This is a genomic window from Gilliamella sp. Nev6-6 (assembly GCF_001690605.1).
Lineage (GTDB): Bacteria > Pseudomonadota > Gammaproteobacteria > Enterobacterales > Orbaceae > Gilliamella > Gilliamella apicola_C.
The window spans coordinates 1-111,378 of record NZ_LZHP01000091.1; the positions used below are offsets into that span (position 1 = coordinate 1).

At 35.7% G+C, this 111,378-nt stretch carries 100 protein-coding genes, 1 tRNA gene, 1 other RNA gene, 2 pseudogenes and 1 riboswitch; of the genes and pseudogenes, 60 read left to right on the plus strand and 44 right to left on the minus strand.

All coding sequences use genetic code 11. The features are described 5' to 3' along the window. Positions 1–81: 81 nt before the first annotated feature. Both A9G42_RS11325 and A9G42_RS13725 read right to left on the minus strand, forming a co-directional pair. Complete coding sequence (locus tag A9G42_RS11325) at positions 82–384, minus strand: transposase (protein ID WP_179854576.1); 303 nt, start codon at positions 382–384, stop codon at positions 82–84. 26 nt (positions 385–410) lie between these two features. Next, the gene (locus A9G42_RS13725) at positions 411–587 is read right to left on the minus strand and encodes a transposase (RefSeq protein ID WP_143426158.1); all 177 of its coding nucleotides are present in this window, start codon (positions 585–587) and stop codon (positions 411–413) included. A 220-nt stretch (positions 588–807) separates the two neighbouring features. Between A9G42_RS13725 and A9G42_RS11330 the strand changes: the two genes are divergently transcribed. From A9G42_RS11330 to A9G42_RS11340, 3 genes are all read left to right on the plus strand, one after another. Further along, positions 808–1,233, plus strand: coding sequence for a hypothetical protein (locus A9G42_RS11330; RefSeq protein WP_065581912.1), 426 nt, complete (start codon positions 808–810; stop codon positions 1,231–1,233). Positions 1,234–1,264: 31 nt separating this feature from the next. Further along, positions 1,265–1,513 (plus strand): hypothetical protein, encoded by a 249-nt coding sequence (locus A9G42_RS11335; RefSeq protein WP_141675182.1) that lies wholly within the window; start codon positions 1,265–1,267, stop codon positions 1,511–1,513. 127 nt (positions 1,514–1,640) lie between these two features. Continuing rightward, the gene (locus tag A9G42_RS11340) at positions 1,641–1,916 is read left to right on the plus strand and encodes a DUF7710 domain-containing protein (RefSeq protein WP_065581914.1); all 276 of its coding nucleotides are present in this window, start codon (positions 1,641–1,643) and stop codon (positions 1,914–1,916) included. Between the two features lie 340 nt (positions 1,917–2,256). On the opposite strand, the gene pbpC is transcribed toward A9G42_RS11340, so the two are convergent. From pbpC to queD, 4 genes are all read right to left on the minus strand, one after another. After that, on the minus strand, positions 2,257–4,617 hold the full coding sequence (gene pbpC, locus A9G42_RS11345; RefSeq protein ID WP_065653474.1) for a penicillin-binding protein 1C: 2,361 nt from the start codon (positions 4,615–4,617) through the stop codon (positions 2,257–2,259). A 76-nt stretch (positions 4,618–4,693) separates the two neighbouring features. After that, a complete protein-coding gene (gene argS / locus A9G42_RS11350; protein WP_065653475.1) occupies positions 4,694–6,427 on the minus strand; it encodes an arginine--tRNA ligase in 1,734 nt (577 codons plus the stop codon). A 502-nt stretch (positions 6,428–6,929) separates the two neighbouring features. Beyond that, positions 6,930–7,544, minus strand: coding sequence for a 7-carboxy-7-deazaguanine synthase QueE (locus A9G42_RS11355; protein ID WP_065653476.1), 615 nt, complete (start codon positions 7,542–7,544; stop codon positions 6,930–6,932). Further along, entirely contained in the window at positions 7,541–7,969 is a 429-nt protein-coding gene (gene queD / locus A9G42_RS11360; protein ID WP_065653477.1) for a 6-carboxytetrahydropterin synthase QueD, read from the minus strand. The genes A9G42_RS11355 and queD overlap by 4 nt, the downstream gene beginning before the upstream one ends. 3 nt (positions 7,970–7,972) lie before the next feature. Continuing rightward, positions 7,973–8,018, minus strand: a riboswitch (PreQ1 riboswitch). Positions 8,019–8,291: 273 nt separating this feature from the next. Here queD and clpB point away from each other — a divergent pair. Further along, on the plus strand, positions 8,292–10,862 hold the full coding sequence (clpB, locus tag A9G42_RS11365) for an ATP-dependent chaperone ClpB (RefSeq protein ID WP_065653478.1): 2,571 nt from the start codon (positions 8,292–8,294) through the stop codon (positions 10,860–10,862). Between the two features lie 505 nt (positions 10,863–11,367). Here the strand turns inward: clpB and A9G42_RS11370 are convergent. The 13 genes from A9G42_RS11370 to A9G42_RS11435 all read right to left on the minus strand — a co-directional run bounded on the left by A9G42_RS11370 (position 11,368) and on the right by A9G42_RS11435 (position 25,183). Continuing rightward, entirely contained in the window at positions 11,368–11,913 is a 546-nt protein-coding gene (locus tag A9G42_RS11370; protein WP_065653479.1) for a 5-formyltetrahydrofolate cyclo-ligase, read from the minus strand. A 29-nt stretch (positions 11,914–11,942) separates the two neighbouring features. After that, a non-coding RNA gene (gene ssrS, locus A9G42_RS11375) (6S RNA) lies at positions 11,943–12,124 on the minus strand. 65 nt (positions 12,125–12,189) lie between these two features. After that, the gene (gene zapA / locus A9G42_RS11380) at positions 12,190–12,474 is read right to left on the minus strand and encodes a cell division protein ZapA (RefSeq protein WP_065566746.1); all 285 of its coding nucleotides are present in this window, start codon (positions 12,472–12,474) and stop codon (positions 12,190–12,192) included. Between the two features lie 7 nt (positions 12,475–12,481). After that, a complete protein-coding gene (gene dxs, locus A9G42_RS11385) occupies positions 12,482–14,338 on the minus strand; it encodes a 1-deoxy-D-xylulose-5-phosphate synthase (RefSeq protein ID WP_065581921.1) in 1,857 nt (618 codons plus the stop codon). A 22-nt stretch (positions 14,339–14,360) separates the two neighbouring features. Beyond that, a complete protein-coding gene (ispA, locus tag A9G42_RS11390; RefSeq protein ID WP_065581922.1) occupies positions 14,361–15,239 on the minus strand; it encodes a (2E,6E)-farnesyl diphosphate synthase in 879 nt (292 codons plus the stop codon). Next, a complete protein-coding gene (gene xseB, locus A9G42_RS11395; protein ID WP_065581923.1) occupies positions 15,223–15,468 on the minus strand; it encodes an exodeoxyribonuclease VII small subunit in 246 nt (81 codons plus the stop codon). The genes ispA and xseB overlap by 17 nt, the downstream gene beginning before the upstream one ends. A gap of 100 nt (positions 15,469–15,568) precedes the next feature. Continuing rightward, positions 15,569–16,924 (minus strand): DNA recombination protein RmuC, encoded by a 1,356-nt coding sequence (gene rmuC, locus A9G42_RS11400; protein ID WP_065653480.1) that lies wholly within the window; start codon positions 16,922–16,924, stop codon positions 15,569–15,571. A gap of 2 nt (positions 16,925–16,926) precedes the next feature. Beyond that, entirely contained in the window at positions 16,927–17,901 is a 975-nt protein-coding gene (gene epmA / locus A9G42_RS11405; protein ID WP_218057931.1) for an elongation factor P--(R)-beta-lysine ligase, read from the minus strand. A gap of 64 nt (positions 17,902–17,965) precedes the next feature. Further along, a complete protein-coding gene (gene mdoH, locus A9G42_RS11410; RefSeq protein ID WP_065653481.1) occupies positions 17,966–20,326 on the minus strand; it encodes a glucans biosynthesis glucosyltransferase MdoH in 2,361 nt (786 codons plus the stop codon). Between the two features lie 21 nt (positions 20,327–20,347). Next, complete coding sequence (locus A9G42_RS11415) at positions 20,348–21,850, minus strand: glucan biosynthesis protein G (RefSeq protein WP_065653482.1); 1,503 nt, start codon at positions 21,848–21,850, stop codon at positions 20,348–20,350. Between the two features lie 71 nt (positions 21,851–21,921). Further along, entirely contained in the window at positions 21,922–22,587 is a 666-nt protein-coding gene (locus A9G42_RS11420) for a hypothetical protein (protein ID WP_065653483.1), read from the minus strand. Between the two features lie 209 nt (positions 22,588–22,796). Continuing rightward, positions 22,797–23,036, minus strand: coding sequence for a YecH family metal-binding protein (locus A9G42_RS11425; protein ID WP_065653484.1), 240 nt, complete (start codon positions 23,034–23,036; stop codon positions 22,797–22,799). Positions 23,037–23,239: 203 nt separating this feature from the next. Continuing rightward, a complete protein-coding gene (locus A9G42_RS11435; RefSeq protein WP_065653486.1) occupies positions 23,240–25,183 on the minus strand; it encodes an exoribonuclease II in 1,944 nt (647 codons plus the stop codon). A 136-nt stretch (positions 25,184–25,319) separates the two neighbouring features. Here A9G42_RS11435 and A9G42_RS11440 point away from each other — a divergent pair, with 136 nt between their 5' ends. Further along, a complete protein-coding gene (locus A9G42_RS11440; RefSeq protein ID WP_065653487.1) occupies positions 25,320–26,069 on the plus strand; it encodes an alpha/beta fold hydrolase in 750 nt (249 codons plus the stop codon). Positions 26,070–26,090: 21 nt separating this feature from the next. Here A9G42_RS11440 and A9G42_RS11445 read toward each other — a convergent pair whose 3' ends face one another. Genes A9G42_RS11445 through A9G42_RS11460 form a run of 4 tightly spaced genes read right to left on the minus strand, consistent with a single transcriptional unit; the run spans position 26,091 to position 27,864 of the window. Next, entirely contained in the window at positions 26,091–26,420 is a 330-nt protein-coding gene (locus tag A9G42_RS11445; RefSeq protein WP_065653488.1) for a prepilin-type N-terminal cleavage/methylation domain-containing protein, read from the minus strand. Next, positions 26,413–26,847 carry a DUF2509 family protein gene (locus tag A9G42_RS11450; protein WP_065588045.1) on the minus strand — a complete coding sequence of 145 codons (435 nt, stop codon included), beginning with the start codon at positions 26,845–26,847 and terminating at the stop codon, positions 26,413–26,415. Before A9G42_RS11450 ends, A9G42_RS11445 begins: the two co-directional genes overlap by 8 nt. Beyond that, positions 26,831–27,394 carry a prepilin peptidase-dependent protein gene (locus A9G42_RS11455; protein WP_065581934.1) on the minus strand — a complete coding sequence of 188 codons (564 nt, stop codon included), beginning with the start codon at positions 27,392–27,394 and terminating at the stop codon, positions 26,831–26,833. The genes A9G42_RS11450 and A9G42_RS11455 overlap by 17 nt, the downstream gene beginning before the upstream one ends. Then, a complete protein-coding gene (locus tag A9G42_RS11460) occupies positions 27,388–27,864 on the minus strand; it encodes a prepilin-type N-terminal cleavage/methylation domain-containing protein (protein ID WP_065581935.1) in 477 nt (158 codons plus the stop codon). The genes A9G42_RS11455 and A9G42_RS11460 overlap by 7 nt, the downstream gene beginning before the upstream one ends. Positions 27,865–28,199: 335 nt before the next feature. Between A9G42_RS11460 and dapD the strand changes: the two genes are divergently transcribed. The 6 genes and pseudogenes from dapD (at position 28,200) to yqfB (ending at position 33,414) form a co-directional block, all read left to right on the plus strand. After that, positions 28,200–29,024, plus strand: coding sequence for a 2,3,4,5-tetrahydropyridine-2,6-dicarboxylate N-succinyltransferase (gene dapD, locus A9G42_RS11465; protein ID WP_065581936.1), 825 nt, complete (start codon positions 28,200–28,202; stop codon positions 29,022–29,024). A 103-nt stretch (positions 29,025–29,127) separates the two neighbouring features. Beyond that, the gene (locus tag A9G42_RS11470; RefSeq protein WP_065653489.1) at positions 29,128–29,619 is read left to right on the plus strand and encodes a YajQ family cyclic di-GMP-binding protein; all 492 of its coding nucleotides are present in this window, start codon (positions 29,128–29,130) and stop codon (positions 29,617–29,619) included. A gap of 236 nt (positions 29,620–29,855) precedes the next feature. Further along, positions 29,856–32,129: a beta-glucosidase BglX gene (gene bglX / locus A9G42_RS11475; RefSeq protein WP_082212171.1), complete on the plus strand. Its 2,274-nt coding sequence runs from the start codon at positions 29,856–29,858 to the stop codon at positions 32,127–32,129. 62 nt (positions 32,130–32,191) lie between these two features. After that, a pseudogene (locus tag A9G42_RS14870) lies at positions 32,192–32,374 on the plus strand (hypothetical protein); the annotation flags it as partial. Between the two features lie 269 nt (positions 32,375–32,643). Further along, positions 32,644–32,835 carry a hypothetical protein gene (locus A9G42_RS11480; RefSeq protein WP_065653490.1) on the plus strand — a complete coding sequence of 64 codons (192 nt, stop codon included), beginning with the start codon at positions 32,644–32,646 and terminating at the stop codon, positions 32,833–32,835. A 270-nt stretch (positions 32,836–33,105) separates the two neighbouring features. Then, complete coding sequence (gene yqfB, locus A9G42_RS11485; RefSeq protein WP_065653491.1) at positions 33,106–33,414, plus strand: N(4)-acetylcytidine aminohydrolase; 309 nt, start codon at positions 33,106–33,108, stop codon at positions 33,412–33,414. 57 nt (positions 33,415–33,471) lie between these two features. On the opposite strand, the gene A9G42_RS11490 is transcribed toward yqfB, so the two are convergent. Together A9G42_RS11490 and A9G42_RS11495 are read right to left on the minus strand one after the other, a co-directional pair. After that, a complete protein-coding gene (locus A9G42_RS11490) occupies positions 33,472–33,939 on the minus strand; it encodes an NfeD family protein (protein WP_218837812.1) in 468 nt (155 codons plus the stop codon). Between the two features lie 105 nt (positions 33,940–34,044). Then, on the minus strand, positions 34,045–34,953 hold the full coding sequence (locus A9G42_RS11495) for an SPFH domain-containing protein (protein ID WP_065588097.1): 909 nt from the start codon (positions 34,951–34,953) through the stop codon (positions 34,045–34,047). A gap of 610 nt (positions 34,954–35,563) precedes the next feature. Here A9G42_RS11495 and A9G42_RS11500 point away from each other — a divergent pair. The 11 genes from A9G42_RS11500 (at position 35,564) to truB (ending at position 48,668) form a co-directional block, all read left to right on the plus strand. Further along, complete coding sequence (locus tag A9G42_RS11500; RefSeq protein WP_065653492.1) at positions 35,564–37,126, plus strand: anthranilate synthase component 1; 1,563 nt, start codon at positions 35,564–35,566, stop codon at positions 37,124–37,126. Further along, positions 37,126–38,757 carry a bifunctional anthranilate synthase glutamate amidotransferase component TrpG/anthranilate phosphoribosyltransferase TrpD gene (trpD, locus tag A9G42_RS11505; RefSeq protein WP_065653493.1) on the plus strand — a complete coding sequence of 544 codons (1,632 nt, stop codon included), beginning with the start codon at positions 37,126–37,128 and terminating at the stop codon, positions 38,755–38,757. The genes A9G42_RS11500 and trpD overlap by 1 nt, the downstream gene beginning before the upstream one ends. A 15-nt stretch (positions 38,758–38,772) precedes the next feature. Beyond that, positions 38,773–40,155, plus strand: coding sequence for a bifunctional indole-3-glycerol-phosphate synthase TrpC/phosphoribosylanthranilate isomerase TrpF (gene trpCF / locus A9G42_RS11510; RefSeq protein WP_065653494.1), 1,383 nt, complete (start codon positions 38,773–38,775; stop codon positions 40,153–40,155). 24 nt (positions 40,156–40,179) lie between these two features. Continuing rightward, positions 40,180–41,373, plus strand: coding sequence for a tryptophan synthase subunit beta (gene trpB, locus A9G42_RS11515; RefSeq protein WP_065580621.1), 1,194 nt, complete (start codon positions 40,180–40,182; stop codon positions 41,371–41,373). After that, complete coding sequence (trpA, locus tag A9G42_RS11520; protein WP_065653495.1) at positions 41,370–42,182, plus strand: tryptophan synthase subunit alpha; 813 nt, start codon at positions 41,370–41,372, stop codon at positions 42,180–42,182. The genes trpB and trpA overlap by 4 nt, the downstream gene beginning before the upstream one ends. Before the next feature lie 201 nt (positions 42,183–42,383). After that, positions 42,384–42,460, plus strand: a tRNA-Met gene (locus A9G42_RS11525). Positions 42,461–42,652: 192 nt separating this feature from the next. After that, positions 42,653–43,114: a ribosome maturation factor RimP gene (gene rimP, locus A9G42_RS11530; RefSeq protein WP_065587885.1), complete on the plus strand. Its 462-nt coding sequence runs from the start codon at positions 42,653–42,655 to the stop codon at positions 43,112–43,114. 16 nt (positions 43,115–43,130) lie between these two features. Continuing rightward, positions 43,131–44,606 (plus strand): transcription termination factor NusA, encoded by a 1,476-nt coding sequence (gene nusA, locus A9G42_RS11535; RefSeq protein WP_065566720.1) that lies wholly within the window; start codon positions 43,131–43,133, stop codon positions 44,604–44,606. A 17-nt stretch (positions 44,607–44,623) separates the two neighbouring features. Continuing rightward, positions 44,624–47,260 carry a translation initiation factor IF-2 gene (gene infB, locus A9G42_RS11540; RefSeq protein ID WP_065580618.1) on the plus strand — a complete coding sequence of 879 codons (2,637 nt, stop codon included), beginning with the start codon at positions 44,624–44,626 and terminating at the stop codon, positions 47,258–47,260. 66 nt (positions 47,261–47,326) lie between these two features. After that, entirely contained in the window at positions 47,327–47,704 is a 378-nt protein-coding gene (gene rbfA / locus A9G42_RS11545; protein ID WP_065566718.1) for a 30S ribosome-binding factor RbfA, read from the plus strand. Positions 47,705–47,765: 61 nt separating this feature from the next. Next, positions 47,766–48,668 (plus strand): tRNA pseudouridine(55) synthase TruB, encoded by a 903-nt coding sequence (truB, locus tag A9G42_RS11550; protein ID WP_065642890.1) that lies wholly within the window; start codon positions 47,766–47,768, stop codon positions 48,666–48,668. A gap of 76 nt (positions 48,669–48,744) precedes the next feature. Here the strand turns inward: truB and A9G42_RS11555 are convergent, their stop codons facing one another. Beyond that, positions 48,745–49,791: a LacI family DNA-binding transcriptional regulator gene (locus tag A9G42_RS11555; protein WP_065653496.1), complete on the minus strand. Its 1,047-nt coding sequence runs from the start codon at positions 49,789–49,791 to the stop codon at positions 48,745–48,747. Between the two features lie 396 nt (positions 49,792–50,187). On the opposite strand from A9G42_RS11555, the gene A9G42_RS11560 reads away from it, so the two are divergent. The 4 genes from A9G42_RS11560 to dnaB all read left to right on the plus strand — a co-directional run bounded on the left by A9G42_RS11560 (position 50,188) and on the right by dnaB (position 54,741). Continuing rightward, positions 50,188–51,198 carry a hypothetical protein gene (locus tag A9G42_RS11560; protein WP_065653497.1) on the plus strand — a complete coding sequence of 337 codons (1,011 nt, stop codon included), beginning with the start codon at positions 50,188–50,190 and terminating at the stop codon, positions 51,196–51,198. 266 nt (positions 51,199–51,464) lie between these two features. Then, on the plus strand, positions 51,465–52,484 hold the full coding sequence (locus A9G42_RS11565) for an aspartate-semialdehyde dehydrogenase (protein WP_065566715.1): 1,020 nt from the start codon (positions 51,465–51,467) through the stop codon (positions 52,482–52,484). Then, positions 52,471–53,262, plus strand: coding sequence for a tRNA pseudouridine(38-40) synthase TruA (gene truA, locus A9G42_RS11570; protein ID WP_065580612.1), 792 nt, complete (start codon positions 52,471–52,473; stop codon positions 53,260–53,262). Before A9G42_RS11565 ends, truA begins: the two co-directional genes overlap by 14 nt. 54 nt (positions 53,263–53,316) lie before the next feature. Continuing rightward, positions 53,317–54,741 (plus strand): replicative DNA helicase, encoded by a 1,425-nt coding sequence (gene dnaB, locus A9G42_RS11575; RefSeq protein WP_065653520.1) that lies wholly within the window; start codon positions 53,317–53,319, stop codon positions 54,739–54,741. Between the two features lie 97 nt (positions 54,742–54,838). Here dnaB and A9G42_RS11580 read toward each other — a convergent pair whose 3' ends face one another. Genes A9G42_RS11580 through A9G42_RS11595 form a run of 4 tightly spaced genes read right to left on the minus strand, consistent with a single transcriptional unit; the run spans position 54,839 to position 58,355 of the window. After that, positions 54,839–55,675, minus strand: coding sequence for a metal ABC transporter permease (locus tag A9G42_RS11580; protein WP_065653498.1), 837 nt, complete (start codon positions 55,673–55,675; stop codon positions 54,839–54,841). Then, complete coding sequence (locus tag A9G42_RS11585) at positions 55,672–56,538, minus strand: metal ABC transporter permease (RefSeq protein ID WP_065566711.1); 867 nt, start codon at positions 56,536–56,538, stop codon at positions 55,672–55,674. Before A9G42_RS11585 ends, A9G42_RS11580 begins: the two co-directional genes overlap by 4 nt. Positions 56,539–56,544: 6 nt before the next feature. Beyond that, on the minus strand, positions 56,545–57,435 hold the full coding sequence (locus tag A9G42_RS11590; RefSeq protein ID WP_065653499.1) for a manganese/iron ABC transporter ATP-binding protein: 891 nt from the start codon (positions 57,433–57,435) through the stop codon (positions 56,545–56,547). Further along, positions 57,435–58,355, minus strand: a complete 921-nt coding sequence (locus A9G42_RS11595; RefSeq protein WP_065653500.1) for a metal ABC transporter substrate-binding protein — start codon at positions 58,353–58,355, stop codon at positions 57,435–57,437. The genes A9G42_RS11590 and A9G42_RS11595 overlap by 1 nt, the downstream gene beginning before the upstream one ends. A 391-nt stretch (positions 58,356–58,746) precedes the next feature. Here A9G42_RS11595 and A9G42_RS11600 point away from each other — a divergent pair, with 391 nt between their 5' ends. After that, the gene (locus tag A9G42_RS11600; protein ID WP_065581958.1) at positions 58,747–59,673 is read left to right on the plus strand and encodes an L-lactate dehydrogenase; all 927 of its coding nucleotides are present in this window, start codon (positions 58,747–58,749) and stop codon (positions 59,671–59,673) included. Between the two features lie 130 nt (positions 59,674–59,803). Here the strand turns inward: A9G42_RS11600 and A9G42_RS11605 are convergent, their stop codons facing one another. Further along, positions 59,804–60,676, minus strand: a complete 873-nt coding sequence (locus tag A9G42_RS11605; RefSeq protein ID WP_065653501.1) for a hypothetical protein — start codon at positions 60,674–60,676, stop codon at positions 59,804–59,806. A 736-nt stretch (positions 60,677–61,412) separates the two neighbouring features. Between A9G42_RS11605 and A9G42_RS11610 the strand changes: the two genes are divergently transcribed. Then, a complete protein-coding gene (locus A9G42_RS11610) occupies positions 61,413–62,312 on the plus strand; it encodes an endonuclease/exonuclease/phosphatase family protein (protein ID WP_081302137.1) in 900 nt (299 codons plus the stop codon). Positions 62,313–62,477: 165 nt separating this feature from the next. Here A9G42_RS11610 and ilvA read toward each other — a convergent pair whose 3' ends face one another. From ilvA to ilvG, 5 genes are all read right to left on the minus strand, one after another. Beyond that, positions 62,478–64,019 carry a threonine ammonia-lyase, biosynthetic gene (gene ilvA / locus A9G42_RS11615; RefSeq protein WP_065653502.1) on the minus strand — a complete coding sequence of 514 codons (1,542 nt, stop codon included), beginning with the start codon at positions 64,017–64,019 and terminating at the stop codon, positions 62,478–62,480. A gap of 1 nt (position 64,020) precedes the next feature. Continuing rightward, a complete protein-coding gene (ilvD, locus tag A9G42_RS11620) occupies positions 64,021–65,871 on the minus strand; it encodes a dihydroxy-acid dehydratase (protein ID WP_065653503.1) in 1,851 nt (616 codons plus the stop codon). Positions 65,872–65,987: 116 nt separating this feature from the next. Continuing rightward, positions 65,988–66,917, minus strand: coding sequence for a branched-chain amino acid transaminase (locus A9G42_RS11625; protein ID WP_065581962.1), 930 nt, complete (start codon positions 66,915–66,917; stop codon positions 65,988–65,990). Between the two features lie 167 nt (positions 66,918–67,084). Next, positions 67,085–67,315, minus strand: a complete 231-nt coding sequence (gene ilvM / locus A9G42_RS11630; RefSeq protein ID WP_065581963.1) for an acetolactate synthase 2 small subunit — start codon at positions 67,313–67,315, stop codon at positions 67,085–67,087. A gap of 3 nt (positions 67,316–67,318) precedes the next feature. Continuing rightward, positions 67,319–68,995: an acetolactate synthase 2 catalytic subunit gene (ilvG, locus tag A9G42_RS11635; RefSeq protein WP_065653504.1), complete on the minus strand. Its 1,677-nt coding sequence runs from the start codon at positions 68,993–68,995 to the stop codon at positions 67,319–67,321. 866 nt (positions 68,996–69,861) lie between these two features. Between ilvG and A9G42_RS11640 the strand changes: the two genes are divergently transcribed. After that, positions 69,862–70,749 (plus strand): SDR family oxidoreductase, encoded by an 888-nt coding sequence (locus tag A9G42_RS11640; protein WP_065587883.1) that lies wholly within the window; start codon positions 69,862–69,864, stop codon positions 70,747–70,749. Between the two features lie 142 nt (positions 70,750–70,891). After that, a complete protein-coding gene (locus tag A9G42_RS11645; RefSeq protein WP_065653505.1) occupies positions 70,892–71,617 on the plus strand; it encodes a hypothetical protein in 726 nt (241 codons plus the stop codon). Between the two features lie 426 nt (positions 71,618–72,043). Here the strand turns inward: A9G42_RS11645 and A9G42_RS11650 are convergent, their stop codons facing one another. Beyond that, positions 72,044–72,430, minus strand: coding sequence for a hypothetical protein (locus A9G42_RS11650; protein WP_065566700.1), 387 nt, complete (start codon positions 72,428–72,430; stop codon positions 72,044–72,046). An 83-nt stretch (positions 72,431–72,513) separates the two neighbouring features. Then, positions 72,514–73,140: a transcriptional repressor LexA gene (lexA, locus tag A9G42_RS11655; RefSeq protein ID WP_065580603.1), complete on the minus strand. Its 627-nt coding sequence runs from the start codon at positions 73,138–73,140 to the stop codon at positions 72,514–72,516. A gap of 244 nt (positions 73,141–73,384) precedes the next feature. Here lexA and coaE point away from each other — a divergent pair, with 244 nt between their 5' ends. The 4 genes from coaE to tsaD are packed head-to-tail and all read left to right on the plus strand — an operon-like array spanning position 73,385 to position 76,024. After that, positions 73,385–73,990 (plus strand): dephospho-CoA kinase, encoded by a 606-nt coding sequence (gene coaE / locus A9G42_RS11660; RefSeq protein ID WP_065581968.1) that lies wholly within the window; start codon positions 73,385–73,387, stop codon positions 73,988–73,990. Between the two features lie 4 nt (positions 73,991–73,994). After that, positions 73,995–74,732, plus strand: coding sequence for a cell division protein ZapD (locus A9G42_RS11665; RefSeq protein ID WP_065588048.1), 738 nt, complete (start codon positions 73,995–73,997; stop codon positions 74,730–74,732). A 39-nt stretch (positions 74,733–74,771) separates the two neighbouring features. After that, positions 74,772–74,990: a DNA gyrase inhibitor YacG gene (yacG, locus tag A9G42_RS11670; RefSeq protein ID WP_065588049.1), complete on the plus strand. Its 219-nt coding sequence runs from the start codon at positions 74,772–74,774 to the stop codon at positions 74,988–74,990. Next, positions 74,990–76,024: a tRNA (adenosine(37)-N6)-threonylcarbamoyltransferase complex transferase subunit TsaD gene (gene tsaD / locus A9G42_RS11675; RefSeq protein ID WP_065588050.1), complete on the plus strand. Its 1,035-nt coding sequence runs from the start codon at positions 74,990–74,992 to the stop codon at positions 76,022–76,024. The genes yacG and tsaD overlap by 1 nt, the downstream gene beginning before the upstream one ends. A gap of 110 nt (positions 76,025–76,134) precedes the next feature. On the opposite strand, the gene A9G42_RS11680 is transcribed toward tsaD, so the two are convergent. Next, on the minus strand, positions 76,135–76,479 hold the full coding sequence (locus A9G42_RS11680) for a DUF4282 domain-containing protein (protein WP_081295610.1): 345 nt from the start codon (positions 76,477–76,479) through the stop codon (positions 76,135–76,137). A gap of 127 nt (positions 76,480–76,606) precedes the next feature. Between A9G42_RS11680 and ycaO the strand changes: the two genes are divergently transcribed. Continuing rightward, positions 76,607–78,373, plus strand: a complete 1,767-nt coding sequence (ycaO, locus tag A9G42_RS11685) for a 30S ribosomal protein S12 methylthiotransferase accessory factor YcaO (protein ID WP_065653506.1) — start codon at positions 76,607–76,609, stop codon at positions 78,371–78,373. A gap of 928 nt (positions 78,374–79,301) precedes the next feature. On the opposite strand, the gene A9G42_RS11690 is transcribed toward ycaO, so the two are convergent. After that, positions 79,302–80,132, minus strand: a complete 831-nt coding sequence (locus tag A9G42_RS11690) for a shikimate 5-dehydrogenase (RefSeq protein WP_065566694.1) — start codon at positions 80,130–80,132, stop codon at positions 79,302–79,304. Between the two features lie 73 nt (positions 80,133–80,205). Between A9G42_RS11690 and A9G42_RS11695 the strand changes: the two genes are divergently transcribed. Beyond that, positions 80,206–80,535: a nitrous oxide-stimulated promoter family protein gene (locus A9G42_RS11695; protein ID WP_065653507.1), complete on the plus strand. Its 330-nt coding sequence runs from the start codon at positions 80,206–80,208 to the stop codon at positions 80,533–80,535. Between the two features lie 98 nt (positions 80,536–80,633). Here the strand turns inward: A9G42_RS11695 and A9G42_RS11700 are convergent, their stop codons facing one another. Further along, a complete protein-coding gene (locus tag A9G42_RS11700; protein ID WP_065653508.1) occupies positions 80,634–82,781 on the minus strand; it encodes a TonB-dependent receptor in 2,148 nt (715 codons plus the stop codon). Positions 82,782–82,979: 198 nt separating this feature from the next. Here A9G42_RS11700 and alr point away from each other — a divergent pair, with 198 nt between their 5' ends. Further along, positions 82,980–84,065, plus strand: a complete 1,086-nt coding sequence (gene alr, locus A9G42_RS11705) for an alanine racemase (RefSeq protein ID WP_065653509.1) — start codon at positions 82,980–82,982, stop codon at positions 84,063–84,065. 7 nt (positions 84,066–84,072) lie between these two features. Further along, entirely contained in the window at positions 84,073–85,095 is a 1,023-nt protein-coding gene (mltG, locus tag A9G42_RS11710; RefSeq protein ID WP_065653510.1) for an endolytic transglycosylase MltG, read from the plus strand. A 71-nt stretch (positions 85,096–85,166) separates the two neighbouring features. Here mltG and A9G42_RS14875 read toward each other — a convergent pair whose 3' ends face one another. Both A9G42_RS14875 and ampD read right to left on the minus strand, forming a co-directional pair. Continuing rightward, positions 85,167–85,520, minus strand: coding sequence for a YqcC family protein (locus A9G42_RS14875; RefSeq protein WP_442903203.1), 354 nt, complete (start codon positions 85,518–85,520; stop codon positions 85,167–85,169). Continuing rightward, positions 85,518–86,054, minus strand: a pseudogene (ampD, locus tag A9G42_RS14880) (1,6-anhydro-N-acetylmuramyl-L-alanine amidase AmpD); the annotation flags it as partial. The gene A9G42_RS14875 and the pseudogene ampD, both read right to left, overlap by 3 nt. 194 nt (positions 86,055–86,248) lie before the next feature. Between ampD and ppdD the strand changes: the two are divergent. The 5 genes from ppdD to A9G42_RS11740 all read left to right on the plus strand — a co-directional run bounded on the left by ppdD (position 86,249) and on the right by A9G42_RS11740 (position 91,746). Beyond that, positions 86,249–86,680 carry a prepilin peptidase-dependent pilin gene (ppdD, locus tag A9G42_RS11720; RefSeq protein WP_065581979.1) on the plus strand — a complete coding sequence of 144 codons (432 nt, stop codon included), beginning with the start codon at positions 86,249–86,251 and terminating at the stop codon, positions 86,678–86,680. A gap of 40 nt (positions 86,681–86,720) precedes the next feature. Beyond that, positions 86,721–87,830, plus strand: coding sequence for an ATPase, T2SS/T4P/T4SS family (locus tag A9G42_RS11725; protein WP_065653512.1), 1,110 nt, complete (start codon positions 86,721–86,723; stop codon positions 87,828–87,830). Next, positions 87,827–89,002 (plus strand): protein transport protein HofC, encoded by a 1,176-nt coding sequence (gene hofC / locus A9G42_RS11730; RefSeq protein ID WP_082212168.1) that lies wholly within the window; start codon positions 87,827–87,829, stop codon positions 89,000–89,002. The genes A9G42_RS11725 and hofC overlap by 4 nt, the downstream gene beginning before the upstream one ends. Further along, on the plus strand, positions 89,002–89,751 hold the full coding sequence (locus A9G42_RS11735; protein ID WP_065653513.1) for a prepilin peptidase: 750 nt from the start codon (positions 89,002–89,004) through the stop codon (positions 89,749–89,751). The genes hofC and A9G42_RS11735 overlap by 1 nt, the downstream gene beginning before the upstream one ends. Positions 89,752–90,588: 837 nt before the next feature. Beyond that, a complete protein-coding gene (locus A9G42_RS11740) occupies positions 90,589–91,746 on the plus strand; it encodes a M20 aminoacylase family protein (RefSeq protein ID WP_065653514.1) in 1,158 nt (385 codons plus the stop codon). Between the two features lie 68 nt (positions 91,747–91,814). Here A9G42_RS11740 and ygfZ read toward each other — a convergent pair whose 3' ends face one another. Further along, positions 91,815–92,690 (minus strand): tRNA-modifying protein YgfZ, encoded by an 876-nt coding sequence (gene ygfZ / locus A9G42_RS11745; protein WP_065653515.1) that lies wholly within the window; start codon positions 92,688–92,690, stop codon positions 91,815–91,817. Between the two features lie 284 nt (positions 92,691–92,974). On the opposite strand from ygfZ, the gene ilvI reads away from it, so the two are divergent. The 17 genes from ilvI to A9G42_RS11830 all read left to right on the plus strand — a co-directional run. After that, complete coding sequence (ilvI, locus tag A9G42_RS11750) at positions 92,975–94,693, plus strand: acetolactate synthase 3 large subunit (RefSeq protein ID WP_065653516.1); 1,719 nt, start codon at positions 92,975–92,977, stop codon at positions 94,691–94,693. Further along, positions 94,693–95,187, plus strand: a complete 495-nt coding sequence (gene ilvN, locus A9G42_RS11755) for an acetolactate synthase small subunit (RefSeq protein ID WP_065566682.1) — start codon at positions 94,693–94,695, stop codon at positions 95,185–95,187. Before ilvI ends, ilvN begins: the two co-directional genes overlap by 1 nt. A 709-nt stretch (positions 95,188–95,896) precedes the next feature. Next, positions 95,897–98,014, plus strand: coding sequence for a TonB-dependent receptor (locus tag A9G42_RS11760; RefSeq protein WP_065653517.1), 2,118 nt, complete (start codon positions 95,897–95,899; stop codon positions 98,012–98,014). Between the two features lie 606 nt (positions 98,015–98,620). Further along, entirely contained in the window at positions 98,621–100,258 is a 1,638-nt protein-coding gene (gene pyrG, locus A9G42_RS11765) for a glutamine hydrolyzing CTP synthase (RefSeq protein ID WP_065581988.1), read from the plus strand. A gap of 46 nt (positions 100,259–100,304) precedes the next feature. Then, positions 100,305–101,606: a phosphopyruvate hydratase gene (eno, locus tag A9G42_RS11770; protein WP_065581989.1), complete on the plus strand. Its 1,302-nt coding sequence runs from the start codon at positions 100,305–100,307 to the stop codon at positions 101,604–101,606. A 225-nt stretch (positions 101,607–101,831) separates the two neighbouring features. Beyond that, positions 101,832–102,776 carry a VirK/YbjX family protein gene (locus tag A9G42_RS11775; RefSeq protein WP_065581990.1) on the plus strand — a complete coding sequence of 315 codons (945 nt, stop codon included), beginning with the start codon at positions 101,832–101,834 and terminating at the stop codon, positions 102,774–102,776. A gap of 142 nt (positions 102,777–102,918) precedes the next feature. After that, positions 102,919–103,827, plus strand: coding sequence for a lysine exporter LysO family protein (locus A9G42_RS11780; protein ID WP_065581991.1), 909 nt, complete (start codon positions 102,919–102,921; stop codon positions 103,825–103,827). Between the two features lie 192 nt (positions 103,828–104,019). Further along, positions 104,020–104,580: a hypothetical protein gene (locus A9G42_RS11785; protein WP_065581992.1), complete on the plus strand. Its 561-nt coding sequence runs from the start codon at positions 104,020–104,022 to the stop codon at positions 104,578–104,580. 114 nt (positions 104,581–104,694) lie between these two features. Further along, positions 104,695–105,117 carry a hypothetical protein gene (locus A9G42_RS11790; RefSeq protein WP_081302138.1) on the plus strand — a complete coding sequence of 141 codons (423 nt, stop codon included), beginning with the start codon at positions 104,695–104,697 and terminating at the stop codon, positions 105,115–105,117. Between the two features lie 35 nt (positions 105,118–105,152). Next, the gene (locus A9G42_RS11795; RefSeq protein ID WP_065581994.1) at positions 105,153–105,347 is read left to right on the plus strand and encodes a hypothetical protein; all 195 of its coding nucleotides are present in this window, start codon (positions 105,153–105,155) and stop codon (positions 105,345–105,347) included. 435 nt (positions 105,348–105,782) lie between these two features. Further along, complete coding sequence (locus A9G42_RS11800) at positions 105,783–106,268, plus strand: hypothetical protein (protein WP_065581995.1); 486 nt, start codon at positions 105,783–105,785, stop codon at positions 106,266–106,268. Between the two features lie 103 nt (positions 106,269–106,371). Further along, positions 106,372–106,881, plus strand: coding sequence for a hypothetical protein (locus A9G42_RS11805; protein WP_065581996.1), 510 nt, complete (start codon positions 106,372–106,374; stop codon positions 106,879–106,881). 112 nt (positions 106,882–106,993) lie between these two features. Next, positions 106,994–107,389 (plus strand): hypothetical protein, encoded by a 396-nt coding sequence (locus tag A9G42_RS11810; protein WP_065581997.1) that lies wholly within the window; start codon positions 106,994–106,996, stop codon positions 107,387–107,389. A gap of 87 nt (positions 107,390–107,476) precedes the next feature. Beyond that, entirely contained in the window at positions 107,477–107,833 is a 357-nt protein-coding gene (locus A9G42_RS11815; protein WP_065581998.1) for a hypothetical protein, read from the plus strand. Positions 107,834–108,184: 351 nt separating this feature from the next. Then, entirely contained in the window at positions 108,185–108,904 is a 720-nt protein-coding gene (locus tag A9G42_RS11820; RefSeq protein ID WP_065581999.1) for a DUF4123 domain-containing protein, read from the plus strand. 9 nt (positions 108,905–108,913) lie between these two features. After that, positions 108,914–109,912, plus strand: coding sequence for a hypothetical protein (locus A9G42_RS11825; protein ID WP_065653073.1), 999 nt, complete (start codon positions 108,914–108,916; stop codon positions 109,910–109,912). 17 nt (positions 109,913–109,929) lie between these two features. Then, a partial coding sequence (locus A9G42_RS11830; RefSeq protein WP_143426160.1) for a DUF6531 domain-containing protein occupies positions 109,930–111,378 on the plus strand: 1,449 nt, incomplete at its 3' end.

Below are 111,378 nucleotides of genomic sequence, written 5' to 3' on the forward strand. Positions count from 1 at the left end.
GTTGATAATAAAATCGATTTCTTGACACTTGTAAACATCGACATAACGCACGTAAGCTATATCGATGTTGATTCTCGGTGATTAATTTGATTTTCGTTCTATTATCAACGCCGCTTGCTTTAGGATGTCATTCTCCATTAACAATCGCTTATTCTCTTTACGTAGGGTTATGAGCTCATTTTCTTGAGTACTACGATTAGCTTGAGCTGTAAACTCACCAATAGTTTGATATTGCTTTATCCACTTATCTAATGCGGATTTAGTCAGGTCGTATTCGGTGACAATATCCGCTCGTTTTTTGCCATTTTGGTATAACATTACCCTCTGTTTTTTAAATTCATTACTAAAACTGCGTTTTTCTCTTCTTGAAATGAGATTTGTCATTGTTGGTTCCTTTTGTTTTTTGGTTATCATAACAATGACCTTATTAAACTGGTACTAATTAGTGTAGCCTGTCCAAATGTTGATGAGGTCAAATCAAATTCTGCAACGATTTTACTACGTGATTTACCGTGTTGATAAAGATTGACCATTTGGTGTTTAAAATCATCATTGAATGTTCGCCTTTTTCGTTTAATATTATTCAAGTTACCTCCTTTTTTAATTGTGATAAGTTTGCCTTACCCCCTTAAAAAAGTTGGATGATTTAGTGTAGCCTAACCTATCCAAGACGAATTGTACTTCATGGTGTAATCTAGGATTTAAGGCTATATATAGAAGAAAAACAGCTCAGAAGTGCGCATAATAAGCTCTGAAGTTATATTAAACATGGCGCTTTTGGAGGCAAATAGTTTAGGAGATAAATATATGACTGAATGGACAGGTGTTATGTATGGGTTTTATACTAATAAGACGATAGATGATGTGTTTTCTTCATTGATCAAAAAAATAGCATCTATTAATTATAAATATAAACGAGATAGTTTTCGAGATGAAGAGTTTCTATTTTTCTATAAAAATGATGAAATGCAAGATTCTCATCTTGAGAATGGCTATAATTTGGATATTAATGGTGAAGGTTGCTTTGGAATCGAGGCAAAAAATACAACGTTGAATGGGATCGCTACACTATTTGAATTCGATAATGATTCGGATTTTGAGCCTTATGATATAAATTTGCATTTTGATAATGTATTTTATTATGTACTTGTATTACCTGAACTAATTGAAAATTCAGTTTTTTGCCAGAATATACATAATTTATTTATTAATATTCTTCATGAGAAAAAATAGAATAAATACCTATCTAGCTACAGGTTTTACCTTGTTAATCTCGATTGGGCTGTTAGATGGATTTAATCTGTATCAGTATGCGTCTAATGGATTGACTTTAGTCGATCCGTGGAGGTTACATGCTAGCTCAACTTTTCCTTCTACTATAATAGTTAAAGATAGTGATATTATCATTGAGTACTATTATCATGGTAGGGGGCACCCTCTAGCACATGCTCACGTAAAAGGTGAAGGTGGAATGATAAGGGTTAGAGCTAATCAGAAACCAGTAAAAAGCTAACCTGAGTTAAATAAACAACGGCGCAGTGTTGTTGATCGAAATATATCAAAATTGGAAAGGGTTTAAATACAATTAAACGTTGGCTTAAATATAAAAATCATCGTAGTAGGGTATGAGGGAAAAAATAATGCAATCGTTTATATGGATTTTTCATGGAAATGAAGCTCAGTTTTGCTCAGGTGTTTATGAGGAGTTAAAACAGGCAGAAGACTTTATAAAAAGATATTGTTTAAGTGGGATTTTAACAAAGATGCCTCTAAATAAAAGTGTATATGAATGGACTATTGAAAAAGGTTTTTTTGAACCTAAAAAGCATTATCAACATAGTGGCAAGTTTATTCAAAATTTTACTAGTGCTTATTTGGTTCATTACCATTATCAAAATGGCGAGAGGATGGAATAAAAATGCTAATGACTTTGGGCTTTGTGTATTCAATATCTTCTCGATTAAGTAAAAACTCATACAGCTTATTGAACTCACGCCAAAGAAAACGACATAAGTTTAAAAGCCCTGCCTCCTTTTATTCTAAGGCGTTAAGACCAATTGCACTTCATGGTGTAATCTAGGTGGGCTTAGTTGTAGGCAGTTGATCCGCATAATGCGGTATTTTATTTTATTGAATTTGTCAACTAAACTAAAAATCATATTAATGAATTAGTAATTAATACAGTTAAATAATTAATATAATTTAAATTCCCATTATGATCCTACGCCATTTAAAGTTAGCTATCATCATAATCGATTAATCAAAAAGTTCGATTTTAATTTTTCTAGAATTGCTTCGTCCCAAATCATCCATCACTAATATTTTGAATGTGCCACTTTGTGTTGGGATCCAGTTAATTGCATTTCTTGGATCTGTTTGCCCAATAAAATTATTATTAACAAACCAGTAAAGTGTTTTTACATTGCCATCACTGGTAGCAGTAAAACTGATTTGTTCATTTTTTTGTTTTGTTGATCTAAATTGATAAACCACATTTTTAAGTGGTGAAGTTATTTTGGGTGGTTCACCTAAATAGTTTTGCGATGAACGGCAATGCTTGGTTGATGGTGGTGTTTTTTTAGGAATGCCTGCGCTTGCAAAAATAGCAGCTAAATCTGAAGGCCAGTATTCAAAAACGGCTAAGTGAGACGTTGTTAAGTCATAAGGCGGGCAAACTGCTTTACCTGTTTGGTTATCGATCATAACGGGTCTAAAAATAGTATCGGGGTTAATTGGTGACACACCCGGAATAAACCACGTTTTACCTTTTGCCTTGCACCATTGAGTAAAAAGATTACCACTGGTTAGGCAAATATCAATACGCTTTAAATTAGGCGGTAATGGGCGATTCGGTTTATGCAAGTTAGGATAATAAGCATTTATACTATCAACAATATTAAAAAAAAGTGGCGTAGCAGCATCTACACCTACAAAAGCATTATTGCCACTACCATCAAAATTACCAAGCCAAACGACCATAGCGTAATGGCCAAAAGTTCCTGCTGTCCAAGCATCACGAAATCCCCATGATGTACCCGTCTTCCATGCAACAGGAATTATTTTATTTTGCATTTTACTAAGAACATCTTGTGGGCGAGTATTTTGTTTCAGCATATCAATTGTCATAAATGCCGCTTGAGGGCTTAACAATTGTTGCGGTTCGGGTAACGTATGTTGTGGCTTGGGTAATATCGTTGGTTCCGTAAATTTTAATGGTTGCCAACGCCCTTCATTAGCTAACATGGCATACAGTCCAACTAATTCTTGCGCACTAATTTCACCGCCGCCGAGAACTAGAGATAAACCATAATGTGATTCATCAGCAAGTTTTTGAATGTGGGCATTAACTAAGAATTGATAAAAAGAGGGATTATGTAATTTAGAAGCAACCGTTACTGCAGGTATATTACGGCTATGAATTAATGCATCGGTTGCTGAGATAGGACCACGAAAGTTACGATCAAAATTTTCAGGAGTATATGCCCCAAAATCGGTGGCAACATCCTTTAGAATAGTACGAGGATGCAAAACGCCTTGATCAATGCCTAGCGCATAAATAAACGGTTTAAGTGTAGAGCCAGGTGAGCGTTTGGCAAGCGTGCCGTTAACTTGACCTTGAATAGAATTACCAAAGTAATTTGCCGATCCTAACAGCGCCTTAACCTGCATGGTTTGTGTATCAACCAAAATCACCGATGCATTATTAATGTTTTTTAAACGGCTTCGTTCAATAAACAAATTAACTTGCCGACTAATGATTTTTTGCAAATTACTATCTAACGTCGTTTTAACTTCTTGAGCATCGCTATGGTGTTGTTGAATTATCTGATTAACAAAATGAGGCGCACCAAAAGGCATTTGTTCAGGTTGACGTAAAACTAATTTTTGCAAAAAAAGAGCGGCAATATTGCTATCTACATCATATTTTTCTTGCCAGCGTTCAAATAATTGATTTCTGGCTTTTACTAATGCTTTACCTGCAAATCCTGTTTTACGATCAATACGGTATGTTGGTGATTGAGGTAGAACCACTAGCGTTAATGCTTCAGGTAAATTCATTTGCGATGGTGGCTTATTAAAATAGATTAACGATGCTGCACCAATACTTTCAATATTGCGCCCGAAAGGCGCATAATTTAAATAAGCCTCTAAAATATCATGCTTAGAATACATCAACTCTAATTGTATCGCTCGAGCAATTTGATGCAATTTACCGCCAATATTTTTAGTATTTAACTGCCAACGCATTCGTGCTAACTGCATGGTAATGGTTGATGCACCTTGACGATTACCCCCACCTAAATAGGTTGCGCCAAAAGCTCTAGCTAAACTAAATGGATTAATACCGATATGATAATAAAACCACTGATCTTCGTGTAATAGTAGTCCATTAATAATATCGGGTGAAACATCCTCTAAAGGTGTCCATAAACGATACCGATCATCCTTGGCTAATGTCATTCGAATGAGTTGGTTATTGTCATCATAATAGCGTTTTGAAAAAGTTAGTGGTTCACAAAGAGGTGGATGTGGATACAAACGAATCACAAGGATAGCAATAAATAATAGCAACAAAGCCATTAACTTATTTTGATGACGAACAATAAATCCAATCATATTTAGTTATAAAAATTAAAATGTAATATATTTAAGCAAAAATGCCACTTATGCATTAGCATAGGTGGCGACTTAACTACATTTTATCAACCGTCTTAATACCTAACATGTCAAGACCAGTTTTAAGTGTTTTCGCTGTTAAAGAGGCTAATTTTAAACGGCTTTGTTTTAAACTTTCGCTTTCGGCTGCTAAAATAGGGCAGTTTTCATAAAAGCTTGAAAACAGCGTTGCAATTTCATAAAGATAAGCACAAAGCACATGAGGTGTTCCTTCACTAGCTACAATTGAAATAGTTTCATCAAACTGAATTAAACGCATTGCTAAAGCTCGTTCTTTGTCTGTGTCTAAACTAATTTTGCCTGTTAAACTGTCTTCGTTAATATTTTCTTTTTTAAATATGGACAGTACTCGAGTGTAAGCATATTGCAAATAAGGTGCGGTATTACCTTCAAATGACAACATATTATCCCAATCAAACACATAATCGGTAGTACGATTTTTTGAAAGATCGGCATATTTAACAGCACCAATAGCGACAGCATCAACTATTTGGGCAAGCTCACTGTCAGATAATTCAGGATTTTTGCTACGAATTAACGTTGTTGCACGTTCACACGCTTCATCTAACAAATCATTTAATTTAACGGTATCACCAGAGCGAGTTTTAAATGGCTTGCCATCTTTACCCAACATCATACCAAACATATGGTGTTCTAGTTTTAATGATTCAGGCACATACTTCGCTTTATGAACAATTGTCCAAACTTGCTCTAAATGTTGATGTTGGCGGGAGTCAATATAATAAAGAATACGATCAGCATGTAATGTTTCGTAACGGTATTTAACGCAAGCAATATCAGTTGTCGCATAAAGGTAGCCACCATCACGTTTTTGGATGATAACGCCCATTGGTTCGCCTTCTTTGTTTTTATACTCATCAAGAAAAACAACAATCGCCCCTTCACTTTCAACCGCAAGCCCTTTCTGTTTTAAATCGGCAACGATATTAGGTAGCATGCTGTTATAGATGCTTTCACCCATGGTGTCTTCAAGCGATAAGGTAACATTTAAACGTTGATAAGTGGCAATATTTTGCGTCATGGTAATATCAACTAGCTTGCGCCACATATCACGACAATATTCATCGCCACCTTGTAATTTCACTACATAATTACGCGCTTTTTCGGCAAATACTTCGTCTTCGTCATAATGTTTTTTAGCTGCGCGATAGAAAGATTCTAAATCTGATAGCGCCATGTCATTAGCATGCTCATTTTGCATTTTTTCAAGATAAGCAATTAACATACCAAACTGAGTGCCCCAGTCTCCAACATGGTTAGCACGGATAACGTGATGACCTAAAAAAGATAAAACACGAACACTGGCATCGCCAATAATTGTTGAGCGCAAATGTCCAACATGCATCTCTTTTGCCACATTAGGCGCAGAATAATCAACCACAATGGTTTGAGGTTTTGCAGGTAAAGTAATGTTAAGTTTATCACTGCTTAAAGCAATTTCATTTTGCTCAGCAATCCAACTATTTTTTAAAAAGATATTAATAAACCCAGGACCTGCAATTTCAACTTTTTCAGCAATATCATCAACATCAAGATGTTGTAAAACTGTCTGAGCAAGTTCCCGAGGTGGTATGCCTAGCTTTTTGGCAATAGACATAATGCCATTAGCTTGATAATCGCCAAATTGCACTTTAGTTGATTGCTTAATCAGCGCATCGCAGTTCTTATCTGCACCCGCCATAATCATTGCTTGCGAAACACGTTGTGTTAATAATTGTTGAATATTCACACTAAACCTAACTAATTATAATAAAATGACCAATATAATACCGACAAAGTCGATAATTGTCACTGATTGCATAAGTGGCTCGATGGTTTTTGCTTAAAGAAAAAGTGAAAAATTTAAGTAAAATCGATATTCTACTTTATGATTTATTATAAATAACCCTATTTGATTATTTGTCAGTATATTTAGGGTGTTAAAAAACTTCAGTAAAATCAATGGCTTTTCTGAATGATTTTTAAACGAAAAAATAAATTTATTTTATGGATTATGTGTTTGGAGAGCATTGGTGATTATCAATAACCCTTTTTACTAGCAAAGCTTAAAGAATCGAAATAAAGCCACTTCATACCAACAAAAATCACTAAAGAATGGAGCAAAATGAAGTTATTTTATTAATTTAAGCAAATAGTGACTTATCTAATTAACTTTCATTATCTTTTTATTTAAAATTTTCTATTCAATCTCATTCTCCAATATTTAACGAGTTAGATTAAAAAAATAGACACTATTCAATATCTGCAAGTTTATGACTTTGTATATTCAATAACCATTTATTATCTAATCGATTTTCGTTAATTTTTCCCAGTAGTTTTATGGTATCAAATATATTGAATGCGCCATCTTTTTCACAAGGTGAAAGATAATAGCGTTTTGCCTGTATCTGAGTTTCGATATATTGGCAAAAAGCAATAAAATCACGGTGGTTTTCGGTAACAATTCGCACTTCATTGGCTGTTGGTTGGGCTATTTTTTGATAGTGCGACTGGTAGCAAAATTTAGGACTGAGGGCAATATAATCAATAAGTGCATCGACTTTGCCAAGGCCGTTACTTTCAATGGCAATAAAGTAACCAGCATTTTTTAATGACAACAGTAGCTGTGGTAACGCTTTAATCCTAGTGGGTTCACCGCCTGTAATAATAATGTTTTTACTTTTGTATTCGCTTACTTTTGCTATTAATGCCTCTAAGGTAAATCGAGTAAATTGGCGAAAGTTAGTATCACACCAAGCACAATTTAAATTACAGCCTGCAAAGCGGATAAAAATAGCAGGCATTCCCGTATTATAACCTTCGCCTTGTAAAGATTCGAAGATTTCAACTATGCGAAATTCGATCATTTTGGGCTCCGATAATATTCACAATATGAAGTTGGTGTTTCCCATAATTTGATCATCGAAACAGGCAAATATTTAGATAAGCAATCAAAAATAAACTTACTCATCCCTTCCGCCGTAGTACGACAAGGAAAAGCAAAAACTTTGCGCTGCGTCTGCAACAAAAGCTCGGCTATTTGGCATTCATTGGCATTATCTTGATGATAAAGAAAAGCATGATCAATCGGATCGACAATGTATTGTTTAACAATTGCCTTCAAATCCGCATAATCCATAACCATATCTTTGCTTGAACCACTATCAACAAGCTCTCCGCTTATTTCGACCAACAAACGGTAGGTGTGACCATGAAGGTTATGACATTTCCCATTATGCCCATCTAACATATGACAAGCATCAAATTGAAACTCTTTGGCTATTTTGAACATATTACATTCCTAGTTTTTTTACGTGGGATGGGTTACGAACCACGGTTAGCTCGCCTAACAAAATAAAGGTGTTAATATAATGGATAAAAGTTAATTTGTCATCTTTCAACACTGGTTGAACGTGTATTTATATATTGCAAACAACTTTATTTTCACGCTAATTAAGTTTTTTAAATACTCGCTAATTTTACTGTACAAATTTTATAAAAAATATTTTAAATTTGCTCTTGAAATTTAGGTTGCAACACTCATTTAGATATCATGCAAATGGGTTGAATGTATACACGTTTAACTCAAATCTATTGCTCAGGAGATAAATACGATGAGGTTAGATAAATTAACAAACAAGTTTCAACAAGCTTTAGCTGATGCGCAGTCAATGGCATTAGGTAAAGACAATCAATATATAGAGCCTGTGCATGTCCTATCAGCCATGCTTAATCAAGAAGGCAGCAGTGTAGCGCCATTGTTGGCTTCAGCTGGTGCAAATGTAGCTATTTTACAACAAGAATTAACTCAGGTGATTGATCGATTACCGCAAGTTCAGGGTGTGGGTGGCGAGGTTATTCCATCACAAGAGTTTGTCCGTACACTTAATCTGTGCGATAAATTATCGCAAAAAAATGGTGACAGTTATATATCATCAGAGCTCTTTATCTTAGCTGCTTTAGAAGATAAAGGGAGCCTAAGTGATATTCTTAAAAAATCAGGTGTCAATAAAGACAAGTTTAGCCAAGCCGTCAATCAAGTAAGAGGTAGTGATAACGTGAATGATCCTAATGCAGAAGATCAACGCGGTGCGTTGAAAAAATATACCATTGATTTAACACAACGGGCAGAACAAGGCAAACTTGATCCTGTTATTGGGCGTGATGAAGAAATTCGTCGAACTATTCAGGTATTACAACGTCGTACTAAAAATAATCCCGTATTAATTGGTGAGCCAGGTGTAGGTAAAACCGCTATTGTTGAAGGATTAGCACAACGTATCGTTAACCGTGAAGTACCTGAAGGATTGCGTAATAAACGCGTTTTATCATTAGATATGGGTGCCTTGATTGCAGGTGCAAAATATCGTGGCGAATTTGAAGAACGCTTAAAGGCCGTACTTAAAGATTTAGCGAAAGAAGAAGGCCGTATTATATTATTTATTGACGAAATCCATACCATGGTTGGTGCAGGGAAAAGCGATGGTGCAATGGATGCTGGTAATATGTTAAAACCAGCACTGGCTCGAGGGGAATTACATTGCGTTGGTGCAACAACGTTAGACGAATATCGCCAATATATTGAAAAAGATCCTGCGTTAGAGCGTCGTTTTCAAAAAGTGTATGTTGCCGAGCCAACTGTTGAAGATACGATTGCTATTTTGCGAGGATTAAAAGAACGTTACGAATTGCATCATCATGTGCAAATTACCGATCCAGCCATTGTCGCTGCGGCAACGTTATCGCATCGTTATATTTCTGATCGCATGTTACCTGACAAAGCGATTGATTTAATTGATGAAGCGGCATCAAGTATTCGTATGCAAATGGATTCAAAACCAGAATCTTTAGATCGACTTGAAAGACGTATTATTCAACTCAAACTTGAGCAACAAGCGCTTAAAAAAGAGTCTGACGATGCTAGTAAAAAACGTCTTGAGATGCTAAATGATGAACTTGCTGAAAAAGAAAAAGAATATGCATCACTTGAAGAAGAATGGAAGTCAGAAAAAGCGGCTGTTTCGGGTACGCAAAGCATTAAAGCTGAACTTGAAAAAGCGCGTACTGAAATAGAGCAAGCACGTCGCGCTGGTGATCTGAATAAAATGTCTGAATTACAATACGGTAAAATTCCAGAACTCGAAAAGAAACTTGCTTCAGCAACACAGTTAGAAGGCAAAACAATGAAGTTATTGCGCAACAAAGTGACTGATAACGAAATTGCTGAAGTGTTGTCTAAAGCGACTGGTATTCCGGTTTCTAGAATGCTTGAAAGCGAAAAAGACAAATTATTACATATGGAAGATGCCTTACATAAACGTGTCATTGGTCAAAATGAAGCGGTTGTTGCCGTAGCTAATGCGATTCGTCGTAGTCGTGCTGGGCTTTCTGATCCTAATAAACCAATTGGATCATTCCTATTTTTGGGACCAACAGGGGTCGGTAAAACCGAACTTTGCAAATCTCTGGCTAACTTCATGTTTGACAGCGAAGATGCCATGGTACGTATTGATATGTCAGAGTTTATGGAAAAACACTCAGTTGCTCGCTTGATTGGCGCACCTCCTGGCTATGTCGGTTATGAAGAAGGGGGTTATTTAACCGAAGCAGTAAGGCGTCGTCCATACTCAGTGATATTACTTGATGAAGTTGAAAAAGCGCACCCAGATGTCTTTAATATCTTACTGCAAGTATTAGATGATGGGCGTTTAACGGATGGTCAAGGTCGCACGGTTGATTTTCGTAATACCGTCATAATTATGACTTCAAACTTAGGATCTGACTTAATTCAAGGTCAAGTTGATCTAAGTTATGACGAAATGAAAGCCCTAGTGATGACAGTTGTAACTAAACATTTTAGACCAGAATTTATTAATCGTATTGACGAAACAGTGGTATTCCACCCATTAGGTCAAGAAAACATCAAAGCGATTGCAAAAATTCAATTAGCACACGTTGAAAAACGTTTAGATGAACGTGGTTACCAATTGGATATCTCGGATGCAGCTTTGGAACAACTTGCTAAAGTCGGCTTCGATCCAATTTATGGTGCAAGACCGTTAAAACGCGCAATTCAACAAGAGATTGAAAATCCATTAGCGCAACAAATGCTGTCAGGCAAATTAGTCCCAGGTAAAACCATTCATTTGGATTTAGTTGGTGATAATATCGAAGCTAAACAGTAAGCAAACATAAATTTACAAACCGACCTATTAGGGTCGGTTTTTTTATATTAGAATGGCGTTATCGTTTAGCAAAAAATCTTGAATTTTTTGTATAAAGAATAATAGCGTCACCCTATAATTTATGACGTTTTACATTATCAGACAAGTTAACGGTGCTTGTTGAATTACGTAGCGAGTGGCGTTTTTTATCTGTAACCGATTGATCAATTACCGCTAATCCCTTGTTATTCACTTGATTAATAAAACCTTGTTTCTTAAATTTAATTTATCAATAGCATGTATGCCTATAGCCGCCCCTAGTTTATTAACAATGCTTGAGTAAATGAAATATTCAATTAATTTTTTGTATATTAAATAACTAAAATATACATGTTTGATGATAGTGCATAGTAAAAAGGCAAAGTAAACTTTTTATACTTAAAAAATAGGTTTAGAGGTTTAAGAATAATATTATTGTTTAGTAGTAAGTTATTTTTATATCTAAAAATAAGATATATTAATAAATTTAAGCATAAATAATTTCTGGCAACCGAATATCCCACGGCTTGTTATCAATATGCTGTACTTTTTGGCAAGCAAAAGCAAGCCCAATAGGTAAAATTTGTTGAGCTTGATAATTTGCTAGTAATCGGTCGTAAAATCCGCCACCCATCCCCATACGATAACCTCGTTGATCAAAAGCCACGAGTGGTGTAAATACGATATCAAGTTGATGGTAAGGCAGTATCTTTGATTGATTTAATTCAGGCTCTAATATACCAAATTTATTTTTAGTAAGTGAAGTTTGTTTAGTATATTGCAAAAAAAGCAAATCTGTGGGTATTAAAGAATTGATAATGGGTAAGTAAACAGATTTATTTTGTTCCCATAAATATTCAATAATGGGCTTAGTTTCAACTTCGCCATCAAATGATAAAAATATAGCAATATTGTTTGCTGTTTTTATCGCTTGATGATGGGCGATTTTTTGGTATATAGCTTGTTGCGCAATGTCGCGTTCAGTAGGGGGTAATTGCCGTCTTTTTTGACGGATAATTTGCCTAATATTCATCGGTTTTTACAGTAGCTGAAAGGTCGAAGAAGCACTCCAAGATGCCGTTAGGGTCGTAACCCTTGAACCCAAGGTTCAAGGTGAACATCGTGTTTTAATTTTTAGGTTTCCTTACAAGTAAGGCATACACACCAACTAAAAGTCACTTCGTTCTAAAGATAAGAATATCGGCTCAGGGGACTAACCCATATCGCGAGCATCTCAGAGATAGATATCATAATACAAAATTTGACGGATCATACAAGACTATTTGTATTAAATTTACAATTAACTACATTAATTGTTGGTATTTAGGGCAGAATCAAGTAATTGTTGTAACATTTTTAGTCGATCGCTAAATTCATTACTTTTTTCTTTTTCTTTTGTAAGTTCATAAGAAATATTCAGTGCTGCCGTCATAATAAGTTGATCACTGGTAATCTGTGGCGATTTTTCTCGTAAATTTGTTAAGCGCGTATCGAGATCTTTTGCAGCACTATTAAGTGCGTTAACTTCATCAATCGGGCAATTAAATTTTAATGTTCGTCCAAAAATTTGAATAGTGACAGCTTGAGTTTCCATATTTAACCTATTGATTCATAAAATTATTAATTTTATCGATAATGTGCTTTGGATCTAACCCTATTTCTTGCCTTATTTCGTTTTGAGATCCTTGAGAAATAAATTTATCGGGCAACCCAATATTTAAAATATCACATTTTATTTTTTTCGATAATAAATATTCACCGATGCCGCTACCGGCTCCGCCTTTAATACTGTTTTCTTCAATGGTGACTAGTATATTATGTGTTTGGCTAATGTGCAAAAGGACTTTTTCATCTAATGGTTTTACAAAACGCATATCAACGACTGTAGCATCGATTTGCTCTGCTGCTTGTAATACTTCGGTTAGTAAAGTGCCAAAATTAAGTAAAGCAATATTTTTTCCTTCTCGACATAATTTCGATTGCCCTAACGGGATTACTTCTAATGGTTTTAATTGTGCTCCAGTACCTTCACCACGAGGATAACGCACTGCCACAGGTCCGTTATGAAAATAACCGGTATAAAGCATTTGTCGACACTCGTTTTCATCACTTGGCGTCATAATGACCATATTGGGCACGCAACGTAAATAACTTAAGTCGAATGCTCCTTGGTGAGTTTCGCCATCCGCACCAACAATCCCTGCACGATCTATGGCAAACAATACCGGTAAGTTTTGAATAGCGACATCGTGGATGACTTGATCGTAAGCACGTTGTAAAAAAGTTGAGTAGATGGCAACAATAGGTTTTAAGCCACTAATTGCAAACCCAGCAGCTAATGTAACCGCGTGTTGTTCTGCTATTGCAACATCAAAAAATTGATCTGGATAACGATTGGCAAACTTTGTCATGCCTGAACCTTCACCCATAGCAGGTGTTATCGCCATTAAACGGTTATCATTTTTCGCCATTTCACATAGCCAATCGCCAAAAATTTGCGAATACGTTGGAATTGCTCTTGTGGTGACAGGTAATATGCCATCATTAGGGTTGAATTTAGGTACTCCATGCCATAGTGTCGGATCTTTTTCAGCTGGCTCATAGCCTTTACCTTTTTGCGTAATCACATGAAGCAACTGTGGACCTTTTAATTGGCGAACTTTTTGTAAAGTCGTAACTAAACTATCTATATCGTGTCCATCAACAGGACCAATATAATTAAAACCAAGCTCTTCAAATAAGGTTGCAGGCGTGACTAAGCCTTTTAAGTGTTCTTCCGTTTTTTTAAAGAGCTCTTTTAGAGGGGGAATATTGGCTAATACACGTTTGCCACTTTCTCGAAAAGATGTATAGGCTTTGCTTGATAAAATTTGAGTAAGATGTTGGTTAAGTGCTCCAGTGTTTGCGGAAATCGACATATCATTATCATTAACAATCACTAGCATATCGGGTTTGATATGGCCTGCATGATTCATTGCTTCAAATGCCATACCTGCTGTTAGTGCACCATCACCAATGACCGCGACTACTTGTTTTCCCGATTGTTTTTTTTGTTCGCTAATGGCAATTCCTAGCGCTGCACTAATTGAAGTTGAAGAGTGCCCTGTAGTTAGCACATCATATTCACTCTCATTACGATGAGGAAATGGATGAAGCCCCCCTTTTTGGCGAATAGTGAGCATCTGATCTCTGCGACCAGTCAAAATTTTGTGAGGATAAGCCTGATGCCCTACGTCCCAAATAATTTTATCAAAAGGGGTGTAATAGACATAATGTAGTGCGGTAGTTAATTCAACCACACCTAATCCCGATGCTAAATGACCACTTGATTGACTAACACATGTTAGTAAATATTGCCTAAGCTCTAGGCAAATAGAGGATAACTGCGACTGAGGAAAACATCTTAAATCCTCGGGCGAGTTGATTTGTTTTAACAAAGGGTAATTATTTAAATTCATTATGTGATATTTTAATTAGTTACTAATTATTGCGATTAATAATAAAACCAGCAAGGTCATGTAAAGGTTGCGTATTATAAGGTATTTGCTTAAGACTATCGATAGCTTGTTGATAAAGTTGTTGAGTTAGCTTTATCGCATTATCCAGCCCAATCAATGCTGGATATGTGCTTTTTTCATGAATGAGATCTGAACCTTTTGGTTTACCCATTATTGATTGTTCGCCAATGACATCTAAAATGTCATCTTGAATTTGAAATGCTAGACCAATTGATTCGGCGTAGTTATCAAGCATTAGTTGATAAGGCTGCGCTATTTCGCCACTAGCAAATGCACCCAAACGGATCGCTGTTTTGATTAAAGCACCTGTTTTATAGCAATGAATATTTTGCAAATGTTCCACACTAATTGACTGATGTGTAGCCAGCAAATCCAGCGATTGACCTAGGCACATGCCAGTAGCGCCACTAGCATGTGCAAGTTCGGTTATCATATTAATCTTGGCATTTGAATTAATGCGTTCACTTTTTGCTAATAATAAAAAGGCAAAACTTTGTAAGGCATCACCGGCAAGGATTGCCTGAGCTTCACCGAATTGGATATGGCAAGTTGGTTTGCCTCGGCGTAAATCGTCATTATCCATTGCCGGTAGATCATCATGAATCAATGAATAAGTATGAATAGACTCAATAGCAGCAGCAGCCTCATCTAATTTAGAAAGAGGGCAATTGAATAATTGACCTGTTAAGTAGACTAAAATTGGTCGAATTCGTTTACCTCCAGCCAGCAAGCTATAACTCATTGCTTGTTGGAGTTTTGAGCTTTCAATTTGCGCAATGCATGTAGCTAAAAACGAATCAATTCGTTCTTGTAACGGTTTTAAACTATTCATTATCATCATTTGTAAATTCTGACAGTTCGGCATCACTATTTTCAGATAATAAAATGTCAATGCGCTGTTCCGCTTTCTGTAACTGCTTTTGACCTGCTTTTGCTAATTTTATTCCTTTTTCGAACTCATTTAGAGCCTCATCTAAAGGCAGATCGCCGTTTTCTAGTTGATTTACAATGGTTTCAAGTTGTTTAAGTGTTTCCTCGAAACTTAATTCTTTATCTTGTTTTTTTGCCATATTCAATTCCTCGTTACGTTCGATGAGTATACACTTATTTCAAATAATCGTGAATCTAGGTTTTGTTTATTTATCATGTCACAAGTATTGTTAAAGCTTATTAGGTTTCAATTTCATCTTTGTTATTCGATTCTTCTATTGCCAGTGAAGCAAGATCTGAGTTTATCGGTTTTTTTACTTCGATACCCATTTCGCGAAACCGTTCTATTTGTCCAATTACATTACCACGACCCTTGGATAATTTGTTCATAGAATTTTGATAGGTTTGTTGAGCTTTATCTAGACAGTTACCTAAGTTTTCCATATCTTCAACAAAACCACGCATTTTGTCGTACAATTTGCTTGCTCTATCGGCAATAAGTTCAGCATTACGGTTCTGATACTCAAATCGCCATAAATTATGAATAGTCCTTAATGCAACTAGCAAAGTGGTTGGGCTTACTATCATAATATTATTTTTCATAGCATCATTGATTAATGTAGGATCGTTGTCTATAGCACTAAGAAATGCAGGTTCTACAGGTATAAACATCAAAATATAATCTAGTGAATTAATACCAATAAGTTTATGATAATCTTTTTGGCTAAGTTGTTTTAAGTGATTACGAACAGAGGCTAAATGTTCGCTCATCGCTTTTGTTTTCACTGTTTCGTCATCACTATTGAAATGGCGCTCATAGGCAACTAAAGTCACTTTTGAATCGATGACTACATCTCCCCCTTGTGGTAAGTGAACAATGACATCGGGTTGTAATCGTTGATTGCTTTCGTTTGTTAAGTTGACTTGAGTTTCATATTCATAACCTGATCGTAATCCAGAATTATCTAGAATTTGGCTTAGGATAAATTCGCCCCAGTTTCCTTGGGTTTTATTATTGCCTTTTAGTGCATTAGTTAGGTTATTTGCCTCTTTGCTCATTTGCTCATTAAGCTGTTGTAAATTACGAATTTCATGCGTTAATGTGTGACGCTCTTTTGCTTCTTGACCAAAGCTATCTTGTACTTGTTTTTTGAAACCTTCTAGTTGCTCTTTGAGTGGCGAGAGTAAAAAATCAAGACTTTGTTTATTTTGTTGTTCAATTTTTTTACCACTGTGTTCAAAAATACGGTTAGCTAAATTTTCAAATTGAGTCGTAAGTCGTTGTTCACTATGTTCTAGTATACTTTGACGTTCTTGTGTTGCTCTTAGCGTTTCTTCTAAACGTGTTTTGAGTTCACTAATTTTAACGTTTTGCGCTAGATTTTGTTGTCGATAGTCATCTAACTCGTGTTCCAGTTGTTTTATTTGGGTTATTAATGATCGATTTTCTTCATTTTTCTGGTTTAGTTGTAACTCAAATAATTGGTGTAGATTATTAATTAATAACTTAGATTTTATTAAAATCACAAGTAGAATTAAGGCAACTATGCCAATAATTATGGCGAGCCATTCGGTTAGTCCCAAAGCGTTGAACATAATTAAGCCCTTTCAAAAGTAAATGACATGACTTCATTTAAGTTATTGCCATCTAGAGCGAGCATAATTAAACGGTCTAACCCTACAGCAACACCAGCACAGTCTGGTAGCCCTGCTTCCATTGCGGCAAGGAGTTCAATGTCAATATTTTGCGTAGGTAGATTTAGCTTGGTGCGATCTAAATTATTTTGTTCAAAACGCATTCGTTGTTCTTGTGGGTTTGTAAGTTCTTTAAAGCCGTTAGCAAGTTCAACACCTTTGTAATAGAACTCAAAACGACTCGCTACGCGATGATCTTCTGAGCTGATAGCAGCTAATGCTGCCTGTGATGCTGGGAAGTGATACACTGCAATAGGTTTATCTTGACCAATATATGGTTCAATACCAAAAGTGAACAAGCATTGTAGTAATCCATCCTTATCATAACTTTCGGTATTAATGCCAATATCCAACTGGTTTGCCGCATTGATTAATGTTGTATGATCAGCTTCTAATGGGTCAATATTCAAATAGCGTTGAAATACTTTTTGATAAGAAATACGCTCAGCAGATTCACAATCCAAAATAGTTTGCAGTAAATCATCGACTTCGTTGATCATTTGCATCATGTCAAATTGGATGCGATACCATTCAAGCATGGTAAATTCTGGGTTATGGTAACGACTGACTTCTTCATGATTACGAAAGCACTTACACATTTGGTAAATAGGGCCACTACCTGCAGCAAGTAAACGCTTCATGTGATATTCAGGGCTGGTAATTAATGACATCTTTTGCCCTTGTTGTTCATTAAATTCACCGGGTTTTAAAAAAGTAGAATGAAAAGAGCTTAAATGCACATCTGTAACTGCATATTGGCTTAAGGTTGGTGTTTCAACTTCTAAAATACAACGATCAGCAAAAAATTGACGTATTTGAGAAATAATTTTTGCACGTTTAAGTAAATTATTAATAGATGCGGAAGGTTGCCAAGTCATAAAAATATCCATGGATTTTGATTAGTTACTAAAAAGAAGAAAAATAGGGCATAGGCCCTATTTTTTATTGTTGGCGTTCATTTTGCCACAAAGCAAATAAATTGTCGTATTTTTCTTGCTGTTGCCAAATATGGTGATGTAATGCAGAAAGAATAATTGGATCTTCTAAAATTGCTAACTGTTGCTCTTTGTTGATTTTTTCTAAATCAGTTTGCAGATATTGTTCAATAAGCTCAATACGTTTTTGCTGATTTTTATTATTAGGTAAATGTCGAGAAGTGGATAATGCACAAGCAAGCGCGTTATAGATAGGATCGACTAATGCTATAATAAAGCCATGCTCAATAAATGCCGCTTCGGTTTTAACTAAATACTCTCCAGTGAGCGTGACGGCTCTTGCTGGATGTGTTTCTTCAGGTGTTAAAAATAACCCCATTTTTTTTGCTTTCATACCAATGCTTGAAAGCCCAGACACTCTAATCACTAAAGGAGAAATGGTTAAAGGTATCAATATGGCTATATACCAATAAGTAAATTGTGGGTTTAACCAGATAATCACAGCTAACCATACAATACCTAATAACGATAATGGCCAACAAAAATAAAATGATTCCCCCCACGTTAACGCATCGTCACTTCGGGATGGAGATTTCCATTGGATTTTACTGCCCATCCAAGCTTTAAGTACAAATTTACTATGGAAGATCATCCGGATTGGAGCTAAGATCATTGACCAAATCATTTCAACAAATATCGATAGAGTTAATTTAATAATACCACCAACATCTTTTGCTCTCGATCTCGCTATTATAATGCCATAGCTGAAGAATTTAGGTGCAAACAGTAAAACCATCGTGGTTGAAAGTAGTTGAATAGCCAATTGCTCATCCCACCTTGGCCAAGTTGGGTAAAATTGGTTAGGTTGGAAGAAATATTGAGGTTCGGAAATATTAAACACTAATAATAATAAGGTTGAGAATATTAAAAACACCAACCACAATAATGATGAAATATAGGCCATGCCACTGGTTGCAAACATTATGCGGTGTGTCAATTTAATCCCACTTTTGAAGATTAATCTTAAATTAATCAAGTTTCCCATACACCAGCGATTGTCTCGTTTTAGATCTTCTATCATATTACCTGGTAGTTCTTCGTAACTACCATTCATATTATAAGCGATCCAAACGCCATAGCCAGCACGGCGCATAAGGGAGGCTTCAACCAAATCATGCGATAAAATATGAATTGGTTCTTTCCGTTTTGGGAGCGGTGATAGTATGCAATGCTCAATAAATGGTTTTAAGCGAATCATTGCATTGTGCCCCCAATACTGAGCTTCGCTTAATTGCCAGAAGTGTGTACCAGAACAAAAAATATCGCTGTAAATTTGGTTGGCAAATTGTTGAATACGACCGTAAAGGGTGGTCATTCTTACCGATTTTGGTGGAGATTGTAAAATACCTGCTTTAGGTGTCATTTCCATCATGGCAATCATTTTCAAAATACAATCGCCAGTCATGATACTATCAGCATCAAGGATCATCATGTATTCGTACTGATGCCCCCAACGACGGCAAAAATCATCAATATTACCACTTTTACGTTTCACTCTACGTTTTCGGTGACGATAAAAGATATTACAGCCATTGTTTTGTTTCGTTGCATTAAATTCAGCCCAAGCTTTTAGCTCGTTAACATACAGATCTGGATCATTAGTATCGCTTAATATATAAAAATCACAACAAGCTGCGTGACCTGTTTCAGCTAAAGACTGATAAGTAGCTTGTAAACCAGCAAAAACCCGAGCAACATCTTCATTACAAATGGGCATGACTAATGCGGTTCGATGCTTGCTATCAATATGCGCTGCTGGATCTGTGGGAATTTGGATAGTATAACGATCTTTACCCATTACAGCTAAAATTAACCCCATAATACTGGTCCAAAATCCAATAGAGATCCAGCAAAATAAAATCGCGAATAAGGTAATAATCGCACCTTGAATAATATAAGGTATTATGCTGTAAACAGCTAATTCAGGATTGATATCCCAATTAGCCATGAAATTGATTTTTTGCCAGCTTTGATAAGGCAATAAAGATGATAGATAAGTGGTTCCGTAGTATGTTTGTACTACAATGAGTGTAAACATAATAAAACGGCGAATTAAAGCAAGGATATTAGTACCATGCTTTGCTTTGGTAGTAAAGCGTTGGTTCCAGATCTGGGGTTGAATTGAAACGCGATCCATTTCAGGGTAACTTGGTTGTTGTTGCCGTTCATCAATAAAAGAACAAGTATCGCCAACCTGATTTAAACGATATTTTAAAAACTCGACATCGTCAGGTGGAATCGCATTATCTTCAAATTTCTGACGCCAAACTTTAGCGCCAGAAAGATTTGCAAAGTAATCTTTTTTCATATTTTTAGCTTATTATAATAATTATTGTGCGGGGTATTGCCCACTCCACGTTTCAGAAATCACTTCATTGGTTGCTTGCGAAGCAAGTTGTATACGAATATCTGTTGCTTTTTTATTATCTTCAACGTTGAATCGAACAATGACTCGCCAACCTTTAATTACTGGATTGTATTGTACGTCACAACTTACGATAGCACCATTATTAATGCTTGAAATCACTTTAACTGGATCTTTTTCTGATAATTCAGGGCCTGCGAAATCAATTACGTATGCATTAGAGCCATCAAGTTTACGAATTAAATTAGCTTGTTTTATATCGCCTAGTGATAAGCGTGTACTAATTGCTTTTGCAACATTATTGGGATAACGTTGTTTTTCGTTTAAGGTATAATGTAATCGATATTTAGTATCAAGCACATCACCAGCTTGGTATTGTTTTTCTGGCACCCAAAATGCAACGATATTGTCGTTAGTCTCATCAGCTGTTGGGATTTCAACTAATTCAACACGGCCTTTTTGCCAGTTGTTTAGTATTTCTACCCAAACACTTGGTCGTTGTTCATAGTGATCATCAAGATCTTGATAATCATCAAAACCTTTATCACGTTGAATTAATCCAAATGCTTTCGGGTTTTCTAAACTATAAGATGAAAACGATAAACGTTTAGGGTTATTTAATGGACGCCATATCCACTCATTATTGCTAGCTAAGATAGAAAGGCCATTAGAATCATGCATTGCAGGGCGGTAATTTAGCAATGGTGATGGATAATTAGGGCCAAATAAGAACATGCTAGTTAATGGTGCAATACCTAATTTTTTTACTGAATTACGGAAAAATACTCTTGCTTGTACGGTGATTGTCGTATCAATACTTGGTACAAGCGTAATTTTATAAGCACCAGTTACACTAGGCGAATCGAGTAATGCATAGATAATCAAGTGTTTTTGATTAGGTTCAGGTCTTTCAATCCAATATTCTTTAAAACGCGGAAACTCTTCCCCAGACATTTCACCAGTGTCAATGGCAAGACCTCTAGCTGAAAGACCATAATGTTGATCTTTTCCTACGGCACGAAAATAGCTGCCACCAAGAGCCGAAAAAATTTCATCATCAGTTTTTGTTGGATTATTAATCGGATAATGGACTTTAAAACCAGCAAACCCAAGATCTTTACTGTTTAGTTTATCGAGATTGATTGGGCTTAAATCAAAATAATTTGGATCATATTCAATTGGGTTAACTTTATTATCGACAATTTCATTGATTTTTATTGGAACATCAAAGTACATCCCTTCATGATAAAACTCAAGTTTGAAACGATTTTTTCGATCGCCCCAATAGGCTTTTTGATGATTGAATAGGATTTTTTGATAATCAGCAAATTGTAAAGATGCTAATTCATTTGGAATATTTTTAGATGGCTGAACATAAGCCTTTTTGGATAGTTTTTCTGCTTTTTCAGCTATATCATCGAATGAAAAAGCCCACGAAGAAAAACTAATGCAAGAAACACAAGCCATGCAAAGCACCTTGCTAATTAGCTTTTTACTAAAAGGAGTATTGGGTAATAAGTTGTACATACAGACTCGCATTATTGTCTAAAAATATTGAAGTAATTGATAATATTTTTGTGGGGATCACTCAAGCATTTTTCAACATAATCTACTTTGATCTCTTGAAGAATGCTAGGATTTTCATCGATCAGGAAACGAGAATAGTTATCTTTGGCAATCTTTGTTTGTAAGGATAAGATATCTTGTTCAGACATTTTGAATTGTGGCTGAAAGTATTGCTTTATTTTAGTGGTATCTTTGGTATAAATTGCAGTAACAAAATCAGCTGAATACTGGCAATAATTTTTAATATTGTTTTCGGTTGCTTTTATTTTGCTTAATTCAATATTATGTTCAGCTTGATTTTCTTCAACTACTTTTTTAAGTTGCATATCATATTTTAACTTATAATTTTCGTTCAGATAAAAACTTAATACACAAGATGATGGGGTATTGTCACTTTTACAATTTAAAATACCACGTTTAATAACATAGTTGTCGAAATTTTTATCGCCAATAATTTGGAGCAATTGAGTTTTAGCATCAACGACATAAGGGTCATTAGCTTCTGTTTGCTGTTTTAATAAAGATAACTGCTCTGTCTTTGAAATTGCCTCGCTATTTTTTGTAGGCAAATTTTTTTTTGCACAACCTGCGGCAAGAATAGAAATAGTGGCGCATATAAGGATTTTACTTACTTTCATTTAACAAATTCCATGAGCATATTTTTTAGTTATTTCGGTTAGTTTCAAAGGGAGCAACAGTATTACTCATTTAGTTACATTTTTATAACAAAAATCACTTATAACAATTATTAATATAGCCAGAAATTATATACTCTTATTTTTTTAAATAATACCAGTAGATTAAATTAAATTTATAAAAAGCCTACATTAGATATAATTACTTCTTCCTAATGTTTGCATATTTTTTTATTATCGACGGTAAATTCAGATTTATGAGCAACAGAAGGCTTAAATTTACCCTTCGCTTTTAGAAAAGCAATAAGTTGCTCGGCATTCATGTTAGATTTAGAGCTGGTGTGAAATACGGCGTTTTCACCAAACTTATTTTTGATAGCACTAAATAAGGAAGATTCTGTGTAATTGTTTCCTTCCATCATATGCAATACTTCATGCCCGTGAATTGACATTAAAACCTCCTCTGCAAATTGTTGTTTATTTAATGTATAATATTCGCCATTTAGAATGGCGAAAGATAGCAAATATTATGAGTAAAAAAAAGTGGTTAGATATTAAAAATATTGTCAATTTTATTTATTGCTTCCCCCCGATTTATATCAGGGGCGTAACTAATACAAATGAGGCAAAATATTCAATCGAGAATAATCTTATTTTACTCTTTATTATTAGCTAATTTTACAATAATTGATTGATTTTCGCTTTTAACTTGGTGAATTACAACTGAGATAATATCAGCAAGTTTGTAGCCAACTTTATTTTCGATTTTGATTATTCCTTCATCGGGTAGGGCAGTGATTTCTTCCTTGACTGAATGAATCATTGAAAGCGGTACAAATGCAAAAGCGCCTATATCACATAAACGAACTCGAGCTCCACCACGATTGATATCAATAATTTCAGCTGTGTAACTTTCGCCAATTTTATCTGATAAGTATTGAGCATAAAGGTTTTCAGCCATATCACGCTCAGCAAAGCGTAACATCTTTCGCCTTTCATTCATGGTTTTTAGTTGTTCTTTATCTGGTGGAATTAGTTCTTGTAAGCGAATATATGCTTTGATTAGCCGATGGTTGATCATGTCGCCATATTTACGTATTGGGGATGTCCATGTTGCATAAGCATCGAATCCTAAACCAAAATGAGGCTTTGGCTCAATTGAAAAATCTGCAGGGCTTTGAAACTTGCGAAGCCTTGTGGCTAAAAATGGGATGTTGTCGATCATCCGACGCAACTTTACGTAGCCATCAAAAGATAATAGAGATTCTTTATCAAATTCAGTAATCCCATTATCGTTGAGAAAATTTAGCACTTGTTCGATATATTTATTATCAAAACCCGAATGAATATTAAAAACTCCAAAACCAATTTTATTTTGTAATTGTAATGTTAAAGCTTGATTTGCCAGAATCATGACTTCCTCAACGATATGATTGGCAATTCGACGAGTTTCTTTAATGATTGATTTAACTTGGCGGTTTTCATTTAGAGCAAAACGATAATCGCCATTATCTTTAAAAACGAGTGCATGAGTTTGCCGCCATACTGTGCGAATATTAGCTAAGTCAGCTAACCAGCTAAGTTGTTTTTTAATATTAGGGTTATTATTTGCTAATTCACTACTATTTTCTAGAAAATCGGAAACATTACGATAAGTTAGTTTAGCTTTTGACTCAACCCAAGCCGGCATAAAGGTGATGTCATCGGTAATAATATCGCCTGCTTGGTCAATATTTATTTTGCATATCATAGCAGGTCGTTTTTGATTCGCTTTTAATGAACATAGCTCATTAGCAAGCTCTTTGGGTAGCATGGGAATATTAAAATCTGGCAAATAAGTTGTAAAATTCCTGATTTTGGCAATATTATCCAATTCGCTATCTTGTAATATATAAGCGGTGGGGTCAGCAATAGCAACCATAAGTTGATAATGGTCATGTTCATTTTTAGAAACCGTAATTGCATCATCCATATCTTCGGTATCTTCGCTATCAATAGTGAAAAAATTAACATCAGTTAAATCTTGGCGATTATTAAGCTCTGCATCGTTAATTCCTAATACTTCGGTGTGTGGCGGGATCGTTTCTAAATCATAACGAGCTAATGTTTTTAGCCAAAGTTGGTAAGGAGAATTACTGTCAGCAACAAAACGAGTAATTTCAGCAAAAAAATGGTTACTTTTTTCTTGTAACGGGTGAGAAGTGAGCATTGCAACAACCCAATCATTTTCTTTTAGCTTTTCGCTAACTTGATTGTGTACTTTACAACGAATGGCAAAATTAGCGGGCATATTTTCAGGATAAATAACCATTGCACGATCTTGAAAGCCTATTTTGCCAATAAATTTTTGTAATGCACTCTCGATTAGAAATTCAGGTTCAAAAGTTTCTTTACCGTTATTACTGATTACAGCCCCAGAAACCTTATCGCCATTACAAACTTTTTTCATTTTAGCAACAGGGATGAAATAGCTTTTTTTATTATCTACATCTAAAAAACCAAATCCTTTTTCATGTGCTCGAACAATGCCTTCAACACGTGGGGTTTGTTCATGAAGCTCTTGCTTTAATTGTGCCAGTAGAGGGTTATTTTGAAACATATGCCTTAACACTATTTAAAAAATTTGGGTTAAATTCTATCATAGTTATGCAAGTTTTGGTTATTGAATTAATCGGTAATAGCGCTGAAAATAGACGTATAATAATGCCACTTGAAATAATCGATTAAATTAGTCTATGAAATTAAATTACAAATTACAGGGTGATGGGCAGCCGATAGTGTTTTTGCATGGCGTTTTTGGCAGTTTAGATAATTTGAATATGCTAGCAAAAGATTTTGTGCAACATTATCAAACAATTCAAGTTGATTTACGTAATCATGGAAATTCACCTTGGTCTGATCAGATAAGTTATCAAGCTATGGCTGAAGATGTTGCCGAGCTTTGTCATGATTTACGCTTAAATGATGTGATATTAATTGGTCACTCTATGGGCGGCAAAGTTGCTTTGCAACTGTCACAAGTGATATCAGATACTATCCAAAAAATTGTTGCAATTGATATTGCGCCGATAAAGTATCACCGCTCAGCTAATGCTGCTATTTTAAGAGTATTAGTTTATTGTCTCAAAAATCATATTACCGATAAAAAACAGATCATGAATTTAATGGAACAAGCAAGTATTAACATGCCAACCATACTTTTTTTATTAAAATCTTTTAAAAATGAAAAATGGTCATTTAATATTCAAGCAATTAATGATCAGTATGGTCATATTTGTGATTGGCAAACAATACCACCTTGGTTAAAACCCACGCTATTTATTCGTGGTGGCAATTCTTCTTACATTATTGATGAATTTTACCCAGCCATTTTTTCGCAATTTCCAGATTCAAAAATTGAGTTGATTGAAGGTGCAGGTCACAATGTTCATGCTGAAAAAACACAGCAAGTACTGAAAATTTTACATAGCTGGTTAGGGAATTAAATGGCATGAAGCCTATAAATATTAAGGTGAATTACAAAAAAGGCGTTGCTGTTGGATGGTTTGCTTATTGGATGTTTTAATCGTTATAAAAACCATTTTACATTGAGCATTATATATTTGAGTGTTGATGTTATATTGCCAACCAGAAGGGATTATTTGGCTGATAGTATAAGGATAGCTATCAAGTAGCTGAAAAGCAATTTTATTAGCACGTAAGTTGTTGGCAAAATAACGATGTTTGTTGAACAATGTTTGTTGATAATTGATAAAACCAAGCATGATCATTGAAAATAGTAATGTTGCTATCATTACTTCAATTAGACTAAAGCCAGTTATATTTTTATTATTCACAATAAATAGCCTTTTTTTCTGGGCAATAATCGAGCCAATGTCCTTTTTCCACAATCAATCGATTATTGTCAAAATGTGCAAGTGCATACAAAAAAAAGTCATCGGCCTCGCCTCTTATTAATACGTAATCATCTATTTTTAATAAAGATTGTTTTATGCATGCTTTTAAGTGATAAGTTGGTTCAGTCATACATTGCCAATTGGCTTTAGGTGGTTGCCAATTTTGGCTTATTGCCCAAGTTAAAGATGAACTGGAATGATTAAATTTTTGATAGTATTTAATTTCTATCAAGATTGTTTTTTGCCATGAGGTTATAAGTAAATTAAAACCAATTAATCCCCCCAATCCCACAGTCATTAACATCATCATCATTAAAATAGTGCTAAATCCAGATGATGGAGAATTTTTTCTAAAATAGGTTTTCATTTTTGATAATTTCAGTTACATAGTATTTAATCTGTTTGTTTTTTCTTAATTCAGCATTGATTGATAAACTAATAGCATTTGGTAATTGCCTTATTGCAAAGTGGGTTATTTTGATTTCATTTGAATCGAATAAGTTTTCCCATTTACTTCCAAAACAATCTAACGATCCTGTTCTATAGGCTATGTTGTTTTCTTTATAGCGATAAGTAAAGACATCTGACTTTGTTGGGTTGGCTCTGTTCCAAACCCAAGAATTTCGAATTTCGCTATCATATCGAAGGATAATACATTTTGCCCGTTCCTTAATTTCAATAGCTTTATCTGTCATTTTTTTTGGATCATTAGCAATAAAACCCGCTCTTTTTATATCTTTTTTCAAACCAGCTAACCCAAAATCGATGGCTTGTTGTAAGCGAATTTTTTGATAATATTGCATGATGTTTGTTTGCAATTTGATGTAAAAAGCAGTCATGCCAATAACTATTAAACTTGATAGTACCAAACCAATGAGCATTTCTAGCAAGGAATATCCAGATACTTTTAACATGGTGGTAAACTAGCTATATAACAGTTTTCCGCACAAAATCGAATGCGCCCAAGCAAAGAAACAAAAATTCTACTGGTACCTATTTTATTTTTTAATTGAAAAGACATGGTTTGTGCCATGTTGCGACGCCCTAGAATAAAAGCACTTTTATTGTTTGATAGCTCACTAATTTGAACAGAATTATTGGGCTTGACAAAATAAAGTATGCCTTCACTGCATGTAGGTGGTTTGTCAGCCTTGGTAATTGAGATACACCAAGGTGATGAAAATTGATGAATAATATAGTTTTCGTTTTTACTTGATGCTTTTATTTGTGCTTCGTATATAAAATAGGCCAATTGCTTAGTTGTAGATGCTAATTCATTTTGCAGTTGTTGTTCTTTCCAATGCTCAATACCGATAGAGGCTAAAATAGCACTGATACAAACAGTTATTAACAATTCTAATAATGAGAATCCCAAATCATGCATAGTATGTCTTTTGTAAATATTGTGAGAGTTCGAGCATATATTTGAATAAAATAACTAGTTATTTAAAGATCTGAATTTGTGATCCACTATCCAAATAAATTACGATTTTTAATAAAAAAGGTTGAATAAGGTTTTATCAAGAATACTAGCGATATTATTGGCTTTATTTATAGTGGAGTTTTAGTTTTTTACGCAAATGATAATTATAAAAAATGATAGAGAATGTGCTGAATTTAGTGATCTGCTTAAACCACTTAAAAAGCAAAGCGGATTATATTATACTGTTTATCCATTTATTATTTGCTAACGGACTTAAACGTTAAAGGAAACGAGAGATGCAACAATTACAAACTATTATTGAAGCAGCATTTGAACGTCGTGCTGAAGTAACACCATCTAATGTAGATGTAGTAACACGCGATGCAATTAACCAATGTATCCATTTATTAGATAGCGGTAAGATGCGTGTGGCCGAAAAGATTAATGGGGATTGGGTTACTCACCAATGGTTAAAAAAAGCAGTTTTGCTCTCTTTCCGAATCAATGAAAACCAACTGATTGATGGTGGTCCGACTAACTATTATGACAAAGTTCCATTAAAATTTGCTGAGTATGACGAAGCAAGATTCCAACAAGAAGGGTTCCGTGTTGTTCCGTCCGCAATTGCACGTAAAGGGGCATATGTTGCGCGTAATACTGTATTAATGCCTTCTTATGTTAATATCGGCGCATACGTTGATGAAGGTACAATGGTTGATACATGGGTAACTGTTGGCTCATGTGCGCAAATTGGTAAAAATGTTCATTTATCAGGTGGTGTCGGTATTGGTGGTGTTTTAGAGCCGTTACAAGCTAATCCAACGATCATTGAAGATAATTGTTTTATTGGTGCTCGTAGTGAAATCGTGGAAGGTGTGATTGTCGAAGAAGGCAGTGTCATTTCAATGGGTGTATTTATTGGTCAAAGCACTAAAATTTACGATAGAGCAACCGGTGAAGTACATTATGGGCGAGTGCCAGCAGGTTCTGTCGTTGTTTCTGGTAACTTACCAACCAAAGATGGCAAGTATAGCCTTTATTGTGCGGTTATTGTGAAAAAAGTAGATGCTAAAACTTTAGGTAAAGTGGGCATTAATGAGTTACTTCGTACTATTGATTAATTTACGTTTACATGTTGAAGCCGCCTAAATTATTAGGCGACAATGATTTTATTTACAATTAGTGGTTTAATTGAGAATCCTAACCATTAGAAGAGGAGAATTTATGCCTTCTTTTGATATTGTGTCAGAAATCCAAATGCCAGAAGTTAAAAATGGGGTTGAAAATGCGACCCGTGAGCTAACGACCCGTTGGGATTTTAAAAATGTTGAAGCATCGTTTGAATTAAATGAAAAAAATGAAACGATCAAAGTTACAAGCCAATCAGATTTCCAAGTACAACAATTACTTGATATTTTACGCGACAAATTAGCTAAGCGAGGTATTGATGGTGGATCGCTTGAAATCCCTGAAGAAATGGAGCATAGCGGCAAGCTCTATAGCGTTACAGTTAAACTAAAACAGGGTATTGATAAAGAGTTAGCTAAAAAGATTGTAAAAGCAATCAAAGATAGCAAAATTAAAGTACAAGCTCAAGTTCAAGGCGAACAGGTTCGCGTTACTGGTAAATCGCGTGATGATTTACAAGCTACTATGGCGTTAGTTAAAAATGGCGAATTTGGTCAACCGTTTCAGTTTACTAATTTTAGAGACTAACCTTTTATTGAATTCATATTGTCGGCAAATGTCGACAATATTGTCCTTTAAACATTACAATTTATTTTGGTAAAAAATTTCTAGGAAAAGCTATGTTTGAGCATGGAATTATTAGGTAATCACAAAAATGATTTCTTAAACACTAATGTAAGTAGCGTAAAGAGCAAGATTTTTTTTTATGAATACGTTATGCTATCTACTTGTCTACCCTCTTAATTATAACAATATTTATTATGATGAAAAAATTAGCTCTATTTTTACTTTCTCTTATCTTTTCTGGATATCTATCTGCACAAGAGCTCAATAGCGAAGCAAAGAAAGTTTTTATTGATAATTTATTATCGAAAATGACGATTCAAGAGAAAGCAGGCCAATTACGTTTGATTAGTGTTGGGGGCGATTTAACTTTAGATAAAGTGCTTGATAACATTGAAGTGGGTGAAGTTGGTGGTATTTTTAATACCATTGTCGAGCCTGATCTGTCGCAAATGCAAGAACGAGCTTTAAAATCTCCGAATAAAATCCCGCTATTTTTTGGGTTTGATGTCATTCATGGGCACCGAACCATATTCCCTATTAATTTAGGTATTGCATCAAGTTGGGATCGTAGTGTAATAGCTAAAGTGGCAGAAATATCTGCTGAAGAAGCCACGGCCGATGGATTGAACATCACTTGGGCTCCAATGGTTGATATTACTCGCGATCCAAGATGGGGGCGTGTGTCAGAAGGTTTTGGCGAAGATCCTTATTTAACATCCGAAGCGGGGCGTATTTTTGTTGAGAGAATGCAAAAACAGTCGCTTGCTGATAAAAAATCGCTTGCAACGGCTGTAAAACATTTTGCGCTTTATGGTGCAGTTGAAGGTGGGCGTGAATATAACAGCACAGATATGAGTGAACGAAAAATGTTCCAAGAATATCTTGTCCCTTATAAAGCAGCAATTGATGCTGGTAGCCGTGCAGTCATGGTTTCTCTGGTCAGTGTTAATGGTATTCCTGCAACAGCTAACCATTGGTTATTGACCGAAGTGTTGCGCAATCAATGGCATTTTGATGGTGTTGTGGTTAGTGATCATGGCGCTATTCGGGAGCTAATTAACCATGGTGTGGCTAGCGATGCGAAAGATGCGGTTCGCGTTGCGATTAAAGCTGGTATTGATATGAGTATGAATGATGAATATTTCTTACAATTTTTGCCTGAATTAGTGAAAGAAGGGGCTATTACCGAAGATCAATTAAATCAAGCTTGCCGCCGAGTTCTTGAGCTTAAATATGATATGGGGCTATTTAGTGATCCTAATCGCTATTTAGATCCAAAATTAGATATCGAGACAATGTTTTCAAATAACCGCCTACATCGTGAAGAAGCGCGAGATGTGGCTCGTCGTAGCATTGTGCTATTAAAAAATGAGAATAAGATCTTACCGCTAGCCAGAAATAAGAAAATTGCGGTAATAGGTCCATTAGCTAATTCAAAACGAGATATTTTAGGTAGTTGGTCGGGTGCTGGGCGTACTAATTTGGCGGTAACACCATTAGAAGGCATCAAAAACACAGTTAAGAACCCAAAATCAGTTAGCTACGCATTTGGTGCTAATCTTTCTGATGATGTAAATTTATATCGTTTTTTAAATTTATATGGAGAAAACACTAAATTTGATGATAGGCCAGCGGATAAAATCATTGCCGAAGCTGTTAATATAGCGAAGAAATCTGATGTTGTTATTGCCTTTGTTGGCGAAGCCGAAGGCATGGCTCATGAATCATCAAGTCGAACAGATCTATCTTTACAAGCAAGCCAAAAACGATTGCTCAAAGCATTAAAAGAAACTGGAAAACCATTGGTTATTGTATTAATGAATGGCCGCCCATTAACATTAACTGAAGAATATGCTCAAGCTGATGCAATGCTTGAAACTTGGTTTTTAGGAACTGAGGGGGGTAATGCTATTGCTGATGTATTATTTGGTCAGCATAACCCTTCTGGTAAGCTGCCGATGTCTTTTCCTAATAATGTAGGGCAGATACCTGTTTATTACAGCCATTTAAATACTGGCCGTCCACGTGGAACCGAAAATATGGGGAAATATACAACTTCGTATTTTGATAGTCCAAACGAGCCATTATTTCCATTTGGTTTTGGTTTAAGTTATACCGACTTTGCGATGGATTTTTCTTTATCTAGCTCTGAAATGGACAAAGAGGGTGAAATTGTTGTTACAGTCAATGTTGAAAATATTGGGGATAAGGAAGGTATGCAAACAGTTCAACTTTACTTGCAAGATGTTACAGCTTCAGTTAGTCGCCCTGTTAAAGAGTTGATGGGTTTTGAAAATATCACCTTAAAACCACATGAAAAAGGTAAAGTAAAATTTACTATTAAATATGACATGTTAAAATTCTGGAATGACAAAATGCAATACGTTGCAGAGCCAGGTAAATTTAATGTGTTTATTGGTAGTGACTCTACAACACAAAATAAGCAAACTTTCACTTTGCTTGATAAATAAATTTTTAATTTTTCGTCGACATCTGTCGACGTTTTTATTTCTGTGGTCAGTATTGTGTTTGAATTCGATCTTGTCCTACACTTCTTCAACAAATTGTGTTTTTGGTGATTGCTTATTAACTTAGTAAAACACCAATTATTCCCCCTATTATGCAAGTGGCTGTTCATTTGCCTCATAAATTAGTCTGTTACTGCATTTTTTCGTTGTTTGGTATTATGATGAGTAGCTATTTTGGCTTACATATTTAGGAGAAATTACCGCTGAGGTTTGTATACTGTCTACAATTTTGATTGGATTGATTAGCGGATTATTGCATTATTTCTGATGAAAAAGGGCAAGCTGATTTTATCAATAATCCTAACCTAATATCAGGGTAACTACCATTCCAGTTATCTGGTTGTTAATTTGTACCACTTGGGCACTAGTATTGAGACTATTCAATTCGGATCCTCAACTAGAAAGATTCTTTTATTTAGCGGAGGAATATAATTGCCGTATTGTAGAAGGTAGAAGTTTGACAGTACAACTAATCGATAATGTGCATCATATTATTAATCATTATACTCATGCTGGTTTAAGTATTTTATTCTTATTCGTTGTGTACGATATTATCTTCTTTGATGTTAAAACCGTGCTGAAAGTACGCAATAATAAGCAAAGGACTGATAAAAAAATCGCTTATGTACCAATTCCGAAAGTGCATTAAAATGTCAATGTCACACTAAGTATTGGTAGGATGCTATTCATGATAGCATCCTAGTTTAGCCGCCCTCAAAATAGGACTGCAAAAAATAGAAAATTCTTTATGATAAAACTAAAAATCCCATAAACCTTTTTAGAATATCTTTTTTGTAAAAGATATTCTCAAGTCGATACTGTTTTAAATTTGCAAATAATTTATTAAATAAAATTCAAATTACACCTAGCGTAAATAAGGAGAGTAACTGTAGAATGACTAACTACAAGGAGAATTACTATGCAAAATGATATTACTTTTTACCAACGCTTTAAGTCTGATATTTTGGCTGGTTTAAAAATTATTACTATTCGCGATAGGAGTGAATCACACTTTAAAGTTGGTGATGAGCTACGTGTTGGTACTTTTGAAACTAATGAATACTTTTGTACCATAAAAATAGTGAGTGTTACACCAATCACTCTTGAACAATTAACTGAAGAACATGCAAAACAAGAGAATATGACATTGAGTGATTTAAAAAAGGTGATTTTAGATATTTACCCAGATGAAAGACATTTTTTTGTAATTCGTTTTTCTCTTTTATGATCATAAAAAATACGCGTTTGAACGCGTATTTTTATTTTTGATAAAAACAATCTAATGTCATGATCTATTTAAGGGTTGCACATATAAAGTTAAACCATCAACAGAAATAACCTCAACATACTGGCCCGCGTTAAGATCTTGATTACACTTGGCTGGCCAAGTCCCATCTTTGATTTTTACTCTTCCCGAACCATTAATAATAGGGACAGTGACAATAGTTTTTATACCAATTAAATCTTGTTGAGGCTGATTGATTTCACTTTTGCTGGATTTACCTTGTCCATTCCTTCGAAGCCAAAACCACCAAAGATAAGCAGATATCACAGTTAGAATTGCGAATAAGATCCATAAAGTTGACCAAGAAAGTGGTAATGCCCAAGCAATTAAACCAACAATTATGGCTGCACACCCAGCCCAAAGCCCATACCCACTTGTACCAATTAATTCAGCAATCAGTAAAGTACCACCTAAAGCGATAAACACCCAATGAGGTGAATTATAAAAAACCATAAAAAAATCAGTCATTACGCTACCTTCAAAATCGATTAAGTTAAAAAACTCAAACATATAATCCATGACTTTTATCAAAAAGTTTTAGGAAATATTGTGTTTAAGTATAAAGTTCGATTTCTATTTCGTATTTTTAAGCAATTCAGCAATACCACCAATACTGCCCATTAAACTTGACGCATCAAGAGGCACCATAATAACTTTACTGTTATCAGCTGAACCAATTTGTTGTAGCGCTTCAGTATATTTTTGTGCGACAAAGTAGTTAATGGCATTTATATTACCTGCTGCAATGGCATCTGATACCATTTGAGTTGCTCTAGCTTCAGCTTCGGCAGCACGTTCACGCGCTTCGGCTTGTAAAAAGGCTGATTGTTTTTCACCTTCAGCTTTTAAAATTTCAGATTGTTTTTCACCTTCTGAGCGTAAAATTGCTGCTTGACGAATACCTTCCGCTTCAAGAATTTCCGCACGTTTATTACGTTCAGCCTTCATTTGTGCGTTCATCGCCGCAATGAGTTCTGCCGGTGGACGAACATCTCGAATTTCGATACGCGTGATTTTTATTCCCCAAGGACTTGTTGCATCATCAACAATATTTAGTAACTTAGAATTAATGTGATCACGTTGGGATAACATTTCATCTAATTCCATACTACCTAAAACGGTACGAATATTGGTCATCATTAAATTAATCACAGCACGTTCTAATTGATTAACTTGATATGCTGCCCTTGCTGCTTCTTGCACTTGAATAAAACACACAGCATCAATTTGTACATTGGCGTTATCTTTCGATATCACTTCTTGTGATGGAATATCAAGAACTTGTTCCATCATATTAATTTTACGACCAACACCATCCATAAAAGGGATAATGATGTTTAAACCTGGTTCAAGTGTATGTGTATATTTACCAAAACGCTCAATAGTATATTGATAACCTTGAGGAACAATAGTAATGCCTTTCAAAACGGTGATTAAAGCAAGTAAAACAATAATACAGATGGCGATATAAAATACTGGCATAGTTTAATTTCCTTATATTTATCATTAAATATGACTAGTTATTCTAAGCATTATTTTATTATTTGACTAGTTATAATTGATTTTTATAATGAAATTTATGATTGTTCGAATTTGTTAATACCTATAATTCATGCGTTGATAAGTTACAAAATGTTAAATCTCAAAATTTACCATGGAATAAGCAAAGTAATTTAGAACAAGAAATTAAAGAAGGCTATCCTTGAGTCAAGTGTGAGACGCTTATGTTAAAAGAGATATGGGATATTATCGTTTTGATCAAAAAATTGAAGAATAATTGAATCTTTATTTTTATCGCGTTTATTAATTATGAAGTGATAAGTTTTTATATGTTATTATTTACTTGACATTGAATCAATGAACTAGTTTAATAGTACAAAATTTACTTTAAACAGATAATATAATGAAACGTCAATATTTCTTTACTCACTTTTGTCAAGTCGCTAGCTTTGGTTGGTGGTGCATTACTTTTTGTGGGTAATGTAGTGAAGTATTGTCTTAATTTACAAAACCCGCACTAGGCGGGTTTTTTCGTTTTAAGCAAAGAAAAAATCGATATGAATTAAAATTAAACATAAATAGAGAGACAACAATGAACAAGCACGCACTAACTCAGATCACCAAAACGATTGATTATTATCAAAATCCAACCCAAGTGTTTTATCAATTATGTGATAGTAGACCTGCAACATTGTTGCTTGAATCTGCTGAAATAGATAATAAGCAAGGAATTAAAAGTGTCATGATTGTTGATAGTGCCTTACGTATTTCGGCAATTAACAATGAAGTAACTGTTAAGGCTTTGACTACAAATGGCGAAAAACTATTACCTTTATTACAAAAGAACTTTTTAGATAAGTTAGATAATATCCAACTGAATGAACAAACGCTTAAATTGGTATTTCCTACTATCAACAATATGCAAGATGAAGATTCAAGATTAAAGTCATTATCCGTCTTTGATGTATTAAGAACCTTATTAACTATTGTAGATAATACCGAACAATATGGGCAAGATGCAATTTTTGTTGGCGGCCTATTTTGTTATGATCTTGTCGCTAGTTTTGAACAGCTTCCCATTTTGCCGAGTGAGCAACGTTGCCAAGATTTCTGTTTTTATTTAGCTGAAACACTATTAGAAATAAATCATCAAGATCATGTGTCAATTTTAAAATCAACAGCCTTTACGTCTGATGCACTAGAAATTGAACGGTTGACATTAAGATTAGCTGACCTACAAGCAACGTTAAATCAACCAATGAAGCCCATTTATACAAAATCGTTTGCTAATATTAATGTGACTTGTAATAAAAGTGATGATGATTTCAACACGATGGTGAAAAAGATGCAAGATGCTATTCAGCAGGGGGAAATCTTTCAAGCTGTACCTTCACGGCGTTTTTCACTACCTTGTCCTGAGCCGTTATCTGCTTATCAGGTATTAAAAATCCATAACCCAAGCCCTTATATGTTTTATATGCAAGATCAAGATTTTGTCTTATTTGGTGCATCACCAGAAAGCGCACTTAAATATACTAAAGCAACAAATCAAGTTGAAATCTATCCGATTGCTGGCACACGCCCACGAGGATTAACCATAAACGGCGAAATTGATCACGATTTAGATAGCCGTTTAGAGCTTGAAATGCGCACTGATAAAAAAGAGCTTGCAGAACACTTAATGCTAGTGGATTTAGCACGTAATGATTTAGCTCGCATTTGCCAGCCAGGCACGCGTTATACCAAAGACTTATTAAAAGTAGATCGTTATTCATTTGTGATGCATTTAGTTTCACGGGTAGTTGGTCAGTTACGTAATGATTTAGATGCACTTTATGCTTACCAAGCGACTATGAATATGGGGACATTAACTGGTGCGCCAAAAGTGCGTGCTATGCAATTAATTGCTGAATCTGAAAAAGTTAAACGGGGTAGCTACGGTGGGGCGGTTGGTTATTTTACTGCTCATGGCGATCTTGATACCTGTATTGTGATTCGTAGTGCTTATGTCGAAGATGGTATTGCGACAGTTCAAGCAGGTAGTGGTGTGGTATTAGATTCCGAACCACAGTTAGAATCCGATGAATCGCGCAACAAAGCACGAGCTGTAATTCAAGCTATCATGGCAGCACATAATGTAGAGGGTGTATTGTAATGGCTAATATTTTATTTATTGATAATATTGATTCGTTTACTTATAACTTAGTTGATCAATTGCGAAATAGCCAACATTGTGTGACTATTTATCGTAATACCATTCCTGCTGATGTCATTATTGAAAAATTATCACACATGCAACATCCTATTTTAATGTTATCTCCTGGACCTGGTACGCCGAGCGAAGCAGGTTGTATGCCTGAATTGCTTAAACGTTTAAAAGGTAAATTGCCTATTATAGGTATTTGTCTTGGACACCAAGCTATTGTTGAATCTTATGGGGGAACAATTGTTCCAGCAGGTGATATTTTACATGGCAAAGCTTCACAAATTGAGCATGATGAGCAAGCCATGTTTACAGGATTACCAAATCCACTACCTGTTGCGCGTTATCACTCTTTAAAAGGCGAAAATATCCCAAAGACTCTGACTATTAATGCAATTTTCAATAATATTGTCATGGCGGTGCGTAATGATGAAGATCGGGTTTGTGGTTTTCAGTTTCACCCTGAATCGATTTTAACTATTCAAGGGGGAAAATTACTAGAACAAACTATTGAGTGGGCGCTTAATTCATCAGAGACAAAAGGAAAGTTGCAACAAAAAGCTATAGTTGATAAGCAAGAATACAATATTCAACCTGTGCTAAATAAATTATATTTAGGGCAATTGCTCACTCAAGAAGAAAGTAAAATATTATTCAATTTAATTATTCAAGGTAAGATTGAACCAACAGTATTAGCCACCGCAATTATTAGTATGAAAGTGCGTGGTGAAACACCTGATGAAATTGCCGGTGCAGCGCAGGCTTTGCTTGAAAATGCAGATGTTTTTGATGTGCCAGATTATGATTTTACCGACATTGTTGGTACTGGTGGTGATGGTACTAATAGTATTAATATCTCAACGGCAAGTGCTTTTGTGGCAGCTGCATTAGGTTATAAAGTGGCTAAGCATGGTAATCGTGGTGTATCAAGCAAATCAGGCTCTTCAGATGTGCTTTCCGCTTTGGGTATTAAATTAAATATGTCTGCACAAGCATCTCGGCAGGCATTAGACGATCTTGGCGTATGCTTCTTGTTTGCTCAGCAATATCATTCAGGTTTTCGTCATGCAGCGTCAGTTCGTCAGCAGTTAAAAACTCGGACTATTTTTAATGTGTTAGGGCCGTTGATTAATCCATCTCGTCCAAAACGGATTTTATTAGGCGTATACCATCCAGATTTGATTAAACCGATTGCTGAAACATTAAAAATGCTTAACTACCAACATGCATATGTGGTGCATGGTGCGGGTATGGACGAAGTTGCTATTCATGGTGAAACTCAAGTGGCCGAAGTTAAGGATGGTCAAATTGGCTATTTTACGCTGACTCCAGATGATTTTGGATTGCCGACATTTACCTTAAAAGATATTGAAGGTGGGACACCTGAGCAGAATCGTGATATGTTAATTGCTATTTTACAAGGTCATGGTAAACCCGCACATGAATCGGCAATTGCCGCTAATGTCGCGATGTTAATGAGTTTGTTTGGCGATTCAGATTTAAAACAAAATGCTCAGCGAGCAATCGAAATGATGCATAGCGGTAAAGCTTATTTGCTATTACAACAATTAGCCGCAAGATAACAAGTGGAGAATAACATGACAATTTCAGCTTTAGCAAAAGATGTTGAAATGGCAACAGTATTAAAAAAGATCATCAAAGATAAACAGATATGGCTCGTTAAACAACAAGCTATAAAACCACTTGATACATTTAAATCAATGGTAATGCCAAGTGATCGTGATTTTTATCAGGCACTAAGCCAACGCAAAAACGTGTTTATTTTAGAGTGTAAAAAAGCATCACCATCAAAGGGATTGATTCGAAATGATTTTGATCCAATCCATATCGCTAGAGTGTATAAAAATTACGCTTCGGCAATATCGGTACTGACTGACGAAAAATATTTCCAAGGTAGCTTTGAATTTTTGCCGTTAGTCCGTAATCAAGTCGCACAGCCAGTGCTTTGTAAGGACTTTATTATCGACGAATACCAAATCTATTTAGCGCGTTATTATCAAGCCGATGCGATATTATTAATGCTATCGGTATTGACTGATGATGAATATCAGCATTTAAGCCATATTGCTCATCAATTTAACATGGGGATATTAACTGAAGCTAGTACTGAAGATGAAGTCGAGCGTGCAATTCAACTTGGTGCTAAAGTAATCGGCATTAATAATCGTAATTTAAGGGATCTGACGGTTGATCTAAATCGGGTAAAAGTGTTATCTAAATCCATTCCTGATAATCGCATAATTATTAGTGAATCGGGCATTTATACTCACAATCAGGTTAAAGATCTCAGTACTTACGCTAATGGCTTTTTAATCGGCAGTGCATTGATGTCTGAACCTAATTTAGAACTAGCAATTCGTAAAGTGACGCTAGGTGAAAATAAAGTCTGTGGCTTAACCCGTGCCGAAGATGCTGTAAGTGCTTATCAAGCGGGCGCGGTCTATGGCGGTTTGATTTTTGTTCCAAATTCTGCTCGTTATATACAACCAGTTAAAGCTCGAACAGTGATTGCAGGAGCACCACTTAATTGGGTAGGGGTCTTTCAAAATGAAGAGATCGAAATTGTGTGCCAAATAGCAAAACAACTATCTCTATATGCAGTTCAACTGCATGGCGATGAAAATGACAATTATATACAAAAATTACGTCACCAGTTACCAAAAGATTGCCAAATATGGAAAGCATTGAGTATTGGTGATGTTATGCCCAAATATAGTAATTCATTAGTTTCTCGTTACATATTTGATAATGGAGCTGGTGGTACGGGCAAACATTTTGATTGGTCTATACTTACTGATCATAATTTAAGTAATGTCATCCTAGCTGGTGGCATTAACCCACAAAATATAAAATCAGCTATAGCAACGGGTGTCATTGGTGTTGATCTTAACTCAGGCGTTGAAGCTTTGCCCGGAATAAAAGATAAACAGAAAATACAAGCTGCATTTGAACAAATTTAATTTTTTATTTAAAAGGAAATGGTCATGTCTAAATTAAATCCTTATTTTGGTGAATTTGGTGGGCAATATGTTCCCCAAATATTAGTGCCAGTACTTGAACAACTTGAAGATGCTTTTGTTTCTGCAATCAATGATCCTAGCTTCCAAAAAGAATTTAACGATTTATTAGTTAACTATGCCGGTAGGCCAACGGCATTAACGCTATGTAAAAATTTAACGGCTGGCACGAAAACCAAACTTTATTTAAAACGAGAAGATTTAGTGCATGGCGGTGCCCACAAAACTAATCAAGTTTTAGGACAAGCGTTACTAGCTAAAAGAATGGGGAAAACTGAAATTATTGCCGAAACAGGTGCTGGGCAACATGGTGTTGCTTCGGCTTTAGCCTGCGCACTACTTGGTTTAAAATGCCGAATTTATATGGGTGCAAAAGATGTTAAACGCCAAGCACCTAACGTATTTAGAATGCGATTGATGGGCGCAACAGTAATTCCCGTTGAAACAGGATCTGCAACCTTAAAAGATGCCTGTAACGAAGCATTGCGTGATTGGTCTGGAAGTTATGAAAAAGCCCATTATATGCTTGGTACGGCAGCGGGTCCGCATCCTTTCCCAACAATTGTACGTGAATTTCAACAGATGATCAGCCGTGAAGCTAAACAACAAATCCTTGAAAAAGAAGGGCGCCTACCTGATGCAGTAATTGCTTGCGTTGGTGGTGGTTCAAATGCAATTGGTATGTTTGCTAATTTTATTGAAGAAAAAACGGTCAGATTAATTGGTGTTGAACCTGGCGGACATGGTATTGAAAGTGGTGAACATGGTGCTTCGTTAAAACATGGTAAGCTTGGCATCTACTTTGGTATGAAATCACCTATGATGCAGACTGATGAAGGACAGATTGAAGAATCCTACTCAATATCAGCTGGATTAGATTTTCCATCAGTTGGTCCTCAGCATGCTTACTTAGATAGCATTGGTCGAGCAGATTACGTTTCAATTACTGATGATGAAGCATTAGACGCTTTTAAGGCTTTATCACGTAGTGAAGGTATTATCCCAGCATTAGAGTCATCTCATGCTTTGGCCTATGCTATTAAAATGATCAAAGAAAACCCAAACAAAGAACAATTATTGATTGTGAACTTATCAGGCCGTGGCGATAAAGATATCTTTACCGTTTATGACATTTTAAAAGCAAAAGGAGAAGTTGAATGAGCCGTTATCAAAAACTGTTTGCAACATTGACAGCCGAAAAAAGAGGTGCTTTTGTTCCTTTTGTATCTGTTGGTGATCCAACGCCAGAACTGTCTTTTAAAATCATCCAAACCTTGATTGAATCAGGCGCTGATGCTTTAGAATTAGGCATCCCATTTTCAGATCCAATGGCTGATGGGCCAACGATTCAAAATGCCAATATACGTGCATTTAAAAGAGGAATAACCGTTGAAAAGTGTTTTGAGATTTTAGGTAATGTTAGAGCACATTACGCTAATATTCCAATAGGGTTACTTATTTATGCTAATTTAGTTTTCAAAAATGGTATCGACAATTTTTATGCCAAGTGCACCAAAGCGGGAATTGATTCGGTATTGATTGCCGATTTACCTGTTGAATATGCAAAAGAATTTACAGTGGCGGCCGAAAAATACAATATAGCGCCAATTTTTATTTGTCCACCTAATGCTAATGATGAAGTCATTAAAAATATTGCTAAGCATGGTAAAGGTTATACCTATTTAGTCTCACGTGCTGGAGTTACAGGTACGGAAAATCGTGCTAATAAACCCCTTACTCATTTATTAAAAAAATTGACGGAGTTTGGTGCTCCTCCTGCTATCCAAGGGTTTGGTATTTCCGAACCAGATCAAGTTAGCGAAGCGATTAAATCAGGTGCGGCAGGAGCCATTAGTGGTTCGGCAACGGTTAAAATTATTGAGAAAAATCTTGATAATCCTGAACAAATGCTTAGCCAGTTAGCGCATTTTGTTCAAACAATGAAAAAGGCAACTAGTCAGTCATTATAGTAATAAGTAATGGTCGCAATAATAGACTTGAAAAAACGGTTATTGCGCCAATATTCATTTTATTGTTATGCTTGAATTTATTGATACCCACATCTAAAGTAACCAGTAATTCTGTTTGATAACTTCAAGCATATTTAATAAAATTAATAGGATTTTAAGTTGCATTTTATTCAAAATACGGTATAATTGTCATTCATCTATCGCGGGGTGGAGCAGCTTGGTAGCTCGTCGGGCTCATAACCCGAAGGTCGTTGGTTCAAATCCAGCCCCCGCAACCACTTGAATTTTCATTCATAAACCATCTATTCTGTTATTGTTTGGAAGTTAAAATAAAGTGGCTTCATTAATAGTTAGTTTTTAAATGTAAGCCTCGCATGTCGAGGTTTTTTTGCGTGTTGAGATTTGAGCGTAAGTTTAAAAAGAATGTTGGGCTTTATGCCCTTTTTTTATTTTCTGCAGTGGAGGTTTGTTTGGCTAATATAGAACAGCAATTGACCGATATCATTCAAGAACCTGTGAATGCACTAGGCTTTGAATTAGTTGGTGTTGAATACATTCGTGGCCGTTATCCTGTGTTACGTGTTTATATTGATAGTGAAAATGGTATAACTGTTGATAATTGCGCTGATGTTAGCCGACAAATTAGTTCAGTGCTTGATGTCGAAGACCCTATAAAAGATGCTTATAATCTTGAAGTTTCATCGCCTGGCATGGATAGACCTTTGTTTACGATAGAACATTATCAACGTTTTGTTGGTCAAGAAGTCGCAATTAGTTTACGTATTGCTGTTGCTAACCGGCGTAAGTGGAAAGGGCGAATTAAGTCTATTGATAATGAGATGATTACATTAACTGTGGATGATAATGATGAAGTGTTTGCTTTTAGTAACATTCAAAAAGCGAATATAGTACCTAATTTTAACCTTAAATAGAGTACGGGTGTAAAGGATGAATAAAGAAATTTTAGCTGTTGTTGAAGCGGTATCAAATGAGAAAGCGCTTACGCGTGACAAAATTTTTGAAGCATTAGAAACCGCATTAGCAACGGCCACTAAAAAAAAGCACGCTGTTGATATTGATGTTATAGTAAAAATTGATCATAAAACAGGTGATTACGATACTTTCCGCCGTTGGCTTGTGGTTAATGAAGTTACGCAACCAACTAAAGAAATGACATTGGATGCAGCACAATATGAAGATGCATCTGTCAAATTGGGTGATTATGTTGAAGAGCAAATTGAATCGGTAGCTTTTGACCGTATTACCACACAAACAGCGAAACAAGTTATTGTGCAAAAAGTACGTGAAGCTGAACGTGCCATGGTAATTGACATGTTTAGAAATCGTATTGGTGATATTGTGACTGGTATTGTCAAAAAAACCAATCGCGACAGTGTGATCCTAGACTTAGGCAATAATGCAGATGCTATGATGTCGCGTCATGATATGTTACCGCGCGAAAACTTCCGAATCGGTGACCGTGTACGTGGTATTTTATATTTAATTGAGCAAAACAATAAACCCGCACAACTTTGCGTTAGTCGTTCAAATCCAGAGATGATGGAAGAGCTATTCCGTATTGAAGTACCAGAAATTGGTGAAGAAATGATTGACATTAAAGGCGTGGCTCGTGATCCTGGTTCTCGCGCTAAAATTGCGGTGAGTAGTAATGACCGCCGCATTGACCCTGTTGGTGCTTGTGTGGGAATGCGCGGTGCACGAGTTCAAGCTGTTTCGAATGAATTTGGTGGTGAGCGTATTGATATTGTTTTATGGGATGATAATCCAGCACAATACGTAATTAACGCCATGGCACCTGCCGATGTTGTTTCGATTGTTGTTGATGAAGATAAGCACACCATGGATGTAGCAGTCAATGCCGAAACTTTACCGCAGGCTATTGGCCGAAATGGTCAAAATATTCGTTTAGCTTCTCAGCTTACTGGTTGGACACTAAATGTGATGACTACTGAAGATTTGCAAGAAAAACACCATGCAGAATCTTTTGCTGCAATCAATAATTTAATTAAACATCTTGATATTGATGAAGGGCTTGCACAGTTATTAGTTGAAGAGGGCTTTACTTCGCTCGAAGAGCTTGCCTATGTGCCAGTTGACGAGTTGCTTGAAATTGATGAATTGGATGAAGATTTAGTTCAAGCATTGAGAAGCCGAGCGAAAGACGCATTGACAACAATGGCTCTAGCAAATAGTGGTGATAAACAGCCTGCGCAAGATTTACTTGAATTGCCAGGTATGACACAAGAATTAGCCTATCAACTAGCGCAACATGACATCATTACTTTGGAAGATTTAGCAGAACAAGGTACTGATGATCTAAATGATATTGAAGGCTTAACAAGCGAACAAGCTGGCGATTTTATTATGGCTGCACGTAATATTTGTTGGTTTGCAGATGAATAATTGAGGGAAAGTAATACATGACCAAAGTATCAATCGAAACACTGGCTCAAGAGATAAACACTCCAGTGCAAACACTTTTGCAACAGTTTGCCGATGCAGGTATGAATAAATCAGCATCAGATACTGTGACACAAAAGGAAAAAGAAGCTTTGCTTGCTCATTTAAAACCTCAGCAAGGCCCAACAAAGTTAACATTGCAACGTAAAACGCACTCAACCTTGAATGTGTCGAGCGGTGGTGGCAAAAGCAAAGAAATCAAAGTAGAAGTTCGTAAAAAACGAACTTTTGTCAAACGCGATCCAGCTGAAATTGCTGCCGAGCAAGAAAAGGCTCGTCTTGAAGCTGAGCAAAAAGCGAAGGAAGAAGCCGAATTAAAGGCTCGTAAAGAAGCTGAAGAAAAAGAGAAGAAAGCTGCAGAAGAAGCGAAAAAACGTGCCCAAGAAGAAAAAGCTAAAGCTGCGCAAGAACATTCAGTTGATCCAAAAGTGAAAAAAGCCCAAGAAGAAAAAGCACGTTTAGAGGCAGAAGCTAACGAAATTAAACGTAAAGCTGAAGAAGAAAGTCGCCGAAAATTAGAGGAAGATGCTAAACGTATGGCAGAGGAAGCTCGTAAGCTAGCTGAACAATATAACGATGTTGAAGATAATGATAATACCGAAGATGAAGATTATCATGTGACAACCTCTAAATACGCTAGAGCAGCTGAAGACGATACTGATCGTGAAGTTGAAAGCGCTCGTGGGCGAGGTCGCAACACTAAACAGACCAAGCAGAAAAAAGGTAGCAAATTATCAGAAGGTAAAGCAGAGCGAGAAGAAGCTCGCGCAGCAACACGTAGTGGCCATAAAAAGAAAGGCAAAAGCACCTTACAACAGGGTTTTAATAAACCTGTTCAAGCGGTTAATCGCGATGTTGTTATTGGTGAAACCATCACTGTGGCTGAATTAGCTAATAAGATGGCAGTAAAAGGTTCAGAAGTAATCAAAACAATGATGAAAATGGGTGCAATGGCAACCATCAATCAGGTCATTGATCAAGAGACAGCGCAACTTGTTGCTGAAGAGATGGGGCATAAAGTTGTGCTTCGTCGTGAAAATGAACTAGAAGAATCACTGATGAGTGATCGTGATACTGGTGCAGAAAAAGTCGCACGCGCTCCTGTTGTCACCATTATGGGGCACGTTGACCACGGTAAAACTTCATTACTTGATTATATTCGTAAAGCAAAAGTTGCTTCAGGCGAAGCAGGTGGGATCACTCAGCACATTGGTGCTTACCATGTGAAAACCGCTAATGGCGAAATTACGTTCTTAGATACTCCAGGCCATGCGGCCTTTACGTCAATGCGTGCTCGTGGAGCTAAAGCAACTGATATAGTTGTACTTGTTGTTGCAGCTGATGATGGCGTTATGCCACAAACCATTGAAGCTATCCAACATGCTAAAGCGGCAAATGTGCCAATGGTTGTTGCGGTAAACAAAATTGATAAACCAGAAGCCGATCCCGAGCGTGTAAAAGGTGAACTAGCTCAATATGGTGTCATGTCAGAAGATTGGGGCGGAGATACGCAGTTTGTTCATGTTTCGGCAAAAGCGGGAACAGGTATTGATCAACTTCTTGAAGCTATTTTATTACAAGCTGAAGTACTTGAACTGACTGCATACGAATCAGGTATGGCAAGTGGCGTAGTTATTGAGTCGTTCCTTGATAAAGGTCGAGGCTCTGTTGCAACAGTGCTTGTTCAATCAGGAACTTTACGTAAAGGCGATATTGTTCTTTGTGGATTTGAATATGGACGCATTCGAGCTATGCGTAATGAACTTGGTAAAGAAGTAACAGAAGCGGGTCCATCAATACCGGTTGAAATCCTCGGCTTGTCTGGTGTGCCATCTGCTGGTGATGAAGCTACCGTTGTACGTGACGAAAAGAAAGCGCGTGAAGTTGCTCTTTATCGACAAGGTAAATTCCGTGATGTAAAACTTGCTCGTCAGCAAAAAGCGAAACTTGAAAACATGTTTACTAACATGACAGAAGGCGATGTTTCTGAACTTAATATCGTATTAAAAGCGGACGTTCAAGGTTCTGCTGAAGCGATTTCTGACTCATTACTTAAACTTTCAACAGATGAAGTTAAAGTTAAAATTATTGGCTCAGGGGTGGGGGGGATCACAGAAACCGATGCTTCTCTAGCTGCTGCATCAAATGCGATTATTTTGGGCTTTAATGTTCGTGCTGATGCATCCGCACGTAAAGTGATTGAATCAGAAAACTTAGATTTACGTTACTATTCAGTGATTTATGATCTCATTGATGAAGTTAAACAAGCAATGAGCGGTATGCTTGCGCCAGAGTATAAACAACAAATTATCGGTCTTGCTGAAGTGCGTGATGTATTTAAATCGCCTAAATTTGGTGCAATTGCCGGCTGTATGGTCACTGAAGGTGTGGTTAAACGTCATAATCCAATTCGTGTACTGCGTGATAATGTGGTTATTTACGAAGGTGAACTTGAGTCATTGCGTCGTTTTAAAGATGATGTCAACGAAGTTCGCAACGGAACGGAATGTGGTATTGGTGTGCGTAACTACAACGATGTTCGTGTCGGCGATGCGATCGAAGTCTTTGAAACTATCGAAATCAAGCGTACGATCTAATTATTACGCTATCATGTTATAAGCAAGGTTTACGCCTTGCTTATTCATATTTTAAGGAAAATAGATATGGCAAAAGCATTTAATCGTTCATCTCGGGTTGGACATGAATTACAAAAAGAGATTGCAATTATCCTACAACGTGAAATTAAAGATCCACGTTTAGGCATGGTAACCGTTTCAGGTGTTGATATTTCGCGTGATCTTTCGTACGCTAAAGTTTTTGTGACGTTCTTAAATGATGATGATCCACAAGTTATCGAACAAGGTTTAACAGTCCTTAATGAAGCTAAAGGTTATATTCGTACCTTAATTGGCAAAGCTATGAGCTTGCGAATCATTCCTGAAATCAAATTCTTTTATGATGAGTCATTAGTTAAAGGTATGCAGATGTCGAGTTTGGTTGCGGATGTGATTAAACAAGATAATGAGCGTCACAAAGATTAATATTAAAAACAACCCTGATATTTGTCAAAATTTTCAGGTAAACATGTGTTTCAATATAAAAATGATGAATATAAAAAAAGCCCGCCGTGATATTCACGGCGTTTTGTTGCTAGATAAGTCACAAGGTATGACATCAAACGACGCACTGCAAAAGGTGAAAAGACTATTTAATGCCAAAAAAGCAGGGCACACAGGGGCACTTGATCCATTAGCGACAGGCATGCTGCCTATCTGTTTTGGTGAAGCGACTAAGTTTTCTCAGTATTTATTAGATTCAGACAAACGTTATCGAGTAATAGCTAAACTCGGCGAGCGTACTGATACTTCTGATGCTGACGGTCAAATTATTTGTAGCAAACCGGTTAATATAAGCGAGTCGCAAATTAATGAAGCATTAACGCATTTTCGCGGTGACATTTTACAAGTGCCAACTATGTTTTCGGCATTGAAATATCAAGGTAAACCACTTTACGAATATGCTCGCCAAGGTATTGTTATTGAACGAGAGGCAAGACCTATTACCGTTTATGACAATCAATTTATCCAATTTGATACCGTAAAAAACGAATTAACGTTAGAGATACATTGCTCTAAAGGAACCTATATTCGAACCATTATTGATGATTTAGGTGAGCTACTGGGGTGTGGGGCACATGTTATTTATTTAAGACGATTACAAGTTGCTAATTACCCAATTGAAAAAATGGTCACTTTAGATGATTTACAAAATATGGTGTTGAAAGATGAGTTGCTAATGCCAATTGATAGCGCCTTACAAGATTGCCAAAAAGTAACATTAACTGATGAGCAAGGTAAAGACATTTTATTCGGGCGGAGTATTGAACTTGATAATAGCATACCAGTTGAAACACAAGTAAGAATCTATCAAGGCAAACAATTTATTGGCGTAGGAACGCAACGATTTAGGCAACTGTCACCAAAACGCTTAGTATCAATCTCTTAATATCCTTTTGTATTGTATATAGTTTTTAGTGTTATTGGCTAAAAAAGTTAGTGAAAAGAACATGTAAATGTATAGCTCAATAAAATATTGATTCAGCTTCAATAATATGACATTGTTTGATTGTTTTTTTGTTATTGTTTATGCGTTTGCAAAGAAAAGTTGCGGACGCTTTCCCCATTTCATACAAAGGCTTATTTATTCGGCTTAACCTATCTAATTCATTATATTGCCTATTTTGCGAATGACTAAGATAAGTAATGATTAATGGTTGCATAAGTTGAGCTTCACTTTCATTGGCCTGATGTACGGCTCCTAAAACGACACTATAAGGCGATAGGTAATGTTGTTCGTTGTGGTAATTCTCATCCAAATAATTTAAATTTGTATTATCACAGCAGACAATAGCTGTTGGGGGATTATTACTATTGATTAGCCTTTTAATTGCTGATCTGCCATGCTCATAAGTAATGCAATTTGGAATAAGATAATTTGTATTAATCGTTATATTTTTTCTTAACAAAGCTTGTTTATAGCCTTGCAAAAAAAGTATGGAGCTATGATTATTGTTATCATTAAATAAAACTGCGATTTTAGTATGTGAATTATTTAGCAAATATTGTGTTATTTGGTAGCCAATGACTAAATGATCAAAATAGACACATGCATAATTAAGCGAAAAATGATTAATGAGAACAAGTGGCGGTAAGATTTTTTTAAAATGCCTTAATTCTGATAAATAGGCTGCGTCATTAATGATTAAAATGCCTGCAAAATTGTTTTGGTTAATATATTTAATTAAATAATAAATATCTTTTTTAGTTTGATAAGGAAAGCGAAAATAAAAAATGATATAACCTGCCTGTTTCAAGGTTTGTTCCAAACCACAATTTATTAAAGTTCGAGTGATAAATTGATTATCAAGTACAAGTATTTTATTTGAGCCATTAGCATTCATCGATGATTTAAAATTGTCATGAATGTCAATATTTAGTTCTTCAATGGCCTTATACACTTTAGATTGCGTTATTGGCGAGGTTAAATGGGGTTTATTTAAAACCCTTGATACTGAGGCTATTGATAAATTAGCTTGTTTTGCAATGGTTGATAGTGTGCTTTTTGCCATAATGAATAATCTTAAGTGATAACTATGATTGATTACTTTAGCGGTAAGCTTCCAATTTGTAATCCGATAGCATTTATTTTTTGGATCTGTGTTCCAAAACATCCAGCATAATTTATTTAATAAAGCTCAAATTAATATGTTTGATTGAAAATTATGGAAGCAACCATATTTTCACCTTAATACATGACCAAATAGAGTGTAATGTCAGCTTGGTAATTAAAAATATGAGTAAATAATTAATCAACAGCTAGGGATGCATTTAATGTATAGTGAATATAGCGTTAGTTATCGATATTGCGCTTTGCACTATAAACAGATAAAGAGCAAGTTTTACTTAATTGACAAAAAATATATAATTGAATTACTTCGCTAATAATAAGGTAGTAACAATAATATATGAAACTAATACATTTCTTTAATGCAATGCTATTGATACTGAGTTTTTTTACTTATGGTCATACTCTTGATATTAATCCCAAATATCGTGGTGAGCCATTCTTTGCTAAGGTTGATTTATATCAATTAGAACAGGATTGTTTAAGGAACGAAGATGAATATCAAAAACTTGATAAAAAAGAAAAGGTAAAATATAACAGTCGTTGCCCATTGCATAATTTAAAATTTGATTTTAAAAAATTAGATGATTTAATCAATGATGATTCTCTTGTTTATAATGGTAACGATTTTCAACTGAAATTGGGCATTGCTCTAGCTAACCCTGATAGCAAAAATCAAGAATATTTACCTAATTTAGGAAGAAATATTACATTATCTTTGATCAACAAAAATCAGGTAAGTGATAAACTATTATTAGCAAATAACGCTTTTTCTGATAATCCAGATCTTTGGCATGGTTTTCAATATTACTATATAGCACCAAGTGGCGATATTTATACATTATCGTCTATAAAATCAGAACCAATAGAATCTCAGTCTGGAACGTTTCCTCGATTGTGGAAACATTACAATATTGATACAAGTAATATGAAATTTATGCTTAAAGAAGTATTAATTGGAGCGCCAGAAGCAACTTACCAAATCATTTACCCAAATCAATTTAATACCTATTTTCATGAAGGCGCTGTTGAGTACGGTATAACATTAGAACAGTCAATTGAACTTTTTAATCAATTGCCTAGTACTGGTTTTTCTGATTATAGCCTTGGTTTTAGAGTATATAATTATTATCAAGATCAGCTAAAAAAGAAAATAAAATTGCTTGATAACAAAAAACATCAGCAAGAATCGTTTTCACTGTTAAATGAAAATATGAATAAAGCTTGTTTAACAACGCTAGCGCCAATTTATGAACGGGATATTGATCCTTATTTAAACAAAGTGTTGACTTGCTTAATTGAACAGCAACGACAAGCAATAAAACACATAGAAAGTGAGTTAGCCAATTAGTATGGGAGGTAATAACCTATACTCATTGGTTATCATAAAATTTATTTGCAAAAGATAAATTAGTTCATGCAGATTTGAATAAGACTAAATCATTGAAAGGTTAAAACAATAAAGTAAATTTAACACAATGAATTATTTAGACATTTATATAAACTACTCGATAAGATCTAATCATCTATTGCTACTACCAAATATCTTTTTCCGCTATATTGAGCAATATAGTGGTATAATTATTGCTAAATTTTTTTATTAGTTGGGTTATAAATATGTCTGCATGGAATATTGCTATTGTTGGTGCGACAGGACAAGTGGGTTCTGCGCTAGTTGAATTATTACAACAACGTAGTTTACAAGAGAATAGTTTAAAAATTGACAATCTTTATTTAGTTGGTAGTGATAATAGTGCTGGCGAAGTTGTTCGTTATGCTGGCAAAAATTTAACTGTCACCGATAGTGCACAAATGGACTGGAGCCAGTGTCATTTTGCCTTTTTTGTGGCTAGCGCTAAAGTTAGTGAAACTTATGCGCAAATTGCGGCAGAATCGGGTTGTGTGGTTATTGATGCAAGTGGTTATTTTGCCGAGCAAGACCACATTCCATTAGTCGTGCCAAAAGTTAATAATAGTGTATTAACCGAATATCGTAATGAAAACATTATAGCGGTAGCAAGTGCGACTGTATGCCAATTGTTGCGATGTGTTGCGTCTTTAACTGACATTGAATTATTAACTAATTTACATGCTACCAGTTTTATTCCTGCATCTTTGTATGGTAAGCCTGGTGTTGATGAGCTTGCTGGACAAAGTGCTCGTTTACTAAATGGTATGCCAGTTGATAATGAACTATTTGACAAACAATTAGCATTTAACTTATTACCTATATCGCACGAACATCATGACTCAATGTTAGGTGAAAAGTCACAAGTTAACCAAATTCGTAAAGTACTTAGTAATTATGATTTACCGGTCTCGATTGAGTCAGTTATTGTGCCGGTGTTTTATGGCGTGTCACAAGCCATTAATGTATCAAGTAGCTTGCCAATTGAATTAGATATGAGCCGTTTTGGTGAGTTTGGTGTTGAGGTGCAAAACGATAACTTACCAACTCCGGTAACTGAAGTCAGCGCTGAATCAGAAAATCAGCTAACTATTAAATTATCGAATTTAAGACACAGTTATGGTCATTATGAACAAATTCAATTTTGGTCTGTTGCTGATAATATCCGTTATTTAGGGGCGCTAATGCTAATTGAGACACTTGAGATCCTCATTAATGACTACCTGTAAAATTGCTCTGGGTATTGAATATGATGGTAGTGATTACTTTGGTTGGCAACGGCAACGCGCTGTTGACTCCATCCAAGAGCGACTGGAATCTGCGCTATCGATTATTGCTAATTCACCAATAAACGTATTTTGCGCTGGTCGAACCGATGCCGGTGTACATGCAACAGGGCAAGTTATTCATTTTGAAACCCAAACAGTGCGATCACCTAGTGCTTGGACAATGGGCGTTAATTCGCATTTACCTAATAATATTGCAGTGCGTTGGTCGCAAACGGTTGATGATAACTTTCATGCGAGATTTAGCGCAACGGCTCGGCGTTACCGTTATGTGATCTATAATCACCGTTATAGACCGGCGATTTTAGCTAAAGGAGTATCACATTATTATTTGCCACTGGACGAAACCTTAATGCATCAAGCTGCACAATATTTATTAGGTGAAAATGATTTTACCTCGTTTAGAGCGGCGCAGTGTCAATCATTAACCCCATGGCGTAATATTCATCATATTGAAGTTTGGCGACAAGGTGAATATATTGTTGTTGATATTAAAGCCAATGCATTTGTTCACCACATGGTGCGCAATATTGTAGGCAGTTTACTTGAAGTAGGTGCCGGTAATAAACATCCAAAATGGATTGATGAGTTATTACAAGCTAAAGACAGAACGCAAGCTGCTGCAACGGCAAAACCTGACGGGTTATACTTGGTTCAGGTGGATTACCCATCTGAATATCAAATACCAACACAGGATTTAGGCCCCTTGTTTCTAAAATAACTGATTAAATAAATTAGATTATTTAAAAATGAATGAATTAAAAAGATGAATGTAATGAACACTAATGAAACAAGCATAAACAAAGATTATAAAAATCAAGAAGCGAAAAAATCAAATTTGCATAATATTAAGCTTCCACCACATTCAATTGAGGCTGAACAAGCGGTGCTTGGTAGTTTAATGCTTGACAACCAACGTTGGGATTCAGTATCTGAAATGATTACTGAGCGTGATTTTTACTCGCGACATCATCAGCTTATTTTTTCTGAAATGCATACTTTGGTTGGTAAAGGAACGCCGATCGATTTAATTACGCTCTCGGAAAGCTTAGAGAGTAAGGATCTATTAACGGATGTAGGTGGCTTTGCTTATTTGGCTGAGCTTTCTAAAAACACACCAAGTGCAATTAATGTTGTTGCTTATAGTGATATTATTCGCCAACAAGCCATTTTGCGTGAGCTTATCAGTGCTTCTAACGAAATTGCTGATAACTGTTACGCTACTCAGGGTCGAGATAGCACTGAAATTTTAGACTTTGCAGAAAGTAAAATCTTTCAGATTGCCGAAAGCCGAACGAAACAAGGCGAAGGTCCTAAAAGCATTACCGAAGTATTAGAAGCCACTATCGCTAAAATTGAAGAGCTGTTCCAACGCCCACATGATGGCGTGACAGGTGTTTCAACGGGTTATATTGATTTAGACAAAAAAACAGCAGGTTTACAGCGTTCAGACTTAATTATTATTGCTGCTCGTCCATCAATGGGGAAAACCACTTTTGCCATGAACCTGTGCGAAAATGCCGCCTTAGAGCAAGAAAAGCCCGTATTAATATTCAGCTTAGAAATGCCATCAGAACAAATTATGATGCGTATGCTAGCTTCGCTTTCACGTGTTGACCAAACACGCATTCGAACAGGGCAATTACAAGACGATGACTGGGCAAGAATTTCAAGTACGATGGGATTATTACTTGAAAAGAAAAACATCTATATTGATGACTCATCGGGTTTAACGCCAATGGAACTTCGTTCACGAGCAAGGCGAATTTATCGCGAACACAAAGGGTTAAGTATGATCATGGTTGATTACTTACAACTTATGCGCGTACCGAATATATCTGAAAACCGAACGCTTGAAATTGCCGAAATATCACGTTCGTTAAAGGCCTTAGCCAAAGAACTACAAATTCCCGTTGTAGCATTATCACAGCTTAACCGTAGCTTAGAGCAACGTGCCGATAAACGACCAGTTAACTCAGACTTACGTGAATCAGGATCAATTGAACAAGATGCCGATGTGATTATGTTTATCTATCGTGATGAGGTTTATAATGAAGCATCTGAACATAAAGGCATTGCAGAAATCATTTTAGGAAAACAACGAAACGGTCCAATTGGTAAAGTACGATTAAAATTCCAAGGTCAATTTTCGCGTTTTGATAATTATGCTGATTCCAGTAAATATTTTGATGATGAATAACGATTAAACTTAATAAACATTAGGAGCAGCGTAAAAAATATAAAAGATATATTTTACGCTGTTATTTTTTGTTAAAACAACCACTTTAGAAACACGGTTAACGGTGAGTTTTTTTGCTAGCAATAAACTGATAAATTTGAGCAATCAAAAAAATAGTTGCTTGTAAAATAACAATGCAGGCACTGGTTGACGCATTAGCATAATAGCTTATTAAAGTACCCATAACGGTTGAAAATGCCGAAACCAATACGGCAACCATTAACATTCGTTCAAAGCGTTTTGTTAGCGAAAAAGCAATTATGCCTGGAGCGATTAGCATCGCAATCACTAAAATCATTCCAGCCACTTTCAGCGATCCTACAATAGTTAAAGCCAACACACTCAATAAACCATAATGCAGTAGCTTAACGGGCAGCCCAACAACTTTGGCTTGCACAGGATCGAAGCAGTAAAGCATGAGATCACGACGTTTAATAATAATTAAAATTGATACTATAACGGCAATGAAAATAATTTGTTTAAGTTCGTCATAACTCGTACCAAGCACATTACCGAATAAGATATGATTTAAATGTTGTGAAGTATCTACTTTTGAAAAAAGTACTAATCCAAAGGCAAACATGCCTGAAAAGACAATGCCCATGACGGTATCTTCTTTTATTCGGCTATTTTCCTTAATGTAACCGGTTGCAACCGAGCAAAATAAGCCCGAGGCAAAAGCGCCTATAATGATGGGAATGCCGGCTAAATAGGCTAGCACAATGCCGGGTAAAACGGCATGTGAAACCGCATCACCCATTAGTGACCAGCCTTTTAAAACCAAAAAACAAGAAAGCAGCGCACAAACTAGGCCCGTTGCTAATGAAGCTAAAATTGCGCGTTGAATAAGAGGAAGAGTAAGTGGATAATAAATAAATTCCCAACACTCAGTCATACCTTTTCCCCTTTGTTTAATCGACTTTGACGAATTTTGAGGCGGTTTACAATTAACCCTTGCTTTGGCGCAAATAGAAAGGCAGCAATAAAGATTAGCGTTTGCAATGTCACAATAACGCCACCAGTTTCACCATCTAAAAAGTAACTAATCCAAGCACCAACAGCACTCGTTATAGCACCAATGAAAACAGAAATCATCAATAATCGCGAAAACCGATTCGTCAGTAAATAAGCGGTTGCTCCTGGGGTGACAACCATGGCAATCACTAAAATTGCCCCAACAGTTTGTAATGCCGCAACAGTGCATGCGCTTAAAATAGTAAAAAATAGGATTTTAAGTTTTAAAGGTTTTAATCCAATTGATCTAGCATGGGTTTCATCAAAAAAAACCACTAATAAATCTTTCCAAAAAAGCAGTAACAAGACAAATGAAATTAAGATAATAATTTGGACTTGCCACATATCATTATCATCAATTCCAAGGATATTTCCAAATATAATGGTTTGAGCATTAACCGAGGTTGGGTTGAGCGAAATAATTAATAATCCAATCGCAAAAAAAGTTGAAAAAATAAAGCCAATAATGGCGTCTTCTTTTAATCGCGTAAAGGCACGAACTAAAGTAATGGCGAGCGCAGCAAGTAAACCAGTAAAAAAGGCACCAATTGAATAAGGCAAGCCCAGTGCATATGCGCCAGCCACACCTGGCACGACAGAATGGGAAAGCGCATCCCCCATTAGTGACCAACCTTTTAGCATCAAAAAAGCTGACAAAAAAGCACAAGCTGCACCAACAATACTGCTGACCCAAATGGCTTTAAGCATAAAGCCGTAGGTGAATGGTTCAAGTAAAAGTTCCATTTTATGTTACCTTTTTGATCTGTTTTGGGTATGATCAACCAGCAAATTTCGATGAGGTGAGTCGTGTTTTCCTTCCCCATAAAAAATTGCGGCACGTTCATCATCAGTTAGTATTGATACTTTACGAGGATCTTCATCTTCATGCAATTTATCGCCTGACAAGCTAAGATAACGCAATGCACCACCAAAAGTGGTCATTAAATTTTGTGGTGTAAAAGTGGTTTTCGTTGGACCAAAAGCCAAAACAGTTTGGTTAATTAATACCACTTGATCACAAAATTCAGGCACACTACCTAAGTTATGGGTTGAAACTAAAATTAAATGACCTTCTTTACGCAGATCTTTCAAAAGATCAATAATGGCATTTTCAGTTTTAACATCAACGCCAGTAAAAGGCTCGTCTAGCAATAGTACTTTGCCTTGTTGCGCTAAGGCGCGCGCTAAAAAAACGCGTTTTTTTTGTCCGCCAGAAAGTTCGCCAATTTGCCGATGTTTAAAATCCAACATATTAACTTTTTCAAGTGCCATATTGACTTGCTTTTGGTCTTCTTTACTTGGAATACGTAAAAAAGACATATGGCCGTATCGTCCCATCATCACCACGTCAAAAACTAACACAGGAAAATCCCAATCGACTTCTTCGGTTTGTGGCACATAGGCAATAATATTTTGCTTTAAGGCTTGTTTTACGGGGATATCATTAAAAGTTACCTTACCTCGGGTTGGGCGAACCATTCCCATAATACTTTTAAATAAAGTCGACTTGCCACTACCATTAACGCCGACTAAAGCACAGATAGTACCGCCATTTAAGCAAAAACTGGCATCATAAATTGCGGTGTGACCATTATTATAAGTCACGGTGATATCATCAACATTTAAGCAAATTTGAGTCATTATTGTTCGAATCCTTTAGCGATAGTTTCAACAGTCACTTTTAACAAATCAATATAAGTTGGCACGGGACCATTTTGTGTGGAAAGTGAATCAACATATAAAACTCCGCCATATTTAGCGCCAGTCTCTTTACTCACTTGTTTGGCAGGTTTGTCGGAAATGGTGCTTTCACTAAATATAACAGGAATACTATTTTTTCGTACAAGATCGATCAGGTTTTTAACTTGCTTTGGTGTGCCTTGTTGTTCTGCATTAATTGGCCATAAGTAAGCCTCTTTCAAATGATAATCTCTGGCTAAATAACTAAACGCGCCTTCACTTGTCACCAACCAACGTTTGCTTTCAGGGATCTTCGCTAAACGTTTACGCAGTGGGGCATCAAGTGCTTTAATTTTGGCAATATAATCAGCAGCATTTTTATTATAAATTTCTGCATTTTTAGGATCATATTTAACAAACGCAGCACGAATATTTTCAATATAGGTTAATGCAAGCGTCGGTGACATCCAAGCATGAGGGTTTGGATTCCCTTTATAACTACCTTCTTGAATTGGCATGGGCTCAATGCCCTCAGTGACGATAACTGACGGAACATGTTTTACATCTTCAAAAAAACGCTTAAACCATAGTTCTAAATTTAGCCCATTCCATAAAACTAAATCGGCTGAAAGCACTTTGGTAATATCTTGAGGTGTGGGATCGTATTCATGGATTTCAGCCCCTACTTTGGTAATAGATTCAACTATAGCTGCATCCCCAGCGATATTTTGTGCGATATCTTGAATAATGGTAAAGGTGGTAACCGCTTTGAATTTTTTTTCTTCTGCGTGAGCCGATTTAGACAGAGTGAGCAAAGCGATAAATGAAGTTAAAACAACCTTTAATAATGTTGTCTGTTTTTTCGATAACTTGAACTTCATTAGCGACTCCTTGGGATTAACAAATAATAAAATTGTCTAATTTTGTAAAAGTGATTCGTAAATCAAGAGCATTTTTAGTATTTGAATTAGTTGTATTACAAAACAAACATTAATGATAATTATTATCATTAACAAATGGAAGTCAAATTTTTAAAAAATCCACAGTACTTATCGTCATTGATTACTTATAGAGCTATATTACTCGTTCATTCTATATAAAACTTAATTAAATAGTAGATACTTCCATCTATTTAAATAATAGCTAGAGCAAAAGATATAATTGATTAAATCACAACAATGTTGCTTTATTGAGCATATCGAAAGGTATATTATTAAAAGAACCTTTGTTGTTATACCTTACCTTATTTTTAAAATCAAGCGAGGGGTTAGTATGAAATTACGTAAAGTGATGATTATCGGTGTGGGGAATGTGGGCTCAACCACTGCTTATACCTTTGTTAACCGAGGCATTTGTGAAGAAATTGCGCTTGTTGATCTCAATAAAGAGTTAGCCTATGGGCATGCGCAGGATTTGTTAGATGCTGCGGCTTATCGACAAAATATGGTTAAAGTGAGTTTGCGTGAATCAACGGATTGTGCTGATATTGATATCGCAATTATTACTGTTACATCAGGCATTGCGCAAAAAAGTCGATCCGAAGAACTCGCTGGCACCTCCAAAATTGTTGCCAGTATCGTGCCTAATATGATGAAAAACGGCTTTAAAGGTATTTTTGTCATTGCGACTAACCCTTGTGATGCCATAACCTATCAAGTTTGGAAACTCTCTGGCTTACCACGCCACCGCGTGATTGGCACTGGGGTGTGGCTTGATACGGTGCGATTGCGTCGCTTATTGGGCGAACAAATGGATATTGGTCCGCAAAGCATCGACGCATTTATTGTTGGTGAACATGGTGATTCACAATTTCCGGTCTGGTCACATTCATCCGTTTATGGAATAAACCTTAATCATCTAGAAAAAAATAAAATTGATTTTGCAGCAATAGGAACGCAAGCAAGAAAAATGGGGTTTGAAATTGCTAACCGAAAGCACTGTACTGAATATGGTATTGCTAGCACCATCACCGAAATTTGCCAGCACATATTCACTAATAGCCACCGTGCATTAGCACTTAGCTGTGTTTTAAATGGAGAATATGGTTATAAAAATGTCGCTATTGGTGTGCCTGCTATTTTAGATCAGCATGGAATAAAAAAAGTCATTGAACTTGATTTTACTGACAACGAAAAACAACTCTTTGAAAAAAGTATCAATATTGTAAAAGGGTATATTGATCATATCAAATTACCGTAGCAGCACTTATTTTTATTATTGCTCAATTAGAGTACTTGCTTATCGTCATCCATTCGTAGCGAAATTCTCATTCACGCCACGAATAGGAGGGAATTGTGATCATAAAATAAATAGATTTAGATCATAATGACTAATCTTTTAAGATGATGTTAAGTTGGTTTTCAAGTTTGTAGTATTCAGCATCACTTAAAAAGTGATAATGAGTATTTCTAATATAGTGAGCAATCTTTTTATAGGTATCCAGGTTTTCGGATACTGGATAACAAGCAATATAATCATTAAACGCTGCAACATCAGCAATATCTGCAAGCTGTGTTTTTATAAGTTGGTTTAAATAGTTTTTAAGGTCAAGGGTTTGGCAGTTTGGCGCATGTTCTTCTCGCCAAAATTGATTGTTTTTAAACTGGTAAGTTAAATTTATATCTTTTTCACGATGATAATTATTATCCTTAACATCAATAAAATACGGCAATGAATAATGGCTTTTTATATAGACATGAAATAAATTATCGAGAGCTAAAGCCGAATACAAAAACATATGATCTTCATGCCCAGTTTTCCCAGTTAAAATAAGCTCATCTAAATATTTTCCATTTTCATCAAAAGCATTTAATATAGTCAAATCTTCCATAATTCCTTCACCTTCACTATCAAAGGTAAAGCGATAGATCACAAATCGAATATTATCAATTTCAAAGCGTCCAATAGCGGTAAGCTTTTCTAAAGTAAAATAACGTCGTTCCTTATCAGAAGAATTATCATAATAACGATAATCTTCGTCATTAAAATGAAAAAACTTGCTATCTACAAATTTACCTTTCGCCAAAGCATGAGTATCAAATGGTAAGGTTAAGATGGGTAAACTTTGGTAAAAATCATCAAAAGTATCAAAGTGCTCTCTATGTTTATATTGAGATGATGCTTTTTGGGTATCGGCTAAAGAATAATGAGCATTAAACCAGTTAAATAACAATAGTGCTAATAACAATATTAATTTTTGCATGGCAAACGGTTTTCCAAGTTAATTTTTTTACCCGCAGGATATTACACGGTTTTTCTTATTTTAATATTGATTATATCAATGACTTGCATAATATAGCGTTAATAAAAGCAATTGCAAGCAGTGTATAACGTATAACCATTGATTGACATTGGGCAAGTGGTGCTTTCAATGTAAGCAGCATATTATGGTAAGCCTAGCGGAAAGTAGTGTTGATTCTCGCTGGAATGATGGCAATGGGTATTCCATATGTACCTAACCCTAACGTTGAGTATTGATAAAATACCCTAAGTTTGCAAAAAGTAATATAAAGTGAGTTTAAGTCAAGCAAGTAAAGCATCCTGTAGTAAGGTGGCGATTGAATTATGCTCCTTTAGTTAAAGGCTTTTGTAATAGCAATAAAAACGATTTTTAATCAAGAAGTTAACTTTAGTACTATGGATAAAAATCACGTTAAAAACACCAAGAAAAAAATTCAATAAAATCAATGGGTTTTCTGAACTGTTTTTAAATACAAAAATATGCTTATTTCTAAAGCGTCTAACCTTTATAAATCTTAGCAAAAAAGTAGCGGTGCTATTAATTAACATTAAGCAAGTAAAAAGCTGCTAGCCGCTATATAGCAATTATTTCGATAAATTATATGACCCATATCACATAAATTATAAAAAAAGATTTGTTGGATACTAAATCAATATAATATCTATTGAATAGGTAAAGAAAAGGAAGGAATATTGTTATGAATAAAAGTAAATTAAAATTTGCCGCGATTATAAGTGGTATAATGCTCAGTACTTCAACGGCTTTTGCTGCACTTGATGATGTAAAACAATTAAAGATGATTAGCTATAATGCCTATAATGGCATGCAATTAGATCAATCAGAAGGAAAACAAAAGTTTATTCAATGGGCAAAAGCACAAGATGCCGATATTATTGCTTGGCAAGAAATGAATTTTTTTACTCGTGAAAAGCTTGAGAAATTTGCTGCCAGTTATGGACATAAATATGCTGTATTATTGAAAGAATCCCCCAAGGATGCTGCATTTTTCCCTGTTGCAATTACATCAAAATACCCAATTATTAATGTAAATAAAGTGATTGATAATATGTGGCATGGTGCTTTATATGCTGATATTGGCAAATATCATTTTGTTGTTACGCATATGAACCCATTTTGGACAGCAAAAAGAATAGATGAAATAAATCTTATTATTGATTCAATAAAATATAGCCATGATCCTCATGGCAAATGGATTATAGCGGGAGATTTAAATTCATTTTCACCTGCGGATAAAACCGAATATGACAAAAGTAATTTGCTTGAAGATATAAAAGAAAAACAAAAAAAGCGCCCAATTTTAGAAAACCTAGTTGATGGTCAGTTAAGTTATACCGTTCAGCAAAATCTTTTAGATGCTGGGTTTATTGATGCTTTGAAGTTAAAAAATAAAAATTTTGTTGCTACCGCGCCAACTAAAGTGTTTTATGATCAAGCATCAACACCATTACGCTATGATTATATTTATATTTCACCAATGCTTAAAAATGATGTCATGGATGTAAAAGTGTTAAAAGATGAGTTTACCGATAACTATTCTGATCACTACCCAGTACAAATGATTATAAAAAATAATTAGTTTTACATTGACCTTAACATAAAACTTTTTAATATAGTGCCGTTTTTTAGCTATCTTATTTTTGCTTATTGAACAATAACGAGCTTAGTTGTTTTGCCTTTATTTTAGCGAATAGCTTTGGCTAAATCACTATCCGACCTGATGGGGGGATAGTGATTATTGATTTTAATCTTGATTGATCAAAAATAGCTTAAGTGATGGATTATGCGTTTCGTTGTGAAAGCCATAACCCAGCTCGGCTAGGTGTTGATTGAATTGGTTAATGGTTGATTCGTCGATTTCGAATGCAGCAAGCACACGTCCGTAATCGGTGCCATGGCTACGATAATGGAACATTGAGATATTCCAATTGGTACCTAGCATTTGTAAAAATTTAAGTAATGCACCTTGTGATTCTGGAAATTCAAAACTGTAAACTTGCTCTTGAATAGGCTTGCAAGGTTTGCCACCAATCATGTAGCGCACATGTAGTTTTGCCATCTCATCTTCGGTTAAATCTACAACGGCATAATTTGCTGCAGTTAATTCTTGTATGATTTCGTCCTTTTCATTGCTTTGGGCAATTTTTACACCAACAAAAACACAAGCCGATTGGTCATCGTGATAGCGGTAATTAAATTCGGTTACCACCCGCCCACCTAGTAATTGGCAAAATTTTAAAAAACTGCCTTTCTTTTCGGGAATGGTGACTGCGAAAAGCGCTTCTCGTTTTTCACCTAGCTCACAACGCTCTGATACATAACGTAAATTGTGGAAGTTTAAATTAGCACCAGATAGTATATGCGCAAGGTTTTCACCACAGATGTTATGTTGATCTACATATTTTTTTAAACCAGCAAGAGCCACAGCGCCAGAGGGCTCGGCGATTGCCCGCACGTCATCAAATAAGTCTTTAACAGCAGCGCAAATTTCATCACTATCAACGGTGATGATGTCATCAATATATTGTTGACAAAGTCTAAATGTTTCATCGCCAATTCGTTTAACAGCGACACCTTCAGCAAATAGCCCAACACGTCTTAAATCAACGGGCTTACCTGCATCAAGTGCGGCCTTTAAGCAAGCGGCATCGGCTGGCTCAACGGCGATGACTTTTATTGTTGGCATGATTTGTTTAATTAATACCGCAATACCAGCAGCAAGCCCTCCACCGCCAACAGGTACAAAGATGCGATCAAGTTTAGCATTTTGTTGTAATAACTCCATGGCTATACTGCCTTGTCCTGCAATGACGAGTGGATGATCAAATGGTGGAATAAAAATGCGGTTTTGTTGGTTGGCAAGCTCCATTGCTTTGGTTTTGGCTTCGTCAAAATTGGCACCATAAAGGAGTACTTCACCACCAAAACTTTTAACGGCCTCGACTTTTATATCGGCGGTGGTTAATGGCATTACGATTAATGAATTTATACCAAGCTTACTTGCCGAAAATGCAACGCCTTGAGCATGATTACCTGCTGATGCAGCAATAACACCGCATTGGCGTTCTTCTTCGCTCAGGCTAGTTATCATGGCTTGGGCGCCACGAATTTTAAAGCTGTGGACTAATTGGCGATCTTCTCGTTTTACAAAAATTTGGTTTTTTAATCTGGTTGAGATTTTTTCCATTTTTTCAAGAGGCGTGACATCGGCCACATCGTATACGGCGCTACATAGTGTTGCTTTTAAGTAATCGGCACCAGTGAGCTTGTTGTTGTGTTGTTTCATATTAACCCCCTAGTTTGCTTTTATCACGAACAGCGCCTTTATCGGCACTCGTCGCTAAACTGGCGTAAGCTTTAAGCGCGTATGATACATAGCGATTGCGGTTATGCGGAGTAAAGGCTTTGTCGCCACGGGCAAGTTCGGCTACGCGACGGCGCTCAAGTTCATCAGCAGGCACATCTAATACTAATTTGCGATTTGGGATATCAATATCAATCATGTCGCCATCTCGTACCAGAGCGATTAATCCACCATTTGCCGCTTCTGGCGAGATATGACCAATGGATAAGCCCGATGAACCACCCGAAAATCTGCCATCGGTAATTAGCGCACAGGATTTGCCAAGCCCCATTGATTTTAAGTAGCTTGTTGGGTAGAGCATTTCTTGCATACCAGGTCCCCCTTTTGGACCTTCGTAAATAATGACAACCACATCGCCAGCTACGACTTTACCACCTAAAATCGCATCGACGGCGTCTTCTTGGCTTTCAAACACTTTTGCTGGTCCTTTAAAAACGAGATTTTCAGCGGCAACCCCTGCGGTTTTTACAATAGCGCCATCAAGCGCAACGTTACCATAGAGCGTGGCAAGCCCGCCATCTTGGCTATAGGCATGTGCTTTGTTACGAATGCAACCATTTTGGCGATCATCATCAAGCGCATCCCAGTAGCAATCTTGTGAAAATGCTTTGGTGGTTCGAATGCCAGCAGGTCCACTACGATACATTTTTTTTATGGATTCATCGGTGGTTTGTGTGATGTCATATTTAGCAAAAGTTTCCTCTAACGAAAGCCCAAGTACATTATGAACATTACGGTTGAGTAACCCGGCTTTGTTTAATTCTGACATAATAGCTACAACGCCACCCGCACGGTGCACATCTTCCATATGATATAATTGCGTGCTTGGTGCCACTTTACATAAGTGAGGGACTTTGCGTGATAGTCTGTCAATGTCAGACATGGTAAAGTCAATTTCGCCTTCTTGCGCAGTTGCCAATAAATGTAATACTGTATTGGTTGAACCGCCCATGGCTATGTCAAGTGACATGGCGTTTTCGTATGCGGCTTTGGTGGCAATGGAACGAGGAAGATAAGATTCATCATCTTGTTCATAATAACGTTTGGTGATTTCAACAATACGTTTAGCTGCGTTTAAAAAGAGTTGCTCACGTTGTTTGTGTGTCGCAACCAGCGAGCCATTACCAGGTAGTGAAAGCCCTAAAGCTTCGGTTAAGCAGTTCATGGAATTGGCGGTAAACATGCCGGAGCAAGAGCCACAGGTAGGGCAGGCTGACTCTTCAATGGCTTTGCTATCCTCATCGCTAACATTGGGATTGGCACTTTGGATCATGGCATCGACTAAGTCTAATTTGATGATTTGGTCAGATAATTTGGTTTTACCAGCCTCCATTGGTCCACCTGATACAAATACCGTTGGAATATTTAAGCGAAGTGAGGCCATTAACATACCCGGCGTGATTTTGTCGCAGTTTGAAATGCAGATCATGGCGTCAGCACAATGTGCGTTAACCATATATTCCACTGAATCAGCAATCAGTTCCCGTGATGGTAAGGAGTAAAGCATCCCACCATGCCCCATAGCGATGCCATCATCAACGGCAATAGTATTAAATTCTTTGGCAATGCCACCAGATGCTTCAATTTGCTTGGCGACCAGTTGTCCAATATCTTTTAAATGGACATGCCCAGGTACAAATTGTGTGAATGAGTTAACCACCGCAATGATGGGTTTACCAAAGTCTTCATTTTTAACGCCAGTTGCACGCCATAATGCGCGGGCGCCAGCCATATTTCGACCTTCGACCGAGGTTGCTGAACGATATTTAGGCATTTCTTGCTCCCAATTTTTATGCAAGTAACCGTGTGTAACGGTTTATAGTTCTTTAAAATCTATCATCAAGTTAACAGCTATCCGCCAAATGAATTGGCGGATTTTGTTTTTATAGTTTATTTAATTGGATCTAACCAACCGTATTTATCTTCAGTGCTACCATTAAATAACCCAAAAAATGCTTGTTGAATTTGTTTGGTAATTGGACCACAACGACCAATGCCAATTTGAATGCGGTCAACACTGCGCACAGGGGTGATTTCGGCAGCAGTACCTGTCATAAACACTTCGTCGGCTAGATAAAGTGATTCACGTGATAGTATTTGTTCGCGAACTTCAATACCAATATCACGTGCTAGCGTTAATACCGCGTCGCGCGTAATACCCGGTAGTGCTGAAGATGATAAAACAGGCGTATATAAAATACCGTCTTTAATAATAAATAGGTTTTCACCAGCCCCCTCAGATAAGTGACCATGCACATCTAATGCAATACCTTCTTGGAAGCCATTAGCGCGCGCTTCTGAGCCGATTAATAATGATGATAAATAGTTACCACCTGCTTTAGCGGCTGCTGGAATGGTATTTGATGCAACACGATTCCAAGAAGATACCATAGCATCAATACCTTGATCTAATGCTTCTTCACCTAAATAGGCGCCCCATGGAAATGCGGCAATCATAACATCAGTTTTATAGCCAGCAGGTGGGTTAACGCCCATGCCTACATCACCAATAAATACGAGTGGGCGAATGTAAGCGCTTTCTAAATTGTTTTTCTTGATGACTTGGCGAGTCGCTTCCATGATTTCTTCAAGTGAATAAGGAACAGGAAAACGATAAATTTTGGCTGAATTTAATAATCTTTGTGCGTGTTCTTTATGACGAAATATTGCAGGTCCTTTATGTGTATTATAACAACGAACACCTTCAAATACCGATGTACCATAATGTAAGGCATGCGACATCACATGTACTTTGGCGTCTGCCCATGGAACCATTTCACCATTTAACCAAATATAATCAGATTTTGTTGTCGAACTCATTGTGTTTTCCTCTTCAATTTTACTATTTGATAAGCATGTATTTTGCTTTAGATATTTTTGCTTTAACGGTCAAGCATTATACTATACTTTTTTGTTTATTTAACGGCTAAAATGTTTGCTGCTTTATTTTAACTTATTGTTTAGTAATAAGTTGTTGTTGAAAGCTTTTATTCAATCGTTATCACATCCTCTAATTTTTCGACTTGCTTTTGTAATGTCGAAAGCCATCTTTCAGTTGTTAAAGTGATGTTTAGAATCAATAGGTTATTTTCAATAGTTTGCATTTGCATTGATGTAATGTGCCCACCACGATGACGGAGCACCCGTAATATACGCTCAAGCGATCCCAATTTGTCATAAGCTTTTATGGTCAATTGATGTTGTATTTGTTCGTTCATCACTTACTCCTTACCACTTTTATCTAACATGTTTTCGTTAGCCGCTCCTGGTGGTACTAAAGGCCATACGTTTTCTAATTCGTCTATGCATACATGCAAAAGGTAAGCACCGGTTGAATTGAACAAGTTATCAAGTGCTGTATTGATTTGTGATTTTTTACTGATACTTTGCCCCGGTATGTCAAACGCTTTGGCTAACATTAAAAAGTCTGGATTGTCTGATAAATTGGTTTCACTATATCTTTCGTTAAAAAATAACTCTTGCCACTGGCGAACCATGCCTAAGCGTTGGTTATCAATTAATACAATTTTTATTGGTAATTTTTTACGTTTAATCGTGGTTAATTCTTGGACATTCATCATAAAAGATCCATCACCTGATACGCAAATCACACAATCAGTTGGTCTTGCCATTTGTGCGCCAACTGCCGCAGGTAAACCAAAGCCCATTGTGCCAAGCCCACTTGATGTAATAAAGTTTTGTGGATGATTAAAACGCATATGCTGGGCTGTCCACATTTGGTGTTGCCCAACATCTGTTGTGATAATGGTGTTGGCCAATTTACGTTCCGAAATCATTTTTAATAATGTTGGGGCGTAAATAGCTTCACCTGGGTGATCGTAACGAGTTGGGTGTTGAGCTTTTAGTTCTTCAATCTTTTGGTGCCAAGCCTGTATCGATACGCTTTGATTAAGCAATGGTAATACCTGCTTTATGTCACCTTGTAATCCTAAGTGGCTTTGGCGTAATTTATTGATTTCGGCTTGATCAATATCGATATGAAGCACTTTAGCATGCCGCGCAAATTCATTAAGATTACCAGTCACCCTGTCATCAAATCGAACGCCTAGGGCAATTAATAAATCGCACTCTTGCACTGCTAAGTTCGCCGCTTTAGCTCCGTGCATACCAATTAATCCTAAATAATAAGGATTATTAATATCCGCAACACCAAGCCCTTTTAATGTTGATACACTTGGGATTTGTGTAAACGTCATAAAGTCTCTTAGCTCAGATATTGCACCAGACAGCCCAACACCGCCACCAATGTAAAGTACTGGCTTTTTGGCTTGGACAATCATTTCTTTAGCGTGTTTTATATCACTAGGCCAGATTGGGTATAGTTGAGTTTTATCTTGAGTGGTTTTTAATGAGTATGGTGTTAAATATTGTTGATAGTCAAGGTTGGTAAGCTGTATATCTTTGGGAATATCAATCAATATTGGCCCAGGCCTGCCTGAGCAGGCTAAATTAAACGCCTGTTCTAAGGTATTTGGTAAGTCTTTGGCGTCGTCAATTAAGTAACTGTGCTTGGTGCAGGCTAGCGATAATCCTAAAACATCAACTTCTTGAAAGGCATCGGTGCCAATTAATTTGGTCGGTACTTGTCCTGTTATAGCAACAACAGGAACCGAATCAATTAAGGCATCAGCAAGACCTGTAATGATGTTAGTTGCACCAGGTCCCGATGTAGCGATGCAAACCCCGATTTTGCCAGTTGCACGCGCATAGCCAATGGCGGCCATAGCAGCTCCTTGCTCATGCCGACACAGTACATGTTCAATGCCGCCATCATAAAGTGCATCGTAAAGAGGCATAATTTGTCCACCAGGATACCCAAAAACGGTGGTTACGCCTTTTTCTTTTAAGGTTTTTACTATCCACTGTGTTCCTAACATTTATTCCTCACTTGTGCTTTTTTTGTTCAGTTGTTATTCATAAAAAAACCCCCGCTTTTGGGGAGCGGGGGTTTTTGAGTTATGTACGAACATATTTTTAATTCAAAAAACGCCCCCGCGTTGGAATAATGACCACGCTGACAATAATAATGTTGATGAGGACGAGTTTGAGTGAAAATTTCATAATGTTGTATAATTAACTTTTTTGGTCATTTTTAAAAACTATTTCTAACAAAATACTCGTTTTAAAAAAAAGTGCAACAGTTTTTTTAGCTTTTGTAATATGAAATGAAGAATTGATAAAAAAGTTTCAGTATTGAAAACAGCGATAGAGTAAAAGCGCTAAAAACATTTTCTTGATGGTGTTAACTATTGCTACGATATTAATTATAATAAAATCATTATAATTTAATTTAAATCAATTTGTTATCAATAAAAATAATTTGCTGTACTAAGCCTGTTATCACTAGCTTAATATATCGTAATTTGCTACACTTAATCAGGTGCAAGATTATGCAGCATTTATGGCTTTGGTATTAATGCTTTTATTGACCTCCACCAAGCCAATCATGGAAAGTCACCTTTTATCATTTAGTCGCCTAAAATTTTTATTCATTTAGTTTTTATGCATTTTGTTTTTATGCATTTAGTTTAAAAGTTTGGAGCAATGATATTGAGAAATACTATTAAGCTTTAAGAAATAAATATTCTAATTTTTTAGTATCGGTAAATATAATTTATTGAATTAGTTAGGTATTTTAAAGATATAAAATATGCTTAGCAATAGGATTTTGTGATCATTAATTAATTTTATTTAAGTTATATTGAATTTGTTTTCAAATACATGGTTAACTTAGGAGAAAATTATGAGCAAACACATCTATAATCCACTTACCAAATATCATCATACTAATTTCCCAAAACAAACACAGGCTGCCCCGGCTTTACAGTGCGAAATGACCCCAATTCCAGATTGTGGCGAAAAAAGTTATCAAGGTCACGGGCGCTTAGAGGGACGTAAGATACTTGTTACTGGTGGCGATTCAGGTATTGGTCGTGCAGCGGCAATTGCTTATGCTAAAGAAGGCGCTGATGTGGCAATAAACTACCTTCCAATTGAGCAAAAAGATGCAGAAGAAGTCGCCAAAGTTATTCAAGCATCTGGACGTAAAGCGGTGCTAATTCCTGGTGATTTAAGCGATGAAGCTTTTTGCAAAAAATTAGTTGATGAAGCGCACCATCAATTAGGTGGATTAGATAATTTAACCTTGGTTGCGGGTAAGCAAACTGCGGTTGAAGATATTATGGATCTCACAACTGAGCAAATTAAGAAAACCTTTGAAATTAATGTGTTTTCGCTTTTTTGGGTTACTAAAGCGGCGTTGGGTTATTTAAAACCAGGTTCAACAATTATTACTACTTCGTCCGTTCAAGCTTATCAGCCGAGTGGTAATTTATTAGATTATGCCGCCACCAAAACGGCCATTATTGCTTTTACTCGTGGTTTAGCTAAGCAATTAGCGCATAAGGGCATTCGTGTAAATAGCGTGGCACCAGGGCCTGTCTGGACTCCATTACAAATTTGTGGTGGTCAACCAAGTGATGTCATTCCAGAGTTTGGTCAACAAACCCCATTACAAAGAGCAGGTCAGCCAGTTGAACTTGCTGGTGTTTATGTACATTTAGCATCGGAAGAGTCAAGTTATACCACTGGCGAAACCTATGGCGTTACAGGTGGTATGCATATTAACTAATTGATATTTTTTACTGCAAAAGGTCGGACTTAAGTCCTTTTGCTATTAATGCTATATAATTAATGATTTAAAATCAACAGACTATTATGTATAAAATCATTATAGTCACAATATAAAAATAGAAAACCAAAAGGGAAATAAAATGAAAATTTTAAAAGTGATTACGCTAGCAATGTTAGGCTTTTTTTTAGTTAATTGTGATAATTCAAACTCAACAACTGATGATGTTAAACAAAAAAGTGAGCAAACAGGCTCAGAAATGAGTGATAAGGCAGGGCAATTAGACAGTGAAATGAGTGATAAAGCTGGGCAATTAGGTAGTGAAATTAGTGATAAAGCTAGTAAATTAGGTTCGCAAATTGAAGAGAAAGCCGAGCAATTAAGCTCACAAGTTAGTGATAAGACCAGCCAATTAAGTTCAAAAGTAAGCGAGCAAGCTAAGCAAGTTAGTTCAGCAGTTATTGATAAAGCTCAAGATTTGTATGAACAAACAAAATCTGAAAAGGATGATATGCTTAATAAGGTAAGAGAAGGTCATTATGGCGTTGCTCAAGATTTAATGCTTAAAGCGATCAAAACAAAATTACCGGCCACAATGGATTCAAGTACTACTTTAGTTGATGTATCAGCTGAGAATAATACTATTAATTATAAATATAATGTGAATAATATCACTAAAGATGCATTACAAAATGAAAGCACTCAAAAAGAGGTAAAAAACAACTTGATTGAGTTTTATTGTGGTGATAGTGCAAGTATGAAAACACTACGATTAGTCTTTCCACGAGGCGCTAACCATAATTACTATATCAATAATGATAAAGTTTTTTCAGTGGATGTAAAACCAAGTGATTGTGAAGATGATTAAATAGACTTTGATTAAATAAAAAATAGTAAAAATTGACTAATCACAAAAGGGCTAATCAAGCCCTTTTTAACGTTCTTCACTAATTTCAAGATAACTCAGGGTATAGCAAAAACAGCGCGCTAACAGGCGGCTATAGGCAGAGTTGAAAAGCAGCATTATCTTAATGTTAATAACGTATTTATAGCGTTTATAGCGACGAGCACAGTCTAATATTTTGACAAGAATCAATCACTCAAAAAAGTGAGTATTATGGATGATATGAGCAACTATCAATAATCGCATTTTGTAGTCATGCATGGGAGAGTTCATCTGTTGCGTTATATCTGCTTGTATCGATTTATTATTTAATTTATTTTTAGGATAAAAAAATCCAGTAATTTGATACTGGATTTGTAGTTTTTTTATTGTTTTTTATAAGTTAATCGGTTAATCAACTGGGTAAAAATCATTTGTAACACCGCTGTTATCGTCACTTTCGTGATCGTGGCTACTTGATCCTGGTATTGCTCTAGAGCGTTCGATAGGCACATAACTACCGCTTGGCGTTTCAACTTGGCATTCACCCAAAAAGATAGAATATTTGGTGTTGGCATGCATGCTTTCACCTCTAAAATAGCAGTGAGTTGCATTGTATAAATCAGTTCGGCAAAGCACAGCAATGATTAACCAAACAATGAGTACAGCTAAAGATACCCATTTTAATTGTTTCCATATTAAGGACCAAAATCCAATTCCTCTAAAACGGCAGTAGCCTAAAATAAGTAATAGCGTTGCAATAAATCCTAAAAATTCGTATAACCAAAATAGCCACATAGTTGTCTCCCCACACTTTAGTGTGGTTGTTATTTTATACTAACTTTTCTTATACATCTATACACTTGCAATGATGTTTATTGTTACATCCACGATCCGTTACGGATGATACCAACAGCAAGTCCTTCAATGGCAAAGTTTTGTTGTTCTAAATCAACTTCAATTGGTGAAAACTCTTCATTTTCGGCAATTAAACGGACATGCTTACCTTTGCAAGATAAACGTTTAACGGTGACTTCGTCATCAATGCGAGCAACAACGATTTGACCATTTTTAACGTCTTGAGTTTTGTGTACTGCTAATAAGTCACCATCTAATATTCCGATATCTTTCATTGACATGCCATGCACTCTTAATAAAAAGTCGGCATGAGGTTTAAACAGTGAAGGATCGACTTGGTAATGGCTTTCGATATGCTCTTGCGCTAGTATTGGTGATCCTGCGGCAACTTGACCAATAAGCGGTAAACCTTCAAAATCATTTTGTTCAACAGGAGTTTCAAGCAAAAGGCGGATACCTCGTGAAGATCCTGCAATCATTTCAATAGCTCCTTTTTTAGCTAAAGCTTTAAGGTGTTCTTCGGCCGCATTAGCGGATCGAAACCCTAATTTTTTGGCGATTTCGGCACGCGTTGGTGGCATACCTGTGGTTTGAATGTTGTCTTTTATTAGATCATAAATTTGTTGCTGACGTGCGGTTAGTGGCCTCATTATTTTTTCCTGTTTTTATATACAGATACATGTAATTATATACAGCTAGTGATATAAAACAACTGTTTTATTTAATTTATTTTATAATCGTGGATAAATTTTTCGAATTATAGCTATTATGTACTATTTGGATGAATAGTTTTGTTAGCTGAATTATTAACTCAAGCTTATGGTTTGAGTTACATAATCAATCTACTTGTATGCTATAATAACTTAATATTTTTGTTGGATTGGAATTGACTTTATGCCTTATGTTGTTGCTTTAAGTGGCGGTATTGCCAGTGGTAAAAGTACTATTGCCAATTTGTTTGCTAAATTAGGTGTGCCTGTTATCGATGCAGACATTATTGCAAGGCAAGTTGTGCAAGTTGGTAGCGATGCGCTTAACCAAATTGTTAAGCACTTTAGCCAAGAAATTTTGCTTGCCAATGGCGAACTCGATCGCAGTCAGTTACGTGAGATTATTTTTAATAATGATCATGAACGCCTTTGGCTTAATCATTTACTGCACCCCATAATTCAACAAGAAACTCAAAAACAAATTGCTAGGCAAAATTCAACATATGTTATTTGGGTTGTGCCACTATTGATTGAAAACAATTTACACACATTAGCAGACCGCGTATTAATAATCGATGCCCCGATCTCGTTACAATTGGCGCGATTAATAGAAAGGGATAATATTAGTCAATCACTAGCTAAAAAGATGATAGGATCGCAAGTATCTTTGCAAAAACGCTTATCTTATGCTGATGATATCATCGTTAATGATGATAATTTTACGTCGCTAACTGTGCAAGTTGATCAATTGCATCAACAATATTTACATAACTTTAATGGTAAGATTTAGATAGATGAATGACATTATTTTTGAACATCCATTAAATGAAAAAATGCGTACTTGGCTCCGTATTGAATTTTTATTAAATCAATTAAATACACATTGTCATTTTGATCAGAATAACGCATTGCTTTTTTTTCATGCATTGTCCGAACTGTTAGAAATTATTGAGCGTAATGATGTTAAAGGCGATTTGACTAAAGAACTTGAATCGCAAAAACAAAAGTTAACTTTGTGGCTAACTTTTGATTGTGTTGATCATGATCTCATTAATGAATTGATCCACCAGTTTGATTGTTTTTCAGCTCAATTTAATGAGATAGGACGCTTGGGACAGCCATTAAGAGATGATCGTTTTATTACTGCTATTCGCCAACGTTTGATGATTCCAGGTGGGTGTTGTAGTTTTGATTTGCCTTCGTTCCATTTGTGGCTCAAAATTTCACAAGAAAAGCGCGATATTCAAGTCAAAAGTTGGTTAGAGCACTTGTCAACGCTGGATAAATCTCTAACATGCTATATGCAACTAATTAGGCAAATGGGCGAATTTAAGCGATTTGTTTGTTTTAACAATTTTTTTCAAGAGACTAATGGTGATGTAAACTTGGTTCGGATTCGAGTTTCGTTAGATAAAAATGTGTATCCACAAGTATCAGGTCATATGTCGCGCTTTAGTATTCGTTTTTTATCGCTAGATGTTTGCGATAACGTCAACACCGATGAGCTTGAATTTGAATTAGCTTGCTGTTAGTACTATTAAATACTGATTATTGAAAAAGAAAGAGTCGAAATGAATAAAAATACAGCTATATTTGTTAATTGCCCAACTTGTCAAAAAAAAGTGGAATGGAATAATGATAGTCTTTATCGTCCATTTTGCAGTAAACGCTGCCAACTTATTGATTTAGGTGATTGGGCAACTGAAGCGCACCGCATCTCCGATAAAGATAGCACCGAACAAGATCTCTGGAGCGAAGAAGATCTTACTGATTTTGCAGGTAGACATTAATGAAGATCCTAGGCATTGAAACCTCGTGCGATGAAACAGGCATCGCCATTTATGATGATATTCATGGTTTGATTGCAAACCAACTTTATTCTCAAGTTAAATTACATGCTGATTATGGTGGCGTTGTGCCTGAGCTTGCTTCACGCGATCATATACGCAAAACAGTGCCGTTAATTCAAGCCGCATTAAAAGAAGCTAATTTAGATTCAGCTGATATCGATGGAGTAGCTTATACGGCAGGCCCTGGTTTGATCGGTGCTTTGATGGTTGGTGCATCAATTGGACGCTCGCTTGCTTATGCATGGAATGTGCCAGCTATTGCAGTGCATCACATGGAAGGGCATTTGCTTGCACCAATGCTTGAAGATAACCCACCTGAATTTCCATTTGTTGCCTTATTAGTTTCTGGCGGGCATACACAGCTTATTAGCGTTACAGGTATTGGTCAATATGAACTTATTGGTGAATCCATTGATGATGCTGCTGGTGAAGCTTTTGATAAAACAGCTAAATTACTTGGGTTGGATTATCCTGGTGGCGCAAAATTGTCAAAGTTAGCTCAACAAGGCAATGCGTCACGTTTTTCGTTTCCTCGCCCAATGACCGATAGGCCAGGGCTTGATTTTAGCTTTTCGGGGCTAAAAACTGCGGCGGCTAATACTATTTATCAGCATAGCACAGAGGGCTGCGAGCTTGACAGCCAAACCAAAGCGGATATTGCGCGAGCCTTTGAAGATGCTTTAGTTGATACTTTATTAATTAAATCACGTCGAGCGCTTGATCAAACGGGCTTTAACCGTTTAGTCATTGCTGGTGGTGTTAGTGCTAATAATACCTTGCGTGATAAATTAACTTGGTTGATGCAACAGCGTAAAGGTCAGGTTTATTACCCAAGACTTGAGTTTTGTACCGATAATGGCGCTATGATTGCCTATGCAGGTATGATTCATTTAAAAGCGAAGCAGTATTCAGATTTGGCTATTAATGTTAGACCAAGGTGGCCACTTAACGAGCTTAGTGTGGTGAATGAGTAATTGTGGTTTTAATTTTATTGATAAAGCAATAAAAAGCGGGAATAAGTTCCCGCTTTTTAGCTTAAATAATCAGTTTACTTATTATTAATTTGTTGTATTTGGCTCGATGACTATTCTGTTTTTTCCGAATTAGTATTTTCAGCGCCTATTTTTCCTTCAGCGAGTTTTCTGATGTTATTGTTGATGCTAAATAATACACAAAGTAATTCGAAACCAATACGAGTTGAAATAAAGCCTACAACAAAAGTGATGATACCAGTGAAAAACGCAACTATTCCTGCGGCAGCACTATAGGAAAATATAGCAAAACTACCTATTATTATGCTTAATGCACTAAAGCCAACAAGTACTAAAGCAATCCAATATACGATAGTGATAAATACAGGTGTCATCATTTTATCAAAGAAAAAAAAGTCTTTGATGGAAATATCTTTAAAATTTATTTTTTTGTTCATTTTATTTCCTTATTGAAAGGGGGATTAATTTTTAACTTCTATTTTTTCTAATTTGCGTATACAGTTATATGTCTTTAAAGCTGTAAGGCGTGATTATTGTAACATGAAATTATTTTGAGATTAACTTATGAAAACTTATATTCTGGGCAAAGATGCTGCCCTTGAAGATTCAATTAATTATTTTCAGCAACAATTAGCAAAATATGATTTAGATGTAAAAGAAGCTTCTTGGCTTAATCCTGTACCGAATGTATGGTCAGTGCATATTCAAAATACAAAATGCCCCTTGTGCTTTGCTAATGGTAAAGGTGCAAGCAAAAAAGCGGCGTTAGCATCGGCTTTGGGTGAGTATTTTGAGCGGTTATCTACTAATTACTTTTTTTCCGATTTTTATTTAGGAAAACAAGTAGCAAATGCTGATTTTGTGCATTATCCGACCGAAAAATGGTTTACCATTCCTGAGGATAATTCCTTACCTAAAGGATTATTAACCCCAAACTTGCTGAAGTTTTATGATCCGGATAATGAACTATGTGCAACCGATTTAGTCGATTTACAATCAAGTCATGGCGAGCGGGGTATTTGTGCCTTACCATTTGAGCAACAATCCGATAAGCAAACGGTTTATGTGCCAGTTAATTTAATTGCTAATTTATATGCATCTAACGGTATGTCAGCGGGCAATACTCGAAATGAAGCACGCGTGCAGGGGTTATCAGAAATTTTTGAACGTTATACCAAAAACAAAATCATAGCCGAAGCAATTAGCTTACCTCTAATTCCAACCGAAGTGATTAACCGGTACCCAGCTGTTTTGGCTGCCATCAGCGCACTTGAAAGTGAAGGTTTTCCGCTTTATTGCTTTGACGCCTCATTGGGTGGTGAATTTCCCGTGATTTGTGTTGTGTTGTTTAATCCGCAAAATGGAACGTGTTATGCGTCATTTGGTGCACATCCAAATTTTGGAGTTGCCTTTGAACGAACCGTCACCGAGCTATTACAAGGGCGCAGTTTAAAAGATCTTGATGTGTTTTCTCCGCCAAGTTTTGATAATGATGAGATAGCGGATCTTAGTAATTTAGAAACGCACTTTATCGATTCAAGTGGCTTGATTTCATGGGATCTATTTAAAGAGCAAGCCGATTATGAATTTGTAGATTGGGATTTTTCGGGTACCACAGATCAAGAGTTCACTAATTTAATGTCTATTTTCAAGCGCCACAATACAGAAGTACTCATCATGGACTATGAGCATCTGGGCGTTTATGCTTGTCGTATTTTAGCTGTTGGCATGTCCGAAATTTACCCGCCGGAAGATCTGTTACTTGCCAATAGCAACATGGCAATTGGTCTACGCGATCTTATTTTGTCATTACCTTATAAGAAATTTAGCACAAAACAGTATTTGGCAATGATTGAACAGCTTGATAATGAAGGTCTGGATGATTATGCGCGTGTTCGTGAATTACTGGGCATTGCAACCGGTAGCGATAATGCTTGGTTAACATTGCGAATTGGCGAATTAAAGGCGATGCTGGCCTTGGCAGGTAAAGATTTAGATCAAGCACAACAATGGATTGACTGGACGATTGAAATGAATGCTTCGATATTTACACCAGCACGTAATCATGCCTATCGTTGCTTGCAAACACTGGTTAATTTTATGATTGAACGTGATCCTCAAGCATTTACTCAATACCAAAATGCATTTAGCAAAATGTATGGAAAAGATTGTGTTGATGAAATGTGGCAATATGCCAATGGTGAAAAAACATTTTTTGGCTTGGCGGATTTTGCCTCAGTCGATGAACTAGCCAATAACAATTTAGAGCAGTTTGCAATGCATCAAAAGTTGTTAGCCGTGTATCATAAATTACATCAAGCGATGCTATAGCATCGCTATTAAAATTCCACCGAATCAATTCGGTGGAATAGTTAAATTTATCTGTTTATTTGTCTAACTCGCTGATTTAACTAAAAAACATAAAACAAAAACTTTAATAAAATCAATAGGTTTTCTGAACGATTTTTGACTTAAGATTTAAGTATTAAAAACAAAATCGAAATCTTTCGCTTGTACTTTTGCTAAGCGATTAGTTCAATTTATTGGGATAAAAAGAAAAGAATAAAAAGTCTTGTTTACAGGTAGTTTTACAGATAGTTACCCAACGCATCGATTTAACTAAAAAAATACAAAACAAAAACTTTAATAAAATCAATGGGTTTTCTGAACGATTTTTGACTTAAGATTTAAGTATTAAAAACAAAATCGAAATCTTCCGCTTGTGCTTTTGTTAAGCGATTAGTTCAATTTATTGGGATAAAAAGAAAAGAGTAAAAGTTTTTTACAGGTAGTTTTACAGATAGTTGCCCAACGCATTGATTTAACTAAAAAACCAGAAAATAAAAACTTTAATAAAATCAATGGTTTTTCTGAACGATTTTTGGCTTAAGATTTAAGTCTTAAAAACAAAATCGAAATCTTCCACTTGTGCTTTTGTTAAGCGATTAGTTCAATTTATTGGGATAAAAAGAAAAGAGTAAAAGTTTTTTACAGGTAGTTTTACAGATAGTTGCCCAACGCATTGATTTAACTAAAAAACACAAAACAAAAACTTTAATAAAATCAATAGCTTTTCTGAATGGTTTTTGACTTAAAGTTTAAGTGTTAAAAACAAAATCGAAATCTTCCGCTTGTGCTTTCGTTAAGCGATTAGTTCAATCTATTGGGATAAAAAGAAAAGAGTAGATAGTAGAAAACCACCAAGGTAATTTGCTATCAACTGCGATAACAATCCCCCGTTCTTTAGGGGGAATATCAATTAAGCTTGCCTTGCGAACTCACTGGCTTGTTTAACCAATTCGGCAGAAGGTGTTACGCCAGTGTATAGCACAAATTGTTCTAATGCCTGTATTGTTGCAACATCTGCTCCAGAAATAATGATTTTATTTAGTTTTCTAGCATATTTTATCATGGGTGTTTCAACTGGCAATGCAACCACATCAAAAACAATATCGGCGTTGTTTATCATGGGTTGAGGAAAAGCTAATTCATCAGCTTCAACCCCACCAAGCATCCCAATTGGAGTGACGTTAATAATTAATTTCGCTTGCTGTGGTAATATGTCCTGCTCGTTTTTTACCCATGTGTAGTTGTATCGTTTGGCTAAAGCTTCACCTTTGAGTTGGTTACGCGCAACAATAATGCCATTTTTAAATCCGGCATCATAAAAAGCCCCAATCACCGCGTTAGCCATACCACCACTACCTTTTAAAACAAAGGGCGTAGTATGATCAATTTTATTGGCTGTAATAAGTTTAGCAACAGCAATATAATCTGTATTATAAGCTTTTAAGTGATAGTTGGTATTAACAATGGTATTCACCGATTGAATCGATTTTACCGAATCATCTAATTCATCAATAAACTCAATACAAGCTTCTTTATAAGGCATTGAAATGGCACAACCTCGAATAGCTAAGGCCTTAATGCCATAAATTGCATCTTTTAAATTATTAGTAGTAAAGGCTTTATATAAGTAATTAAGATCAAGTTTTTCATATAAATAATTATGAAACCGAGTACCAAAATTGCTTGGCCTTGCTGAAAGTGACATACAAACCGTGGTATCTTTATTAATAATTCTTGCCATTTTTACTATTCCTTGTGATGATAAAGGTATGTTTTAGTTTTATTTTAACACTTTATTCAGTGGTTTTTTAGTTATGGTTGCCAATAATACCGGACCAAAGATTATTCAAGAGAAAAAAACGGTGAGTGCCATGCTCTATTTATATTGTCATAAACAGCATAATAGCAAAAATCATCAGTTATGTAATGAATGCAACGATCTGTTGCAATATGCTATGCAACGTTTAACAATGTGTCGCTTTGGTGAGAATAAAACGACGTGTGAACAATGTCCTAAGCATTGTTATCGTAAAGATTATAAACAAAAAATAAAGCAAGTCATGCGGTTTTCTGGTCCAAGAATGATGATTTATCATCCTATCATGGCATTGCGACATCTTTATAAAAATTTGTTGAGTAAGTAGTTTGTTAGCTAACAGTTACTATGCGGTAAATCGCATAGTAACAATTACAGTAATCATTTATGATGTAAATAGTGCTTATCGTGTTAAGTTTTCTATTTTTAAAATTTTATGCTAGCACTCACTATAGCGTGAAATTTTGCAGCGGGTATGCTTTCGTAGGCGGTTGTGTAGTTTTTATTTAATATATTGTTGATATCTAAACCAATTTTATATTGCCGATTATCGCCAAATGCCGTGCTGGTAGATAAATTTAATGTTGACCAACCACGATAACGATAAACCGACGAATCGCTACGCTGAGTTGCATTGCTGGCAAATCGCATAAATAGATCTGAATCAAAATCGAAGTGATCAAAATAGGCGGTGTGTTTTACGCCAACACTGCCAGTAAAGCGTGGGTTACCTGAATCATATGTAGTATATTTGTCAGTTTTAATCTGGCGACGTAGATAATTGCCTTTAATATAAGGGGTAAAAGCTAAATCAAGGTATTCAATACTCAATTCTAAACCATGGGTTTTGGCTTTGTTGGCATTATTGTAATAATTAAAATTAGCCCCTGATGCGCCGTCGCAAATTGCAGAACCATTGCAACTTATTTCTGTAATATAGTTTTTAGCCGCTGAATAGTAAATGGCCGTATCAACTAACCATTTACTATTATTATAACGTAATCCAATTTCGTAATTATTTGACTTTTCCGCTTTTAATTTTGAGTTTCCATAAAGTGTTTGGCTTGCTGCTGAAGTTACAGCATAAAGATGAGAAAGCGTCGGGTAAACATAGCCTTGTGCAAAAGAGGCTCTTAATTGCGCATTTTTAATGCCAGAATAAGTTAATCCAGAAGACACAACAAAGTTATTATCACTGTCTTTCTTTTTACTATCAATTTTGTGTGTTACTAATGGTTGTCCGATTGTTGGGATTTTATTGATTGAGCTTGAACCATGCTTAAGTTTTGATGTTACCCAATATTGGCGAGCTCCTATATTCCATGATACATCATCAGTGATAGCCCAGTCGTTTTGAGCAAATAGCGAAAAGCTCAATTGTTGCCATTTATTGGCTAAATATTTGTGCTGAGTATAACTGGCTCTTGGCGACGGCATTTTTGCTACAACCGTATTATGTGAATGTTGATCAACATTGTCTTGTTGATATTGTGAGCCCATAATCAATTTCATATCTTCATGTAGAACAAAATCAGATTGGAATGTCATGCCATACGTTTTTTGTTCATCATTTGTGGCGGTATGGGTGTTGACATTCATTATCGGGCGTGGTGACACGACAACATGATTTATAAATTGTCGATTTAATTTTTGTACATAAGCATCGTAATGGATTTTTTTCAGGAATGGGTTATCAAGATCATAGTCATAAAATAGCCCCATTTTTTCACGTTGTAATTTAGGTAATTTAACAGAAAAATCCTTAATTGAAGGTGAATTATCATCTTTAGCAAAATAGGTTTTAGTATCAAGCTGGTAACGATCAAGTGAAAGCCCAAATTTATGTTTGTCGATATTAAGCCCAAACCATGAACTTAAGCTCTCATTATCGAAATCAGTATTGTGCAATTTACCTTGATAGGCTTTACGATCGTTATTTTTAGCGTTAGAGCCGCTAATTCTATAATCAAAAATACTATCGATGGTGCCATTAACGGTACCCATTTCGGTAAAGCCATCGGTGGATTGGTTATAAACAAGTTTAACATCGCCATTAAGCGGAGCGTTGTTTTTGCTCCCTTTACGTGTAATAAAGTTAACGACACCACCAATAGCCTGTGAGCCATAAAGAACGGAATGCGGACCTTTAATCACTTCTATTCGTTCAACGGATTCCATATCAATTAATACACCAGCACCAGAACCATGTCCTGAGCGGTGATATGTTACTTCTTGCCCATCAATTAACATTAAAATTCGCGCTGGAGCTTCGCCTCTGATCGTAATTTGCTTACGTCCAGCTAGTGAATTATCAGTAATTTCAACACCTGGAATATCACGTAACGCTTCGACAACAGAATCACCATTTTGTTTTTCGATATCATCACGATTAATTACGTTAACTGATACCGAACTATCCCATATGGTTTTTTCATTACGATCTGCGGTCACTATAATTGTGTCTTGTGGGGAAGTTCGGTTTTCTGCCGCAAAAGTATTTGTGCTTAGGTAAAGGCTTAGTAGTGTAATATATAATGTTGGCTTAATATAAATTTTTGAAGTAGCTAATTTCATTGTTTATTTTATCCTATACTAGCAAAAAGTTATTCAAATGATAATCTAAATAATAATCATTATCATTTGATATGTAAATAAAAAGCTTTGTAAATCAAAAAAGGCTTAACCTATTAATAGATATGTATAAAAATAAAAATTTGTTATTATGACAAACAGAATTTAAAATAGTCATTCAATCAAAATTCAGGTAAGTACATGTCTATTGCAGTTGTTGAAGTTAACCGTCAATCAGTTATTCATAATGTTGAATATCTTAAAAGTGTAGCGCCTAATAGCCAGCTAGTTGCCATCATTAAAGCCAATGCTTATTCACACGGAATAAAAGAAATTGCACAGTTGTTATGTGATAAAGTCGATTATTTAGGGGTATCGAGAATTTCCGAAGCAATCGCGTTGCGCAATAATGGCATTAATGCGCCTATCGTGGCTTTGGAAGGTTTTTTCCCTCACGAAAGCATTGATGATTTGATTGATTTTAATATTCAACCTGTTATCCACAGTAAATGGCAAATCGATGCGCTGTGTTGCTCTCCTTTGAGTGAGCAAATTATTCCGTGGTTTAAACTTGATACAGGAATGCATCGGTTAGGATTTTGTATTGACGAGGCTAAAGCTGAATTTTATCGTTTAGCTCGTTGTTCAGTGGTTTGCAAGCCAATTAATATTATGAGTCATTTTAGTTCGGCCGATGATCTCACTTCTGAACAAACGTTAAAGCAAATAGCGCTATTTGATCAGTTTATTGCTTCAATTGATGACAAATCACTGATTGGAAAGCGTTCGCTTGCTGCATCAGGTGGCACATTGGCTTGGTCAAAAGCACATTATGAGGTGGTTCGCTCTGGAATTGCTTTATATGGCGTCTCGCCCTTTGAGGCGCCAGTTGCGGGGCTTAAACCAGCCATGACATTTAAATCTGAATTAATTGCAGTACGAAAACACAAAAAAGGGGAATCTGTTGGTTATGGGCAAATTTGGCGTAGTCAGCAAGATACCTTTCTTGGCGTCGTTGCGATGGGTTATGGCGACGGTTATCCTCGAAGTATTCCACAAAATACCCCAGTTTTGATTAATGGACGGAAAGTCCCCATTGTTGGCCGAGTCTCAATGGATATGATTGTGGTTGATTTGGGAATAAATAGCAGTGAAAAACTTGGTGACGAAGTCATATTTTGGGGACCTGAACTCCCTGTCGAGGAAATCGCTGAGCATACAGGTATAAGTGCTTACGAGTTAATAACACGCTTAACTTCACGCGCAAAAATTCATTATAGTAGATAAATAAGTTATGATTAAAAAAATATTTTTATACACTCTACTCCCCCTAGTATTAATTGTGGGAGGCTCAATGACTATTGGCTATTATTTTTTACACCAGTTTTCTCAACAGCAAATGCAAGTAAATGATGAAAATCAGATGTTTATTTTGAAAAAAGGCACATCTATGCATCAATTAGTTGCCCAAGTAAAAGAAAGCAAGTTAATGCAACAAGCTTATTTGTTACCTTATTTGTGTAAGCTAAATCCGTCATTAAAATCAATTAAAGCTGGCTCTTATCAATTACACCCACATATGACTGTTGAGGAGTTTTTGAAATTGTTAGTGTCTGGCAAAGAAAGTAATTTTTCAATTCAATTCATTGAAGGTAAACGCGCTAAAGACTGGTTGAAAGTAATTCAAAATACGCCTTACATTCAGCAAACTTTAGTAGGTAAAACAGATGAAGAAATAGCGAAGTTATTAGGTATTGACGGATCTATTGAAGGTTGGTTATCGCCCGATACTTACCGTTATACGGCAGACACGTTAGATATCAATATTCTCAAACGTGCGCATATGACGATGAAAAGTAATCTACAAAAAATTTGGGATAATCGAGATAGCAACTTACCGTATCAAACACCTTATGAATTATTGATTATTGCATCAATAATTGAAAAAGAAACAGGCGTCAGTTCTGAGCGAGCTAATGTGGCTTCAGTATTTGTTAATCGCTTAAATGCCAAAATGAAGTTACAAACTGATCCAACAATTATTTATGGTTTAGGTGATAATTATAAAGGTACTATTAGACGTGTCGATTTGACTGATACTGAAAATCCTTATAATACTTATGTTATTGAAGGATTACCGCCAACGCCAATCGCCATGCCAAGTCTTGCCTCGCTTGAAGCTGCGGCACACCCAGCTAAAACTAATTATCTGTTTTTTGTTGCTAATGGAACTGGTGGGCATACGTTTTCAAGTACTTACAGCAATCACCAGCAGGCGGTGAATGAGTATCGCCGAATGACTAGCGGTGGGAATTAGCGTTTTAAAAACAGCGTTAAATATAATTAACTCTGTAAAAGTATTTTATTTAAATACGTTCACTTTAACCATTACCGCATATTAATGCGGTAACTTTTTATGATTAAATCAATTAATTCATCAAGTTGCTTAATTAGAGAAAGTAGATGATTAACATTTTGTTTTTGCTCTTTTAGCGCTTCTTCAAAATAAGGATGCAAGGCAAATTGAGGTAAATTAGCTTTGGCATCAATTAGTGCTTGCATGCGTGGAATAAAAACCCATTGTAACCATTCGTGTGGTTGCATTGTGTCTAGAGCAAAGGGTTCTTGACTTAAAAAGGCATCTGGGTTTGGTGGCATTGTTTGCCATAAATTGATTTTTTGTAATTCTTTAGTTATTTTTTGAAGTTGATTCAGTAGCATATACTCTTGTGATTGTTGCATTAGCAAACTTTGATAATATTGCCAATCGAAACAAGGCCCTGGATCTGTTTTACGATCAGGGGCAATATCGCTATGCCCAGCAATATTTTCAATAGCATAGTGTTGTTGAAGTAATAAAGTGATTTTTGCGAGCTGTTGATATTGTATGCTAGTAAAGCTATCGGTATCGCATCCTTCCATTTCAATACCAATTGAAAAATCATTACAATTTTCTTGGCCTTCAAATACTGATTTTCCTGCATGCCAAGCGCGTTTATTGAATGGAACAAATTGAATAATTTCGCCATCACGCCGAATAAATAGATGACTTGACACTTTAAGTTGATAAATCGAAGCAAAGTACGGGTGCTCCTCAGGATTAAGTTGCCCTGTAAATAGCTGTTCAACATAAGGTCCGCCATATTCATTGGGCGGTAAGCTAATATTATGGATAACAAGTAGCGATATCGGCTTATTGATTGGTCGTTCATCATAAAAAGATGAAATAACTTGCTTAACACCCTGTAACCAACCATTAACAATTTTTAAGGACATATTGACTCCAACTTATCTGATCCGATGCCTAAATATTTTTGCGATCAGCTTCTCATAGCTTGCACATTTAAAGTAATAACTCATTGTGTTATGGATTTTATTTTCCACGCTTAACACTTCGTTATTATTCCACTTTTTTGTTTTGCTATAAAGACTCTTTCTATTGAATCATTCATTGATATTTTGAGGTATTTATGTCTAAACAAGCGGGTTTTACTTTATTTGAACTGATGATTGCTATTATTGTGATTGCTATTTTAACGGCTATTGGTGTGCCTGCTTATCAAGGATATGTAAAAAAAGCCGCGTTGACAGATATGTTGCAAATCATGACATCATATAAAACAGCCGTCGAAATCTGCGCAGTAGAACAAGGCAGTTTAACCAACTGTAGTAGTGGTAATAATGGTATACCGGCAAGCCGAACGTCTAATTATGTCACATCAATTACGGTCAATAACGGCGTTATTACCTTAGTTGGAACCAGTGCTTTAACTGGATTAACGGCCACATTAACACCAACAGTAAGTGCTACCCACGGTAATTTAGATTGGCACCGAGTTTGTACGACATCGCCAGCCGATGCTAGTTTAACCAGTGCTTGTGAAGATATTTTCAAATTTTGATGTTAACTCTTTAATCTTTTATGGATAAGGAAGCGCTTTTATGCAAGAAGATCAGCTCATTGAAAGTATTGACAAATTATTGCTTGAAGCATTAGATAAGCGAGCTTCGGATATTCATTTTGAGCCTTACCAGCATAGTTATCGTATTCGCATGCGTATTGATGGGGTTTTACATGATATGTTGTCACCACCTCTTGCGTTGGCTAAACAAATAACCGCAAGATTAAAAATTATGTCTAAGCTAAATATTGCCGAGCACAGATTACCGCAAGATGGTCAATTGAACATTGGTCGTTATACTATGCGTATTGCCACCTTACCGGTAATGAATGGTGAAAAAATAGTTTTAAGAGTTATGGATAATCATGAATCTGAACTAACCATTAATGATTTGGGATTAACAGATGAAGATCTTTTTCTATTCAAACAAATTTTAGACTATCCACAAGGATTGATATTGGTGACTGGACCGACTGGAAGCGGAAAAACGGTCACGTTATATAGTGCACTAAAGCAATTAAATAAAATTGAGCGTAACCTTTGTAGTGTTGAAGACCCTATAGAAATTCCTCTTGAAGGTATTAATCAAACGGCAATTAATCCCAAAGCTGGATTGACATTTGGTATCGTATTACGAGCCTTATTGCGACAAGATCCTGATGTGATGATGATAGGTGAAATTCGCGATCGTGAAACTGCCGAAATTGCTATTCAAGCAGCACAGACAGGGCACTTAGTTTTATCAACTTTGCACACTAATTCTAGTATTGAAGCCATAACGCGGTTAAATCAAATGGGTATTGAAAATTATTTACTTTCATCGAGCCTAAAATTAGTTATCGCTCAGCGATTAGTCCGAAAGCTGTGCCCACACTGTAAGGTTAAGGCAAGTGAGCTAATTAGATTGGGTAAAGAGCAAATACCAAATTATCAAGCTTTAGGTTGCCCAAATTGTATTGGCGGTTATAAAGGGCGAATTGGACTATATGAATTTTTAGTTATTACCCCCGATATTCAAAAGCAAATATTAGCAAACCAAGTTATTTTGCCTTCAAATATGACGTCGTTGAAAATAGCAGGCCAAAATTTAATTAAACAGGGGATCACAACGTTAGCGGAATTAAATCGAGTCTTGGGAGATAAAGCATGAAAAGACTCTATTATTGGTATGATCTAGATTTTAATCAACACAAAATCATCGCTCAATCACAACAACTCGCTAAGCGTCAGTTATTACTGGAAGGTAAAATTGCTATTAAGATTAAAGCAGGCGCAATTATTACCGCACGCAGTTTTAACTGTGCTGATTTGCTAATAATTACCAAACAATTAGCTACTATGTTAAAAGCGGGATTATCTATTATTGATACATTACATTTGCTAGTCCAAGAACAACCTAAACCGCATTGGCAATATTTGTTATCTGATATCAAGCAACAAATCGCTAAAGGTGAAGCATTGTCCCATGCACTACACCAACATCATTCGGTGTTTTCTCCTTTATATTGTGAAATTATTGCAGTTGGCGAGTTAACAGGACAACTTGATGAGAGTTTTGAACAGCTAGCATTATTGCTTGAAAAATCAATCAAATTACAAAAAAGTTTTAAAAAAGCGGTGCGCTACCCTTTGTTTTTATTATCTGTTGCGATGATCGTCAGTTTAGTCATGTTGTTATTTGTGTTGCCAAAATTTTCAGATATTTATCAAGATTTCGATGCTGAATTACCTGCTTTTACTCAATGTATTATTGATTTTTCCAACAATTTGCAACAAAGTTGGTTAGTGTGGTGTATAGGAATTATGATCAGTTATTTTTGTTATCAACGCTATTTTAAAATGCGTTATCGACTTCAAATTGAAGCGATGATAATAAAATGCCCTATTGTTGGTAAGGTGGTTCAAACTAGTTGCTTAACCCAGATTTTTCAAACCATTGCTATCACCCAAAAAGCAGGTATACCATTATTAACAGGTTTAGCTGCAACAACGAATATCACTTATTACAGCCTTTATCGTAATAGTATTTTACAGATCATTGCGGGTATTGAACAAGGTTATTCATTTAGTCGTGTTTTACACCAGCAATTATATTTTCCTAATTTATGCTCACAATTAATTCACGTAGGTGAAGAGTCAGGCACATTGGATTTAATGCTTGATAAGCTAGCAACCTATTATCAAGAGCAAAATCAGACCTTAACTGATAACTTATCGCAAGCTTTTGAACCATTATTAATGTTTATATTAGCTTTGATTATTGGCTGTTTAATTGTAGCGATGTATTTGCCTATTTTTCAAATGGGCGAGGTGATTCACTAATGCTAATGTTTATGATCATCTGTTTGGGGCTTTGCATGGGTAGTTTTGTTTATGTTGCTTATTGTCGTTATTTGCCATCAATGTCTACATTTCAGTATTTATGTTGTATTAGCGTTCAGCGATCCGCTTGTCCACATTGTCATAATAAACTCGAGTTTTGGCAATTGTTGCCAGTTGTTTCTTGGTTTATCTTAAGAAGTCGTTGTTATAATTGCAATGCCAAGATTTCGTTACGCTATGTTAGTGTCGAATTATTTGTCGCTGGTTTATTTACTATAATCTATGTCGATAAAGGTATGCATTTTCAAAGTTACATCTTAATGTTTCTTGGCTGCTATTTTTTACTGCTGGCGTTGATTGATTTTAAATATTATTTATTACCTGATATGTTTACACAACCGTTGATGTGGGTAGGTGTTATGCTTGCCTATTTTAACATCACAAACCTTGAGTTAGCCGATGCTTTACTGGGCATTTTTTGGGGATATTTATTATTAAAAATACCTGCTACATTATTTTATTTAATCTCTAAAAAAGAGGGATTAGGTGGTGGGGATATCAAACTACTTGCCGCATTGGGAGCTTGGTTACCTTATACATTATTACCCCTGCTGTTATTTTTTGCTTCATCATTGGGGGTTGTGTATTATCTTTTTTTGCGATATGCATTCAATCAAAATCTTACAAAGATTATTCCATTTGGTCCTTTTTTATTAATATCGGGTTATGTGAACTATTATTATTTGTAGGGAAACATCGGCTGGTTTACATTTTATGATTACAATAACCTACTAAAAACTTATAAGGTGCTTTGTCGAAAATCGCTTAACCTTTTTGTCTTTTGAATCGCTAACTATGTGCTGATTATGCTATATCGCCATTTAAAGCACATATCACGCTTTCAGCTTACCCATTCATTTGAGAGCTGGCAGTTTTCGTGAATGTTTGATTGATATAATAGTCATCATACGTTATTCAACAAATAAATATAGTGGAGTCTCAATTAATCACCAAACGGTATAGAATCCTGAATATTTTTTACAAAAAATAGAGCCTAAAATGTAAATAGTTGTGTAAATATCCCATAGCGAGCACACTACTCATGTAGAAAATTACGCAGTCTGCTTTCGTGTTTGATATGCAATTACGTCAGGCTATTTAATTTCTATGAGATCTTTCTGCGTTATAAATGGACGAACAACATAAAACAGTTAGCCCAATTGGTGACGGTGATTTTACTTTATGGATATAAAGACTATATTCCTTGTCTGAGAAGATGTGTGATGCCTATTCATTACAGCCGTTTCTTGAATTACTGTAAATAACACGAGTAATTCCAGCATATTATTGTTACTTGAAATTGTTGTTAAAAAGTTTCAGGAAATCTTACTTTTCAGTCAATTTTTGTTAATCAATATTGTGTTAAAAGTGCATAAAGTTATTATTTTGTTCAAAATATGCAACATATAACCAAAATTGATATTCATAGTAAAAATAGTTATTTTTATAAAAGTGGGAATCACGTTATAGTGTTGATAAAAACAGCGTGTTATGCTGTAAGTTAGTTACCCATTAAGGAATCACTCATGATATCAAATAGTATTAATGATCTAAAAAGTGAAATGATAGCATGGCGTCATCATATTCACGCTCACCCCGAAACGGCTTTTGAAGAAGTCAAAACTACGCAATTTATTATCGAAAAACTGCAATCATTTGGTATTACTCAATTATATACGGATTTTGCGCCAACTGGCGTAGTTGGTGTTATTAAAGGCAATAAAGAAGGGCGATGGATTGCTCTGCGAGCTGATATTGATGCATTAGATATTATTGAAGAGAATAATATCAATTATTGCTCCACTATCTCAGGCAAAATGCATGGCTGTGGTCATGATGGGCATACGGCAATATTATTAGGTACAGCCAAATATCTTAGTGAACATCGTGATTTTTCTGGCACAGTTGTTGTTATTTTTCAACCCGCTGAAGAAAATGAGGGTGGCGCTCGTGTTATGGTTGAAAATGGTTTATTTGATAGGTTTCCTATTGAAGCTGTATATGGTATTCATAATCAACCTAATATGCAGTTAAATCACTTTTACATTAACCACGGTCCAATGATGGCATCATATGATGTATTTGAAATTAAAATAACGGGTATTGGCGCGCATGCAGCAGCTCCTCATTTAGGTAAAGATACTATTTTAACGGCTACTCAGATTGTGAATGGTTTACAGAGTATTGTTAGCCGTAATGCTGATCCACTTAGCTCATTAGTCGTTAGCGTGACGCAAATTCACAGCGGGGATACTTGGAACGTATTACCTCAGCACGCAGTGATTCGCGGAACGGTTAGGGCATTTAGTGCTCAAGTGCAAGATATGGCTGAAAGTCGCATTAAACAAATAGCAACAGGTATTGCCACAACATTTGAAGCCAAAGCCGAAGTCGATTATCAGCGACGTTATCCTGCGACAATCAATCATGCTAAACAAGCCAAAATTGCAATGACAGCCGCTAAAAAAATCGTCGGTGAAGATCACTTGATCATCGATCACAATCCGTCTATGGGGGCTGAAGATTTTGCCTTTATGTTGCAAAAAATTCCAGGCGCTTATGTTTGGTTAGGTGCAGGTAATGGCGCTAATTTGCATAATCCAGCATTTAATTTTAATGATGAAGTGTTAACAACGGGTGTAAGTTACTTTATAGCAATAGTTAATCAAGAACTTGCAAGCTAATTTTAAAAGATAGGCATAAAGATAACTGGAATAAGCATTATATTATTCCAGTTTATCGCTAAAAATAACTAAAATGTCATTCGGCTGTTATCATTTCCATAAACTCTAAATGGGGTATTTAAATCAATCCCATTATTAAGTACAACTTGGACACAAACGCCGTCTTTTTCGTCTAATTTTGCAGCGGCTAATACAATTCCTCCTTCTCGCCAGCCACCAGCAAGCTTGTATTCAAGCGTGCTACCAATTTCAGGAAGAACATCACTGGTACCTTTTATTACATACATACCACGAGTGTTAGCACCGCGAAATTGTGCTCTTGCTACCATTTCTTGACCACAATAACAGCCTTTTTCAAAACTGATTGCATCACAAGATTGTAAATTACAGGCTTGCGGTAATAACGTTGCCATATTGTTATCATCAATAATAGGATAGCCTGCTTGTAAATCAAGTTTTAACCACTCATCGCATGGTAGTAAATCATCTTGAATAGGCTCTGGTGTTACCATTATAACGCGCATTTGTGGTAAAGGAAGTTTGATATAGGTAATGTTATTTTCAGTAAAACAGCTGATATTACTTAATTTGGTTGCAATTGTTGACGGAATCGCATTACCGACCAACCCAGTTATATTCAAATCTTGGACTGGCTCAATAGTTACTTTAGAAAAAACAGCATATTTTGCTAGCTCAGCAATTTGTTTTTTTACAACGCTTTTACGCACAATATAGTAGATATCATCGCCTCGCTGAAATAACAGTAAAGTACTCCACATTCTGCCTTTATTATCACAATGAGCAGCATAGAGTGTTGCCTGTTCAGAAAGTCGATTAATGTCGTTAGTTATTTGCCCTTGCAGAAAAACTCGGTTATCTTGGCCTGAAACTTTAACTAATTGCCAATCAGCAAGGGAAGTTGGTTTAGAAAAAATATTGTTCATATTAGTACCTTTAGGTAATGAAGAATCCTAGTAACATGATGACTAGAAAAACTTAGGCTTTGAGTGTATATAAAAAATAAAAAATTAACAATCAAATCAACTAGCAATATTTAAATAAATAGGGATAGCTTATGAATATTATTCATGATATTGCAAAAATTAATTTTGTTAGCACCTAATTTTGCCTGTAATGTACTTAGTTAATTGACTTTATTGATTTTGTTTACAAGTTGATGCAAAATGATTCAGAAAATGACAAATCAGTTACATTGGAGGCAACAACCATGGCAAAACTGTCAGGTGCAGAAATGGTTATTCAATCTTTGATTGACCAAGGCGTAAAGCAGATTTTTGGTTATCCCGGTGGTAGTGTTCTTGATATTTATGATGCAATTCACACGTTAGGTGGCATTGAACATATTTTAGTTCGTCATGAACAAGCAGCGGTACATATGGCTGACGGTTATGCTAGAGCAACAGGCGATGTCGGCGTTGTTTTAGTTACCTCAGGCCCTGGAGCAACCAATACAATTACTGGTATTGCAACCGCTTATATGGACTCTGTGCCATTAGTTATATTGTCTGGCCAAGTCGCCAGTAATCTAATTGGTAATGATGCATTCCAAGAATGTGATATGATCGGCATTTCACGCCCCATTGTTAAACATAGTTTTTTAATTCAAGACAGTAAAGATATTCCAGAAACTATCAAAAAAGCGTTTTATATCGCTTCGACTGGACGACCAGGTCCAGTGGTGATTGATTTGCCAAAAGATATTGTTAATCCAGCTAATAAATATCATTATCACTACCCAAAATCTGTCTTAATGCGATCTTATAATCCAACTATTCAAGGACATAAAAAGCAGATCAAAAAAGCATTAACGACGCTATTAGCTGCAAAAAAACCAGTGTTGTTTATTGGTGGTGGTGTAATTGCTGCCGACGCAAGTAGCGAAATTAAAACACTCGCAGTAAAACTCAATCTACCAGTTGCTTCAACGTTGATGGGCATTAGCGCCTTTCCGGGGACCGACAAACATTACCTTGGCATGATTGGTATGCATGGCGTCTATGAAGCCAATATGGCTATGCATAATGCTGATGTGATTTTTGCAATTGGTGCTCGTTTTGATGATCGAACTACCAACAATGTTGAAAAATATTGCCCAAAAGCCAAGATTATTCATATTGATATTGATCCTACTTCTATTTCTAAAACTATTTTGGCTTCGATCCCTGTGGTGGGTGATGCAAAAGTTGTTCTTGAAACGATGTTGTCAATGTTAGATGAATTAAATACTGCACGTGATCTTGATGCTTTGATTGATTGGTGGAAGCAGATCGAACACTGGCGCGCTCGTCACTGTCTAGCTTATAGTCATGAAGGGCAAAGCATCAAACCACAAGAAGCAATTGAAGTATTATATAAATTGACCAAAGGGGATGCCTTTGTGGCAACCGATGTAGGGCAACACCAAATGTTCACGGCGCTTTATTACCCGTTTGATAAACCACGCCATTTTATTACCTCAGGTGGACTTGGCACGATGGGATTTGGTTTGCCAGCAGCGCTTGGTGTTAAGTTAGCATTTCCTAAAAAAACCGTTGTTTGTGTGACAGGTGACGGTAGTATTCAAATGAATATACAGGAGCTTTCAACGGCTTTGCAATATGGTTTGCCTGTACTAGTTTTAAATTTAAATAACCGTTTTTTAGGCATGGTTAAGCAGTGGCAAGATATGATTTATGCTGGACGACATTCGAGTTCTTATATGGAGTCCCTTCCTGATTTTGCTAAAATTGCAGAAGCTTATGGCCATGTAGGTATAGTAATAACTAAGCGTGAAGATCTTGAGCCTAAACTTAAACAAGCACTGGAAATTAAAAACCGTTTGGTTTTTGTTGATGTCATGACTGATGCTACTGAACATGTTTACCCAATGCAAGTGCGAGGTGGCGCAATGAACGAAATGTGGCTTAGTAAAACGGAGAGAACCTAATGCGTTATATATTATCAATTTTAACTGAAAACGAACCGGGCGCATTGTCACGAATTATTGGCTTGTTTTCACAGCGGGGTTTTAATATTGAAACAATAACTACCGCACAAACTGAAGACCCAACTATGCATCGTATGACAATCCAAACCACAGGCGATGAGCATGTGCTTGAACAGATCCAAAAACAGTTGCATAAATTGGTTAATGTTTATCGCGTGCATGATTTAACCGAAGGACCACATGTCGAGCGAGAAATCATGCTAGTCAAAGTTGCCGCAAAAGGTGCTGATGCGCGTGACGAAGTAAAACGTTGTGCCGATATTTTTAGGGGATCGATCGTGGATGTCACCGCAACGCATTATATTGTGCAATTATCGGGCACCAGTGAAAAGCTAGACTCATTTTTAGCTTCAATTCGCGAAACATGTAATATTGTTGAAATGGTTCGATCAGGGATCATTGGTTTATCGCGTAGTGAAAGAACAGTCAAATAACTGTATTTTTAGTTAACATATTTAATTAAGGCGCGTTGTGTGCCTTAGTTTAAGCAAAAGAAAGTTTGAAATCGTTCATATAAAAATAATAGGTGTTGTTTATCTAGAATCGATAAACCAGAAAATGCTTTATTTCATTGATATATTAAACAATATTCGTAATTTTCCTCCTCGCCAAAGTATTAGACAATACTCGACGTTACAAATATATTATTTAGGTAATACTGCTTTTCATATTACTTTGGCGATATTGAGCTATTAGCTGAGTGTCGATAAACTTGATCATAATAGATTTAAATATATTCAAGGCGATAATTTTTGCTGTTGCAGCTTTACCAGAATTGATTTACCCCGTCCCTTTATCAAGCGTAATTTATCAATACTTAAGTGGTTAATGATTTCAGCTAACCAAAGATAGGTATTGACAAAGCCTTGTCAACCATCTGTTATTTGAACACTGTACTGGCTTTTTTGAACTTGATGTTTTCCTCTGATTTTTATTTATATTATTGAGATGACTTTTACTTATTTTTTCGATGATAATTTATGTCTATTTTTCGCCATAATTTTTCCAATCACTATAAACAATGTCAGCGTTTTTCCTGCAAATTGCTCAAAATTCATAAAATAAGTTGATAATGCAAATGATAATAGTTATCATTACTATTAATTTTTAGATTTGGTAAAACAATAAACGATAGGAAAAATAATGAAATTCGTTAATCAATTAACCATATTTGGCTTATTGAGTACAGCATCGGTTATTGTTTGTGCTCAGGAAAATATTAAAGATGATACTAATATCGAGACCATGAAAGTTATCGCTAATGTTAAAGATAATAATGATCAGCGGATAAAAAAATCATCAACAGCGACAAAAATGCCTTTTGATATCAAAGATGTTCCGCAAACGATCAATTCAGTGAATCTTGAGCAACAGAAAATTTATGGGCAAAATGATTTAAATGTAATAGTAAATAAATTACCAGGGGTTGATACAACATATGATATGCGTGATGAGGGGGTAAAAATTCGCGGTTTTTCGGCAAGCTCTGGTGATATTTATCGTGATGGCGTTCGTGCTAGTGGGCAGGTTAGGCAAAGTACTGCAAATATAGAACGAATAGAAGTATTGAAAGGTCCTGCATCTGTGCTTTATGGACGAGGTTCGGGTGGTGGAATAATTAATATGATTAGTAAACAAGCTAATTTTGATTCACCAACAACCTTAAGCTTACGTGGAGGTTCATGGGATAAATATGGCGGTATGATTGATATTAATCATATTTTGCATGATAAACTGGCGATGCGAATGACCATTGATCATCAATCAGATAAAAGTTTTCGTAAAGGGATTAAGCAAAGAGATACAATGGTGTCGCCAAGTCTACTTTATGATAATTTAGAGGGATTTAATTGGTTAGTTCAATACACGCATGATCATTTGTGGCGTAAACCTGATCGGGCGCCAGCTTATTATGATTTACCCAAAGGCGTATCAACTAAAACGTCTTATGCTCATCCAGATGATTATGTGAAAGATAATTTTAGTTCATTACGTTCGGTTATTGGATTTGAATTTAATCATGATTGGTTAATTAAATTAACGAATTTATACCGCCAAGCAGCTCAAAACTTCGATCACATTTATGCAGGTAGTTATTGCCATTTGGATGGAAAATTGAACAACGGTAAAGCTTGTGTTCATCCAGGGATGTTGCAATTTCGCCGCGCTTGGCAAGAGACAGCCAATAAAACCTATAGCAATGCTGTCGATTTAATGGGAAAATTTAATACGGTCAGTATTGTTCATGATATGCTTATTGGTGTTGAATATAATATTGAAAAACGTCAGCCAAGATTAGCCCTAACAAGCGCTTATCCTGAGGCCGTTGATCCTTTTCATCCTCATTGGCATTCCAAAAAGCCTCATTACAATAAATTAAATACCAAAACTAACCATAAAGCAACATCGACAGGCTTTTATTGGCAAGATTTAATCAGTTTTACAACACAGTGGAAGTTACTCGCTGGATTACGTTATGACGATTATAAATTTGCATCAGACGATAAATTAAAACACCAAAATCGTTCATATGATGGACACACGTTAAGTCCTCGAGTTGGTTTAATTTGGCAACCTATAGAATCACAGAGTTTTTATGCTTCTTATAGTAAAAATTTTGCACCTTATGGCGGGCGTGGGCTTATTACTATATCTACTGACTCAAAAACAGTTTATGATGATAAACCCCAATATTCACGCCAGTATGAAGTTGGTGTCAAAAGTGATTGGTTAGATGATAAGCTTTCTTCTCAAATAGCCCTTTATGATCTTGAATTATACAACGTCCGTTATCAACCTGATGCTATTAACGATCCTTATAATTGGGCGGTTAAAGGTAGTGATCGTAGCCGAGGTATTGAGTTAAGCGTTATTGGTCAGTTGGCATCAAAATGGTATATAAATAGTGGTATTGGTTATCAACAAGCCAAAGTTCACAAAGATAAAAAAACACCAGCCAATCAAGGAAAATATTTGCCTAATACTGCTAAAAATAGTGGTTATTTAAGCATTCGTTATTTACCTTACGATAATTGGTTTACAGAATTGGAAGTCAATTATAAAGGAGCTATGTATAACGATGATAAAAATCAATTTAAACGTGCTGGTTATAGTGTATGGAATGCTGCGGTTGGTTATCAATTGCCATCCTTTGAGGTAACGTTGGCATTGACTAATTTGTTAGGTAAAGCATATTGGCGCTCAAGTAGTATGCCAGGCACTCCGAGAGCTTTCTTGCTGACTGCAAGTTATAAACTATAAAGTGATATAAAAAAACAAATACTGAATTATTTGAGGATTAAAATTGGTAAATAATTATAAGTAATATAATTCAGTATGTTGTTAATAAATTTAGGGCATTTAGACAAAAAATAAGTTAATTGGCATTTTTCTATACAGCACAAAAGCAAATAGTTTAATGTCGAATGTAGATGCTAATAATTTAGCAATTGAATTATTGTCTAAAAATTTCAAGTGAATAAAACATGAATTGAATAAAAATGTTTAAAAATTTTATTTTTTTCAATAAGATAAATTCCTTAATAGACTGTGTTATTCAAACAAAGGGTTTTTGCGAACATTAAAATGGTTAAAAATTGCTGATGAATGTATAAAATGCCACTAAAAAGAATAACTCGATTAATATAGGTATAATAAATTCTCAATGTATTAATAAAAAGTTGTTCCTTTAAAAAATAAATTTTGCTAACGCGCTTAAAGAAACAGTTAAAATTAATTATTCAATTGTGAGACAAAGTAGATTCTGTTATACTAATTTCCCGTCTGATTCATCGTATATTGCTTTGGTTTTTAAGGTTTAAAATCAGTGCGATATTATTCTATTAAATTAATAATGGTCTGGTATTAATGGTCACGAATTATATTTTTGTTACAGGCGGTGTCGTTTCTTCACTTGGTAAAGGCATTGCCGCAGCATCATTAGCTGCAATTTTAGAAGCCCGCAATTTAAAAGTCACCATGCTCAAACTTGATCCCTATATTAATGTCGATCCAGGCACAATGAGTCCTATTCAGCATGGTGAAGTATTTGTGACTGAAGACGGTGCCGAAACTGATCTTGATTTAGGGCATTATGAGCGCTTTATTCGCACTAAAATGACGCGAAAAAATAACTTCACGACTGGACGCATTTATTCTGATGTGTTACGTAAAGAGCGTCGCGGTGATTATTTAGGTGCGACGGTGCAAGTCATTCCACATATCACTAATGCAATTAAGTCACGAGTGATTGATGGCGCAAAAGGATTTGACGTTGCGATTGTCGAAATTGGCGGTACGGTAGGTGACATTGAATCACTGCCATTTTTAGAGGCGATCCGTCAATTAGCGGTTGATGTTGGTCGTGAGCATACCCTATTTATGCACCTAACGTTAGTGCCATATTTAGCTTCAGCAGGTGAAGTGAAAACTAAACCAACACAGCATTCAGTAAAAGAATTATTGTCAATTGGTATTCAACCCGATGTATTAATTTGTCGTTCCGATCGTATTATCCCTGCTCACGAACGCGCTAAAATAGCGTTATTTTGTAATGTGCCTGAGCGCGCTGTTATTTCGCTTAAAGATGTCGATTCTATCTATAAAATTCCGGCATTATTAAAATCGCAAAACTTGGATACCTTTGTTTGCAAACGATTTAATCTTGAATGTAAAGAAGCCGATCTTTCTGAGTGGGAGCAAGTCATTTATGAAGAAGCCAACCCTGTTGGTGAAGTCACTATTGGTATGGTGGGTAAATATATTGCTTTGCCAGATGCCTATAAATCTTTAAATGAAGCTTTAAAACATGGGGGATTAAAAAACCGTTTAACCGTTCATATCCGTTATATTGACTCAGAAGATCTTGAATCTCGAGGTGCAGAATTACTTCAAGGGTTAGATGCGATTTTAATCCCTGGAGGATTTGGTTATCGTGGTGTCGAAGGCAAAATTATGGCTGCTCGCTATGCGCGTGAAAACAAAATTCCATATTTAGGTATTTGCCTTGGCTTACAAGTGGCTATGATTGAGTATGCACGTAATGTTGCTGGTATTAAAGATGCTAACTCAACTGAGTTTGTTAAAGATTGTTCAAACCCAGTCATTGCTTTAATCACGGAATGGAGCGATAAATCAGGTAACGTTGTTCAACGCAGTGAAGATAGTGATTTAGGTGGTACGATGCGATTAGGCTCACAAATTTGTCATTTAGAACCAAATTCATTAGTATTTGATATGTATAAGAAAGAGTCAATTACTGAGCGCCACCGCCATCGTTACGAAGTGAACAATAATTTATTACCAGAAGTGGTTAAGGCAGGGTTAAAAGTCACTGGTCTTTCAACAGATAGGAAGTTGGTTGAAATCATTGAAATTCCAGATCATCCATGGTTTGTTGCTTGTCAGTTCCACCCTGAATTTACTTCAACACCACGAGATGGGCACCCACTGTTTAGTAGTTTTATAAAAGCTGCCAAAGCATATCAAGAGCAGCAACAAAAATAGTTTTGAATTAATATATATCAATATCTGTCATATAGAGGAAAATAACATGGCAAAAATCGTTAAAGTACATGGTCGTGAAGTCATCGACTCTCGTGGTAACCCAACTGTTGAAGCTGAAGTTCATTTGGAGGGCGGTTTTGTTGGTCTGGCAATTGTTCCATCAGGTGCATCAACAGGTTCTCGTGAAGCGCTAGAACTTCGCGATGGTGACAAATCTCGTTTCTTAGGAAAAGGCGTATTAAAAGCAGTTGAAAACGTAAATGGTCCAATTGCTAAAGCCGTTGTTGGTAAAGATGCGTTAGATCAAGCAGTAATCGACCAAATCATGCTTGACTTAGATGGCACCGATTTTAAATCTAACTTAGGTGCTAACTCAATTCTTGCTGTATCTTTAGCAACAGCTAAAGCAGCAGCAGCAGCTAAAGGTGTTCCACTTTATCAACACATTGCGGATCTTAATGGCACTCCAGGTCAATACTCAATGCCATTACCTATGATGAACATCATCAATGGCGGTGAGCACGCAGATAACAATATCGACCTTCAAGAATTCATGATTCAACCAGTTGGTGCTAAAACAGTACGTGAAGCAATCCGTATGGGTTCTGAAGTATTCCACAACTTAGCTAAAGTGCTTCACGCTAAAGGCATGAATACTGCTGTTGGTGACGAAGGTGGTTTTGCGCCTAACTTAGGTTCAAATGCTGAAGCTTTAGCTTGCATTAAAGAAGCAGTAGAAAAAGCTGGTTACGTATTAGGTAAAGATATTACTTTAGCGATGGACTGTGCAGCTTCTGAATTCTACAACAAAGAAACTGGTAAATACGTATTAAAAGGTGAAGGAAATAAAGAGTTCACATCTCAAGAATTCACTCACTACTTAGAAAGCTTAACTGAACAATATCCAATCGTATCAATTGAAGATGGTTTAGACGAAAGCGATTGGGATGGTTGGGCATACCAAACTAAAGCATTAGGTCACAAAATCCAATTAGTTGGTGACGATCTATTTGTTACTAACACTAAAATCTTCAAACAAGGTATTGAAAAAGGTATCGCTAACTCAATCTTAGTTAAAGTTAACCAAATCGGTACATTAACTGAATCTATCGCGGCAGTTAAGATGGCTAAAGATGCTGGTTATACTGCGGTTATTTCTCACCGTAGTGGTGAAACCGAAGATTCAACAATTGCTGATTTAGCTGTTGGTTTAGCTGCTGGTCAAATCAAAACTGGTTCAATGAGCCGTTCTGATCGTGTTGCTAAATACAACCAATTAATCCGTATTGAAGAAGCTTTAGGTTCAAAAGCACCATTTAACGGTTTAAAAGAAGTTAAGGGTCAATAATTAGTTTTTGATAAACTAAATTATCACTTATAAAAACGGTGACTAGTTCACCGTTTTTTATTTTCATATAATTTAATCCTGCTTAATGTAGGAATAGTTGCACCAACTAAGGTTGTGTTGTACTCTTACCGTTTGATTGTTTATGGCTTTTGAAAAATCAATATGTATTGATCAATGGCCTCCTAATAATTGATAAAATAACTAACTCGATTTAAAGCTCTACTTATGAATAATATTACGAATATGTCTCAGCCAAAAAGTAAATGGCAACTCTTTAACTGGCTTTATACTGGTAAACTACCGCTAAATGAATTATGGCTTAGCTCGACCTATCGTTATAAGTTTTTTTTAAGAACCTTGTTTTTAAGCCCAATAACGCTAAAATGGCTTGATAAATTAAGGCAGTACCCGCTACTTGGCTATTACTTTTCATGTCAAACAAATTTACCGTGTAAATTACAACGACCTTATTTAGCATCTTGCCTAAGTCAAAAAGCGCGGTATGATGCCTTAGTCTATCATTATGATTTTTTAGCAAAACAGCCTGATAGCTTGACTAAAGCATTTTACAACCCACAATCACCTTTTATACTGGCAGATATGTCGGTTAAAAATGAAACCAATATCCAAATTGCGGTTCAAGCTCGTAACAAATTTGCGAGGGAAGGTGAAATTAGCCTTTATTTTTATGATAGTGATGGAATTGATTTAGCAACATTAACATTTTCCATTATTGAATATCAAAACAAGCCCACTCTTTTCATTGCAGGATTACAAGGTACTGGCTACCCTGATGCACGCACGCGTGTACAAAAAGCAACTAAAGCATGTTATGGGTTATTTCCTAAGCGCGTTGTCGTCGAAGCGGCATTAATTGTTGCACGTTATTATCACTTAACACAAATTATTGCTGTAGGGAACAAAACTCACATATACAACAATTGGCGCTATAATAGTCGTCAGGAACGTATTTTGTCTGATTATGATGAATTTTGGTTAACTATTGATGGCAAACAAAATGCTCAAGGTTTATTTTTACTACCCAACCAAATTCATCGAAAATCAATTGAAGAAATCGCCAGTAAAAAACGTTCAGAATACCGTAACCGTTATACGCTGTTAGATCAACTTCAAACCAAAATAGAAGAACAATTAACGTCATTAAAATAAATTTGTTATTTTAATGCACTTAATTACTTCTAAAACGAATACAAATAAATCGCTTGTATTAAATTTACACAAGCGATGTTAAAATCCAATAAACCCATTTTTTATAGTATAAATACAAAAATAAACTGTTAAGGAATATAAAATGTATTTTGGTATTCTTATTGCGCTAGCGCCTTTATGTATAGGCTATCTGATTAAATTAAATGAACCGAATTGGATTACCAAAATTAACCAAACCTTAAGCTGGATGGTTTATTTTATTCTGTTTATTATGGGTAGCGAGCTTGCCCGCTTAGATAATCTTACTGCTAACTTACAAATTATTCTATTTTATACTGGTATTATTTTTCTATGCACATTTGGTGGCAATTTTATCTTTTTGATATTGATTGAGCGGTGTTTTCCTTCGCAAGCTTCAAGTACAGTTCAAACTTATGAATCTCGCTTTAAAATGATCTTAGAGTCATTACGTGTTTGCATTGCGCTAGCTCTTGGTTTTGTTGTGGGGTTATTGCCACTTTTTATTTGGCAATATAGCGAAGATATTACCAAGGTTGTACTCGTTTTTTTATTGCTATTAATTGGAATTCAGCTACGTAGCAATAATATTTCACTAAAACAAATTTTGCTCAATAAAGTGGGGATCGTGACAACGGTTATAGTTGTCATTAGTGCATTTTTAGGTGGTATTATTGCTGCATTAATATTAGACCAGCCAATACATGTTGGGTTAGCAATGTCATCAGGATTTGGCTGGTATTCGTTATCGGGCATCTTAATGACTGAAGCTCATGGACCAATTATTGGTAGTACCACTTTTCTAAACGACATTTTGCGTGAACTATCTGCTATCATATTAATTCCAACTTTAATAAAACGCTATAAATTTACCGTACTTGGTTTATGTGGCGCCACCTCAATGGATTTCACATTACCAATGTTGCAAAAAGGAGCAGGGGTAACCATAGTGCCTCCAGCAATTGTTCAAGGCTTTTTATTAACATTGATTATGCCAATATTTATGACGCTATTTAATTATGGAATTTCTTAAAAAAATCAAATGTAATAAACAATATTAACCAACTGTTTTTATAAAAGATAGTTTAAAATATTCTCAATAGACCAAGGATCTGTGGCCTCTATCTATTTTGTGTAGGAGTGAACCTTTCAATTGCTTAAAATAGTATAATTTTAATACTGCTTTTCAAATAAAATTTGAAGCAAAATAGAGTGAAGAGACAAAATGATAACGATTAATACATTAACGCAAAATAAAAAACTATCCGATCCTGAAGAGATAATAGAATTTTTTGATAAGATTTGTGAATGCGTACCTTGTGAATCAGAACTACACATAAAACTGGAACGAAATGCTTTTTATGCCTTTGTTGTCATTAATACTATTTGCCACTGGCAAAGTGATGGTTGGTGTAATCTTTTATGGAATTTTTCTATAGCAAAATATATTGTGCCAGCAATGCAAGCTGTCAATTTATCAGCAATTGCGGAAGCTATTGAACAGGTCGAACAGACCTATCCTATTTCCTATACAGAATGTAAAGACCAAGCAGAATTATTGGGGTTAGCTAATTTTATTGAAAACCCTCGACGAAAGCGCAAATATATATATTCTGAAAGACTATTAGCTATTTCACAAGAACAACGCCAAATTTATTCACAAAATTTTAATACTAAACTGAAAATATTAGATGATTTAGTCACACCTTTATGGGATTATCAAGCGCCAGAACAAGAAATTTGGCAACCTGTCATTGATTTTATAAATCAACATAACACCCATTAAATCTTAAAACATGCAGTGTAATTTTTTTATGAATTTTTTAGGTCATGATAAAGTATTTGTCTAGTGATATTGCTTGTAATAGGAAAAATACAATATTAATTTAGGCTGTTGATGATGAATAAAGAGTGGAAACCATTATTTCAAATACAATTGATTCATGTCATTAATAAATTACGAATTCATGGGCTTCATATTGGTGCGCCTGATTCAGTTATTTATGAAATAATGGGAGAGCCAGAGTTGCCTACCACAAAACTAAATAAAAAATCAAAAATATATTGTCATATATATGGTAATGTTACTATTTATTCAGAAAATAACATTGTGATAGCGATAGATATTGATTTGCATGGTGTTAGAAAAAAAATAGTCGATTTTGGCGAAGTAGCTAACTGGAAACTTAATGATTGGCTGGCATTATCTAAACAAAAAGGCTGGCATGTTAATAACATATATGATGTGATACAGCTTGAAGGAAATGGCATCGTTATCGGTTTATCTCAAGAAGGTAAAGTAGGCGTGGTATCAATTAGATAATACGTATCAATCAAAATATATCATTTGATAAAGGCATGACTGCCACGGAAATTAAACATGCAGAAGAATATTATCAAATTACTTTTTCATCTGAATTAAAAGCATTTTTAATGGAAATATTGCCCACTTCGCCCGGTTTTTATTATTGGAATGATTATACGCTTGAAAAGCAAAACTACATTCGACAAGCCTTACATGCTCCTATCCATGCGCTTTTATTTGATATTTAATATAATCATTTATGGTTACCAAATTATTGGGGAACCGAGACAGAGAAACGAGAAGATAAATTAACAAGAGCGACACAACAATTGCAGAAAATACCTAAATTGATTCCTAGCTATTTACATCGCTATATTCCCCAATTATCAACGCAACAATTAGCCCCAGTTTTATCAGTGTAGCAAATTGATATTATTTATTATGGCACAAATCTTTAGAACTATTTTGATTTTCAATTTGGTAAAATAAATTGCTCAGATATTGATATTTTCAAATATAGCATCAGCACCTTTTTGATTAGAATTCATTGAATAACATTGCGTATATTTTTATGTGCGCATTTTTATTAAGCACATAGTTAAATTAAACACATAACATTAAGCATGTTATCACAAAAAATAAAGCTGTTGCTGTAGCCAATTTATTTATAGGAAAATTAAGATATGAATATTAGTTTAGTTATTAACGAGAAACCTCCTGAATTGGATGAATTTTTAGATCAGGATGAAATGGAGCTATCCTCTTTTGAATTTGCTCTTGTTGAGTTATCTCAATATATTAATGGATTGATACATATCACATTTAAAAATGGGTTAAACGTTACTTTAGATCTGTTTTCTGATTTTTTGATCTGTTTAGATGACATTATTAACTCAATAAATGCGGCCAAATTATCACACACTAAAAAAGAAACAATATGGTTTTGTGAACAAGGATCTGATTTTTATTTATACTATGAAGTGAAAGATGAAACGATCCTTTTATCATATAAACAAGGTAAATCTACTGGAATGCCGAATAAATTACTACATGATTTTTCTATAGAAGTTGATTCATTAGCATATATTAGAAATTGGGAAAACATTTTTCAGGCGTTAATAATCGTTTTTGAAGAAAAACTTCAAAAGAAAATAGCTATCCCTTTTTGAACATGAATAAATATAAACGTATTTTCTTTTCTATAAAAAGTTTAAATACAAAAATTGAATCGATAACACAATAAATAATTGAATAAAAATTTGGGAGCCAGATATGGTTAAAACAATACATATTGACGTTGATTTTAATGGGATAATTATTTTTGATTATCCAGGAATACTGACTCTTTTTGGCGGGAAAATAGAGAATGGAAAAAACATTCTTCAAGAATTTACAACCACAGATAAAGGTGATTTTGTGCTTGATGAAGGTATTGCCTTACCTATCATGGGGATTGATGATGGTGGCTATATCGTTCGATTGTTTTTAAATGAAATGCCCAGTAATGATGATAGGCGTGTAATATTCAGTGATAAATATTTTTATCTTAATATCACTGGCGATTTATATATTGCCGATATGGCAACTTTTTGGGAATGGGAAGAATATACTGGTTGGAATAAGGCTAATATTCCCAAAGGCACCTATAAAGTCAACTTAGAAGGCGTTCATTTAGAAAAAGACGGCGATATTCAATATTGTTATGATTTAATTTTAGAAAAAATAAATAAGCTTGGTATAAGAAAAATTGAACCGCGCTCAGATGCTAGACTAAGCAAGTGATTGATGATAGGGTAATTACTGCGCTAAAACAAGATGTAAGTATATTAATAATATTATTATTTACGATAAGATAAAAATAAAATTTATAAAAATTAATTAGATACTAATCCATATGTTAAATAGGGGTAACAATATAGACAGCTTAAGTGTTGATGTTAAAATTGACTGGAAGCCTATACAACAAGGTGGAAAAAAGGCAATTCCAATAAATATAAAATATTATGTAATTACTCAGCCAATGAAAGGTAAAAGTGGTGATATGTCATCTTGGTCATTAGTGTTAAATGTGCAACGTTGCGAACTATTAGAACCCGACCAAAGAGTTGGCTTTGGAAAAGCCTATTTTTTAGTAGAGGATGCACCAAGTTTTTTACTCGAAAAAGGATTTACAATGAATATTTATGAAGGTTATAAGCTAGTTGGCAAGGTTGAAGTGCTTCAACTTCTTCAACTTCTTCAACTTCTTCAGCTTTTAAACAATAATCGACAATATTATTATAAACGCTAAAATATTTAAGATGTTATCTGTATGGCAATGGTTAATAGCGGTCTTTAAATATTCGACTGCTGCCTTTTAATTAAAAATAGAGGGGATATGAATACAAAAGAAATACAAACAAAATACGGTATTATTTATACACGAAATGCATTAATTTTATCTGAGGTTAAATTAGAATGTTATCCATTTACCTTGGTTGTTGATACGTCATTGTCATTGGCAGGTTGCAAACCAGAGATTTTAAATGTTCCTGAAGTTAAAGTGACATTTATGTTTAATGATATTGACCGTTTGTCTATTTATGAAATAGATGAGTATCCCTACGAAAAATATTCAAAATCTAGTTTTGATTTAGTCGATGAAGTTCATAAAGCAGGTAAACAACGCATAATACTTAGCACTTATGATCATATTTTTGATGTAATTGGTAGGTATGAAATCAAATATTATTAATCTATAACATAAAACCGATTATTTACCTAAATCACCTTACTAAACATGGCAAAGCGCTGAAAATACAAGTATTCAGCATAACTAATCTAGGTTTATTGTTAAAAAAATAACAAAAATAGACTAAAAAAAGGTTACATAGAATAAAAAATAATCTTATCTTAGCTAAAAAATACCTTTATTTTTCGGTTTTTTAATACTTTCTAAAGGAATTTAGGTAAATATCATGGAGCTTGCTGTTAGTCGTATTGCTTTAATCATCAATCGCTTTATTCAATATCCCTTTTTTGTCTTTTATAAGTTAAACGGGTTTTTAGCTTTGTTGGTTTTATTGCGCAATGCAAGGAGCAGATTATGCTAGCTATGCCACTGTCTCAATGGCGCACGATTACCGCTACCTCTGCCATGCCTTTGTATGCCGTACTTTCTAACGTCAGTGATGCGCAAGCGGTTAAAAACTACTATATCACTGATGGCTCACAAACGCCCTATGGTCTTTATAGTGGTACTCCTTACGAGCACTGGTTTTCTGTTATGCCTATGCTAGTGAGACTTGATGAGCATAGCCCCTTTTTAGATTGGATTAATAACACTGAGCACAAAGACTGGGGCTGGCTGGCACGCTCTCATTTACCCTTTGCAGACATCTGCGCCCATTTACGGAGCTTAACCCAGGCCATTATGCCCGATGGTGAAACGGTATTTTTTCGCTACTGGGATGGCGAATATTTGTCAATCATGCTTGATTATTTTACTGATAGCTGGCAAGACGTGCTGCCTGCTTTTGCTTTTTACTGGATTAATCATCAATCACATGTAGTGCATGTACCCGTTGAGCAAGCGGTGCAAACTTCGCCTTGGTGGCAGGTGCCAGAATCATTAATAAAAAAATTGGTAACCGATAAAGAGGATCTGCTATTAGAGAATATCTTACAAACGTTACAAGAAAGTTATCCGAAAATATATTGGGCCTATCGACATGATATTTTAGAGAGAAAAGTTAAACGTTTATTACAATGTAATCAGGGTAAAAGTGACGTTTGGAATTTCATTTTACAACAACTTCAATCATAGGATAACAAAATGACAGAGGACATCATTGCTCCCCCCTTATCAGAGCCTGTTATCACACCCGATGTACAAGCAGAAGCCAATAAAGTCATAAATGAGGTTATTACTGATTTTAAAAATTGCCTTAATGACTACAAATCACTAACCGATACTAGATTTATCGGACGCTTTTTTGATATGGATCAGCAAATTAAGGTGGGTGATATGGAAATTATTCAAAATGTCCAAAGTCGCGCACGAATGGATGGGGTGACCACCTGCCCATTAAGCGGCGAGCTGGTTATCATACATACGTTTCAAACCGCAGGTAAAACCATTCCAATCCCGAAAACCAAATACCGGGTATATGAGGTGGAATCAGGTTATATATGGGATAGTGATAATTACGTCAGCGAAGGTAAATTAGATGATAATGGTAAAGCTGTCTTAAAATTAAAGCCAAATCAAAAATATAAAATTATGTTTTATCCCAATCTTACAAAAAAAGATTTAGACAAGCTCTATGCTTCTTATGATGGTTTAATCAGTCAATGTGCAGATTGGTTAGAAAAAAACTGGAATAATCGGCAAAAGCAAGAATGGGAAGCTTATATTGCTAATGGTGCATCAATAGATTGGGTCGAGGCATGTAAAGAGTTTGCTGATGGTATCTGGACGACGTTAAAAGACATTTGGAATTTAGTGTGTAAATTATTTGATATATTTTGCCATCCTTTAGAAAATGCAAAAAAACTGAAACAACTTATCGGTGATGGCGCTGAAAAGTTAATTCAAATGTATGATGAACATAAAGATGAAATAGGCGATATGCTAATGATGCTTAAAGATGAAGCCATGCTATTTATCTTTTTTAATGCAACTTGGTGTCTTTTCAAATTGTTAACCCCCGAACAATTAGTTAACTTTAGTGCCAAAATTGTAGGGCAAGTATTAACCGAAGTGATTATTGCTATTATTTTACCGGGCGCAGTTCTAAAAAAAGGATTTGATATAGCAATGAACTTTGCTTGATAAGAAGGATTATAATAATGAAAAAAAAGGTAGCAAGCACATCAACTAAAGAGCTTATTGAAGCGCTAGAAGAGTTAACCGACATCGCTAAGCAAGCATGTAAAAAACATGTCAAAGATAACCATGAAATAATTCACAGTGGTGGCGTGGATGTTAATGCACACAAAACGGCAACAACCCATAGCAATGCAACGGGTGTAACTGAACATGGCAGCGTTGCTTCATCGGGGGGGAATCCACAGACAAAAATAGAAAATGCATCGTCACATATCACCGACACCCCAGAGGCCGGTAAAAATGCCAAAGGGCAGGCGGTTTCTTCTGATAAACAGACGCCTCATGATGGTGACCCCATATCGTTATTAACTGGCGAAGAGCTATTATCGGTTGAAGATGGTCACTTAACGGGTATCGTGCCTTTTATTTGGCAACGTTTTTATCGTACCAGTGCTGTTGAATTACAGCAAGGATTGGGCTATGGCTGGTCGCACTTTTTAAGTCAACATTTGGTATTTAACAACGATAGCATCACATGGTTAGACCATGAAAATCGCCAAGTTAGCTTTCCCTATCCAACCGAAAAATACACACAGAGATTAAATAGCTTATCAGAAGCCATGTTGTGCCAAGGTGAACAAGATAATGAGTTTATCATTGTTCAATCTAATCAACCTTTTTTAGTGTTTAAACGTGCAAAAGAGGGGACAACAGCTTGTTTGAAACGCATTATAGACAAGCATAACAATGCCATTAAGGTTATTTATAACGCCAATCGGCTACCTTCTGCCATTTTATCACCCGCAGAGCAACCGACGCGCAAGTTAGTCTTTATTTATGAAAATGAAATAGACGCAGCGACTAATGAAAATAACCCAAGCACCCCGAATACTAATATAAATTTAATCCAACAAGTTGAATTACACACCCGAGTCGCACAAGAATGGCAGCGTGTTTCGGTGCTAGCAAAGTACACTTATAACACGCTTTACCAACTTGTTGCGGTGACGAATGCCGCAAATGAGACCGAGCACTATACTTATGATGATAAGCATGTTATTCAATCACGGGTCATGGCGGGTGGGGCAACCTTTTATTGGGCATGGCAAAATGAAGGTAAGCAGGCACGCTGTTTACGGCAGTGGGCGAACTTTCCTCAATTGGATAGTCAGTATCAATGGAATGATGAAGAAAACAGTGTCACGATAATCCACCAAGATGGCAGTAAAAGTTATTATAAGCATAATACCCATGGTAAATTAATCCAAAAAATATCTGCGGCGGGTCATGTACAAAGCTACGAATATAATGATAAAGGGCAACTGACAGCTGAAATTGATGGCGAAGGTCATATTACCTATTATGATTATTCCCCCATCACTGGCGCGTTAGATACCATCACTTATCCCGATGGGCATAGTGTTCATTATGACTACTTGCATGGGGAAATTTATACCCTCACTCAGGGT

Bases quoted from the DNA above. Each gene is read 5' to 3' on its own strand.
- A9G42_RS11600 (WP_065581958.1), top strand. From the start codon at position 58,747: ATGAAATTACGTAAAGTGATGATTATCGGTGTGGGGAATGTGGGCTCA.
- trpCF (WP_065653494.1), top strand. From the start codon at position 38,773: ATGACAATTTCAGCTTTAGCAAAAGATGTTGAAATGGCAACAGTATTA.
- coaE (WP_065581968.1), top strand. From the start codon at position 73,385: ATGCCTTATGTTGTTGCTTTAAGTGGCGGTATTGCCAGTGGTAAAAGT.
- ilvG (WP_065653504.1), bottom strand. From the start codon at position 68,995: ATGTTAGGAACACAGTGGATAGTAAAAACCTTAAAAGAAAAAGGCGTA.
- A9G42_RS11820 (WP_065581999.1), top strand. From the start codon at position 108,185: ATGCTAGCTATGCCACTGTCTCAATGGCGCACGATTACCGCTACCTCT.
- A9G42_RS11780 (WP_065581991.1), top strand. From the start codon at position 102,919: ATGTATTTTGGTATTCTTATTGCGCTAGCGCCTTTATGTATAGGCTAT.
- A9G42_RS11490 (WP_218837812.1), bottom strand. From the start codon at position 33,939: ATGACTGATTTTTTTATGGTTTTTTATAATTCACCTCATTGGGTGTTT.
- rbfA (WP_065566718.1), top strand. From the start codon at position 47,327: ATGGCAAAAGCATTTAATCGTTCATCTCGGGTTGGACATGAATTACAA.
- trpA (WP_065653495.1), top strand. From the start codon at position 41,370: ATGAGCCGTTATCAAAAACTGTTTGCAACATTGACAGCCGAAAAAAGA.
- A9G42_RS11555 (WP_065653496.1), bottom strand. From the start codon at position 49,791: ATGGCAAAAAGCACACTATCAACCATTGCAAAACAAGCTAATTTATCA.
- A9G42_RS11590 (WP_065653499.1), bottom strand. From the start codon at position 57,435: ATGACTCAAATTTGCTTAAATGTTGATGATATCACCGTGACTTATAAT.
- dapD (WP_065581936.1), top strand. From the start codon at position 28,200: ATGCAACAATTACAAACTATTATTGAAGCAGCATTTGAACGTCGTGCT.
- pbpC (WP_065653474.1), bottom strand. From the start codon at position 4,617: ATGATTGGATTTATTGTTCGTCATCAAAATAAGTTAATGGCTTTGTTG.
- clpB (WP_065653478.1), top strand. From the start codon at position 8,292: ATGAGGTTAGATAAATTAACAAACAAGTTTCAACAAGCTTTAGCTGAT.
- A9G42_RS11460 (WP_065581935.1), bottom strand. From the start codon at position 27,864: ATGCATGATTTGGGATTCTCATTATTAGAATTGTTAATAACTGTTTGT.
- eno (WP_065581989.1), top strand. From the start codon at position 100,305: ATGGCAAAAATCGTTAAAGTACATGGTCGTGAAGTCATCGACTCTCGT.
- rmuC (WP_065653480.1), bottom strand. From the start codon at position 16,924: ATGTTCAACGCTTTGGGACTAACCGAATGGCTCGCCATAATTATTGGC.
- A9G42_RS11340 (WP_065581914.1), top strand. From the start codon at position 1,641: ATGCAATCGTTTATATGGATTTTTCATGGAAATGAAGCTCAGTTTTGC.
- ilvD (WP_065653503.1), bottom strand. From the start codon at position 65,871: ATGCCTAAATATCGTTCAGCAACCTCGGTCGAAGGTCGAAATATGGCT.
- xseB (WP_065581923.1), bottom strand. From the start codon at position 15,468: ATGGCAAAAAAACAAGATAAAGAATTAAGTTTCGAGGAAACACTTAAA.
- A9G42_RS11690 (WP_065566694.1), bottom strand. From the start codon at position 80,132: ATGGCAAGAATTATTAATAAAGATACCACGGTTTGTATGTCACTTTCA.
- A9G42_RS11560 (WP_065653497.1), top strand. From the start codon at position 50,188: ATGAAACTAATACATTTCTTTAATGCAATGCTATTGATACTGAGTTTT.
- ilvI (WP_065653516.1), top strand. From the start codon at position 92,975: ATGGCAAAACTGTCAGGTGCAGAAATGGTTATTCAATCTTTGATTGAC.
- A9G42_RS11825 (WP_065653073.1), top strand. From the start codon at position 108,914: ATGACAGAGGACATCATTGCTCCCCCCTTATCAGAGCCTGTTATCACA.
- A9G42_RS11325 (WP_179854576.1), bottom strand. From the start codon at position 384: ATGACAAATCTCATTTCAAGAAGAGAAAAACGCAGTTTTAGTAATGAA.
- A9G42_RS11605 (WP_065653501.1), bottom strand. From the start codon at position 60,676: ATGCAAAAATTAATATTGTTATTAGCACTATTGTTATTTAACTGGTTT.
- trpB (WP_065580621.1), top strand. From the start codon at position 40,180: ATGTCTAAATTAAATCCTTATTTTGGTGAATTTGGTGGGCAATATGTT.
- dnaB (WP_065653520.1), top strand. From the start codon at position 53,317: ATGAACACTAATGAAACAAGCATAAACAAAGATTATAAAAATCAAGAA.
- A9G42_RS11790 (WP_081302138.1), top strand. From the start codon at position 104,695: ATGAATAAAGAGTGGAAACCATTATTTCAAATACAATTGATTCATGTC.
- A9G42_RS11435 (WP_065653486.1), bottom strand. From the start codon at position 25,183: ATGTTTCAAAATAACCCTCTACTGGCACAATTAAAGCAAGAGCTTCAT.
- dxs (WP_065581921.1), bottom strand. From the start codon at position 14,338: ATGAATTTAAATAATTACCCTTTGTTAAAACAAATCAACTCGCCCGAG.
- yacG (WP_065588049.1), top strand. From the start codon at position 74,772: ATGAATAAAAATACAGCTATATTTGTTAATTGCCCAACTTGTCAAAAA.
- ygfZ (WP_065653515.1), bottom strand. From the start codon at position 92,690: ATGAACAATATTTTTTCTAAACCAACTTCCCTTGCTGATTGGCAATTA.
- A9G42_RS11800 (WP_065581995.1), top strand. From the start codon at position 105,783: ATGAATATTAGTTTAGTTATTAACGAGAAACCTCCTGAATTGGATGAA.
- ilvN (WP_065566682.1), top strand. From the start codon at position 94,693: ATGCGTTATATATTATCAATTTTAACTGAAAACGAACCGGGCGCATTG.
- A9G42_RS11810 (WP_065581997.1), top strand. From the start codon at position 106,994: ATGTTAAATAGGGGTAACAATATAGACAGCTTAAGTGTTGATGTTAAA.
- A9G42_RS11775 (WP_065581990.1), top strand. From the start codon at position 101,832: ATGAATAATATTACGAATATGTCTCAGCCAAAAAGTAAATGGCAACTC.
- A9G42_RS11785 (WP_065581992.1), top strand. From the start codon at position 104,020: ATGATAACGATTAATACATTAACGCAAAATAAAAAACTATCCGATCCT.
- A9G42_RS11425 (WP_065653484.1), bottom strand. From the start codon at position 23,036: ATGTCAATTCACGGGCATGAAGTATTGCATATGATGGAAGGAAACAAT.
- A9G42_RS11370 (WP_065653479.1), bottom strand. From the start codon at position 11,913: ATGAATATTAGGCAAATTATCCGTCAAAAAAGACGGCAATTACCCCCT.
- A9G42_RS11640 (WP_065587883.1), top strand. From the start codon at position 69,862: ATGAGCAAACACATCTATAATCCACTTACCAAATATCATCATACTAAT.
- A9G42_RS11725 (WP_065653512.1), top strand. From the start codon at position 86,721: ATGCAAGAAGATCAGCTCATTGAAAGTATTGACAAATTATTGCTTGAA.
- lexA (WP_065580603.1), bottom strand. From the start codon at position 73,140: ATGAGGCCACTAACCGCACGTCAGCAACAAATTTATGATCTAATAAAA.
- yqfB (WP_065653491.1), top strand. From the start codon at position 33,106: ATGCAAAATGATATTACTTTTTACCAACGCTTTAAGTCTGATATTTTG.
- A9G42_RS11415 (WP_065653482.1), bottom strand. From the start codon at position 21,850: ATGGCTTGTGTTTCTTGCATTAGTTTTTCTTCGTGGGCTTTTTCATTC.
- epmA (WP_218057931.1), bottom strand. From the start codon at position 17,901: ATGACTTGGCAACCTTCCGCATCTATTAATAATTTACTTAAACGTGCA.
- ilvA (WP_065653502.1), bottom strand. From the start codon at position 64,019: ATGAAACAACACAACAACAAGCTCACTGGTGCCGATTACTTAAAAGCA.
- A9G42_RS11645 (WP_065653505.1), top strand. From the start codon at position 70,892: ATGAAAATTTTAAAAGTGATTACGCTAGCAATGTTAGGCTTTTTTTTA.
- A9G42_RS11450 (WP_065588045.1), bottom strand. From the start codon at position 26,847: ATGAAAACCTATTTTAGAAAAAATTCTCCATCATCTGGATTTAGCACT.
- A9G42_RS11580 (WP_065653498.1), bottom strand. From the start codon at position 55,675: ATGACTGAGTGTTGGGAATTTATTTATTATCCACTTACTCTTCCTCTT.
- alr (WP_065653509.1), top strand. From the start codon at position 82,980: ATGTCTATTGCAGTTGTTGAAGTTAACCGTCAATCAGTTATTCATAAT.
- ppdD (WP_065581979.1), top strand. From the start codon at position 86,249: ATGTCTAAACAAGCGGGTTTTACTTTATTTGAACTGATGATTGCTATT.
- A9G42_RS11695 (WP_065653507.1), top strand. From the start codon at position 80,206: ATGGTTGCCAATAATACCGGACCAAAGATTATTCAAGAGAAAAAAACG.
- A9G42_RS11440 (WP_065653487.1), top strand. From the start codon at position 25,320: ATGAAATTAAATTACAAATTACAGGGTGATGGGCAGCCGATAGTGTTT.
- truB (WP_065642890.1), top strand. From the start codon at position 47,766: ATGATGAATATAAAAAAAGCCCGCCGTGATATTCACGGCGTTTTGTTG.
- A9G42_RS11420 (WP_065653483.1), bottom strand. From the start codon at position 22,587: ATGAAAGTAAGTAAAATCCTTATATGCGCCACTATTTCTATTCTTGCC.
- A9G42_RS11665 (WP_065588048.1), top strand. From the start codon at position 73,995: ATGAATGACATTATTTTTGAACATCCATTAAATGAAAAAATGCGTACT.
- A9G42_RS11680 (WP_081295610.1), bottom strand. From the start codon at position 76,479: ATGAACAAAAAAATAAATTTTAAAGATATTTCCATCAAAGACTTTTTT.
- trpD (WP_065653493.1), top strand. From the start codon at position 37,126: ATGGCTAATATTTTATTTATTGATAATATTGATTCGTTTACTTATAAC.
- bglX (WP_082212171.1), top strand. From the start codon at position 29,856: ATGAAAAAATTAGCTCTATTTTTACTTTCTCTTATCTTTTCTGGATAT.
- A9G42_RS11815 (WP_065581998.1), top strand. From the start codon at position 107,477: ATGAATACAAAAGAAATACAAACAAAATACGGTATTATTTATACACGA.
- nusA (WP_065566720.1), top strand. From the start codon at position 43,131: ATGAATAAAGAAATTTTAGCTGTTGTTGAAGCGGTATCAAATGAGAAA.
- ilvM (WP_065581963.1), bottom strand. From the start codon at position 67,315: ATGAACGAACAAATACAACATCAATTGACCATAAAAGCTTATGACAAA.
- infB (WP_065580618.1), top strand. From the start codon at position 44,624: ATGACCAAAGTATCAATCGAAACACTGGCTCAAGAGATAAACACTCCA.
- A9G42_RS11470 (WP_065653489.1), top strand. From the start codon at position 29,128: ATGCCTTCTTTTGATATTGTGTCAGAAATCCAAATGCCAGAAGTTAAA.
- A9G42_RS11760 (WP_065653517.1), top strand. From the start codon at position 95,897: ATGAAATTCGTTAATCAATTAACCATATTTGGCTTATTGAGTACAGCA.
- A9G42_RS11700 (WP_065653508.1), bottom strand. From the start codon at position 82,781: ATGAAATTAGCTACTTCAAAAATTTATATTAAGCCAACATTATATATT.
- A9G42_RS11610 (WP_081302137.1), top strand. From the start codon at position 61,413: ATGAATAAAAGTAAATTAAAATTTGCCGCGATTATAAGTGGTATAATG.
- A9G42_RS11625 (WP_065581962.1), bottom strand. From the start codon at position 66,917: ATGAGTTCGACAACAAAATCTGATTATATTTGGTTAAATGGTGAAATG.
- A9G42_RS11495 (WP_065588097.1), bottom strand. From the start codon at position 34,953: ATGCCAGTATTTTATATCGCCATCTGTATTATTGTTTTACTTGCTTTA.
- A9G42_RS11650 (WP_065566700.1), bottom strand. From the start codon at position 72,430: ATGTGGCTATTTTGGTTATACGAATTTTTAGGATTTATTGCAACGCTA.
- A9G42_RS14875 (WP_442903203.1), bottom strand. From the start codon at position 85,520: ATGCAACAATCACAAGAGTATATGCTACTGAATCAACTTCAAAAAATA.
- A9G42_RS11330 (WP_065581912.1), top strand. From the start codon at position 808: ATGACTGAATGGACAGGTGTTATGTATGGGTTTTATACTAATAAGACG.
- A9G42_RS11585 (WP_065566711.1), bottom strand. From the start codon at position 56,538: ATGGAACTTTTACTTGAACCATTCACCTACGGCTTTATGCTTAAAGCC.
- A9G42_RS11795 (WP_065581994.1), top strand. From the start codon at position 105,153: ATGACTGCCACGGAAATTAAACATGCAGAAGAATATTATCAAATTACT.
- pyrG (WP_065581988.1), top strand. From the start codon at position 98,621: ATGGTCACGAATTATATTTTTGTTACAGGCGGTGTCGTTTCTTCACTT.
- queD (WP_065653477.1), bottom strand. From the start codon at position 7,969: ATGTTCAAAATAGCCAAAGAGTTTCAATTTGATGCTTGTCATATGTTA.
- tsaD (WP_065588050.1), top strand. From the start codon at position 74,990: ATGAAGATCCTAGGCATTGAAACCTCGTGCGATGAAACAGGCATCGCC.
- A9G42_RS11595 (WP_065653500.1), bottom strand. From the start codon at position 58,355: ATGAAGTTCAAGTTATCGAAAAAACAGACAACATTATTAAAGGTTGTT.
- mdoH (WP_065653481.1), bottom strand. From the start codon at position 20,326: ATGAAAAAAGATTACTTTGCAAATCTTTCTGGCGCTAAAGTTTGGCGT.
- A9G42_RS11455 (WP_065581934.1), bottom strand. From the start codon at position 27,394: ATGTTAAAAGTATCTGGATATTCCTTGCTAGAAATGCTCATTGGTTTG.
- A9G42_RS11740 (WP_065653514.1), top strand. From the start codon at position 90,589: ATGATATCAAATAGTATTAATGATCTAAAAAGTGAAATGATAGCATGG.
- A9G42_RS11805 (WP_065581996.1), top strand. From the start codon at position 106,372: ATGGTTAAAACAATACATATTGACGTTGATTTTAATGGGATAATTATT.
- A9G42_RS11565 (WP_065566715.1), top strand. From the start codon at position 51,465: ATGTCTGCATGGAATATTGCTATTGTTGGTGCGACAGGACAAGTGGGT.
- zapA (WP_065566746.1), bottom strand. From the start codon at position 12,474: ATGGAAACTCAAGCTGTCACTATTCAAATTTTTGGACGAACATTAAAA.
- ycaO (WP_065653506.1), top strand. From the start codon at position 76,607: ATGAAAACTTATATTCTGGGCAAAGATGCTGCCCTTGAAGATTCAATT.
- A9G42_RS11355 (WP_065653476.1), bottom strand. From the start codon at position 7,544: ATGATCGAATTTCGCATAGTTGAAATCTTCGAATCTTTACAAGGCGAA.
- ispA (WP_065581922.1), bottom strand. From the start codon at position 15,239: ATGATGATAATGAATAGTTTAAAACCGTTACAAGAACGAATTGATTCG.
- A9G42_RS11500 (WP_065653492.1), top strand. From the start codon at position 35,564: ATGAACAAGCACGCACTAACTCAGATCACCAAAACGATTGATTATTAT.
- hofC (WP_082212168.1), top strand. From the start codon at position 87,827: ATGAAAAGACTCTATTATTGGTATGATCTAGATTTTAATCAACACAAA.
- A9G42_RS11735 (WP_065653513.1), top strand. From the start codon at position 89,002: ATGCTAATGTTTATGATCATCTGTTTGGGGCTTTGCATGGGTAGTTTT.
- truA (WP_065580612.1), top strand. From the start codon at position 52,471: ATGACTACCTGTAAAATTGCTCTGGGTATTGAATATGATGGTAGTGAT.
- mltG (WP_065653510.1), top strand. From the start codon at position 84,073: ATGATTAAAAAAATATTTTTATACACTCTACTCCCCCTAGTATTAATT.